Source organism: Streptomyces sp. NPDC087270 (assembly GCF_044744625.1).
Taxonomy (GTDB): domain Bacteria; phylum Actinomycetota; class Actinomycetes; order Streptomycetales; family Streptomycetaceae; genus Actinacidiphila.
The window spans coordinates 1-115,343 of sequence record NZ_JBIUYR010000023.1 but is presented as its reverse complement, the minus strand read 5'-3'; the positions used below and the strand labels follow the sequence as shown (position 1 = coordinate 115,343).

Below are 115,343 nucleotides of genomic sequence, written 5' to 3'. Positions count from 1 at the left end.
CGACCGGCACGGCCGGATCGCCGAGGTGCTGGTGCGCACCAAGCGGATGCACCGTGTCGCCGAGGCCGGTGTGATCGCCCTCGGCGACCCCTACGCGGCCGAGGCCGCGCAGGGCCCGGAGGCGGCAGTCGCCGCCGGGGACGGCTGGGCGGACCCCGACCCCACCCAGCCGGGCTGGCTCGCCCGGCTGCTGGAGTGGCAGCGCGCCGCCCCGGACCCGGACACCTTCTGGACGGCGCTGCGCGACGACCTCGCCCAGGACCGCGAGATCACCGTCTTCACCAGCCAGGACGGCGACCGCTCCGGCACTCTCCGGCTGCCCGCGGGCGCGAGCTGCGTGGACGCCGCCTACGCCGTCCACGGCGAGGCCGGCCACGCCTGCGTCGGCGCGCGGGTCAACGGCAGGCTGGCGCCGCTCGGCACCCGCCTGCGCGACGGCGACGCTCTCCAGCTTCTGATGGACGACACCGCCGCGTCGGCGCGCGAGCCCGAGGGCCCCGACCCCGAATGGCTGGAGCACGCGACCACTCCGGCCGCCCGGATCGCCATCACCGGCTGGCTGGCGCTGCACCCGACCGCGCCCGGCGGGGCCCGGCCGGCCGCCGCGCCCGCCGCCCGTCCGCTGCCGGCGGTCGACAGCACGCCGGACACCGACCCGGTGGCCGTCACCGACCTGCCCGGTGCCGCGGTGCGGCTGGCGCGCTGCTGTACGCCGGTGCCGCCGGACCGCGTGACCGGGTTCGTGATCCGCGGCGGGACCGTCGCGGTGCACCGGGCCGGGTGTCCGGCCGGCTCCCGGATGGCGGCGGCCGGGCGGACCGCCGTGCCCGTCCGATGGCGCGACGGCACCTCCGCAGGGAACTTCCGCGCCACCGTCCTCGCCGAAGCGCTCAGCCGGCCGAGACTGCTCGCCGACCTCACCGAGGTGATCGCCGCCCAGGGGATCGGCATCGTCTCCGCGGCCGTGGAGCCGCCGCAGGAGCATCGCGTCCGGCACACCTACACCGTGGAGCTGCCCGCGCCCGAAGCCCTCGCCGGGCTGATGCGGGCCATGAAGTCGGTGCCGGGCGTGTACGACGTCTACCGCGCCCAGCCTGCTGTCGCTGCTGTCCGTAACTGATCACACTGAGTAAACGGGCGGTCGCTTCCCGCTGTTCCCGGATTTCGTCACTCCTGCGGGTGATCCTGTGCGGATTTCGTTCGGAATGCGAACTTCTCGCGGAACCGGCCGCCGGTCGGACCGAAAGTCGCGTGACCCTTCCGCCCCGGCGTGCGACCATCAAAGGTAACGGCGCCACCACGGCTGCCGGCCACTGACCGTACGACCGAAGGACCCGATGACCTCCAACGCTTCTTCCTCTTCTTCGAACAACCGCCAGCGCCTCCCGGAGAGCCTTCGGGCCGACGCCCTGATGGAAGAGGACGCGGCCTGGAGCCACGAGATCGACGAGGATCGGGACGGCGACCAGTTCGACCGCTCCGACCGCGCGTCTCTGCGCCGGGTCGTCGGACTCTCCACTGAGCTGGAGGACGTCACCGAGGTCGAGTACCGGCAGCTCCGTCTGGAGCGCGTGGTGCTCGTCGGGGTGTGGACCTCCGGCACCGTCGACGACGCCGACAACTCGCTGGCCGAACTCGCCGCCCTCGCCGAGACCGCGGGCGCCATCGTGCTGGACGGCGTGGTCCAGCGCCGCGACAAGCCGGACCCGGCTACGTACATCGGCTCCGGCAAGGCGCAGGAGCTGCGGGACATCGTCGTCGAGACCGGCGCCGACACCGTGGTCTGCGACGGTGAGCTGAGCCCCGGCCAGCTGATCCACCTCGAGGACGTCGTCAAGGTCAAGGTGGTCGACCGCACCGCGCTGATCCTGGACATCTTCGCCCAGCACGCCAAGTCCCGTGAGGGCAAGGCGCAGGTTTCGCTCGCGCAGATGCAGTACATGCTGCCGAGGCTGCGCGGCTGGGGCCAGTCGCTGTCCCGGCAGATGGGTGGCGGTGGCTCCGGCTCCTCGGGCGGCGGCATGGCCACCCGCGGACCCGGTGAGACCAAGATCGAGACCGACCGGCGGCGCATCCGCGAGAAGATGGCCAAGATGCGCCGGGAGATCGCGGAGATGAAGACCGGCCGCGACCTCAAGCGCCAGGAGCGGCGGCGCCACAAGGTGCCGTCCGTGGCCATCGCCGGCTACACCAACGCGGGCAAGTCCTCGCTGCTCAACCGGCTCACCGGCGCCGGAGTCCTGGTGGAGAACGCCCTGTTCGCCACCCTGGACCCGACGGTCCGGCGCGCCGAGACGCCCAGCGGGCGGCTCTACACGCTCGCCGACACGGTCGGGTTCGTCCGGCACCTGCCGCACCACCTGGTCGAGGCGTTCCGCTCCACCATGGAGGAGGTCGGCGACGCCGACCTGATCGTGCACGTGGTGGACGGCTCGCATCCGGTGCCCGAGGAGCAACTGGCCGCGGTCCGCGAGGTGTTCCGCGATGTCGGCGCACTCCAGGTGCCGGAGATCGTGGTGGTCAACAAGGCTGACGCGGCCGACCCGCTGGTCCTCCAGCGGCTGTTGCGGGCCGAGAAGCACGCCATCGCGGTGTCCGCGCGCAGCGGGCAGGGCATCGACGAGCTTCTGGAGATCATCGACGACGCGCTGCCGCGCCCGCAGGTGGAGGTCGAGGCCCTGGTGCCTTACACCCACGGCGGGTTGGTCTCCCGGGCGCATGCCAACGGCGAGGTGCTCTCCGAGGAGCACACCGGCGAAGGCACGCTGCTGCGGGTGCGGGTGCACGAGGATCTGGCCGCAGAGCTGGCGCCGTTCACCCTCGCCGCCCAGCACTGACCGGAGTTCGACCGGCCACCGGGCCGAGGTCCGCCTCTTGGGCGCACGACAACGGGTAAGGGTCCGCCTCCTGGAGGCGGACCCTTACCCGTCACTGCGCTGTCACCGTCACCCGGCTCAGCTGAACTTCTTGCTCACTCCGTCGTAGAGCTTCTTCGCGTCCGCGCCCAGCCGGGGCCCCGCCAGCCACGTTGCCGTGACCGGGCCGATCGAGGTGTTGCTGACCAGCCCCTGCTTGCCGTCCGGCATCGTGGCGAACCACCCGCCACCGGAGGCACCGCCGGTCATCGTGCAGCCGAGCCGGTACTCCGTCGGTGCCGAGGCGAGCAGCGACAGCCGGCCCGGCTTGCCCTGGCAGGCGTACATCCGCTGGCCGTCGTAAGGCGCCTCCGCCGGGTAGCCCCATGCGCCGATGGTCTTGATCTGCGTCGTCGAGGGGGCGTCGAACCACACCGGCATCGCCGCCCCGACCGTCTCCTGCAGCGACTTGCCGCCGGAGCCCTTCGCGGGCGTCACGTGCAGCACCGCGAAGTCGTACGGCGACCCGCCGCCGCCCTCCTCGGAGCCGGAGTCGATCCACTCGTCCGAGGTGCCGGCCCAGTCCGCCCACCACACGCCGTACGGCGCGAGCTTGTCCACGCCCGCGTTCGCCAGCGCGGCCGCGCTCTGACCGGCGTCGTTGTAGTCGGGCACGAAGGCGATGTTGCGGTACCAACCGCCGCTCTTGCCCGCGTGGACGCAGTGCCCGGCCGTCCACACCAGGTTCGACTTGCCCGGGTGCGCCGGATCGTCGACCACCGTGGCCGAGCAGACCATGGGCCCCTTCGGGCTGTCGAAGAAGAGCTTGCCGACCGCCGGCGCGTTGTCGTGGTACGGCGAGCCGACCTTCCTGGCCGCCTCGGGCGCCGGCACCGGGTCGGTCTTCCCCTGGTCGGCGGGCACATCCGCGGGCACCTGCTTGTCGTCCTGATCGGCGCCCTTCATCCGGTCGTTGCTCCACAGACCGTCGATCACCGGGTTGACGAAGTCCTGGGCCTTGCGAAGCCACGACGACTTGTCCCAGTTCTTCCAGCCGCCGTCCTTGTACGCCTGTTCCCACTTCTTCAGGTCGCCGAGGCTCGTGGGCAGTGACGTAGGCAGCTTGGGCAGTGTCTTCCTGGCCGCCGCGGTGGTGCTCGGCGACGTCGTCGCCTTGGCGTCGTCGCTCCCGGACGGCCCGCACGCGGTGGCCGCGCCCGCGAGAAGTGCCGCGGCCGCCACGGCGATCAGCGGCCTGCGTATCGATGGCATGGACGTATGTCCCCCTGATTCGTGCGTTCGTGGCTCGTGTGCTGCCTGATTCATGGACGGCACCGGACCTGTGGGCGGTTCCGCGCGGGAAAGTCGGGCGACGGCCCGTGATCGGTCGGTGACCGCGTCGTTAGTACGGATGGGGGACGGACGGAACGCCGAGCAGGAGGAGAGCACACGTGGCGGCCACTTCGAGCGTGCCGGGACAACTCACGGCACCCGCCGAAGACTTCGGTGCGGGGGAGGCGATCCTGCGCAGACAGGCACAGCGCGAGTCCGCGGCGCGCACCTACGCGCGGTCGCTGCCCGTGGTGCCGGTCCGCGCCCGCGGGATGACCATCGAGGGCGCCGACGGCCGTCGCTACCTGGACTGCCTGTCAGGCGCGGGCACGCTGGCGCTCGGCCACAACCACCCGGTGGTCCTGGAGGCGGTCAGGCGGGTGCTGGACTCCGGCGCGCCCCTGCACGTCCTGGATCTCGCCACGCCAGTGAAGGACGACTTCACCACCGCCCTGTTCGAGACGCTGCCACCCGCGCTCGCCGACCACGGCCGCATCCAGTTCTGCGGCCCGGCCGGCACCGACGCGGTCGAGGCGGCCATCAAGCTCGCCCGGATCGCCACCGGCCGGACCGGCCTGCTCGCCTTCTCCGGCGCCTATCACGGCATGACCGCGGCGGCCCTCGCGGCCACCGGCGACACCGACGCGCGAGCCACCGCCGAGGCGGACGCGCGCGTCACCCGGCTGCCGTATCCGTACGACTACCGCTGCCCGTTCGGGACCGGGGGCGAGCGCGGTGCGGAGCTGTCCGCGCGGCTGACGGCCAGTCTGCTCGACGACCCCAAGGGAGGCGTGCAGCAGCCCGCGGCGATGCTGCTGGAGCCCGTCCAGGGCGAGGGCGGCGTCATCCCGGCCCCGGATTCCTGGCTGCGCCGGATGCGGGAGATCACCGCGGCCCGCGGCATCCCGCTGATCGCCGACGAGGTGCAGACCGGAGTCGGCCGCACCGGTACGTTCTGGGCGGTCGAGCGCAGCGGCATCGTGCCCGACGTGATGGTGCTGTCCAAAGCCATCGGCGGCAGCCTGCCGCTCGCGGTGATCGTCTACCGCGAGGAACTGGACGCCTGGCACCCAGGTGCCCATGCCGGCACCTTCCGCGGCAACCAACTCGCCATGGCTGCGGGCACTGCCACGATCCGCTACGTGGCGCGGAACGCGCTGCACGAGCGGGCCGAGGAGGTCGGGTCCCGCATCCTGCGCCGGCTGCGCGGTCTGGCCGCCCACCACGCCTGCATCGGCGACGTGCGCGGCCGCGGCCTGATGATCGGCGTCGAACTCGTGGACACCGGCGCCGAGCCCGACGACCGCGGGGCGCTGCCTGCCGCGCCGCGTCTCGCCGCCCGCGTCCAGCAGGAGGCCCTGCGGCGCGGTCTGATCATCGAACTGGGTGGTCGGCACTCCAGCGTCGTACGGCTGCTGCCACCGCTGACGATCACCGACGAGCAGGCCGAAGCCGTACTGGACCGGCTCTCCGACGCCGTCGCTGCCGCCGACGTGCCCGACGCCGGCAGCCGTGGCGGCCCCATCGGCGGGCGGGCCAGGGGGATCGACACCCTGCGAGCGGGCGAGGCACAGCCGGCGGGCACCCCGTGAGGGCGACCACCGCACCGCGGGCACGCCGGCGCGCAGGATGCCGATCCCCGCTCCGCTCGGCCGGCCGGCTCCTGACCGCGTCACGACCCGACCGCGACGGTGGGGCGCGGCAGCCGTGCCCCACCGCGTGCCACGCCGAGCCGTCGCCCCGGCGCACGCCGCCGCCGCCCCGAAGCGCACCGACCCACCAAGGCACATCACCCCCGCCCCCGTACAGCACTGCCGCACCGCCGTACCGCCGTACCGACAAGTGAGGCCCCTGGCATGACCGCACCCGTGGACCCCGCCGGCACCGACCGCCATGACACCGCCACCTCCGTGCCGCCCCAGCGGGCACGCACCCCCCGGATCGTGACCGGTCCCGACCCGCTGGCTCGCGAGGAGCCGTATGCCGTGGCCGACGCCGCCGGCACCGAGGCACTGCTGCGCTGCTGGACCCGCGAGAAGGGCCTGGCGCAGCCGGCCGACGGGCTGCTGCGGGTGCCGCTGCCGGCGGCGGGCACCGCGGCCGGTGCGGTCGTCCACCACTGGTCCGCCACCGGCCACCACCGCTTCGGGCCCGTCCGGCTCACCACGGCCGACCAGCGGCCGCTGACCGCGGTCGAACTTGCCGCGCTGCTGGCCCGGGAGAGCGGCGCGGACCCGGCGGAGGGTGCCGACCTGGTCGCAAGGGTGGCGGACTCGGTACGCCGGACCGCCGTCTTCGTCACCGACCGGCGCGAACGCCCCGGCCACGGTGATCCCGAACTGCCGTTCCTCGACTCCGAGCAGGCGCTGATCCTCGGCCACCCGCTGCACCCGACGCCCAAGAGCCGCGACGGCCTGGGCGACGCCGAGTCGGCGGCCTACTCGCCCGAGCTGCGCGGCGCCTTCCCGCTGCACTGGTTCGCGGTGGACCCCTCGCTGCTCGCCACCGATTCGGCGTGGACCGATCGCGGCCGCCCGGTGTCCGCGCCCGACCTGCTCACGGCACTGGCCGGGCCAAGCCCTGCGCTGCCCGCCGGTACCGCGCCGCTGCCGTTGCACCCGTGGCAGGCACGCGAGGTCCGCCATCGGCCCGCCGTACAGGAGCTGTTCGACGCCGGGCTGCTGCACGACCTGGGCACCCTCGGGGACCCGTGGCACCCCACCTCGTCGGTGCGTACGGTCTACCGGTCGGGCGAACAGGTCATGTTGAAGCTGTCGCTGGCCCTGCGCATCACCAACTCCCGCCGGGAGAACCTCCGCAAGGAGCTGCTGCGCGGCACCGAGGTGCACCGGCTGCTGCGCAGCGGGCTGGCCGCCCGCTGGCACGAGACCTATCCCCGGTTCGACATCGTTCGTGACCCCGCCTGGCTGGGCGTGGACGACAGGGACGGCCGCCCGCTGCCAGGTCTTGACGTCGCCCTGCGGCACAACCCGTTCGGGCCCGGCGCGCAGGCGCACTGCGTGGCCGGACTGACCTCCCCGCGGCCCTGGCCGCGACTGCCCGCACCGGCGCTGGTCTCCCGGCTCGCGGTGCTCGTCGGCCGCCTCTCCGAGCGGAGCGGACGGCCGGGGACCGCGGTCGCCACCGAGTGGTTCCTGCGCTACCTCGACGAGGTGGTCCGGCCGGCGCTGTGGCTGGACGGCGAGGCGGGCATCGCGCTCGAGGCGCACCAGCAGAACACCATCGTGCTGCTCGACGCCGACGGCTGGCCGCGCGGCGGCCGCTACCGCGACAACCAGGGCTACTACTTCCGCGAGTCGCACCGCGACGCCCTGGAACGCCAACTGCCCGGCATCGGCGCCCACAGCGACACCTTCGTCGCCGACGAGGTGGCCGACGAGCGCTTCGCCTACTACCTCGGCATCAACAACGTCCTCGGCCTGATCGGCGCCTTCGGCGCGCAGCGGCTCGCCGACGAGGAAGTGCTGCTCGCCGCCTTCCGCCGCTTCCTCGCGGGCGTGGCGGGCGGCTCCAGCCGCCTCCCCGAGCGACTGCTGCACAGCCCGCAACTGCGCTGCAAGGCCAACCTGCTGACCCGGCTGCACGGAATGGACGAACTCGTCGGGCCGGTCGACACCCAGTCCGTGTACGTCACCCTGCCCAACCCGCTGGCCCGCTGAGCGGCGGCACGCACCACCGCCGACCGGCCTCTACGCCCCGCCCGCGCGGCCCTTCCGCGCCCGACCGGGACAGGAAGGAGTTCCGTTGCCATCCGCCGACTCCAGTACCGAGGACACTCTCGACCTGAAACTGCCACCGGAGGTCCTCGCGCTGTTCTCGGACAGCGCCGTGGGAGAGCCGACGGGCGGCGGGGGCGCGGCGGGAGCAGCCGGTGGCGTCGCGGGCGGGCTGCTCGACGGCATCGCGGCCTGGTCGGCCGCCGAAACACCGGCCGGGCCCTTCCGGCTGGTCCCGGTCGTCCCTGACCGGGACCTCGCGGTCCTCACCCGGTGGATGAACGATCCGGCAGTCGCCGAGTTCTGGGAACTGGCCGGCGAGCAGCGGGTCACCGAGGCCCATGTGCGGGCCCAACTCGACGGCGACGGCCGCAGCGTGCCCTGCCTCGGCGTGCTCGACGGCAGCGCGATGAGCTACTGGGAGGTCTATCGCGCCGACCTCGACCCGATCGCTCGCTACTACCCCGCCCGGCCGCACGACACCGGCGTCCATCTGCTCATCGGCGGTGTCGCCGACCGCGCCCGCGGCCTGGGCGGCACGTTGCTGCGCGCGGTCTCCGACCTGGTCCTGGACCACCGCTCCGCCTGCGGCCGGGTGATCGCCGAACCGGACCTGCGCAACACCCCCTCCGTGGCGGCCTTCCTCGCCGCCGGCTTCCGGCTCTCCGCGGAGGTCGACCTGCCGGGGAAGCGCGCCGCCCTGATGATCCGCGACCGAGCCCTGCGTCACCGCGTCTGACACGGTGCCCGACCGCGTCCGGCGGTGTCCGACCGCATCCGATCGCGACCGGACGCCGCCGAGCACGCCCGACCGCGCCGGTCGTGTCCGACCGGCGGCGGCCGCTTCGCAAAGCAGCCCTTCCGTCCCGTCCGCAGGAGCCCACCGTGACGATGCCATCCCCGACCGAGTCCGGCGCCGCGTGGGAGCGCGCGGCCAGGCGGCTGCTCGCCAAGATGCTCGCCGAGTTCGCCTACGAAGACGTGATCGCGCCGCAGCCCGACCCGGCGTCCGGCCCCGACGCGTACCGGGTCGACGTCGCACCCGACGTCACCTACCGCTTCCGCGCGCGCCGCGGCTCGTACGGGAGTTGGTACGTGGACGCGGGCAGCATCACCCCGACCGGCGACCCGCTGCACTTCCTCGCGCACGGCCACGACAGCGTGCTCGGGCTCAGCGGCGACACCACGGGCCACCTGATCAGGGAACTGCTCGCCACGCTGTGCGCCGATGTGCGACTGGACGCCACCGCGCTGCCGGCCGCCGAGCTCGCCGACCTCGGCTACGCCGAACTCGAAGGGCACCAGACCGGCCACCCATGGCTCGTCGCCAACAAGGGCCGTATCGGGTTCTCGGACGCCGACGCGGCGCACTGGGCGCCCGAAGCCCGCAGACGCCACCGACTGCCGTGGATCGCCGTCCACCGCGACCTCGCCGAATACCGGGGCACCGGCACCCTGAACACCTCCGACCCGCTCTACGCCGAGGAACTCGCCCCCGAGACCCTCGACACCTTCCACCGCACGATCGCCGACCACGACCGCAATCCCGCCGACTACCTGCTGCTGCCCGTCCACCCCTGGCAGTGGGAACAGGTCGTCGCCCCGCTCTTCGCACCCGCGATCGCCGACAGGTCCATCATCCACCTCACCACTGACAACGACCTGCGGCTGCCGCAGCAGTCGATCCGCACGTTCCTCAACACCAGCCGGCCGCACCGCCGCACCGTCAAGCTCCCGCTGTCGGTGCTCAACACCCTGGTCTGGCGCGGCCTGCCCACCGAGCGCACGCTGGCCGCCCCCGCGGTCACCGGCTGGGTGCACACGCTGCGCGACCACGACCGGTTCCTGCGCGACGAGGCCCGGGTGATCCTGCTCGGCGAGGTGGCGTCCGTCACCGTCGCCCATCCGCAATACGACAAGATGCCCGCGGTGCCCTATCAGTACCGCGAACTGCTCGGCTGTATCTGGCGCGAGCCGCTGACCGCGTACCTCGCTCCCGGCGAGCGCGCACGGACGCTTGCCGCACTGCTGCACACCGACCCGGCGGGCCGCGCCTTCACGGCCGAACTCGTCGCCCGGTCCGGGCTTTCCCCGCGAGTGTGGCTGCGACACCTCTTCGCCGCGCTTCTCCCTCCTTTGCTGCACTTCCTCTACCGGTACGGCACGGTGTTCTCCCCGCACGGCGAGAACGCGATCGTCGTCTACGACGAGCACGACATCCCGGTGCGGCTGGCGGTGAAGGATTTCGTCGACGACGTGAACGTCTCCGCCCAGCCGCTGCCGGAACACGACACCATGCCGGCGGACGTCCGCGCCGTGCTGCTCACCGAGTCGCCGGAATTCCTCACCCAGTTCATCCACTCGGGCCTGTTCATCGGAGTGTTCCGCTATCTCGCGCCGTTGTGCGAGCAGCAACTCGGCGTTCCCGAAAACGAGTTCTGGGCACTGGTACGGGAGGAGATCGTGCGCCACCAGGAGCGCTTCCCCGAACTCAAGGAGCGGTTCGCGCTGTTCGACCTCTTCGCCCCGCGGATCGCCCGGCTGTGCCTCAACCGCAACCGTCTGCACCTCGACGGGTACCGCGACCGGGCCAACCGCCCGCACGCCGCCGTGCACGGGACCGTGGCCAATCCGCTCTGCGGGCCCTGAGCGCGCCGCCTGGCGCCGAGACGCCCCGCTGGGCGCCGCTACGATCGGTCCGACGACGGCTGAGCCGACGAACGGCCCGACGGCGGGAGTGGGATGGGCGAGGAAACCGGCGGCGGGGCATGCCCGGAGTGCGGCAGCGGCGGCGCCCACCCCGGGCAACTGGTCTGCCAGGGCTGCTACGTGCCCTTCGCGCTGATGGCACCCGTCCCCGGCGCGGACCGCACGGACGCGGTGGGCCCCACGGACGCCGTGGGGCCCACCGACTCGGGGGAGACCGCGCAGCCGGCCGACGCGAGGCCCGAACCCGACGCGAGGCCCGAACCCGACGGGAGGCCCGAACCCGACGCACGCCCGGAACCCGAGCCGCACCCCGACCACACCCGGGTCATCGGCCGCCTCGCGAACACCGAGGCGGGCAGCGCCAGGACCCGCAGGGACGGCCCGTCGCGCGCCCTGCGGCTGAGCTTCCCGGGCGGTCAGGTCGTCGAGGTCGAACCCGGCCGGCAGGTCCGGCTGGGCCGCGAGCGGCGGCTGTGCCCCGCGGTCGGATTCCTCGCCGCCCACGACAACCTGTCCCGCCTGCACGCCACCGTCAGGGTCGAGCCGGACGGTTCCGCCTCCCTCACCGACGAGGGCTCCACGAACGGCACGTACCTGCACGGCTACCGGCTCCCGCCCCACGAACCCGCCGTGCTGAACCCGGGCGACGCCATACGGCTCGCCGCCGACGTCACCGTTCGGGTGCTGGCCTGACCGCCGCGTAGGAGGCCACACACCGGGCGAGCGGATGCTCGGCACCCAGGGCGGCGGCCGTGTCGCCCGCCAGCTCCGCGAGGCGCCTGGCCACCGAGGACGCGCCGTTGAGTCCCTCCAGCACGCGCGCCCGGCCGAAGAGCGCCGCGAAGGACGCCGGCGCCTTCTCCGCGTCATGCCGCGCCAGCTGCTGGAGCGCCTGCCAGTACCGCTGGTCGGCGTCGGCGAACCGGCCGGACATGAGCAGTCCCTCGCCTTCCTCCAGCAACGCCCACACCACATGCCGCGTCCCGCGGTCCAGCGCCGTCGGCGTGTGCGGCACACGGCCCGGCTGCCGCAACTCCCTCAGCCGCAGCGCCACCTCGCCCGCGGTCGACGGGCGCTCCGCCGGGTTCTTGGCGAGCAGTTCGTGCACCAGGTGCGCGAGGCCGGCCGGCACCTCGGGCCGGCGCCGCTCGATCCGTTCCGGCGTCTCGTGCACATGCGCGTACGCGTATCCGACGACGTTGCCCGCGGAGAACGGCGGACCCTCGGCGAGGAGCGCGTACAGCACGCAACCGAGGGAGTACAGGTCCGACTGCGCGGTGACCTCCCGGCCGTGCGCCTGCTCGGGCGACAGGTACGGCGGGGAGCCCATGACGGCCTGCGGGTCCGTGTACCGGGTGCGCTGCGGGTCGCGCTGCGCCACCAGACCGAAGTCGCAGATCTTGACGGCGCCGTCGGGCAGCAGCATCAGGTTCTCCGGCTTGATGTCCCGGTGCACGAGACCGTGCTCGTGGGCGTGCTGCAGGCCCGCGGCGATCTGGGCGCCGTAGGCGAGGACGTCGGCGACCGGGAGGCCGCCGAGGTCCAGCAGCACCTCGCCGAAGTCCCGCCCTGACAGCAGTTCCATCACCAGGAAGGGACGGCCGTCGTGCTCGCCCGCGTCATGGATGGTCGCCACGTTGGGATGGCTGAGCGCGGCGGCGGCGACGGCCTCCCGGCGGAACCGGCCCTCGCGCGCGTTGCGCTCGCCCTCGGCCCATTCGGCGCGCAAGGTCAGCACCTTTACTGCCACCCGGCGTCCCAAACCCAGATCGACGGCCGCGTACACCTGCCCGAAGCCGCCGCCGCCCAACCGCTCCTCCAGCCGGTAGCGGCCGCTGAGCAGCGTCCCGGCCCCGATCCGGTCCGGCGGTACGCCCGTCCCGCCCACTCCGCCTCCGCTCACTCGCGTGCGCCCCTCACTCCTGTGCCGTTCAGTCGCGCCCAGGTGACCCGTGGGCCGGTGATCCGTGTCCCTGCGCCCCGTGCGCCGGTGACTCGTCCGCCATCCGCCACAGGTCGGACGGCAGGCCCACCATCGTCGGGTCCGCGGCCGCGGCGGCCTGCTGCGGTCCGACCGTACCGTCCGTCGTGTCGTCCTCGAACACGAACTGACGGCCGCTGGGCAGCAGTTCCAGGCGCTCGTGCAGCACGATCGCGTCCCCGCGGCGCAACTGCCAGCGCGTGCCGTGGAACAGCGGCAGCAACTCGTCCCCGGTCGGCCGCCGGCGGCGGACGCGGGTGCCGTTGGCACTGCGCTCGTCGACGACGGTCAGCCCGGTTCCGTCGTACTCCAGCAGCACATGCGTGCGGCTGACGGAGTCCACCGCCTTGTCGTCGATCCAGGCGCCGAGGGCGACCCCGCCGCCCGCGGGGGCCCGGCCGACCGCGAGCGGCTCGCCGGCCGTCACCATGAAGCGGCCGCGAACCGTGCCGTCCATGACCACCTTCATCTGCGCGCGGCGCGGCCGCGGCCCGGCGTCGGACAGCGGCAGTCCGTGGGTGGGGCACAGCACCCGCTTGCCCCGGCGGCGGGGAAGCGCGGTGCCCGGATGTTCGCCCGCCCCGAACAGCGGGCAGTCCGCTTGCGGGCAGCGCCAGTCCCGGCTGAGCACATCCCGGTGCGCCGACGGTGCCCAGCGCCTGAGCACCCCTGCCTCCAGCAGCAGGCCCTCCTCCTCCTTGCGCGAGATCTGCCACTCCGGGGGCACCGGCATGATCCGCGGGCGCACCACCAGCGCCCCGTCGGGGCCGAGCAGCGGGCGCAGGAAGTGGTCCCGGTCGCCCGGAATCCACGGGTAGGCGCGGTGGAAGTCGAGGAAGTTGTCCGCGCTGACCACTTGCAGTTCAAGCGTGTCCGCGAGCTCCAGGATGCGGTCGTCGGCCCTGGGCAGGACCTCCAGCAGCCGGTCGCGGTACCAGCCCGCCAGGCGCTCGCGCTCCTCAGCTGTCAGGCGGCCGTCGGTCAGCAGCGAGCGGTCCGTGATCGGGTAGACCTGCACCGCGGGGTCGTGGGCGAACTCCGCCAGCGCGTCGAGCAGCGCCTCGAAGCGGCTCAGGTCCGCCGCTCTGTCACCGCCGAGGGCTGGTTCGCGGACGACGTTCGCCACGTCGATCACGTATTCCGCGGCCGAGGCATCAAGCGTCAAGCGGCTCTCGCACTGCATATGACCAGAAGCTAGCACCGCCCGACCGAGGCGGTCCCGGGAATGTCCGGCCGGTGACCGGACCGGCCGGACCCGGACCGCGCTGTCGGTGCGGCGCCGTAGGCTGGCCCTCCTATGACTGCCACCACCCCACCCGCCCTCACCGACCTGCTGCACGCCGCCGTCACCGCCGTCGGCGGGGTGGAGCGGGAAGGCCAGGTCGCCATGGCCGAAGCCGTACAGGCCGCCGTGGAAGACCAGTCCCATCTGCTCGTCCAGGCCGGCACCGGCACCGGGAAGTCGCTCGGCTACCTGGTGCCCGCCCTGGCACACGGCGAGCCCGTGGTGGTGGCCACTGCCACCCTCGCCCTCCAGCGGCAGTTGGTGGAGCGGGACCTGCCGCGCACGGTGCAGGCGCTGAAGCCGCTGCTGCGCCGCGAACCGGCGTACGCGATGCTCAAGGGCCGTTCCAACTACCTGTGCCTGCACCGTCTGCACGAAGGCGTGCCGCAGGACGACGAGGACGGCCTCTTCGACCCCTTCGAGGCCGCCGCGCCGACCAGCAAGCTCGGCAAGGACCTGCTGCGGCTGCGTGACTGGGCCGACGAGACCGAGACCGGTGACCGGGACGGACTCAGCCCGGGGGTCTCGGACCGCGCCTGGAGCCAGGTCTCGGTCACCTCCCGGGAGTGCCTGGGCGCCACCAAGTGCGCCTACGGCGCCGAGTGCTTCGCCGAGGCGGCCCGCGAGCGGGCCAAGCTCGCCGAGGTCATCGTGACCAACCACGCACTGCTGGCCATCGACGCCATCGAGGGCGCCCCGGTGCTGCCGAGCCACGAGGTGCTGATCGTCGACGAGGCGCATGAACTGGTCTCACGCGTCACGGGGGTCGCGACCGGCGAGCTGAGCCCCATCGGGGTCAACCGCGCCGTCAAGCGCGCCGCCAAACTGGTCAACGAGAAGGCCGCGGACGCCCTCCTGAGCGCCGGCGAGGGTTTCGAGCGGGTGATGGAGCTGGCCCTGCCCGGGCGGCTGGAGGAGATCCCCGAGGACCTCGCGTACGTACTTGCCGCGCTCCGCGACGCGTGCCGGCTGGTGATCACCGCGCTCGGCGAGACCCGGGACAAGTCCGTGCAGGACGAGGACGTGATCCGCAAGCAGGCCCTGGCCTCCGTCGAGCACGTGCACGAGGTCGCAGAACGCCTGGTGCAGGGCTCGGAGTACGACGTGGTGTGGTGCGAGCGGCACGACCGGTTCGGCGCGTCGCTGCGGGTGGCGCCGCTGAACGTGTCGGGTCTGCTGCGCGAGAAGCTCTTCAACGACCGCTCCGTGGTGCTCACCTCCGCCACCCTCAAGCTGGGCGGCGACTTCAACGGGGTGGCGGCCTCGCTCGGTCTGTCCCCGGAGGGTGTGAAGGCCCCGGAGGGCGAGGAGGAGGTGCCGCCCTGGAAGGGCATCGACGTCGGCTCGCCCTTCGACTACCGCAGGCAGGGAATCCTCTACGTGGCCCGGCACCTCGCCCAGCCGGGCCGGGACTCCGGCCGCGAGGACATGCTCGACGAACTGGCCGAGCTGATCGAGGCGGCCGGCGGACGCACCCTGGGGCTCTTCTCGTCGATGCGCGGCGCCCAGGCGGCCGCGGAGGCGATGCGCGGGCGGCTGGAACACCCGGTGCTGCTCCAGGGCGAGGAGACGCTGGGCGAGCTGATCCGCACCTTCGCCGAGGACGCCGGCACCTGCCTGTTCGGCACGCTGTCCTTGTGGCAGGGAGTGGATGTGCCGGGCGTGAACTGCCAGTTGGTGGTGATGGACCGGATTCCCTTCCCCCGGCCGGACGATCCGCTGATGAGCGCGCGGCAGAAGTCGGTGGAGGAGCACGGCGGAAACGGCTTCATGGCGGTCGCCGCCACCCACGCGGCGCTGCTGATGGCCCAGGGCGCGGGGCGGTTGATCCGCGCCTCCGGCGACCGCGGTGTGGTGGCCGTGCTCGACCCGCGGCTGGCCACCGCGCGCTACGGGGGCTTCCTGCGCTCCTCGATGCCCGAGTTCTGGTACACCAACGACCGCAACCAGGTGCGGAGGTCGCTGGCGGCGATCGATGCGGCGGCGGTGCGGCCGGCAACCGCCGAGACGGTTGAGGCCGAGGCCTGACAGGGCCGTCGCGGCGGTGTACGGGCCCCTGAGCGGCCCGTAGCGCTCGCGGTGGCCCTCCGGATACACAGATACGGCGAAGGGCCCGGCAGCCCGCCCACAGCGGCCTGCCGGGCCCTGTCCAGCCGGGTCGAGCCCGGCTCCGAACAATCGCCGAGCGCCGGGTCAGATCCGGCGCAGCACTGCCACGACCTTGCCGAGGATCGTGGCCTCGTCACCGGGGATCGGCTGGTACGCCGCGTTGTGCGGCAGCAGCCACACGTGGCCGTTGTCCCGCTTGAAGCGCTTCACGGTCGCCTCGCCGTCCAGCATCGCCGCGACGATGTCGCCGTTCTCGGCGACCGGTTGGCGCCGTACGGTCACCCAGTCGCCGTCGCAGATGGCCGCCTCGATCATCGAGTCGCCGACCACCTTGAGCACGAACAGCTCGCCGTCACCGACGAGCTGGCGCGGCAGGGGGAAGACGTCCTCGACGGACTCCTCGGCCAGGATGGGACCGCCGGCCGCGATCCGGCCGACCAGCGGCACGTACGAGGCCGAGGGCTTGCCGGTGGTGTCGGTGGGCTGCGGGTGGCCAGCGTCCGACGCGCGGACCTCGTACGCGCGCGGGCGGTGCGGGTCGCGGCGCAGGAACCCCTTCCGCTCCAGCGCCATGAGCTGGTGGGCGACCGACGAGGTGCTGGACAGGCCGACGGCCTGGCCGATCTCGCGCATGGACGGCGGATATCCGCGGCGCTGCACCGAGTCCCTGATGACCTCGATGACGCGGCGCTGGCGCTCGGTCAGCCCCGAGCTGTCGGCGCGAATTCCCGGGGGCCGTCCGGGGAGGGCGCGCGCCGGCTTCGGGGTGCTGTCTTCGTTCGTCACGTCCAACGGGCCGATTCCGTCCGGGGAGCGGTCATGCTCGGGCAATGTGCCGGTGGCGCTCTCTGCGGTGGTGGTCACGGCGGCCCCTTTCGAGTTGTTCTCCACCGCATGGACTGCGGTCGGCCCGCCTCCGCGTGCGGGCAGTTAGTACAACGGTAGTGGGTTTCGAAAGGTTGCGCCAAACACACGTTCGAGTGAATTAGCGAAAATCCGCTGACGTGATCAAGGTACCGGGTGTATTGATCGAATGGAAGTTCGATTCCCGCATTGCCTCCGGCGTGGCGGTCGAGGCGCCGCCCAGGGTGCCCGCGGAGAGCGCGGACCGGGTGCGCGCATTCCGGTCGGCCCAGTGTCGCACCGGCTCGCGGAGTGCGCCCCGCGGGCCCGCTCCCATACGCTCCGGCATGTCGCGAACGCCCTCCGTGGCCGTCGCGCGGCCACGACACGCGGATCGCACCCCCTGATGCGCGGGCACCAGATCTAGTGGTTGGATAGGGCCCGGCCACCACAAGTTGTGGTTTCCAAGCGGGCCCAGTGGCTTCAAAGCCGCAGCGATCGCCTATGCTTGAGGCTGCTTCCGGGGTTCTGGCAGGACCTCGCGGAAGCATGTTCGTCGTGCGCTCACCGTGGGTGAGGGAGGGAGTGGGAAGACCGTGCACTGCCCCTTCTGCAGACACCCCGACAGCCGCGTCGTCGACAGCCGGACCACCGACGACGGTGCCGCGATCCGTCGCAGGCGCCAGTGCCCCGACTGCGGGCGGCGCTTCACGACCGTCGAGTCGGCCTCGCTGATGGTGATCAAGCGCAGCGGCGTCACCGAGCCCTTCAGCCGCAACAAGGTGATCGCAGGCGTGCGCAAGGCGTGCCAGGGCCGGCCGGTCACCGAGGACGCCCTCGCGCTGCTCGGGCAGCGGGTCGAGGAGGCCGTCCGCGCCACCGGCAGCGCCGAGCTGTCCACCCATGACGTGGGACTGGCCATACTCGGTCCGCTCCAGGAACTCGACCTCGTCGCCTACCTGCGCTTCGCGAGCGTCTACCGGGCCTTCGACTCGCTCGACGACTTCGAGCGGGCCATCACGGAGCTGCGCGAGCAGCTCCCACCCATGACTCCCGGCGGGCTTGACGAGGACCTCGGGGTCCCCGCGTCCGCGGGCACCGACTGACCGGCGTCGGGACACGGATTTGCCGACGCGCGCCCTAGCGCGCCGAGGCGTCAGACAACACATCGTGCTGCGGGAAGAACCGCGCACATCAGGGCGTTTGCCCATATTGGGAGGCGGAATGACCGAGACGACGAGCGGCCCGGCACGCGGTTCACGCACCAAGGGGTCGAAGGTGAACAAGGGCCTGCGTATCGAGCGCATCCACACCACCCCCGGCGTGCACCCGTACGACGAGGTGGTCTGGGAGCACCGTGACGTCGTCATGACGAACTGGCGCGACGGGTCGATCAACTTCGAGCAGCGCGGTGTGGAGTTCCCCGACTTCTGGTCGGTGAACGCGACCAACATCGTCACGAGCAAGTACTTCCGTGGTGCGGTCGGCAGCCCCAAGCGCGAGAAGAGCCTCAAGCAGCTCATCGACCGGGTCGTGCTCACGTACCGCAAGGCGGGCGAGAAGCACGGCTACTTCGCGGGCCCCGCGGATGCCGAGATCTTCGAGCACGAACTGACGTACGCCCTGCTGCACCAGGTGTTCAGCTTCAACTCGCCGGTGTGGTTCAACGTCGGCACCGCCCAGCCGCAGCAGGTCTCCGCCTGCTTCATCCTGTCGGTCGACGACTCCATGGACTCGATCCTCGACTGGTACAAGGAAGAGGGGATGATCTTCAAGGGCGGCTCGGGCGCCGGCCTGAACCTCTCACGCATCCGCTCCTCCAAGGAACTGCTCTCCTCCGGCGGCAACGCCTCGGGCCCGGTCTCCTTCATGCGTGGCGCCGACGCGTCCGCGGGCACCATCAAGTCGGGCGGCGCCACCCGCCGCGCCGCCAAGATGGTGGTCCTGGACGTCGACCACCCCGATGTCGAGGCGTTCATCGAGACCAAGGTCAAGGAAGAGCAGAAGATCCGCGCGCTGCGCGACGCGGGCTTCGACATGGACCTGGGCGGGGACGACATCACGTCCGTCCAGTACCAGAACGCGAACAACTCCGTCCGGGTCAACGACGAGTTCATGAAGGCCGTGGAGGGCGGCCGGCAGTTCGGGCTGCGTGCCCGGATGACCGGCGAGGTCATCGAGCAGGTCGACGCCAAGTCGCTGTTCCGCAAGATGGCCGAGGCGGCCTGGGCCTGTGCCGACCCCGGCATCCAGTACGACGACACCATCAACCACTGGCACACGTCGCCGGAGAGCGGCCGCATCACCGCGTCCAACCCGTGCAGCGAGTACATGCACCTGGACAACTCCAGCTGCAACCTCGCCTCGCTCAACCTGATGAAGTTCCTGCGCCACGACGACGAGGGGCACCAGACCTTCGACGCGGCGCGCTTCGCCAAGGTCGTCGAGCTGGTCATCACCGCGATGGACATCTCCATCTGCTTCGCGGACTTCCCGACCGAGAAGATCGGCGAGACCACCCGCGCCTTCCGCCAGCTGGGCATCGGCTACGCGAACCTGGGCGCGCTGCTGATGGCGACCGGCCACGCGTACGACTCGGACGGCGGCCGCTCGCTGGCCGGCGCCATCACCTCCCTGATGACCGGCACGTCCTACAAGCGGTCGGCCGAACTGGCCGCGGTGGTCGGCGCGTACGACGGCTACGCGCGCAACGCGGACGCGCACAACCGCGTCATGAAGCAGCACTCCGACGCCAATGCGACGGCCAAGCGGGTGGACGACCTCGACACCCCGGTGTGGGCGGCGGCCACCGAGTCGTGGCAGGACGTCATCCGACTCGGCGAGAAGAACGGTTTCCGCAACGCCCAGGCATCGGTGCTCGCCCCCACCGGCACCATCGGCCTGATGATGGACTGCGACACCACGGGCGTGGAGCCCGACCTGGCGCTGGTCAAGTTCAAGAAGCTGGTCGGCGGCGGCTCGATGCAGATCGTGAACAACACGGTCCCCGTGGCACTCAAGCGCCTCGGCTACCAGGAGGAGCAGGTCGAGGCGATCGTCGCCCACATCGCCGAGCACGGCAATGTGATCGACGCGCCCGGCCTGAAGACCGAGCACTACGAGGTCTTCGACTGCGCCATGGGCGACCGGGCGATCTCCGCCATGGGCCACGTCCGGATGATGGCCGCGGCCCAGCCGTTCCTGTCGGGCGCCATCTCCAAGACGGTCAACCTGCCGGAGTCCGCGACCGTCGAGGAGGTCGAGGAGGTCTACTACGAGGGCTGGAAACTCGGCCTGAAGGCCCTCGCGATCTACCGCGACAACTGCAAGGTCGGCCAGCCGCTGTCGGCGAAGAAGAAGCAGGACACCAAGGTCGACACCGCCGCGGAGGCGCAGGCTCCCGTCCAGGTCGAGAAGGTCGTCGAGTACCGCCCGGTCCGCAAGCGTCTGCCCAAGGGCCGCCCGGGGATCACCACCTCCTTCACCGTCGGTGGCGCCGAGGGCTACATGACGGCCAACTCCTACCCGGACGACGGCCTCGGCGAGGTCTTCCTGAAGATGTCCAAGCAGGGCTCGACCCTCGCGGGCATGATGGACGCCTTCTCGATCGCCGTCTCCGTCGGCATGCAGTACGGAGTCCCGCTGGAGACCTACGTCTCGAAGTTCACCAACATGCGCTTCGAGCCGGCCGGCCTCACCGACGACCCGGACGTGCGGATGGCGCAGTCCATCGTGGACTACATCTTCCGCCGCCTGGCACTGGACTTCCTGCCGTTCGAGACCCGCTCCGCGCTGGGCATCCACTCCGCCGAGGAGCGCCAGCGGCACCTCGACACCGGTTCCTACGAGGCCGGTGAGGACGACGTCGACGTCGAGGGCCTGGCCCAGTCCGCGCCGCGCCACGTGGAGGTCGCCAAGCCGCTGTCGGCGGCCAAGCCGGCGGCCGCGGTCCCGGCGCCCAAGGAGGCCCACAACTCCACCGAACTGCTGGAGATCCAGCTCGGCCTGAATGCCGACGCCCCGCTGTGCTTCTCCTGCGGCACGAAGATGCGGCGCGCCGGGAGCTGCTACCTCTGCGAGGGCTGCGGTTCGACCAGCGGCTGCAGCTGAGCACGCTGATTCCCGGTTGAGACCGGGTGGCTGACCGGCCGGGCGGCGCCGCGTGACGTGGTGCCGCCCGGCCGGTCGCGTTCTTCCCCCGGTCCTGGCAGGCGCGTGCCGGTTGCGACGTTCGGGTGAACATCGGGGAGGCGGTGTTTCGCGCGTCAAGGGGGCGAGGGGAATAGCTCCGGAGGAAGGGCGATTGATTCCGGACGAAGATCGATTCGTGCCCGCGGGAGCCGTGCACGTGCAAGGGGGAAGACCATGTCAGATGTGGACATTCGTTACGTCGGCGGGCCCACGGCGGTCGTGGAGGTCGGAGGGCTGCGCCTGCTCACCGACCCGACGTTCGACGAGCCGGGGGAGTACCCGATCGGCGCGCGGGCGCTGGTGAAGACGGCGGGTCCGGGCGTGGCACCGGCCGAGATCGGGCCGCTCGACGCGGTGCTGCTGTCGCACGACCAGCATCCGGACAACCTCGACCGGGCAGGGCGGGCGCTGCTGGCCGAGGTCCCGCTGGTGCTGAGCACGCGATCCGCGCACGACCGGGTGGTCGGCCCGGTGCGCGCCCTGGGCAACTGGGAGCACATCGACCTGCCGCGCCCGGACGGAGGCGTGCTGCGGGTCACCGGCGTGCCGGCGCAGCACGGACCGGACGGCAGCGAGAAGCTGGTCGGTGAGGTCACCGGTTTCGTCCTGTCGGGCAGCGGCTTGCCGACGGTCTACATCAGCGGGGACAACGCTTCGCTCGACGTGGTGCGGGCCGTCGCCGACCGCTTCGGTCCCTTCGACGTGGCCCTGCTCTTCGCCGGGGCGGCCCGCACCGCGCTGGTGCCGGACGGCACGCTCACCCTCACGAGCGCGCAGGCGGCGGAGGCGGCCGCGATCCTGGAGGCCCGGCAGGTGGTGCCGCTGCACTTCGAGCAGTGGGCGCACTTCACGCAGGATGGCGTCAGCGTCGAGGCGGAGTTCGCCGCAGCGGGTCTCGCGGACCGCCTGCACCGGTTGGGACCGGGCGCCTCCGTCGCGCTGTGAGCGCTCCCTCGCGGTGCCGGAATGGATCGGGTGAGGTGCCCGACGCCACTACGATGGCGCGGTGTTGGTCAAGTGGATGCGCTGCGGGGTCGTCGATCGACCGGGGTTCGACCGGGGACAGCGCCGATGGGTGGCGCTGCGCCAGCAGCCGGGGTTCCTCGGCCAGGGCGGAGGGTGGAGCCGAGCCCAGCCGGGAGTCGCGCACCTGTTCGGCTTCTGGGACGACCGGCGCTCGTACGACGCCTTCATGGCCGGTCCGCACGACGGCGTCGCCGCCGCGCAGCAGGGCACGTACGAAATGCTCGCGGTGCGGCTGTTCGAGCACCGGCTGGATGTGAAGGTCGGTTTCGAGCCACTCTTCGCCGACACCGATCTGCTCAGAGTCGCGCTGTGCAAGGTGCGGCCGGAGCGCGTCGACCACTTCACGCAGATGCAGGAGCGGGTGTGGAACCCGGCCATGGCCGGGTCGCCCGGGATGCTGCGCGGGGCCTTCGGCCGGGGCGAGACGGACGACTTCCTGGTGCTGTCGATGTGGGACTCCGCCACGGAGCACGGCAAGTACCGGGAAGGGGCCGTGGAGCGGCTGTCCGAGCGTGCCGGGCTGGACGCCGATGTGCTCTCCGTGGCCGGCGACGTGGTGGACGTGGTGCAGGCATGGACGGTCTGAGCGGGGACGCCGATCCGGTCGGCACCGGCCACGGCGTCCGGGCATCCGGTCGGCGCGGCTCGGTGGCGGAAAGGCGTCGTGGTGGCGAGCGCAATAGGCTGGCCGGTATGGGACGCCCTCACCGCATCGTGCTCATCCGGCACGGCGAGTCCCAGGGCAATGAGGACGACAGCATCTACGAAAGGGTGCCCGACCATGCCCTGGAGTTGACCGCCGACGGCCGAAGGCAGGCCGCGACGGCGGGCGCCCGGCTGCGCGCGGTGTTCGGTGGGGAGCGGGTGCAGGCGTTCGTCTCCCCGTACCGGCGGACCTGGCACACCTACGAGGAGTTGGGCCTGGACCCGGCGCTGGCCACGGCGCGCGAGGAGCCCCGGCTGCGGGAGCAGGACTGGGGCAACTGGCAGGACCAGGAGGACATCCAGCGCCAGCGCAAAGCCCGAGACGCCTATGGCCACTTCTTCTACCGGTTCGCGATGGGGGAGAGCGGCGCCGACGTCCACGACCGGGTGGGCGCGTTCCTGGAGACCCTCTACCGCGCCTTCGACAAGCCGGACTTCCCTCCGAACGTGCTGCTGGTCACGCACGGGCTGACGATGCGGCTGTTCTGCATGCGCTGGTTCCACTGGACGGTCGAGGAGTTCGAGACGCTGTCCAACCCGTCCAACGCCGAGACCCGCATGCTGCTGCTGCAGCCCTCCGGCCGCTACATCCTGGACCGGCCGTTCGAGCGGTGGGGAACCCCCGGCCCGCCCGGCGGCGGGTTGCAGTGAGCGCGGGTTCGGTGCCGCACGGCCGAACCCGGCCGACCTCTCCCGCGCCCATGCCTGGTGCCGTGACCGCGCCCCGTCCCCGTTCGCCGCGACCTCACCCGGACGCCAGCCGCGCCGCTCCGCCCAGGAAGCACGCGAACGCCGCGGCGGCCGCCCAGGTCCGTACGTTGTCCAGCCGCTCCCACCGGCGGATCACCGCCTGCCAGCCGTGCGGCGGTGCGCCGGCGCTCCATGCGAGGACACCCGCGTTGATCGGCACGGTTCCGGCGAAGGTGGTCACCGTCCATAGGAGGAGGGCGGCCATTCCCGCGCACTGGAAGTCGAAGCCGCGGCCTCCGGCGTTCCCCACGGTGGCGGCCATGGCGGTCGCGAGCGTCGGGACGTAGACGGCGGGAACCGCGATGCGCAGGCTCCGGATGAGCGCCTGCCGGAGCTCGATGTGCTGCTGGTCGGCCAGCACGGCGAGCGGCCGCCGCACCCCGCAGCGGACCGCGTACTCGGCTCCGGCCAGCAGGCCGGCGAAGAAAATGCTGACGAACGCGACGACGTTCACGGGGCTCCTCTCGACTTCCCTTCCGCCCCGGCACCCGGAAAGCGGGGCGAGCGGTGGAGCATATTTACTGTGACTAGAAAAATACAGTAACAGAAAAATTCTGGACGCCGGACTATCCTGCCGTCATGAGTGCGCGAACGGTGGACTGGGCGGCGCTGCGCGCGTCGCGGCAGGTGGATGCCGCCGGTACCGAGGGTCTGCGCGAGCGCAAGAAGCGGTTGATGCGGCAGCGGCTCTCGGATGTGGCGACCGAGATGTTCGTCGAGCGGGGCTTCGACGCGGTGCGCGTCTCGGAGATCGCCGATGCGTGCGGAGTGTCCGAGAAGACGGTCTTCAACTACTTCCCGACCAAGGAGTCGCTGGTCCTGGACCTGCCGGATGCCACGATGGCCGCGCTGCGCACCGGCCTGGCCGACCCGGGCGTCCCGGTGGTCGAAGCGATGCTGCGCATCCTGGCCGACGAACTCGGCGCCATGACGGCCTGGTTGGACACGCAGGACGACCCGGCGGGGGCCGTCGCCGCGATGGGGCGGTTCGGCGCCCTGATCCGGGCCACGCCGGCACTGCGTGCCCATCAGCGGGACATGACCGACCAGTTGATCGCCGCGGCCGCCCGGACACTGGCAGCACGAGCCGGCGCCGGTCGGGACGACCCGGAGCCGTGGATCGCCGCGACCGCCCTCCTCGGCCTGTGGCAGGTCCAGCATCGCGCGCTGCGTACGCACATGGACGCCACCCTCACGCCCGAGTCGATCAGGGCGGCGGTCACCGCCGACGTTCGCCGCGCCGCCCGGCTCCTCGACGCCGGGCTGGCCGGATTCCCGCGGACTCCCGACGCGCGGACGACAGACCCGCGCCCGACAGACCCGCGCCCGATCGACCCGCGGCCGACCGACGAGCAGCCCCGTACGGAGCCTGCCGACGGCCCTGCTTAGGTCGCGTGCCGCGCCGCCACGAGCCGCGGCCCTGCCCGCCGCCAGCCCGCCGTACGTCCTCCCGTCGACGGGCGCCGACCCGTACGATCCCCTGGCGCCGGGCCGGGCGGTCAGTACGATGCGTCAGATGAAAGCGAAGGTTCCGACGCCATGATTCCCGAGCCTGCCCCTGGTCCCGGCCGGGCCGATTCCGCCGCCGCCCCGACCCCCGACTCCGGCCGCCTGGCGCGTGCCACGGCCAGCCTGCGCGGGCTGGCGGTCGGCGACGCACTCGGGTCGCAGTTCTTCGTTCCGGCCAACTACCCCGCCCTCCAGAGCGGCGAGCTGCCGCCGGGCCCGTGGGCGTGGACGGACGACACGGAGATGGCGTGTTCGGTCCTGGCGGTGCTCGCGTCGCACGGCCGGATCGACCAGGACGCGCTCGCGTGGTCCTTCGCGGAGCACCATGACTTCGACCGCGGCTACGGCCCCGCCGTGAACCGGATGCTGCGGCTGGTCCGCCAGGAGGGCGCCGACTGGCGCGAACTCGCCGCCGGGCTGTTCAACGGGCAGGGCTCGTGGGGCAACGGGGCGGCGATGCGGATCGCGCCGCTGGGCGCCTGGTACGCGGGCGACCCCGAGCAGGCCACCCACCAGGCCGAGATCTCCGCCTACACCACCCACCAGCACCGGGAGGCCGTGGCCGGCGCGATGGCGGTCGCCGCCGCTGCCGCGCTCGCCGCCGACCCCGCGGGGCCCGGCGACCCGGACGCGCTCCTGGGCACGGTGCTGGACCTGGTGCCGCGCAGCGCCGTGCACGCCGGCATCCGACGGGCCCGCGACATGCTGGACTACGCCGACGTGGCGACCGTCGCAGCGGTGCTCGGCTGCGGCCGACGCACCAGCGCCCACGACACGGTGCCCTTCACCCTGTGGGCTGCCGCACGCCACCTGGACGACTACGAGCGGGCGTTCTGGACCACCGCGCGGGCCGGCGGCGACGTGGACACCAACTGCGCGATCGTCGGCGGCATCATCGCCGCCCGCCCCGGCGGCGAACCGCCCGCCACCTGGACACGGCGGACCGAACCGCTGCCGGAGTGGGCCGCAGTGGCCTGATCGCGACGCGCGTGCTGCCTGCAACCGGCGGGCACGCGCCGTCCGTTCGTGCCGCCCGGTGCCGCCGATCACCCCTCTACAGGCGGGCCGTTGCCGAGAGGTAGGCTGAGTGCGTCATGCCGTACGTACCGCCCACCCACACCGTCGAGCGTTCGATGCGCGCCACCCTCGGCGTACGCACCGTCGCTGGTGTGGACGAGGTGGGGCGTGGCGCGTGGGCCGGGCCGGTCACGGTGTGCGCGGCGGTCACCGGACTGCGCCGCCCGCCCGAGGGCCTGACCGACTCCAAACTGATCACTCCCAAGCGGCGGACCAAAATGGCCGCTCTCCTCGCCGACTGGGTGACGTCCTACGCGCTCGGCCACGCCTCGCCCGAGGAGATCGACAGCCTCGGCATGACGGCGGCCCTGCGGCTGGCGGCGGGACGCGCCCTGGAGGCGCTGCCCGAGCGGCCGGACGCGGTCATCCTGGACGGCAAGCACAACTACCTGGGCGGGCCCTGGCAGGTGCGGACGGTCATCAAGGGCGACCAGTCATGTGTCGCGGTGGCCGCCGCGTCCGTGATCGCCAAGGTGCGGCGCGATGCCGCGATGGCCGAACTCGGCGCGGAATACGCCCCGTTCGCCTTCGGGGACAACGCCGGGTATCCGTCACCCGTGCACCGTGCGGCACTCGAGGAACTCGGTCCGACCGCGCAGCACCGGCTGTCCTGGTCGTATCTGGACGCGATGCCGCGGTGGCAGCACCTCAAGAAGGTGCGGGACGACGCAGACACAGGGGAACAACTCGGTTTCGATTTCTGATTGGGGAGCCACCCCCCGCTGCGCATTCACAGCTCGTTTGATAGACATCAACTCATGCCTCTCACCCCCGAGGAGCCTCAGATTCACGAGAGCGTCCCGGGTCCCCGCACTGCTCCGGCCGCCGGCCGGAATGCGTCGACCCCCCGTCCAGTCCCCGGCCCGCCGCGACCTGCGGCACCGCGCCCCGCGCCGTCGAGGGAAGCAGCCGCCGCGGGCGTCGGTCCCGGCCGTCCCGGTCCCAACCGGCCCGCGGGCAAGGCCGGACCAGCGGCTCCGGCCGCGCCGCCCGCCGCCGTGCCCGCGCAGCGTTCCACCGACGGCACGTCCGCCCAGATCCAGCTCATCCCCGCTCCGGAGGCAGGCGCGATCGACGCGGCCGACGAAACGGTTGACCTGCTGCTGGACACCGGCCGTGCCCCCGGCGAGATCCTGGTGCTGACCGCCGGCGAGCAGCATCCCTGGGCCGCCCACGAGCTGTCCTTCGGCGAGGCGTCCTACTGGGCCCAGCACGACGCGGCCGACGACGTGTTCTACGCCGACATCCGCGCCACCCGTGCCACCGGCCGCCCGGTCGTGGTCGTCGCGCTCAACGGCGGTGACGACGAGGGGATGTCGCGCGCGCTGGCGGAGGCGCTGGCCCGCGCCGGTGTGCTGCTGATCGTGTGCGGCGACCCGGCCCGGACCAACGGGTTGCTCGGCGCCACCGCCTGACCGAGGGCCTGGGCGGTTCGCGGCCCGGCGGCCGGACATCCGGCCGCCGGGCCTGGCCGCCGCGCTGCCGCGACGCGGCCGCCGGTGAACGCGCGGGTTCGCCGCGAAGGCGGTCACCCGGGCTTGTGCCGCGAAGGCGTTCGCCCGACAGGGCGGTCAGCGCACGGCGGCCTGGCGCCCGGCCAGCGGCGACCCGTTCGGGAGCGGGGCGTGCGCCGGCGGGTTCGTCCGCAGCGCAGTCGCCGAGCGGGCGTTGGGCGTACGGCCGGCGCGGCTTTCGCCGATGACGTTCCACCCGTCGTCGGTGAGGGTGACGTAGGACCCGCAGCGCAGCCCGTGCAGCGTGCAGGCGTCGCGCAGGCCCCACATCCAGGCGCCGTCCTCCGCGGTCCACTCCGGACCGCCGTCCCGGCAGACCATGAGGACCGCGACCCGCACCGGGTGGCGCAGTCGCAGGTCGTGGGGGATGACCCGGCGCAGGTGGGAGAGCAGGGCGTTGCGGCGTTCCCAGCCGTCCAGGACTCCGCCGCGACCGGTGAACGAGGCACTGGCCCTGATCCGTCCGTCCGGGTCGTAGACCGCGACCACGGCGGTCGCCGGGGTGGGCAGATGCCTGGCGTGCAGGTCCTTGATGACGTCGCGCGGGCTGGCCAGCATCGGCACTCCGCTGCCGGCCCACTCGGCCGGCTCGACGCTGCGCGACACCCGGGGGGAACCGGCGGACGAGGTCTCAGGAACGAACCCGATGGTCACGGTCCTCCCTTCACGGATGCACCCGTAGACCGGGCGCGGGCGCACGCCGGTCAAGGGGCTCGGAGAGCCGATCGGGAATCCACCGCCAATTCTTCCTCTCGTACTGCCATGCGGCAACGGGCAATTGGTGGCAACGACCGGTATGGCAGTGTCCGCCGGATAGATCCCATCCGGCCGATCGACCCGGTCCGACACCCGCCGGGACCAGCGCGAACGCGGCGGCGGCCCCGGTGCGCCGCGGCGATCTCCCGCTGTCGGGCCCCGGCGGGCCGGTCGGGGCCGGAGCGCGTCGCCGGGGCGTGGGATTGGGACGTTGTCGGTGTTGTGGGGTTGCATGGGGACATGAGCAACCAGGAGCTGCGTGCGGAAGCCGATGCGATCCTTGCCGAGCTGGTGGGCGGCCCGGAGGGTTCGGCGCGGCTGCGGGAGGACCAGTGGCAGGCGGTGGCGGCGCTGGTGGAGGAGCGCCGGCGTGCGCTGGTGGTGCAGCGCACCGGCTGGGGCAAGTCGGCGGTGTACTTCGTCGCCACGGCGCTGCTGCGCCGGCGCGGGTCCGGCCCCACGGTGATCATCTCGCCGCTGCTGGCGCTGATGCGCAACCAGGTCGAGGCGGCCGCGCGCGCCGGCATCCAGGCGCGGACCATCAACTCGGCCAACCCGGAGGAGTGGGAGACGATCTACGCAGAGGTCGAGCGCGGGGAGACGGACGTCCTCCTGGTGAGTCCCGAGCGGCTCAATTCGGTCGACTTCCGTGATCAGGTGCTGCCCAAGCTCGCGGCCACGACCGGTCTGCTGGTGGTCGACGAGGCGCACTGCATCTCCGACTGGGGCCACGACTTCCGCCCCGACTACCGCCGGTTGCGGGCCATGCTCGCCGAGCTGCCGGCGGGCGTGCCGGTACTGGCGACCACCGCGACCGCCAACGCGCGCGTGACCGCGGACGTGGCCGAGCAGTTGGGCACCGGAGGCGGTGAGGCGCTGGTGCTCCGGGGCACGCTCGAACGCGAGAGCCTGCGGCTGGGCGTCGTCCGGCTGCCGGACGCCGCGCACCGGCTGGCCTGGCTCGCCGAGCACCTGGACGAACTGCCGGGCTCGGGAATCATCTACACGCTCACCGTGGCCGCGGCCGAGGAGGCCACCGCGTTCCTGCGGCAGCGGGGCTTCGAGGTGGCCTCGTACACCGGGAAGACGGAGAACGCCGAGCGCCTGCAGGCCGAGGTCGACCTGCAGGAGAACCGGGTCAAGGCCCTGGTCGCGACGTCGGCGCTGGGCATGGGCTACGACAAACCCGACCTGGGTTTCGTGGTCCACCTCGGCTCGCCCTCCTCGCCGATCGCCTACTACCAGCAGGTGGGCCGTGCGGGGCGCGGGGTGGCGCACGCCGACGTGCTGCTGCTGCCCGGCAGGGAGGACGAAGCCATCTGGCGCTACTTCGCCGACACCGCCTTCCCGCCGGAGGCGCAGGTCCGGCAGACCCTCGCGGCCCTCGCCGAGGCGGGGCGTCCGCTGTCCGTGCCGGCCCTGGAAGCCGCGGTGGACCTCCGGCGCGGCCGGCTGGAGACGATGCTGAAGGTGCTGGACGTCGACGGCGCGGTCAAGCGGGTGAAGGGCGGCTGGGCGGCGACGGGCGCGGAGTGGGCGTACGACGAGGAGCGCTACGCGTGGGTGGCCCGGCAGCGTTCGGCCGAGCAGCAGGCCATGCGCGACTACGTGAGCACGCCCCGGTGCCGGATGGAGTTCCTGCGCCGGCAGCTGGACGACGAAGGGGCGGTCCCTTGCGGCCGTTGCGACAACTGCGCGGGGGCGTGGGTCGATTCCTCGGTCTCGGCCGGGGCGTTGACGGGGGCGGCGAAGGAACTGGACCGTCCCGGGGTGGAGATCGAACCCCGCCGGATGTGGCCGACGGGGATGGCCGCGCTCGGCATCGACCTCAAGGGGCGCATTCCGGCCAAGGAGCAGTGCTCGGCCGGGCGCGCGCTGGGCAGGCTGTCGGACATCGGCTGGGGCAACCGGCTGCGGCCGTTGCTGGCCGAGGACGCGCCCGACGGACCCGTGCCCGACGAGGTCCTGCGGGCCGCCGTGGCCGTTCTCGCCGACTGGGCCCGCTCTCCCGGCGGCTGGGCGACGGACGCCCCGGACGCTTCGGCCCGGCCGGTCGGGGTCGTCGCCGTCCCGTCGCTGGCCCGCCCGCAACTGGTCGGCTCCCTTGCCGAGGGGATCGCGAACGTCGGCCGCCTCCCCTTCCTGGGCAGCCTGACGTACACCGGGGCGAGCGGGGCGCACGCGGCACGTCGCAGCAACTCCGCCCAGCGGTTGCGGGCGCTGTCCGGCGCGTTCACCGTCTCCGAGGAGCTGGCCGCTGCCCTGGCGAGCGCTCCGGGGGCCGTTCTGCTGGTGGACGACTCCACCGACTCCGGGTGGACCCTCGCGGTCGCTGCGCGCTTGCTGCGTCAGGCGGGCAGCGGTGAGGTGCTTCCGTTGGTCCTCGCTGCGGCAGGCTGACCTGGGGCTGGGGCTGGGGCTGGTGCCGGGTGCCGGGCGTTCGGGATGAGTGCTGGGGGTTGAGCCCTGAGGGCCGGGCGTTGGGCCTGGTACGTGTCCGGTCGTGGGTGCGTCGGGTCCTGCCTGCGTTGTCCACAGCCGAACGGGTGATCTCCCGCGGGAGAGCCGTTCCATGCGTCATCGTCGAGTCATGACACAGAGCGACGAAATTCAGCACGGACAGTCATCGGATGGGCCGATGGAGGTCAAGGTCACGCTGCGCGGCCCGGGCGAACTCGCGGACGCGCTGCCCTATCTGCTCGGCTTCCAACCGACGGACAGCCTGGTCCTCGTGGCACTGCACGGGGAGCACGGCCGCTTCGGCGGGAGGCTGCGGGTGAGCCTGCCGGAGAATCCGGCGGACTGGTCGGTCAGCGCCGGGCATCTCGCCGAGTGCCTGGTGCGAAACAGCACCCGCCGCGGCGGACACCCCGACGCGGTCGTGGTCTTCCTCTGCCAGGACCCGTCCGAGGGCGAGCGGCCGTCGGACGTGATGGAGCGGCTGCGGCCTCTCGCCCAGCGACTGCGGGTCGCCTGCGGGGAGTTGGACGTGCCGGTGGTGGAGGCGCTGTGCGTGTCGGCCGGGCGCTGGTGGTCCTACTGCCTGCCGGACCGCGCACCGTCACCGGCCGAGGGCACCGCTCTTCCGCCGCCGGGCAGCACCGCCATGGCCGCCACTGCCGCATACGCGGGGCTTCCGACTCCCGGCTCGCTGCGGGACATCGAGGCCCGGCTCAGGCCGGCGGCGGTCCGCGACCACCAGCGGGAGATCGCGCTGGACATCGCCTGCGCCGAGGTGCTGCCGCGGATGCTGGCCGACAACCGCGTCGAGGAGACGCGTCGCCGCACACTCGGGCTGGCCCGCGCGGCGCTGGAGCGGCTCCGGGCCGTGCCGCGGCTCGATGACGCGGTCAGGTCCGACGAGCAGGACGACGCGCTGCTGGCCGACGACGAGGCGGCCACCGTGATCCTCGGCCTCCAGGACAAGGCCGCCCGCGACCGCGCCGCGGAGTGGGCGGAGCCCGGGCAGGCGGACGCGGCCGTCCGGTTGTGGCGGGCGCTGGCTCGCCGCTGCGTCGGGCCGTATCAGGAGCACGCGGTCGCGCCGCTCACCCTCACCGGTTGGGTCGCATGGTCGACGGGGGACGAGGCCGAGGCCCGCGTCGCCCTGCGGATGGCGCTCGACCTCGATCCGAACTACACGTTCGCCCGGCTGTTGCACACCTCCGTCAACGAGGGCTTGGACCCTGAGCTGCTGCGGCGCACCCTGCGCCAGGAACGGCGCAAGCGTGTGCTCGGCAGGGCCGCCACCCGCCGCGGGCCGACCGGCGCTGCGGGCCGAGGTCCCGACCCTCGCGCGCCGAGGGACCGCCGTGCCCGGACCCGCCGGTGACCGCCCTCATGACCCGCGTACAGCTCCGGCGCACGGGACGGGTGGACGCCGAGGGGCGCGCACGAGGGCTTCCGCGGGGTGGTGCGTGTGGCGGTCGGGGAGTGTGGGACGCCAGGGGCGGTGGCTGGGAATTGACGCCACCTGATCGTCAAGAGAGTCGATCGGGCTGTTTATCGTCAGGGAGACGACTAAGATCGCGTCATGTCGCCCTACGACCCGTCGGCCTTCCCGCCCTTCGCCGTCACCGTCGACCTGGTGGTGCTCACGGTGCGACATCACGCGCTGTGTGCGCTCTCGGTGCGCAGGGGCGAGCCTCCGTTCCAGGGCCGGTGGGCGCTGCCTGGTGGTTTCGTCCGCGACGACGAGGACCTCTCGCAGGCGGCGGCCCGCGAGTTGGCCGAGGAGACGGGGCTGCGCGCCCAGAACGGCGCCCATCTGGAACAGCTCGCCACCTATGGCGATCCGCAGCGCGACCCGAGGATGAGGGTGGTCAGCGTGGCGCACCTCGTGCTCGCGCCGGACCTGCCGGCGCCTCGCGCCGGCGGCGACGCGCGCAGTGCCCGGTGGGCACCGGTCGGCACGCTGCTGGCGGAGAACGGTCAGGACCACCCGGGCGACGCGGCCCCGCTCGCCTTCGACCACGGGCGCATCCTCGCCGACGGTGTCGAGCGGGCCCGGTCGAAGATCGAGTACTCCTCGCTGGCCACGGCCTTCTGCCCTCCCGAGTTCACCGTCGGGGAGCTGCGGCGGGTGTACGAAGCGGTGTGGGGGGTGGCGCTCGACCCGCGCAACTTCCATCGCAAGGTGACCGGGACGGTCGGCTTCCTCGTGCCGACCGGAGGCACGACGACCCGTCAGGGCGGGCGCCCGGCACAGTTGTTCAGGGCCGGGGGTGCGGCGCTGCTCAATCCGCCGATGCTCCGACCAGAGGTGTAATTTCGGGGCTTTTGTCCGTTTTATTGGGTATTTCAGCGCTATGGTGTTGGAGTGATCCAGGCCATCGGACTGACCAGCTTGTCCCGTCGCAACACCCCGCCTGCCGTCGCCGACCTGACCTTCGAGGTGCGGGAGGGCGAGGTGACCGGCCTGCTCGGACCGGCCGGCTCGGGCAAGTCCACCGCGCTGCGCCTGCTGCTGGGGGTGCAGTCGGGCCGCGGCGCCACCCTCGTCGACGGTCGCCCGCTGCACGAACTGGCCCGCCCCGCCCACGAGATCGGTGCCGTGCTCGGCGACGTCCCCGGGCACCCCCGCCGCAGTGCCCGCGGCCACCTGCGCATGCTCTGCTCCGCCTACGGACTGCCGCTCGCGCGCGCCGACGAGGTCCTCGAGGCGGTCGGCCTGGACGCGGTGGCGCACGAGCGGCTCGACACGCACTCGCTCGGCATGGACCGCCGGCTGGGCTTCGCCGTCGCGTTGCTCACCCGTCCGCGCGCCCTGATCCTGGACGACCCCGCCCACGGTCTGCTGCCGCGCGAGGCCGCCTGGGTCCATGAACTGGTGCGCCGGCACGCTGCGGAAGGCGGCGCCGTCCTGCTCGCCGGCCGGGACGCCGGCGCGCTGGCCCGTACGTCCGACCGCGTGCTCGCGCTGGACGGCGGCCGGCTGGTGGCCGACGAGGCCGCGGCGCAGTTCGCGCGCAGCCGGCTGCGTCCTTACGTGGCGGTGCGGTCGCCCTACGCCCAACGGCTGGCCGAACTGCTCAGCGACGACGGCGCCGAGGTGGTCGCCGCGAGCGGCAGTCGTATCGCGGTGTACGGCACGACGTCCGCGGTGGTGGGGGAGACCGCCTACCGGCACGGCATCCTGCTGCACGAGCTGGCCGACACCAGTGCCGACCGGCTCGACCGGGACCGGGCCGAGGCCGATCCGGAGGAGGCGGCCGTGCCGCGGCAGCGGACCGAGGCCCGGCGGTCGCGACGCATCGGGCGCCGTCCTGGCCCGGTCCGCCCGATCGGGTACGAGGCTCGTCGCGCCTTCGGCGTGCGCACACCCTGGCCCGCGGTGTTCGGCGCGCTGCTGTGCTCGGCGCTCGGCGCGGTGCTGATCGCCCGGACCGGAGTGGCGCACAGCTCGGCCCTGCACATGCTGTCGGGCTGGGCGCCTGAACTACCGCTGCCGGCGGCGGCGATCGGGGCCGGACTGCTCGGCGCGCTCAGCTACGGCCAGGAGTTCCGCTACCCGGCACTCGGGCCAGGCCATGGCCCCGAGCCCCGCAGCCCCCGCCTGCTCGGCGCCAAACTCGTGGTCGGTGCGGTGACGGCGTTGCTGCTCGCCGCGGCGGCCACCGCCGTCGACGTCGCCACCCTCAGGCTGCTCGTCCCCCGCGGTCATGCACCGGACCCGCTCGCCCACCCCGCCGCGCTGGCCGGCTGCGCCGCGCTCGCGGTCGGGTGCTGCTGGGCCGGGGTGCTGGCGGCGGCGGTCTTCCGCACCACCGCGCTCGGAGTGTCCGCGGTGCTCGCGGTGCCGCTGCTCGCCGTACCAGCCGTGCGCGCGCTGCTCGGTGGGCCGCAGGCAAGGGAACTCGGTGACGCCGGCGAGGCGTTGTGGTCGGTGGTGAGCGGCGTGTCCCAGGGTGGCGGGGGCGTGAGCGGCGCGCTGCGCTTCGTCGGCCAACCCCTTTTCCTGGGGCTGGCGTTGTCACTCACCGTGCTGGTCGGCGCTTTCACGGCAAGCGCGTTGCGCGGGCGGCGGCAGGAGCGGCGGTCAACTGCCGTGTCCACCGGAGCAAGTGCGCCGCTCCCTGGCGAGGATGGGTGAATCCTCCAGAAAAAACGTCAATTATCAGGTGATGAGTGCTCACCCTTTCGTGTGCTTTTCAGCAAAGCCCTCAAGGCCGGGTTCGGCATCGCCGACAAAGGATGCGTGAGTACCCTTGCGCATTCCATGATGACCGCGGCCCGTTCCGCCGACTCCGGTATCGCCGGTTCGGGCGAGCTCGATCGCTATCCGTACACCGATGCCCCCGGCACCGAACGCCCCGGGCTCCACGCCTGGGAAGGCGTGGAACCTGACATGAGCCGGGTCGGCCGCCGCGCCGGAGGCAGCCGCGGCCGTGGTCTGCACGGCCAACTCGTCCAGCAGCTCGGTCAGATGATCGTCTCGGGCGACCTGGGCGCCGATCGCCCGCTGGTCCCCGAGGAGATCGGCCAGCGCTTCGAGGTCTCCCGCACCGTGGTGCGCGAGTCCCTGCGCGTGCTCGAGGCCAAGGGCCTCGTCAGCGCCCGGCCGAACGTCGGCACCCGGGTCCGCCCGGTCAGTGACTGGAACCTGCTCGACCCCGACATCATCGAGTGGCGCGCCTTCGGTCCGCAGCGCGACGACCAGCGCCGCGAACTGCTCGAACTGCGCGCGACCATCGAGCCGGTCGCCGCCCGGCTGGCGGCCGGCCACGGCCGCGAGGACGTCCAGCAGCGGCTGGCGGACATGGCCGAGATCATGGCCCACGCCAGCGCCCAGGGCGACTCGCTCACCTTCAGCCGGGCGGACGCAGAGTTCCACACCCTGGTGCTCCAGGTCGCGGGCAACCGGATGCTGGAGCACCTGTCCGGCATCGTGTCGGCCGCCCTGCACGTCTCCGGCGGCCTGGCCACCGGCTGCGAGCGTCCGGGGGACACCTCGGTCGGCCTGCACCACCGGATCGTGGAGGCGCTGGCCGAAGGTGACGGCGGCACCGCCGAGGCGGCCATGCGCCAGCTGCTGGCCGCGCCGACCGAGCCGGCAGCGGCGCCCGCCGCCGACCACGTGGTCCCGGCGCCCCGCGAGAAGAACTGATCGCCCCGGGAGCCGCCGCGGACCCCGATCCGGGGGTCGGCGGCGGCCCCATGTGTGCGAGATGCCCGGTTCTGGTAGATATCAGTACGTTATGGGGTGTGACTCGGGCCACGTAAGCTTGGCGTAACGCTTGGCGAGGCAGTGCGATGACTTAAGAGGTGGCCGCCGCACACGCAATGTTCAACCGAATATTCGGCGTCAGGACTGATGCCGAGTCGCTGTGCGGTACCACTCAGTCGTTCCCATCGTTCCGAGAGGTTGTTCGTGTCGGCCAGCACATCCCGTACGCTCCCGTCCGAGATCGCCGAATCCGAGTCTCTGATGGCGCTCATCGAGCAGGGTAAGGCCCAGGGCCAGATCGCCGGCGACGATGTGCGTCGGGCGTTCGAAGCGGACCAGATTCCGGCAACCCAGTGGAAGAACGTTCTGCGCAGCCTCAACCAGGTCCTCGACGAGGAGGGTGTGACGCTGATGGTGACCGCCGCAGAGGCGCCCAAGCGCACCCGTAAGAGCGTCGCAGCCAAGAGCCCGGCGAAACGTACTGCCACCAAGACGGTCGCCACCAAGACGGCGGCCCCAGCCAAGAAGACCGTAGCGCCCAAGGCCCCCGCCCCGGAGGCGGTGACCGAGGCCGAGACCACGGTGGAGCCATCGGTGGAGGCGGAGAACCCAGCCAAGAAGGCGCCCGCGAAGAAGACCGCGGCCAAGAAGACGGCTGCCAAGAAGGCCCCGGCGAAGAAGGCGACGACGAAGAAGTCCTCGGGCGACGACGCCGAGACGGACGAGTCGATCGAGGACGCCGCGCCCGGCAAGGGCGGCGAAGAGGATGCCGAGAAGCCGGAGTCCGAGAGCTTCGTGCTCTCCGACGACGACGAGGACGACGCGCCTGCCCAGCAGGTCGCCGTCGCCGGCGCCACCGCCGACCCGGTCAAGGACTACCTGAAGCAGATCGGCAAGGTCCCGCTGCTCAACGCCGAGCAGGAGGTCGAGCTCGCCAAGCGGATCGAGGCCGGTCTGTTCGCCGAGGACAAGCTCGCGGCGGCCGACAAGCTCGCGCCCAAGCTCAAGCGCGAGCTGGAGATCATCGCCGAGGACGGTCGCTGGGCGAAGAACCACCTGCTGGAGGCCAACCTCCGCCTCGTGGTCTCGCTGGCCAAGCGCTACACCGGCCGCGGCATGCTCTTCCTCGACCTGATCCAGGAGGGCAACCTCGGCCTGATCCGTGCGGTCGAGAAGTTCGACTACACCAAGGGCTTCAAGTTCTCCACCTACGCGACCTGGTGGATTCGTCAGGCGATCACCCGTGCCATGGCCGACCAGGCCCGCACCATCCGTATCCCGGTGCACATGGTCGAGGTCATCAACAAGCTGGCCCGCGTCCAGCGCCAGATGCTCCAGGACCTGGGCCGCGAGCCCACCCCGGAGGAGCTGGCCAAGGAACTCGACATGACCCCCGAGAAGGTCATCGAGGTCCAGAAGTACGGCCGTGAGCCCATCTCGCTGCACACCCCGCTCGGTGAGGACGGCGACAGCGAGTTCGGTGACCTGATCGAGGACTCCGAGGCGGTCGTGCCCGCCGACGCGGTGAGCTTCACCCTCCTCCAGGAGCAGCTCCACTCGGTCCTGGACACCCTGTCGGAGCGCGAGGCGGGCGTGGTCTCCATGCGCTTCGGCCTCACCGACGGGCAGCCCAAGACGCTGGACGAGATCGGCAAGGTCTACGGAGTGACGCGCGAGCGCATCCGCCAGATCGAGTCGAAGACGATGTCCAAGCTGCGCCACCCGTCGCGGTCCCAGGTCCTGCGGGACTACCTGGACTGACGCCCCCCGACCCGGCCTGCCCCCGGCGCTGAACCGGCGTCTGGGGCGGCCCAGGGACGGTTGCCTCTGCGGATGCGGCCTCCTGACCTGTCGATGACTCTGGGTATGCAGAGTGATTCACAGGGTCAGGAGGCCGTATGCGTTTCAGTGTCCGTACCGTCATCGCGGCGATAGTCGCGCTGCTGCCGGCTCTGGTGGTGCCGCTGGCGCTGCCCGCCACCCCGGCAGCGGCCCATGAGGTCGTCGTGGGCGGTACCCCGACCACGACCCAGCAGGAGCCCTGGGTGGTGGCCCTGTCCAGCCGCTCCCGCTTCGGCGACGACCGATCCGGCCAGTTCTGCGGCGGCGTGGCCGTCGGGGCCCGCACGGTGGTCACCGCCGCGCACTGCTTCGGCAAGGAGGCGCTGGGCGTGTCCGACTGGCAGCAGTTGCCGGATCTCAGGGTCATCGCGGACCGCACCGACCTGACCGGTGACAGCGGCGAGGAGCTCCGGCTCTCCAAGGTGTGGGTGAACCCGGACTTCGACCAGACCACCAACGCGAACGACGTCGCGGTGATCACGCTGGCGGAGCCGCTGCCCGACGGCGCGGCAATCCCGATGGCCGAACCCTCGGACACGGATTCCTACCGCCCGGGCACCCAGGCCCAGGTCTACGGCTGGGGGGACACCACCGGCAATGGTGACTACGCGTCCGCGCTGCGTACCGCGAACGTCACGGTCTTCGCCGACTCGGTGTGTGAGCAGGCGTACCCGGGCGGTAGCGTCGGCAGCTATGTGCCCGCGTCGATGATGTGCGCGGGCGCGCAGCAGGGCGGGCACGACGCATGCCAGGGCGACAGCGGCGGTCCGCTGGTCGTCGCCGGCCGGCTGGTCGGCCTGGTGTCATGGGGAAACGGCTGCGCGATGGCGGACTACCCGGGTGTGTACACGCGGGTGTCCGCGATGGAGGCGCTGATCGCACAGCACATGTGACGCAGCGCGGCGCAGGGAATCGATGGCCCGTCGCGGCGCGCCACACGGACCGTCGGCGAACCGACGGCCCTGGTGGGCGCCCGATGGGTCCGGGGGTGTACCGGTCGGCCTGAGATGTACCGGCTGGGTCTGGGACCTGACGGCGGCCCGGGAAAACCCGCGGGCGGACACCCCCTCAAGGGGTCCGTCCGCCCGCGGCTCCGAACTCGTCGCTGGTCTGAAGGCTCAGCGCTCGTCGTCTCCCGTCGACGCCGGGGTCTCGTTCAGCCGACCGGTCTCGTCCTGTATCTCGGCTGCGATCTTCTTCAGTTCGGGCTCGAACTTGCGGCCATGGTGCGCGCAGAAGAGCAGCTCTCCGCCGCTGATGAGCACGACACGCAGGTAGGCCTGAGCGCCGCAACGGTCGCAGCGGTCGCCCGCTGTCAGCGGACTCGCGGGGGTCAGAACAGTAGTCACGTCGCCTCTTCTCTAGCTCGACGAGCTGTCGTACCAGGGTCAACATCCAACCAGGCCGAAAACGTTCCCGCTGACGGCTTTTTCTCGGAACCGTCCTCGGTGTGACCGGGTGTTACCGATTGGCGGCGAATAGGAGTCAATTGCGGCGGATGTCGGGTGTGGAGCTGTTGTCCGGATCGCCCCCCGGCTGGCAACCGGGTTGTTGGAGAGGACGTGCCCGGAGCCTAAATGGTTCATGCCTCTTTGGGAACGTGACATGTGTATCACTCGCGCGGGTTATCGAACGCCTGCTCGACGAGGACTAGGATGAACCATCCAGATGCCGGGTCGCGGCAGTGTCCACCTGCCCCGCATCGGTACCCTCTCACCGACACGGCTGAATATCTTGACCGAGGAGCTGCCCGCGTGACCGCCGAAACATCCGTGCCGCCCGCCGCGCTGCTGACGGGCGCAGATCGTGACGGTTCCAATTACACCGCGCGGCACCTCCTCGTCCTCGAAGGTCTCGAGGCCGTCCGCAAGCGACCCGGTATGTACATCGGGTCGACCGACAGTCGCGGACTGATGCACTGCGTCTGGGAGATCATCGACAACTCCGTCGACGAGGCGCTGGGCGGCCACGGCGACAGGATCGAGGTCGTGCTGCACTCCGACGGGTCCATCGAGGTGCGGGACAACGGCCGCGGCATCCCGGTCGACGTCGAGCCCAAGACCGGCCTGTCCGGTGTCGAGGTCGTCATGACCAAGCTGCACGCCGGCGGCAAGTTCGGCGGCGGCTCCTACGCAGCCTCCGGCGGTCTGCACGGCGTCGGCGCCTCGGTGGTCAACGCGCTGTCCGCGCGCCTGGACGTCGAAGTGGACCGCGGCGGCCACACCCACAGCATCAGCTTCCGCCGCGGTGTCCCCGGGATCTTCACCGAGTCCGGCCCCGACGCGCCCTTCGAGCCGGCCAGCGGCGTGACCCGCACCAAGAAGATCCCGCGCACCCGCACCGGCACCAGGGTGCGGTACTGGGCCGACCGGCAGATCTTCCTCAAGGACGCCAAGCTCTCCCTGGACAACCTCCACCAGCGCGCCCGGCAGACCGCGTTCCTCGTCCCCGGCCTGACCATCGTGGTGCGCGACGAGCGCGGCATCGAGGAGGACAAGCCGGTCGAGGACGTCTTCCACTACGACGGTGGCATCAGCGAGTTCTGCGAGTACCTCGCCCCCGACAAGCCGATCTGCGACGTGCAGCGGCTGACCGGCAGCGGCACCTTCAAGGAGACCGTCCCCGTACTCGACGACCGCGGGCACATGACCCCCACCGAGGTCACCCGCGAACTCGGTGTCGACATCGCCCTGCGCTGGGGCACCGGTTACGACACCTCGCTCAAGTCGTTCGTGAACATCATCGCGACGCCCAAGGGCGGCACCCATGTGACCGGATTCGAGCGGTCGGTCGCCAAGACGGTCAACGAGGTGCTGCGCGCCACCAAACTGCTGCGCGTCGCCGAGGACGACATCGTCAAGGACGACGCGATGGAGGGGCTGACGGCGGTGGTCACCGTCCGGCTGGCCGAGCCGCAATTCGAGGGGCAGACCAAGGAGGTGCTGGGCACCTCGGCGGCGAACCGGATCGTGGCCGCCGTGGTGACCAAGGAGCTCAAGGACTTCCTGACCTCCACCCGGCGCGACACCAAGGGCCAGGCCCGGGCCGTCCTGGAGAAGGCCGTCGCCGCGGCCAGGACCCGGATCGCCGCCCGCCAGCACAAGGAGGCGCAGCGCAGGAAGACCGCGCTGGAGACCTCCTCGCTGCCCGCCAAGCTCGCCGACTGCCGCAGCGACAACGTCGAGCGCAGCGAACTGTTCATCGTCGAGGGCGACTCGGCGCTCGGCACCGCCAAGCTGGCGCGCAACTCCGAGTTCCAGGCACTCCTGCCGATCCGCGGCAAGATCCTCAACGTGCAGAAGTCCTCCGTCTCGGACATGCTCAAGAACGCCGAGTGCGGGGCGATCATCCAGGTGATAGGAGCCGGCTCCGGGCGCACCTTCGACATCGACCAGGCGCGCTACGGCAAGGTGATCTTCCTGGCCGACGCCGATGTCGACGGCGCCCATATCCGCTGCCTGCTGCTGACCCTCTTCCAGCGCTACATGCGCGCCATGGTCGAGGAGGGCCGGGTCTTCTCCGCCGTCCCCCCGCTGCACCGGATCGAGCTCGTCCAGCCCAAGAAGGGGCAGGACAAGTACCTGTACACCTACTCCGACGCGGAACTGCGCCAGACCCTCCAGGACCTCAACCGGCGCAACGTCCGCTACAAGGACAGCATCCAGCGCTACAAGGGCCTCGGCGAGATGGACGCCAATCAGCTGGCCGAGACCACGATGGACCCGCGCCACCGCACCCTGCGCCGGATCAACATCAGCGATCTCGAAGCCGCGGAGCAGGCGTTCGACCTCCTGATGGGCAACGAGGTCGCGCCGCGCAAGGAGTTCATCTCCAGTTCCGCCTCGACCCTGGACCGCGCACGGATCGACGTCTGAACCGCGGCCGTACGAGCCTCCCGCCATCCGGCACACGCGCCCGCCCGCTCCCCGTCAACGCGGGAGCGGGCGGGCGCGCGTGGTCGCGGCGAACCACTTGGCGGGGCCTGGTTCTCACTTCCGCACGCGGATCTTGGCGCAGGCGTCGGCGATGACGTCGCGATCGTGGCGTAGGACAGGTCCTTGCCCCAGCAGCCGGGGCCCTCGGCGGCTGCGTTGCCGAGTTTCGCGCCCAGTGCGGTCAGGACGGCGGCGAACTCCGCGTCCGTCCGCGCCTGGGAGGCGCCCAGTTTCAGGAGCATGGCTGTCATCCTGTCCCGCCGGCGCACCCGCGCGGTGAGGCGCGTGCGAGGCCGCGTCGGACCCGCTCGAACGGCTCGGCCGCCGGCTGGGCTCAACCCGGGCCGGCCCCTTCTCCACCCCCGGGTGGAGAACGTTTTTCAACCCACGGCTTGATCCGCTGACCAGTGGATTTCCGTAGATTCGAGGACATAGCCCATCGTCGAATCGCCCTTCGGAGGCAACTGCCATGTCCGGTCTGGTCAACGCGCTGGTGATCCTCGCGGTCATCGGGGTGGTGCTCGCCCGCCAGCTCAGGCCCCGTGCCGTCGCGGGCGGCCGGTGGTGGCTCATGCCCGCTGTTCTGCTCGTGTTGGCGATACGGGACGGAGGCGGCCTGATCGACGGGCAACATGAGCATGCCGCCGTGACCCTGCTCGCCGCGGAGTTGGTGATCGGTGCCGTGATGGGGATCGTCTGGGCCACGACCACCCACCTGTGGACCGAGTCCGACGGCCGGGTGATGGCGAAGGGCACCAAGGCGACCCTGGCGGTATGGGTGCTGGGCATAGCCGTGCGCGTGGGGCTCTACGCGGTCGCGTCCGCGGTGGGCGTGCACCAGAGCTCGTCCTCGGTGCTGCTCGCGGTCGCCGCGACACTGCTCATACGCAGCGGGGTGCTCTTCTGGCGAGCCCAGAGCCTGGGGCCGTCGTACCGTACGGTCTCATGAGCACCTGGACGTCCTGGCCCTCTCAGGAGGCGTTGTCCCGTGAGATTCGGCCACGGGCCCGGCGCAGGATCGGGCGGGGCATCCGGCTGGTGCTGGCGGCCGCCTCGATGTGGGGGATCATCGCCAGAGGCGAACTGAGCCCTTGGGCGACCCTGGGCGCGTGCCTTGGGGTGCTGGTCCTGTACGGGGTGGTGTGGTGCTACTTCCGGACCACGCTGCGGCACCGGCTGTGGCCGGCGCTGGGCATCCTCGCGCTGCTGGTGGCAGGGGGCGCCATCGCGGCGGGCCTGGACGCGACTCTTCCCGCGGTGATGCTGTGGTGTGGCTGCGCGGTGCTGGCGCTGGAGCGGCTGCCGCTGGCCGTGGGGCTTGCGGTGGCGGCGGTCGCGTTGACGGTCTTCGCGCTGTTCGACAGCGGTGACAACTGGCTGGTGACGACGCTGACCGCGCTCGGACTGTCGCTCGCGGGCTACACCGTGCGGTTGGACGCGGAGGCGCGCGGTAACACCCATCGGCTGCTCGTCCAGGAGCGGGCCGCGCGGAAGGCCGAGGCGGAGACGGCGGCGCTCGCCGAGCGGGCCAGGATCGCCCGGGAGATCCATGACGTGCTCGCGCACAGCCTGTCCGCGCAGGCCGTCCACTTGGAGGCCACCCGGCTGCTGGTCGAGCGGGGGGTGGACCGGGAGGTGGTGCTGGAGCGGGTGGTGGCGGCCCGGCGGATGGCGCGGGAAGGGCTGGCCGAGACGAGGCAGGCGCTGTCCGCGCTGCGCGGGGACATGGCGCCGGTGGAGGAGTTCCTGCGGGAACTGGTGGCGTCGGAGGGAGCACGGTTGGAGGTGGACGGGGAGCCGCGGCAGTTGCCGGCGGAGGCCGGGCTCGCGGTGCGGAGAGTCGCGCAGGAGGCGATGACGAACGTGCGCAAGCACGCGCCGGGAGCGGAAGTCGTGCTCCGCCTGGAGTACCGGCCGAAGGAGGTGGAGTTGGAGTTCCGCGACTTCGGCGGCCGATCGCCTGTGGATAACTCTTTGGGGGTCTCCGGATCGGGCTACGGTCTTCGAGGGATGCGGGAGCGCGCCGAACTGCTGGGCGGCGCGTTGGACGCCGGACCGGCAGAGGAGGGCTTCGTGGTGCGCTTGCGGGTGCCCGCGTGACGCGGGTGGTGGTCGCGGACGACCAGACGGTGGTGCGCGAAGGAATCGTGATGTTGCTGGGGCTGCTCCCCGGGATCGACGTGGTGGGAGCGGCAGGAGATGGAGAGGAGGCGGTGCGGCTGGTGGCGGAGCAGCGGCCGGACGTGGTGCTGATGGATCTGCGGATGCCCCGCTGCGACGGGGTGGAGGCGACCCGGCGGATTCGGGCGCAGCACCCGGGCACGCAGGTGGTGGTGCTGACGACGTACGCGGACGACGACTCGTTGTTCCCGGCGCTGCGGGCCGGGGCGCGGGGGTATCTGACGAAGGACGCGGGCGGGGAGGAGATCGCCCGGGCCATCGCCGATGTGACCGCGGGCCGGGCGGGGTTGTCGTCGGCGGTGCAGCGCCGGGTGCTGGATGTGCTGGCGCAGGGTGAGCGCGCGGCGGTGGGCCCGGTGCGGCAGGAGGGAGAGGAGTTGCCCGACGGGCTGACGATACGGGAGGCGGAGGTGTTGGCACTGGTGGCGGAGGGGTTGTCCAACGCGGAGATCACCGAGCGGCTGCACGTGAGCATGGCCACCGTAAAGACGCACATCAACAACCTGTTTGCCAAGACCGGGGCACGCGATCGGGCTCAGGCCGTGGGATACGCCTACCGGCACGGGATCACCTGATGGTGTGAAGGTTTCGGCTTGTTGGACCTGGATCTTCCCGCTCTGTCCATGATTGGCCGCACGGCCGACCGGCCGGTGGATCGAGGAGAGTTCGGTGGACGAGCACGGCGGGGGAGACCCGGGGACGCTGGGGGTGGACAGCCCGTGGCGGCAGACCGCGGTGGCACGGCAGTGGCTGCCGGAGCCGGATGCCGGTCCGGGCGCGGACAGAGAACAGGCCGAGGCGCCCGCGGAGGTGCCACGGGCGCCTCGCGAGGACGAGGCGGCGATCCGGGCGGCGGTGTACGTGGAGGTCCAGCGCAGCGCGACGTTCGGGGAAGTGCGGGACAGCTACCGGGGGTTCGCGTTTCCGGCGGTGGCGGCGTTTGTCACCTGGTACCTGGTCTACGTGGTGGCGGCGACCACCGCGCCGGGGCTGATGGCCCGGCGGGTGGCGGGTGAGCTGAATGTGGCGATGGTCGCGGGGCTGGCGCAGTTCGCGACGACTTTCCTCCTGACGTGGGCGTATGCGCGGCACGCGCGGCTGCGGCGGGACCGGGCGGCACTGGACCTCCGGTGGACGTTGGCCACCAGGACCGGGCAGGAGCGGGTGCGGTGACAGGGCAGTTGACGAGTCGGCCGGCGGGACAGCCGACGGGCGTGGCGTTTCTGGCGGACGGGACCGGGGATCACCAGGGGCTGGCGATCGTCCTGTTCACGGTGTTCGTGTCGGTGACGCTGGCGATCACGGCGTGGGCGGGGCGGCGGCGCACCTCGTCGGAGGAGTTCTTCGCCGGCGGGCGGCTGTTCACTCCGGCGGAGAACGGCTTCGCGATCGCCGGGGACTACATGTCGGCGGCGTCGTTCCTCGGGATCTCCGGGCTGATCGCGCTGTTCGGGTACGACGGGCTGCTGTACTCGGTCGGGTTCTTCGTGGCGTGGCTGATCGTGCTGATGCTCGTCGCCGAGCTGGTGCGGAATGTCGGGCGGTACACGCTGGCGGATGTGCTGTCGGCGCGGATGCGGCACCGGCCGGTGCGGATCGCGGCGGGGACGGCGTCGGTGACGGTGTCGATCCTGTACCTGGTGGCGCAGATGGTCGGCGCGGGCAGTCTGGTCGGGCTGCTGCTCGGCGGCACCGGGGCGGCCAGGACCTGGACGGTGATCGGGGTCGGGGCGCTGATGGTGGTCTATGTGTCGTTCGGCGGGATGCGGGCGACCACGTGGATTCAGATTGTGAAGACCGTGCTGCTGATGGGCGGGACGGTGGCGCTGACAGTGATGGTGCTGGTCAAGTTCCATGGAAACGTGGACTGGTTGCTGCGGTCGGCGGTGACGGGCAGCGGGCAGGGTGACGCGTTTCTCGCGCCGGGGCTGAAGTACGGCGCGAGCGGCACGTCGCGGCTGGACTTCATCAGCCTGGGGCTGGCGCTGGTGCTGGGCACGGCCGGGCTGCCGCACATCCTGTCGCGGTTCTACACGGTGCCGACGGCGCGTTCGGCGCGGCGGTCGGTGGTGTGGGCGATCGGGCTGATCGGGGCGTTCTACCTGATGACGATCGTGCTGGGCTTCGGGGCGGCGGCGATGGTCGGTTCGGACACGGTGCGGACGTCGAACGAGGCGGGCAACACGGCGGTGCCGCTGCTCGCGGAGGCGCTGGGCGGCGGATCGGGCACGACCGGCGGCGCGGTGCTGTTCGCGGTGGTGGGGTCGGTGGCGTTCGCGACGATCCTGGCGGTGGTGGCGGGCATCACGCTGGCGTCGTCGGCGTCGGTGGCGCACGACCTGTATGCGACGGTGCGGCGCAGGCCCCGCCATGCGGCCAGGCGGGACGCGGGCAATCCCGGCGGGCACATGGAGGAGGACGAGGTGCGGGTGGCGCGGTTCGCGGCGGTCGGGATCGGTGCGGTGGCGATCGCGCTGAGCCTGCTGGCGCAGGATCAGAACATCGCGTTCCTGGTCGGGTTGGCGTTCGCGGTGGCGGCGTCGGCGAACCTTCCCTCGTTGCTGTACTCGCTGTTCTGGCGGCGGTTCACCACCAAGGGCGCGGTGTGGTCGATCTACGGCGGACTGGTTCCGGCACTGACCTTGGTGGTGCTGTCTCCGGTGACGTCCGGGCAGGCCGACTCGCTCTTCCCCGGGGTGGACTTCCACGTCTTCCCGTTGGAGAACCCGGGGCTGGTCTCGATCCCGCTGGGCTTCTTCGCCGGCTGGCTGGGCACGGTGCTGACCCGGGAGCCCGCGGATGAGGCGGCGTTCGCGGAGACGGAGGTGCGGTCGCTGACGGGAGCGGGCGCGGTGTAGCCGGCCGGAGGGCTGGTGCAGGGGGCCGCGGGGGCCGGCGTCAGCCTCCGGGTACGGCCACGGCGGGGTCGATCGGTTCGACGGATTCGACGTCCATGCGGGCCGGGGTGCCGAGCGCGGCGCCGCAGCTCTCCGGGCGCGGGGGAGTGGCGGCGTGCTGGGCGACCAGGACCCGCCAGGCCCGCCCGTCGGTGTGGTGGACGTGTACGGTCCAGGCGGTTCGTGCGTCGGGGTCGGGGTCGGAGTCGGGGCCGGAGCCGGATGCGGGTTCCGGCTCGACGGGGTCGGTGCCGCGCACGGTCAGCGCTGCCGCGCGGTCCTCGTCGATCAGGGCGCGGACCGCCAACTCGGCCGCCTGGCCGGGCCGGGACCAGGTGGAGCGGCCGCGGCAGCCTTCGAGGGCGACCCGGCCGGAGTGCGCGGCGCTGAGCGCGTCCTTGGCGGTGGCGGCGTCGAGCCGGCCGTAGGAGTAGCCGTGCGGGAGGACCAGCATGGTCGGGGCGAAGCGGTGGCCACCGAGGTGCGTGGTCTCCCAGACGTCGAGGCCGCCGTCGGTGGCGAGTTCGGCCGCGAGCGGGCGGCCGTGGAGGGCGCAACAGCGGTCGCGGGTGCCGTTGGTGCAGATGAGGGCGATGGGTGGGCCGTCGTAGCGGGTGCCGAAGTCGGCGGGGTGGCCGGCGCCGAGGGCCGGGAAGTCCAGGGTGGCCAGTTCTGCGGGATCGGCGAGGGCGGCGGTGCGAACCCATGAGCGGTCGGGCGCGGTGTGGGCGGCGATCACTTGGCGGCGGTGCGGCTGATGGGTGTCGGCGTGCCGGCCAGGGCGGCGGATGAGGCCGAGCCGGACGCCGGTGCCGTCGGCGAGGCGTTCCAGTTCGCGGCCGAGCGCCGGGTCGAGGTGGCTGGACCGAAGGGCCTTGGCTCCCCACGGACCCGGCTGCTCGATCAGCAGCCAGGTCCGTGCGGTCGCCGCGGTGGCGGCCACCGGTTCGGCGAGTTCGATCGAGGCACGCGTGCAGAGGCTCACCCCGCCGAGCCTAGTGCGCCCGGCGGGGCGGACCCGTACGCGTACCGCCGGACCCGTAGCCGTAGGTCCGCGCCCGCTTCCGTACCCGTACCCGCACCCGCGCCCGCCCGCTTCCGCACCTGCACCCGCTTCCGCACCCGGGCCTCGTGGGGGCCCGGGCGCGGGACTTCCGTCAGGCCGGGCCCGCGATGGACGTGACCGGCTTCGCCAGCGGGACACCGGAGCCGTCGCGGCGCGGGTCCTTCGGCGGGAGCTCGGCGGGCGCGCCCGTCGAGGTGGCCGCGCGGGCGGGGGCGGGGCCGGCCCAGGCGAGCGACAGCCCGCTCTCGCCCCGCAGGAAGCGCTGGCAGCGCACCCCGCCGGTGGCCCGGCCCTTGCGCGGGTACTGGTCGAACGGCGTCAGCTTCGCGGTGCCCTCGCCGGCGCCGTCCAGGGTGCCCTCGGAACGGGCCACGGTGAAGACCACCGCGTCCACGGCCGGGTCCACCGCGGTGAAGGAGATCACCTGGGCGCCGTCCGCGAGCTTGATGCCGGCCATGCCGCCCGCCGGGCGGCCCTGCGGACGCACCTGGGCGGCCGGGTAGCGCAGCAGTTGGGCGTCGTCGGTGATGAAGACCAGATCCTCCTCGCCGGTGCGCAACTCCACCGCGCCGACGATCACGTCGCCCTCCTTGAGGGTGATGACCTCCAGGTCGTCCTTGTTCGACGGGTAGTCCGGCACGACCCGCTTGACCACCCCCTGCGCGGTGCCGAGCGCCAGCCCGGGCGAGGACTCGTCGAGCGTGGTCAGGCACAGCGCCCGTTCCCCGTCGTCGAGCGCGAGGAACTCCGTCAGCGGCGCCCCGCCGGCCAGCGACGGCGGGCCCGCGGTGTCCGGCAGCATCGGCAGGTCGATGACGGTCAGCCGCAGCAGCCGCCCGGTCGAGGTCACCACGCCGAGGTCGGAGCGCGCGGTGGTCGGCACCGCCGACAGGATCACGTCGTGCTTGGCCCGCTTGCCCGAGCCGTCGGTGAGCGGCTCGCCCACCCCGGTGCGGGCCAGCAGCCCGGTCGAGGAGAGCAGCACCCGGCACGGGTCGTCGGCGACCTCGAGCGGCACCGCGGCGGCCGGCGCGCCCGCCGACTCCAGCAGCACGGTGCGCCGTTCGGTGCCGTACTTCTTCGCGACCGCGGCCAGCTCCGCCGACACCAGCTTGCGCAGTTCCGCGTCCGACTCCAGGATGCGGGTCAGCTCGGCGATCTCCTCGTTGAGCCGGTCGCGTTCGGCCTCCAGCTCGATCCGGTCGAAGCGGGTCAGCCGGCGCAGCGGGGTGTCGAGGATGTACTGGGTCTGGATGTCGGACAGGCCGAACCGGTCCATCAGCCGTTCCTTGGCCTGCGCCGCGTTGTCGCTGGACCGGATGATGGAGATGACCTCGTCGATGTCGACGAGCGCCACCAGCAGGCCGTCCACCAGGTGCAGCCGGTCGCGGCGCTTGGTGCGCCGGAACTCGCAGCGCCGCCGCACCACCGTGAAGCGGTGGTCGACGTAGACCTCCAGCAGCTCCTTGAGGCCGAGGGTGAGCGGCTGGCCGTCCACCAGGGCCACGTTGTTGATGCCGAAGGAGTCCTCCATCGGCGTCAGCTTGTAGAGCTGTTCGAGCACGGCCTCGGGGTTGAAGCCGTTCTTGATCTCGATGACCAGCCGCAGGCCGTGCTCGCGGTCGGTGAGGTCCTTGACGTCGGCGATGCCCTGGAGCTTCTTCGCGCCGACCATGTCCTTGATCTTGGCGATGACCTTCTCGGGCCCGACGGTGAAGGGCAGTTCGGTGACGACCAGGCCCTTGCGGCGCGGGGTGACGTCCTCCACCGCGACGGTGGCACGGATCTTGAAGGTGCCGCGGCCGGTCTCGTACGCGTCGCGGATGCCGGACAGCCCGATGATCCGGCCGCCGGTGGGCAGGTCGGGACCGGGGACGTGGCGCATCAGCGCGTCGAGGTCCGCGTTCGGGTACCGGATCAGGTGCCGGGCGGCGGCGACGACCTCGCCCAGGTTGTGCGGCGGCATGTTCGTGGCCATGCCGACCGCGATCCCGGACGAGCCGTTGACCAGCAGGTTCGGGTAGGCGGCCGGCAGGACGTCGGGTTCCTGCTCCTGGCCGTCGTAGTTGGGCGCGAAGTCGACGGTGTCCTCGTCGATCGACTCGACCATGAGCTGGGCCGGGCCCGACATGCGCGCCTCGGTGTAGCGCATCGCGGCCGGCATGTCGTCCAGCGAGCCGAAGTTGCCGTGCCCGTCGACCAGCGGCAGGCGCTGCGAGAAGGGCTGCGCCATCCGGACCATCGCGTCGTAGATCGACGCGTCGCCGTGCGGGTGCAGCTTGCCCATCACCTCGCCGACCACACGGGCGCACTTGACGAAGCCGCGCTCGGGGCGCAGGCCCATCTCGTTCATCTGGTAGACGATGCGGCGGTGCACCGGCTTCATGCCGTCACGGGCGTCGGGCAGCGCGCGGGCGTAGATCACCGAGTAGGCGTACTCAAGGTAGGAGCCCTTCATCTCGTCCACGACGTCGATGTCGAGGATGCGCTCCTCGAAGTCGTCGTCCGGGGGCGGGCTCTTCGTCGTGCGGCGGGCCATCTCGGCGGCGCTCCTTTGCCTTGCGTGGTGCCTTCGGGTGCGTTGCGTGTGCCTTGCGTGCTGCTGCGGTTCTGCGGTTCTGCGTCGGTCGTGCCGCGGTCCCGCGGTTCTGCGGTCCTGCGTCGGTCGTGCCGCGGTGCCGCGTGAGTCGTGCCGCGGTCCCGCTTCGGTGCTGCGTCTGTCGTGCCTCGGTCGTGCCTGGGTCGTGCGTCCGTCCTGCGTGTGCCTGCTCGTCAAACGTCCGCCCGCGTGCCTCGCGGTCGTGCACGGGCGGCGGGCGTACGCCGCGATGCGGCGCGGTCCATTGTGGACCGCGGCACCGACAACACCGACCGCGACCCGGCACGAGCGCGTTCCGGGCGGGAACTTCGCGCGGCGCGGGCACGCTTGCCTAGAGTGGCAGCACTCTACGCAGTCACGCAGCAGCGACCGGAAGGACAGCTTGCCCATGGGTCACACGGCCACGCCGGAGGCACACTCCAGCGGCCTGACAGCCACCGAGCACCGCTTGGCGAACGGCCTGCGAGTGGTGCTCTCCGAGGACCACCTCACGCCGGTCGCCGCGGTATGCCTCTGGTACGACGTCGGTTCACGCCATGAGGTCGAGGGCCGCACCGGTCTCGCCCACCTCTTCGAGCACCTGATGTTCCAGGGCTCCGCCAGCGTCAAGGGCAACGGGCACTTCGAACTCGTCCAGGGCGCGGGCGGTTCGCTCAACGGCACCACCAGCTTCGAGCGCACCAACTACTTCGAGACGATGCCCGCCCACCAGCTCGAACTGGCCCTGTGGCTGGAGGCCGACCGCATGGGCAGCCTGCTGACCGCACTGGACCAGGAGAGCCTGGACAACCAGCGGGACGTGGTGAAGAACGAGCGCCGCCAGCGGTACGACAACGTGCCCTACGGCACTGCCTTCGAACGGCTCAGCGCGCTCGCCTTCCCCGACGGCCACCCGTACCACCACACGCCGATCGGCTCGATGGCCGACCTCGACGCGGCCTCCCTGGAGGACGCCCGCGCCTTCTTCCGCACGTACTACGCGCCCGGCAACGCGGTGCTGTCCGTGGTCGGCGACATCGACCCGGAGCAGACCCTCGGCTGGATCGAGCGGTACTTCGGCACCATCCCCGCGCACAACGGCAAGCCCGAGCCGCGCGACGGCTCGCTGCCCGACGTGGTCGGCGAGAACGTCCGGGAGGTGATCGAGGAGGACGTGCCCTCCCGCGCCCTGATGGCGGCCTACCGGCTGCCCCAGGACGGCACCCGTGAGAGTGATGCCGCCGACCTGGCGTTGACGGTGCTGGGCGGCGGCGAGTCCTCCCGGCTGCACAACCGACTGGTACGGCGGGACCGTTCCGCCGTCACCGCCGGGTTCGGCCTGCTGCGGCTGGCGGGGGCGCCCTCGCTCGGCTGGCTGGACGTCAAGGCGTCCAGCGGTGTCGAGCTGGCCGCCATCGAGGCGGCCGTCGACGAGGAACTGGCCCGTTTCGCCGAACAGGGCCCCACCGCCGAGGAGATGGAGCGGGCGCAGGCCCAGCTGGAGCGCGAGTGGCTGGACCGGCTCGCCACGGTGGCCGGCCGCGCCGACGAACTGTGCCGCTTCGCCGTGCTGTTCGGCGACCCGCAGCTCGCCCTCACCGCGGTGCAGCGGGTGCTGGACGTGACCGCGGAAGAGGTCAAGGCGGTCGCCGCGGCGCGGCTGCGCCCGGACAACCGGGCCGTCCTCGTCTACGAGCCCACCGCGGCCGCCGAGCAGGACGACGACCAGGACGAGCGGAACCAGCAGGACGAGCAGGGAGAGGGTGCCGAGGCATGAGCGACACCGCCGCCACCATGACGTTCCACCCGCAGCCGCAGGCCGGGGAGCCCAAGCCGTGGGCGTTCCCCGCGCCCGAGCGGGGCACCCTGGCCAACGGCCTGACCCTGCTCACCAGCCACCGCCCCGGCCAGCAGGTCGTCGCGGTCGAGGTGCTGCTCGCGGCCCCGCTGGCCGCTGAGCCGAAGGACCTCGACGGCGTGGCCACCATCATGGCCAGGGCGCTGTCGGAGGGCACCGACCAGCACTCCGCCGAGGAGTTCGCCGCCGAGTTGGAGCGCTGCGGCGCGACGCTCGACGCGCACGCCGACCACCCGGGGGTGCGGGTCTCCCTCGAAGTGCCCGCGTCCCGGCTGGACAAGGCGCTGGACCTGCTCGCCGAGGCGCTGCGGGCGCCGGCCTTCCCGGACGACGAGATCAAGCGGCTGGTCGCCAACCGGCTCGACGAGATCCCGCACGAGCTGGCCAACCCCGGCCGCCGGGCCGCGATGGCGCTGTCGAAGGAGTTGTTCCCGGCCGAGGCGCGCAACTCGCGGCCCCGCCAGGGCACCGAGGAGACCGTGCGGCGGATTGACGCGGCCGCCGTGCGCGCCTTCTACGCCGCGCACGTACGGCCGGCCACGGCCACCGCCGTGGTGGTCGGCGACCTGACCGGCATCGACCTGCCCGCGCTGCTGGACGGCACGCTCGGCCGCTGGACCGGCACCAAGGCCGAGCCGCCGACCCGCGCGGCGATCACCTCCGACGACACCGCCCGGGTGGTGATCGTGGACCGGCCCGGCTCGGTGCAGACCCAGCTGCTGATCGGCCGGACCGGCCCGGACCGGCAGGCCCGGGTGTGGGCGGCGCAGGTGCTGGGCACCTACTGCCTCGGCGGCACCCTCACCTCCCGGCTGGACCGGGTGCTGCGCGAGGAGAAGGGCTACACCTACGGGGTACGCGCCTTCGGCCAGGTGCTGCTCTCCTCCGCCGACGGCACCGGTGCCGCGCTGCTGGCGATCAGCGGCTCGGTCGCCACCGAGGTGACCGGCCCGGCGCTCGCCGACACCTGGCGGGTGATCCGCGAGCTGGGCGAGGGCGGGCTGACCGACGCCGAGCGCGACGTCGCGGTGCAGAACCTCGTCGGGGTGGCGCCGCTGCGCTACGAGACCGCCGCCGCGGTGGCGGGCACGTTCGCCGACCAGGTCGAGCAGGAGCTGCCCGACGACTTCCAGGCCGCGCTGTACGCCCGGCTCACCGAGACCGGCACGGTGGAGGCGACGGCCGCGGTGGTCAACGCCTTCCCGCTCGACCGCCTGGTGGTGGTCCTGGTCGGAGACGCGGCCGCGATCACCGAGCCGGTACGGGAGCTGGGCATCGGCCCGGTGACCGTCGTCTCCTGACCCACCGGCCCCCCGGCCCACCGCACCGACCGGAACCCCGGCCCGCCCGCGCGGCGCGCCGGGGTTCCGGCACTCCCGGGCCCGCACGGCGCGTGCCCGTACCGCCGCACCCCGCCGCGCCCCGCCGCACCCCTCCGCGCCCCCGTTCCTCCGTAACCCCTCGTACGGGCCCCCGCTTCTCCGTTCCGTGGTCCGCGGCCCGCTGTCCAAAAACGATCCAAGAATTCAGGGGCTGCTTTCCCGCCCGCACTCGTGCTGGAATAGAGTCGCGACAGAATGAATTCGGGGACGGAACGGAGTTCTTACGATGCGGAAGCGGATGTGAACGGCACGGAGGGCACCGGTCGGCGTATCTCGGCCCAGGTGGTGTGTACGGCGATCCGCGACGACATCGTGGGCGGTTTCTATCCGCCCGGGAGCCGGCTGACCGAGGAGTTGCTCGCGCAGCGCTACGGGGTGTCGCGGGTGCCGGTGCGCGAGGCGCTGCGCACGCTGGAGTCCGAGGGCTTCGTCCGCACCCGCAGGCACGCCGGCGCCTCGGTGGCCGAGCCGACCGAGCAGGAGGCCGCGGACCTGCTGGAGATCCGCGAGCTGCTGGAGCCGCTGGGCGCGGCCCGGGCCGCGCAGCGGAGGGGCGAGTCGCATCTGAAGGTGCTGCGCGGCCTGGTCCGGCTCGGGCAGGAGCGGGCGGTGCAGGGCCAGTTGTCGGACCTGCCGTCGCTCGGCGGCTGGTTCCACGAGACGCTGGCGCAGGCGTCCGGCAGCCCCACGCTGGCCGCGCTGCTCACCCAGCTGCGGCACAAGATCGCCTGGGTGTACGCCGACGACGGCACCGCCCGGGCCGCGCAGGCGTGGGAGGAGCACGCGGCGATCGTGGACGCGGTGGCCCGCGGTGACGCCGAGCGCGCCCGCCGGCTGGCCGCGCTGCACGTGGAGCGGGCCACCGCGGTGAGAACCCTGAAACACTCCGTACACGCGGGGCGCCGCCGCGCTTAACAATCACACCGTATACAAGAACGTGAATTGTTGTTTCGGGTATTCCGGAATAGCGGGGCCGGGCATTCCGTGGGGGCTGTCCGGGTCCGCCGGGTTCCGCTGCGCGGGATTTCTGTACGGTGGTCGCTATTCCCGCGCGGCGGCCGGCGCGCCGCGGGCGTGAAAAGGCGTGCCCGAAAGAGCCGCGGGAAAGGCGTGCGGGTGAGCCGCGTACGGAAGGGCCGCGTACCGAAGGCGGCGCGGCCGGGGCGGTCCCGGGTCCAGACCGCCCCGGGCGGGTCCCGGGTCGGACGCTCCCAGGCTCAGACGGTCTCGGGCAGCTCTTCCAGACCCTCGGCGACCAGCTTCGCCAGCCGGTCCAGCGCCGCGTCGGCGCCGTCGGCCTGCGAGGCCAGCACGACCTCCTCGCCGCCCTGCGCGCCCAGGCCGAGCACGGCCAGCATGGAGGCGGCGTTGACCGGGTCGCCGCCGGCCTTGGCGATGGTCAGGGGCACTCCGGCGGCCGTCGCCGCGCGGACGAAGATGGACGCGGGACGGGCGTGCAGGCCCTCAGCCCAGCCGACATTGACGTGCCGCTCAGCCATGGTGAAGTCCTTCGGGTCGGTGCGGTCTGCGCAGGTGGTTCCAGTTGTCTAGACCAGTTAAGCACGCCCGCGGTGCTGCTCCCGCACGTCGGCCCGCGCTTGAACGGGTCCCCCCAGACTGCCCCCTGCGCGTCGGCGGCGCGAGCAGACACCCCACGCCGGTGCGGCCGCATACGCTGGGGCCATGAGCGAGCAGCCGTACCCCGTCCACTGGGAGGCTGACGTCGTCCTGCGCGACGGCGGCATCGCCCGCATCCGGCCGATCGGCCCGGAGGACGCCGGACGGCTGGTCGACTTCTACGAGCAGGTCTCCGACGAGTCGAAGTACTACCGGTTCTTCGCGCCCTACCCGCGGCTGTCCGACCGGGACGTGCACCGCTTCACCCACCACGACTACGACGACCGGGTCGGCCTCGCGGCCACCGTCGGGGGCGAGTTCATCGCCACCGTCCGCTACGACCGCACCGACGAGCAGGGCCGGGCCGCCTCCGGGCCGGCCGGCACCCGCGCCGAGGTCGCCTTCCTCGTCCAGGACGCGCACCAGGGCCGCGGCGTCGCCTCCGCGCTGCTCGAACACATCGCGGCGGTCGCCCGCGAACGCGGCATCCTGCACTTCACCGCCGAAGTCCTGCCCGCCAACCGCAAGATGGTGAAGGTCTTCACCGACGCCGGCTACACCCAGCAGCGCAGCTTCACCGACGGCGTGGTCCACCTCGACCTCGACCTCGAACCCACCGTCGAGTCGGTGCGCGTGATGCGGGCCCGCGAGCACCGCGCCGAGGCCCGCTCCGTCCAGCGGCTGCTGCGCCCGGAGTCCGTGGCGGTGGTCGGCACCGGGCGCCGCCCCGGCGGCGTCGGCCGCACGCTGCTGCGCAACATCGCGGCCGGCGGCTTCACCGGCCGGCTCTACGCGGTCAACCACGCCTTCCCCGAAGGCGGCACCGACGTCGGCGGGGTGCCCGGCCACCGCTCGGTGCGGGAGATCGCCGAGGGCGGCGCGAGCGTCGACCTCGCGGTGATCGCGGTGCCCGCCGAACGGGTGCCCGAGGCCGTGGCCGACTGCGGCGCCGCCGCCGTGCGCGGCCTGGTCGTGGTCAGCGCCGGCTACTCCGAGACCGGACCCGAGGGCAGGGCCCGCCAGCGCGAACTGGTCCGGCAGGCCCGCGCGCACGGCATGCGGGTGATCGGCCCGAACGCCTTCGGGGTGCTCAACACCGCGCCCGACGCCCGGCTGAACGCCTCGCTGTCGCCGGACATGCCGCGCCGCGGCCGGCTCGGGCTGTTCACCCAGTCCGGCTCCATCGGTATCGCGCTGCTGTCCGGGCTGCACCGCCGGGGCCTGGGCCCGTCCACCTTCGTCTCCGCGGGCAACCGCGCCGACGTCTCCGGCAACGACCTGCTGCAGTACTGGCAGGACGACCCGGACACCGACGCCGTGCTGATGTACCTGGAGTCGTTCGGCAACCCGCGCAAGTTCACCCGGCTCGCCCGCCGCACCGCCGTCGACAAGCCCGTGGTCGTGGTGAAGGGCGCCCTGCACTCCGGGGCGGTGCCGGCCGGCCACGAGGTGCCGGTCACCCGCATCCCCGACTCCACCGTGTCCGCGCTCTTCCGCCAGGCCGGCGTGATGCGGGTCGACACGGTCACCGAACTCCTCGACGCCGGGCTCTTCCTGGCCCTCCAGCCGCTGCCGGCCGGCGACCGCGTCGCCGTCCTCGGCAACTCCGAGTCGCTCGGCCTGCTCACCTACGACGCGGCGCTCACCGCCGGGCTGCGCCCTGCCGCCCCGATCGACCTCACCACCGCCGCCGGCCCCGACGACTTCGCCGCCGCGCTGACCGCCGCGCTCGCCGACCCCGGCAGCGACGCGGTGGTGGTCACCGCCATTCCCCGGGTCGGCACCGACCTGCTGACCGCCGATCCGAGCGATCCCAGCGACGGGAGCACCCGCCCCGCCGCGGCCGATCCGGGCGATCCGGGCGACCCCGAGGCCGGCGACGACCCGGCGCTGGCCGCCGCCCTGCGCGCGGCCGCCGCCGGCGCGGACAAGCCCGTCGTCGTGGTCCACCTCGCCCTCGACGCCATGGCCGACCGGCTCGGCGCCCCCGCGGAGGGGCCCGGCGCACCCGTCGGCCGTATCCCCGCCTACCGCGCGCCGGACCGGGCGGTCGGCTCGCTCGCCGAGGCCGCCTCCTACGCCGCGTGGCGGGCGAGCGTCGCGGAGCCCGGCCGGGTGCCTGACCTGGACCGGATCGACGAGGCCGGTGCGGCCGAGGACGTACGCCGGCTGCTGCCGCCGGGGGCACCTGCGGGGGAGGGCGTCACCCTCGACGACGCCGACACCGCGACGCTGCTCGGCCGCTACGGCATCGAGGTCCGCCGGGCCCGGCCCGCGCCCGACCCGGACACCGCCGCCGAGGCAGCCGCCGCGCTCGGCTACCCGGTGGCGCTGAAGACCACCGCGCCCCACCTGCGCCACCGCGCCGACCTCGGCGGCGTACGGCTCGACCTCGCCGACGAGGGCGACCTGCGGCGGGCGTACGGCGAGCTGACCGCGCGGCTGGGCGGACCGGCAGAACTGCGCCCGGTGGTGCAGGCGATGGCCCCGCGCGGGGTGGACACGGTGGTACGGGCCGGGGTGGACCCGGCGGCCGGGGCGGTGCTCTCCTTCGGCCTGGCCGGCGCGCCCTCGGAACTGCTCGGCGACATAGCGCACCGGCTGGTTCCGGCCACCGATCGGGACGCCGCGGAGCTGGTGCGCTCCATCAAGTCCGCGCCGATGCTCTTCGGCTGGCGTGGCGCCGAACCGGTGGACACCGCCGCGCTGGAGGAACTGCTGCTGCGGGTGTCGATGCTCGCCGACGACCTGCCGGAGGTGGTCGCGGTGGACCTGGAGCCCGTGGTGGTCGCCGCGCACGGCCTGAGCGTGCTGGGCGCCCGGGTGCGGCTGGCCACCCCGCCGGCCCGCACCGACCTGGGCCCGCGCGCGCTCACCTCGTACTGAACGCGGCGGCCGGGCGGACCCGGGCGGCGCGCGGGCGGCGCGCGCGGCGGACCGTGAGCGGCGTGCGGCGGGAACCGGGTCCGCGACCGAGTTCGCGGTCACCTCACGACCCGGGTCGCGATCGCGTTCTGACCGCCCCGGAGCGCGCATAGGATGGACGGCATGGCGAAGACCGGTACGACGACACAGGGCCTGCGCACAGCCATCGAGCGCAGCGGCTACTACCCGGCTCTGGTGGCCGAGGCCGTCGAGGCCGCGGTGGGGCGCGAGCCGGTCACGTCGTACCTGGTCCACCAGGAGACCACCTTCGACGCCAACGAGGTGCGGCGGCATGTGACGGTGCTGGTGCTCACGGACAGCCGGTTCATCGTCAGCCACACCGACGAGCAGGCCGCCGACGACACCTCGCCGAGCCCCTACGCCACCACCTCCACCGAGTCGGTGAAGATCGGCCGGATCTCGTCGGTCGTGGTCAGCCGGGTGGTGGCCAACCCCGAGTCCTACACGCCGGGTGCCCCCGGCACCCCGGGCACCCTGCCGCGCGAGGTCGTGCTGACCATCGGGTGGGGCGCGGTCTCCCGGATCGACCTGGAGCCGGCCGCGTGCGGTGACCCCAACTGCGAGGCCGACCACGGGTACACCGGCTCCTCGACCGTCGACGACCTGTCGCTGCGGGTGAGCGAGGCCGGCGACGGCCCCGACACGGTCCGGCAGGCCCTCGCCTTCGCCCAGGCCCTCTCCGAGGCGACAGCGGCAACGGACTGATGGGCGGACCGCACCCCGGCACGCCGTACCCCGACGCGTACGACCCCGAGCCGCTCGACCCCCGCACCGCCCCGGTCCCCGCCTACGGCACGGGCGCGCTGTGCGACGTGATCCCGGCCGCGCTCGCCGGGTTCGGCATCCCCGGGATGCCCGCCACCGGCCTCGCCCTCGAACCGGCCGACCGGGTCTGCGTGTTCCTGGTGGACGGGCTCGGCTGGGAGCTGATCCTGCGCCACCCCGACGAGGCGCCGTACCTGACGTCGCTGCTGGGCAGCTCGGTCGGCGGCAGCGGGCGCCCGCTCACCGCCGGCTTCCCGTCCACCACCGCGACCTCGCTCGCCTCCGTCGGCACCGGCCTGCCGCCGGGCGCGCACGGCCTGGCCGGGTACACCACGCTCAACCCCGGCACCGGCGAGCTGATGAACCAGCTGCGCTGGCAGCCGTGGACCTCGCCGAACGTCTGGCAGCCGCACCCCACCGTCTTCCGGCTCGCCGAGGCCGCCGGCATCGCCACCTGCCAGGTCTCCTCGCCGACCTTCGCGCAGACCCCGCTGACCAAGGTCGCGCTCTCCGGCGGCACCTTCCACGGCCGGCTGGCCGGCGAGGAGCGGATGGACCTGGCCGCGGACCGGCTCGCCGCCGCCGACCGGGCGCTGGTCTACACGTACTACAGCGAGCTCGACGGGATGGGCCACCGGCACGGCGTCGACTCGGACGCCTGGCGCGGGCAGCTGGCGATGGTCGACCGGCTGGCGCAGCGGCTCGCCGAGCAACTGCCGCCGCGCAGCGCCCTGTACGTCACCGCCGACCACGGCATGATCGACATCCCGTTCGACGAGGAGTCCCGGATCGACTTCGACGAGGACTGGGAACTGCGCGCCGGGGTCGCGGTGCTGGGCGGCGAGGGCCGGGCCCGGCACGTGTACGCGGTGCCCGGTGCGGCGGCCGACGTGCTCGCGGTGTGGCGCGAGGTGCTGGGCGACCGGATGTGGGTGGCGAGCCGCGCGGAGGCGGTCGCCGCGGGCTGGTTCGGGCCCGACCCCGAGCGGCGGGTGCTGGGCCGGATCGGCGACGTGGTGGCCGCGGCCTGCGACGACATGGCGATCGTGGCGAACCGCACCGAGCCGGGGGAGTCGAAGATGATCGGCCTGCACGGCTCCATGACCCCCGTCGAGCAACTGGTGCCGCTGCTCCAAGTACGCTCCTGAAGCGTTCGCCTCCGCCGTCCGTCTCCGCCGTTCGTTTCTGCCGTCCGCCTCCGCCGTCCGTCCCGAAAGGCCGTCGTCCTTCCCATGTCCGAGCTGGTCTTCTTCTCCGGAACGATGGACTGCGGCAAGAGCACCCTCGCGTTGCAGATCATCCACAACCGCACCGCCCGCGGCCTGCAGGCGGTGATCTTCACCCGGGACGACCGGGCCGGCGAGGGCAAGCTCTCCTCCCGGCTCGGCCTGGTCACCGACGCCGTCGAGGTGGCCGACGACATGGACCTGTACGGCCATCTGGTCGGCGTGATCAGCCGCGGCGGCCGGGTGGACTACGCGGTCGTCGACGAGGCGCAGTTCCTCGCCCCCGGGCAGATCGACCAGTTGGCCCGGGTGGTGGACGAACTCGACCTGGACGTCTACGCGTTCGGGATCACCACGGACTTCCGCACCCGGCTCTTCCCGGGCTCGCAGCGGCTGATCGAGCTCGCCGACCGGATCGAGGCGCTCCAGGTCGAGGCGCTGTGCTGGTGCGGCGCCCGCGCCACCCACAACGCCCGCACGATCGGCGGCGTCATGGTGGTCGAGGGCGCCCAGGTGGTGATCGGCGACGTGGACCGCGCGGCGGAGGTCGGCTACGAGGTGCTGTGCCGCCGCCATCACCGGCGGCAGATGACCAGCGCGTCCGCCGCCGCGGGCACCCTGTCGCCTGACGTGCTGCCGGTCAACCACTCCTGACGGCGGCCCGTTCGGACGCCGGGAACGCGCGGACGACAAGGGGGCGGGTCCGGGCGGCCGCCGGCGAGGACGGCCGCCCGGACCCGCTCGCGGCCGGGGCGGTGCCGGTGTCAGGCGTCGGACACCGGCCCGGACCGCGCGACGACGGTACGATCAGCGGTCACCGGCACCGTGATCGCCCGTGCGCCGTCAGGGGGGGCGGAAAGCGGGGGTCAGGCCCGGCGCAGCCGGACCGTCAGGATCTGGAACGGCCGCAGCTCCAGCGGCAGCCCGCCGTCGGCCGTGGCCGGCAACTCCTCCGCCGGGGCCTCCAGCAGGTCCGTGAGGTGCGCCGCCGCCACCGGGAAGTCGGCGCGCAGCGTGCCGCGGGCCGATCCGCCGCGCGACTCGTACAGCCGGACCACCACGTCCCCCGACCGGTCGTCCGCGAGCTTCACCGCCTCCACCACGATGTCCGGGTTGTCCACGGCGATCAGCGCGGGCTCGCCCGCGGGCGCCGAACCGGCCGGCCGCAGCGGCAGGTTGAGGGCGTAGCCGGCCGCGATCGCGCCGTCCACGTCGGTGCCGACCACCAGGCCGTAGGCGAAGGAGTGCCGGCCGCGGTCGGCCTGCGGGTCGGGGCTGTGCGGGGAGCGCAGCAGGGACAGCCGCAGCGTGGTGGTGGTGCCGCCGTCCGCGCGGACCTGCCGGGACACGTCGTGGCCGTAGGTCGAGTCGTTGACGACGGCCGCGCCCCAGCCGTGCTCGCCGACGTGCACCCAGCGGTGCGCCCACAGCTCGAACCGGGCCGCGTCCCAGCTGGTGTTCTCGTGGGTGGGCCGGCGCACATGGCCGAACTGGATCTCGGCGCTCTCGTGCTCCGCGTGCACCCGGATCGGCCAGGCCGCCTTGAGCAGGGTGCCCCGCTCCTGCCAGTCGATGTCGGTGCGGACGGTCAACTGGTCGCTTCCCGCGGTCAGTTCGAGGTGCTGCACCAGGTGCGAGGCGCCGAAGGAGCGCGTCACGCGGACCGAGCCGAGCAGCGGCCCGGCCTCGGCGACCTCGACCGCGTCCGCCTGCGTGAGGTCGCGCACGGTGTCGCGGTAGTAGCTGTCGATGTTCCAGGCGCTCCACAGGTTCGGGTCGTCCGGGTGGAGTTGGAGCAGGTTGCCCGGCCGGTCCGGGTCGATCGCCTCGCGCGCGGCGCGCTGGTCGTACACCGAGCGGACCAGGCCGCTGCCGTCGATCACGACCCGCAGTACTCCGTTGTCCAGGGTGATGCCGTCGCCGTCCTGGCGCACCTGGACCGGCGCGGTGCCGGCGGCGGCCACCGCGCGGCCGGCGCCGAGCGCGGGTGCCTCGACCAGCACCGCGCGCCGCCCGTCGGCGAGCGGCTGGCCCTCGTCGGTGGCGCCGGCCGGCACCACCGCGACCTCCCGGCGGGCGTACGGGCCGGCGTTGAAGAACGCCAGGCCGTCACCGCCGGCCAGCGCGGTGCCGATCAACCCGGCCAGTTCCGCCTGGAGTTGGGCGTGCACCGCCTCGGCCTCCTGGTGCACCCAGGCGATGGAGGAACCCGGCAGGATGTCGTGGAACTGGTGCAGCAGCACCCGCTGCCAGATCGACTCCAACTCCTGGTACGGATAGGGGGCCCCGGTGCGGACCGACGCGGCGACCGCCCACAGCTCGGCCTCCCGCAGCAGCGCCTCGGCCCGCCGGTTGCCGTGCTTGGTGCGGGCCTGGCTGGTGTAGGTGCCGCGGTGGTTCTCCAGGTACAACTCGCCCCGCCACACCGGCGGTCGGGGGTACTCGGCGCGGGCCGCCGCGAAGAACGCGTTCGGGTCCGCGACCTCGACCTTCACCGAGCCCTCCAGGTCGCGCAGCCGGCGGGCCTTCTCCATCATCTCGCGGGTGGGGCCGCCGCCGCCGTCCCCGAAGCCGAACGGTGCGAGCGACCGGGTCGCCGCGCCCTTGTCGGCGAAGTTGCTCTCCGCGTGGGCGAGTTCGGCGCCGGTCAGGCTCGCGTTGTAGGTGTCGACCGGCGGGAAGTGGGTGAAGATCCGGGTGCCGTCGATGCCCTCCCAGTCGAAGCTGTGGTGCGGCAGCCGGTTGGTCTCGTTCCAGGACAGCTTCTGGGTGAGGAACCACTTCGCGCCCGCGAGCACCGCCAACTGCGGGTAGGCGGCGGTGTACCCGAAGGAGTCCGGCAGCCAGACGCCGTCCTGCGCGAGGCCGAACTCCTCGGCGAAGAACCGCCGGCCGAAGACGAGTTGCCGGGCCAGCGCCTCGCCGCCGGGCAGGTTGCCGTCGGCCTCCACCCACATGCCGCCGACCGGCGCCCAGTTGCCGTCGGCCACCGCCTTCTTGATCCGCTCGAAGATCTCCGGACGGCGCTCCTTGATCCACGCGTACTGCTGCGCGGAGGAGCAGGCGAAGACCAGCTCCGGGTACTCCTGCGCGAGCGTGGTCATGTTGGTGAAGGTGCGGGCGCACTTGCGGACCGTCTCGCGGATCGGCCACAGCCAGGCGGAGTCGATGTGCGCGTGGCCGACCGCGGCGATGGTGTGCGCGGAGGCGTGCGCCGGGCGGGCCAGCACGTCGGCGAGCCGGTCCCGGCCGAGCTGCGCGGTGCCGGCCACGTCGGCGACGTCGACCGCGTCCATCGCGTGCTGGAGCGCGCGCAGGATCTCGTGCCGCCGCGAACTGCCCACCGGCAGCTCGCGCATCAGCTCGTCCAGCACCTCCATGTCGTGCGTCAGGTGCCACACCGCGTCCTCGCGCACCGCGATCTCGGCCACCCGCAGCTCGTACAGGTGGTCGGTGCCGGCGGTCTCCTTGGAGCCGAGGTGGGTGCCCCGGCCCGCGGAGCCCACGATCATCGGGTTGGCGGCCAACTCCACCAGCAGGTCCACCGGTTCGCCGCCGGTGGCCGACTCGGCCAGCAGCACGCTGCGGTGGTACGGGTGCAGCCCCTGCAGCGGCGTGCCGGAGGCGTCGTGCACGAAGCCCTCCGCCTGGCCGCCGGGCCCCTTGGTCAGGTCGAAGCCGAGGTCGAAGACGGCCTCCACCCGGCGGCCCGCCCACTCCTGCGGCACCCGGCCGGTGGCCTTCAGCCAGGTCGTCGACCACGGGCCGCCCCAGCTGTCGCCGATCCGCACCGGTTCGTACGCCGCCGCCAGCGCGTCGGCGACCGGCACGGGTTCGCCCGGCACCTGCCAGGCGGCCAGCTCCAGGGTCAGCGGGTGGCTGTAGAGGGCGGGCCGCACCACGTGCGAGAGGAACTTGGTGATCCGCTGTTCGACGATGGGACGGTCGTCATGCACAGGAGTGCTCTTTCTGCTGGGGTATCGGCAGGGAGTCGGTCGTGCAGCGGGGGCGCGGGCGGCGGCGCCCGCCCCCGTCCGGGCCGGTGGCGAGAGCGGGGCTCAGCCGCGGCGGTGCCGGGCTCGCTCCGCCTCGAACCGCGCGGCCCACTGGGCGGTGCGGTCCAGGTACGCGGTCTGCGCGGACCGGCCGTGCCGCCCGTAGGCGCCCTCGTAGTCGAGGTAGTCGAACGTGCCGGGGGTCTGCGCGGTGGCGGGCTCGATCATGCTGCCCTCGTGCCACTCGTTGAACGACGTGATGCTCACCCAGTCCGGCGGCGCGTCGCCGTTGCCGGAGGACAGGGCGTACGCCCACTCCTGGTCGTAGGTCGCGCCGTCGGCGCGGTCCAGGATCGGGGTGGTGCTGCCGGGCTTCGCGCGGTGGTCGATGTAGCCCGGACCGAGCGACGGCGCCCACACCATGCCGCGTTCGGCGCAGAACGCGGCCACCTCGGTCCAGTCCGGCTCGTTGTGGGTGGCGATCGCGTCGTAGGTGTACGCGCCGCCGAAGTCGCCGATCCGGGTCAGGTCCCAGGTCTGCGCCATCACGATCGCCTGGTCGTCCACCTGGTGCAGTGCCGACCAGTCCACCGTGAGCAGGCTGTTGAAGATGTAGTACGCGGTGCGGTGGCCGTGCTCCGGGTCGCGGTGGAAGGCCGGGTGGTGGCCGTACTTGCCGCTGATGTACCGGATGTCGGCGACCACGGAGTCCGCGTCGCGGCCGTCGTACGGCTCGATGTGCCAGGCGACCTGGAGGCCCTCCTTGGCGGCGGCCTCCAGCACCACCTCGGCCCGCTGGTCCTCGTAACTGCCCTGCCCCCACCAGCTGCTGACCAGCACGCCGGTGCCGGCCTGCCGCAGCCAGCGCATGTGCTGGGCGACCGTGCCGTGCAGGTCGCCGGAGTCGTAGGGGCCTTGCACCGGGTAGTAGTTGGAGCCGATGTCCTCGGGCGGGGTGACGTCGCCCTGCTGCCAGTGCCGCCAGTCGCCGTAGAAGTCCGGGTTGCCGTACCACGGGTAGTAGAAGATGTGGGTGTGCCGGGAGACCGGCCTCGATCCGTGGGCCGCGCCGGGTCCGGGTCGCCCGGCCGGTGCCGGGGTGGCCGCCTGAGCGCTGTGGCCGCTCAGGCCGACCAGCGCGGCGGCGCCGGCGGCGGCACCGGTGAGCAGGGTGCGGCGGGAGGGGGGCGTGAGTTCGGGTGACATCAGCTCTCTCCTTCGGTCGTACGCCAGGTGCGCCGGGGGGTGAACCCCAGCAGATCGGTGCAAGCGGTCGTGTCGAAGAGCGTGGCGTGCCCCGTGACGGCGGAGCGCAGGGGCACACCGGGGTGGTGCGTGGCCATCAGCGCGGCCGAGGGCAGCGCCGACGTGGTGTCGGGCGCGGTCACGTTGACCACGTGCGCGCCGGTGATGTCGGCCTCCAGGGCGATCCGGATCGCGGTGGCCGCGTCGAGGGTGTGCAGCCAGCCCCACAGGTCGTGCCGCTGCCCGGCCGGGTCGGCGGCGCAGGCGCGGACGAACTCGTCCAGCCGGTCGCCGGCCCCGGTGAAGGGGAAGCGCATGCTCACCACGTCCGTGCCGTGCCGGCGGTGCGCGGTGCGGGCCACCTCCTCCAGCACCACCTTGGACAGCCCGTACGGGTCGCGGACCAGGCTCGGGTGCTGCTCGTCGAGCGGCACGTACGCGGGCGAGGCCGGGACCGGCGACCAGGCCAGGCCGACCGCGGACATGCTGGAGGCGGCCACCACCCGGCGCACCCCGGCCCGGCCGGCCTCTTCCAGGACCCGGTGCGCGGTGTGGCAGTTCTCCGCGAACAGGGCACTCGGGTCGGGCACGTTGGGGTGCGGGATGGCGCCGAGGTGGACCACCGCGTCGACGCCGTCCATCGCCTTGCGCACCAGGTCCGGGTCCTGGAGGTCGCCGGTGTGCACCCGTACCGCGCGTGGCTCGTCGACCGGCAGCAGGTCGGTGAGCACCACGTCGTGGCCGGCGCCGAGGAGTTCCGCGACGGCGTGGCCGCCGATGTGCCCGGCGGCCCCGGTGACGAGGACCAGCATCAGCCCTTCACCGCCCCGACCAGGCCGTTGACGAAGTAGCGCTGGAGGGAGAGGAAGAGCAGCACCACGGGCACGACGACGATCAGGGCGCCGGCCATCATCTCGTTGTAGTGCGGCACGTTCTCCGACGACAGCGTCTGCAGGCCCAGCGGCAGGGTGTAGGAGCTCGGGTTGTTCAGCGAGACCCGGGTGAGCAGGTACTCGTTCCAGGTCGGGATCGCGGTCAGCAGGCCGACGGTGATCAGCGCGGGCCGGGTCAGCGGCAGGTAGATCCGGGTGAAGACGTGGAACTCGTTGGCGCCGTCCACCCGCGCGGACTCCCGCAGTTCCTTCGGCACCGCCGAGAACGCGCCGGTCATCAGCAGGATCGACAGCGGCGCGCCGCCGTTGACGAAGGGCAGCACCAGACCCATGTGCGTGCCGAGCAGGTGGAGCTTGTTCTCCAGCAGCACGATCGGCAGCATCACGGTGACGCCCGGCACGAACAGCAGCGAGATGAAGAGCTTCTGCAGTATGCCGCGGCCGGGGAAGTCCAGCACCGCGAAGGCGTAGCCGGCCGCCGCGTACACCACCAGCGTCAGCACCACGGTCAGCGCGGTGACTTCGAGGCTGTTGACGAAGTACCGGAAGAAGTGGAGCTGGTTCCAGGTGCTGGTCAGGGTGTGGAGGGTCGGCGAGTGCGGGATCAGGTGGCCGCCGCGCACCACCTCGATGTTGTTCTTGAACGCGGCCGAGATCATCCACAGGAAGGGGTAGAGGCTCACCAGCCCGTAGACCGCCAGCAGGACGCCGATGACGACCTTCGCGCTGATCCGGCGGGCCAGCTTGCCGCCGCCGGAGCGGGGTCCGGCAGCGGGCCCGGGCCGGCCGGAACCGTTCTTCGCGGGGGCGGTGTCGTCGGCCGGTCCGAGGGGAATCGTTGTCATGTCCTGCTCCGCAGTACTCGGAGGTTGATCAGGGCGATCACCAGCGCGGCGGCGAACAGCAGCCAGCCGAGCGCACTGGCCAGGCCCAGGGTCGGGTCGAGTTGCATGAGGAAGGCCAGCCGGTACGACTCCAGGCCGAGCACGTTGGTGTGGTCGCCGGGGCCGCCGTTGGTCATCACCAGGAAGGTCTGGAAGCCCTGGAGCGAGTCGCGCAGGTTCAGCAGCACCACGATCAGGGTGATCGGCCGGACCAGCGGCCACACCACCGAGAAGTTGGTGCGCCACCAGCCGGCGCCGTCCAGTTGCGCGGCCTCCAGCACGCTGCGGTCGATGGTCTGCAGCCCGGTGAGGTACATCAGCATCGCCACCGGCACCGCGCCCCACACCGTCACCACGATCATGGTGGGCAGCGCGGTGTGCGGGTTGCCGAGCCAGCCCTGCGGCTGGGCGAGCGAGCCCATGCCGACGCTCTTGAGCAGCGTGTTGATCGCGCCGTCCGGCTGGAGGATGTACTGCCAGGCGAAGAACACCGCGATGCCGCTGGTCACGTAGGGCACGAAGTACACCGAGCGCAGCAGGGTCTGCATCCGGCGGGCGGAGTTGAGCAGCACCGCCAGCGGGAAGGACACCAGGACGGTCAGCACCGGCACCGCGATCATCACGTACAGGGTGTGCACGGCGGCGTGCTGGACCCGGGGCGCGTACCGCGGGTCGGCCCACAGCAGGTCCTTGTAGTTCTGGATGCCGACCCAGGTCCAGTGCGCGGCGAAGCCGTTCCACTGGGCGAAGCTCAGCAGGAAGCCGTAGCCGACGGTGTACAGGCCCATGACCGCGAAGAGCACCACGGCCGGGGCGACGAACAGCCAGCCGGAGAGGGCTTCGTGGCCGCCGCGCCGGCTGCGGCGGCGGGCCTTGGTGGCGGGGCCGGCGCCCGGCCGGGGGTCACCGGGACCCCCGGCCGCGGCTGCCTCCGCCGTCAGTGCGGGACGGGGAGCGGTGGTCACTTCGCCAGCTTCCAGAAGGAGTTGTTGAGCTTCGCCATCGCCTTGCCGGTCGCCTCCACGCTCTTCTGGTGCAGCGGGGTCAGGTCGGCGAGGATCTCGCTGATGGAGTCCTGGTCGTAGCCGGGCGGCCGGAAGCTGGCGTCACTCGGGTCGTAGGTGTTCTCCGGAGTGCCGGTGAAGGTCGCCGTCAGGCCGGCCAGGGTCGGGCCCATCACCTTGGCGGCGTCGGCGCCGAGCTGGGTGGCGGGCACCTCGGTGGCGTCCTTGGCGAACTGCGAGGCGACCGACGGCTGGGAGAGGAACTTCATCCACTTCTCGGCGTTCGCGGTGTGCGAGCTGGTCGAGGTGACGGTCAGCCCGGTCAGCGCCAGCGGGGCGAGCGCGGGCTTGGGCACGGCGCCGTCGGACGGGCCGGGGATGCCGAAGGCCATCACGTCGTCGGGGTTCATGCCGTTCTGCTGGAGGAAGGCCAGCGTGAAGGTGCCGCCGATGTCCCAGGCGGACTTGCCCTGCGCGAACGCCTGGTCGGCGGAGTCGATGTCGAGGATCTGGGTGCCGGGCATCCAGTAGGGCTGCAGCTTGGCGTACTCGCTGAGCGCCTTCTGGCCGTCGGGCGAGGAGAAGTCCTCGGACGCGTTCTGACCCCAGAGCGCCTGGTACTTGGCCTTCCCCAGCTCGGCGAAGGCCAGCGGCTGCATCGTCCAGGTCATGCCGGTCGCCTTGACCTTCAGGCCCAGGCTGACCCCGCCGGTGGTGGGGCTCTTCGTGGTGGTCGCCTTCAGGTCGGCGAGCCACTCCTCGTAGGTGGCCGGGGGCTTGGTGATGCCGGCCGCGGCGAGCACCTTCTTGTTGCCCATCACGATGCCGAAGGTGCCGGAGGTGAAGGGCACGCTGAAGCGCTGGCCCTTCTGGACGCCGTGGTCCTTGGAGTCGGCGGGCAGCGACTCCCGGTAGAACTCGGGGGTGACCGTGCCGGAGCCCTGCACGCCCTTCTGGTACAGGCCGCTCCAGCTCGCGTCGACGTCCTTGGAGATGTCCTTGGCGATGCCGGTGGAGCCCAGCGCGAAGTCCTCGCCGTCGGAGTGCGTCTCCAGCACGTCGGGCAGGTCATGGGTCTTCGCGGCGGCCTGCACCTTGGTGGTGTAGGCGTCGTCCGGGCCGTACGCCTGGATCTTCACGGTGATGCCGGTCTGCTTCTTGAACTCGGCGGCGGCGTTGCGCAGGCCCGCGACGTGGGACTGCTTGAAGGTCCACATCTCCAGGGTCTTGCCGCCCCCGGACGACCCGCCCGACCCGCCGCAGGCGGCGACCGGCGCCAGCGACATGACCGTCACGACAGCCGCTGCGGCGAATCGGGTCCGGCGGTTCTTGGTGCTGCTTCTCGTCACAGATCCTGCAACAGGTCCGACAAATGGTATCCGCATAGCCCCTGCCTAGGGTTCGATCGTTCAGAAGACCGAATGACGTTGGAGTCCCTGAACTTACGGTGGTGTTTGATATAGCGTCAAGGCGTGCGTTGCGATTGGGTGTGCACCCAGGGGCCGTCAGGTGTCGGCGCAGGGGAGCGCGGGGAGCGGAGGATCGGTGGAATCGGTGGCAGCAACAGCGCGCGGGCGCGGGCCCGAACGCAAACCTGAAGAGGTCAAGTCCGCGGCGCGGGTGCTCGAGGTGCTCGAACTGCTCGGCGCCGACGGCGCCCGGATGTCGCTGGCCGAGATGGCCGCGGCGATGGCCGTGCCCAAGAGCAGCCTGCACGCGATCCTGCGCACCATGCAGGCCCGCAGATGGGTGGATCTCGACCCGTCGGGGACCCGCTACAGCCTGGGCCTGAAAGCCCTGTTGACCGGGACCGCGTACCTGGAGGGCGACGACGTCACGAGCCTGGCCGGGCCGGTGCTCGACGCGCTCGCGGAAGAGACTGGCGAGTCCGTCCACCTGGGCAGGCTCGACGGCACGCACGTCGTCTACCTGGCCAAACGCGAGTCCCGGCACGCCTTGCGGATGTACTCCGCGGTCGGCCGCCGGCTGCCGGCGCACGCCACCGGCCTCGGCAAGGCGGTGCTCGCGCAGTACGACCCCGCCGAGGTGCAGCGCCGGCTGGCCTGGCCGCTGGAGCGGTTGACGCCCGACACCGTGGTGGACCCCGACGAACTCCTGGCGCAGCTCGGCGAGGCCAGGCTGCGCGGCTGGGCGATGGACGACGGCGAGAACTCCGTCGACATCCGCTGCGTCGCGGTCGCGCTCGGCAGCGGCCAGGGCGAGGACGCGATCAGCTGCTCGGCGCCCAAGAGCCGGATGGACGACGCGCGGATGGAGGAGATCGCGCAGGCCGTCACCGAGGCGGCGCACTCGCTGAGCACGCTGCTCAAACGGCTCGGCCAGCAGTGAGGACCGGGCCCGGGAGCCGTCCGGGCCCTGATCCGCGGCTCGCGCCGTAACCGCCGCCGTCGCCCCGCCCGGCCCTGCCGGGACCTTCCCGCCCCGGCCCAACCGCCTTGCCGCCGTGGCCCGTTGCGCACCAGCCGGTCCGAGTTTGTCAGACCTCTTGACAAACTCGGACCGGCTTTCATACGTTCGTGAGTCGGTACGGCATTCTGTTATCTGTACGTGCCGTGCGTGACGTCGTCGTCCTCTCCAAGGGATAGCACACGCTGCTGTCCGGAACCGGTCGGCGACGGCTTCGCGCTGACCGAACCGCCTTCCTGCACGTGGGAGTTCGCATGGCTTTGCCTGATGCCGGCCCCGCTCCGCTCGCCCCCGCACCCTGGGTCGACGAGCGCGGTGCCAAGATCCGCATCACGGCCGTCCGCACGTTCCTGACCGCCCCCCACGGCTGTCCTCACCTCATCGTCCGTATCGAGACCAACGACCCGGGCCTGTACGGGCTGGGCTGCGCGAGCGATCCGCAGCGCACCCTCGCGGTGCGCTCGGTGCTCGACGACTACCTCGCCCCGCTGCTGGTCGGCCGGGACCCCGACGACATCGACGACATCCACCGCCTGCTGCTCAACAGCGCCTACTGGCGCGGCGGCTCGATCAACGGCAACGCGCTCGGCGGCATCGACGTCGCGCTGTGGGACCTGAAGGCCAAGCGGCTGGGCGCCCCGCTGTACTCGCTGTTCGGCGGCAAGGTCCGCACCTTCGCCGAGGCGTACACCCACGTCGACGGCCTGGACGCGGCCGAGCTGGCCGACAAGGTGCAGGCCGCCCGCGAGCGCGGCTACCGCCATGTGCGCATCCAGGCCGCGGTGCCCGGCGCCGACACCTACGGCGCGCACGGCGGCGGCACCGACCCGGAGGCGGTACGCACCCGGCGCGCGCCCTGGGACGGCGCCGGCTACCTGCGCTACGTGCCGGAGGTGCTGCGCCAGGTGCGCGAACGCGTCGGCGACGACGTGGAACTCCTGCACGACGTGCACGAGCGGCTCGACCCGCGGCAGGCCAGGGAGTTCCTGCGGCGGGTGGAGGACGCCCGGCTGTACTTCGTGGAGGACCTGCTCGCGCCGGAGGACGCCGGCCACTTCAAGCGGCTGCACGACGTCTCGCCGGTGCCGCTGGCGGTCGGCGAACTGTTCCACGACCCGGCCCAGTTCGCCGACCTGATCGCCGGCGGCGACGGCCCCGACATCGACTTCGCCCGGATCAGGGTGCCCACCCTGGGCGGGCTGACCCCGGCCCGCAAGATCGCCGTGCTGTGCGAACTGCGCGGGGTGCGGCTGGCGCCGCACGGCCCGGCCGACGTCAGCCCGATCGCCCAGGCCGCCACGCTCGCCATGGACATCTCCAGCCACGCCTTCGGCGTGCAGGAGGCCGCGGTCTTCAGGCCGCCCGTCCACGAGGTCTACCCGGGCACCATCACCGCCACCGCCGGCGGCCTGGTGCCCCACGAAACCCCCGGCCACGGCGTCGACTTCGACGAGGCCGCGGCCGCCCGGCACCCCGTGCCGGAACCCTTGGCCCACGACCGGTGGGCCCTGCTGCGCAACACCGATGGGAGCGTGCAACGCCCGTGACCGATCCGAACCGTCCGCACCGCAGGGCCCTGGTGGTCAGAGGCGGCTGGGAGGGCCACTCACCCGTCCAGATCAGCGACCTGTTCGTGCCGTTCCTGAAGGACAGCGGCTTCCAGGTCGACACCGCCGAGTCGCTGGAGGTCTACGCCGACGCCGAACGGCTGGCCGCCACCGACCTGGTGGTGCAGTGCTGGACCATGGGCGAGATCACCGCCGAGCAGACCAAGGGCCTGGTCGCGGCGGTCCGGGCCGGCACCGGCTTCGCCGGCTGGCACGGCGGGATCGTCGACTCCTTCCGCGGCGACGTCGACTACCACTTCCTGACCGGCGGCCAGTTCCTGCACCACCCGCACGGGTTCGTGGACTACACCGTGCACCTCGTGCCGGAGCGCGCCGACCACCCGCTGCTCGCCGGGCTCGGTGACTTCGCCGTGCACACCGAGCAGTACTGGGTCTCCACCGACCCGGACATCGACGTGCTGGCCACCACCGTCTTCCCGGCCGGCGAGGAACGCGACCACCCGGTCGTGATGCCGACCGTCTGGACCCGGCAGCAGGGCGCCGGCCGGGTCTTCGTCAACGCCATCGGCCACAAGGCCGACGACTTCGACGTGCCCGAGGTGCGGGCACTCACCGAGAGGGGACTGCTGTGGGCGAGCCGCTGAGGGTCGGCATGGTCGGTGCGGGCAAGATCAGCGGCCAGTACCTGGACACCATCGCGAAGCTGGACACGCTGCGGCTGACCGCCGTCACGGACCTGGACGCCGGCCGGGCCGCCGAGGCCGCCGAGCGCTCCGGCGCCCAGGTGGCCGGCAGCGTCGCCGAACTCGTCGCGCGCGACGACGTGGACGCGGTGCTCAACCTGACCATCCCCGCCGTGCACGCCGAGGTCGCACTCGCCGCGATCGCCGCGGGCAAGCACGTCTACGGCGAGAAGCCGCTGGCCACCACCCGCGAGGAGGCCGCCGCGATCCTGGCCGCCGCGCGGGCGGCGGGGGTCCGGGTCGGCAGCGCGCCCGACACGGTGCTCGGCACCGGCACCCAGACCGCCCGCAAGGCTGTCGACGACGGGCTGATCGGCCGCCCGGTCGCGGCGACCGCGTTCATGACCACCGCCGGCCACGAGGCGTGGCACCCGGACCCGGAGTTCTACTACCGGCCCGGCGGCGGCCCGTTGCTCGACATGGGCCCGTACTACCTGTCCGCGCTGGTGCACCTGCTCGGCCCGGTGGTCAAGGTCACCGGCGCCGCGTCCACGCCGCGCGCCGAACGCGAGATCGGCAGCGGTCCGCGGGCCGGGGAACGCTTCGCGGTCGAGGTGGACACCCACGTCACCGGGGTGCTCGAACACGCCGGCGGGGCGCTGTCCACGCTCGTGATGAGCTTCGACATCCACGCCGCGCACCTGCCGCGGATCGAGGTGCACGGCACCGCCGGGTCGCTGTCGGTGCCCGACCCGAACGGCTTCGACGGACCGGTCGAACTCTTCGCGGCGGGCGGCTCCTGGCAGCCGCTGCCGGTGTCGGCCGGCTACCGGGGCGCCGGGCGTGGCACCGGGCTCGCCGACCTCGCCGACGCGGTCGCGGGCGGCCGCCCGCACCTGGCGTCGGCCGAACTCGCCGAGCACGTCCTGGACGTGATGCTCACCCTGCTGGACTCCGCGCACGCCGGCCAGGCGCTGCCGGTGGCCAGCAGCTGCGAGCGGCCCGCGCCGGTCGCGTAGCGCAGCGGCGGGGCGGCGGGCGCGGCCACCAGGGACCGCGCCCGCCGCCTTTTGCCGTCCGCATTGTCAGGCGAATTATCTTCCGGATCGGGGTCGCAATGACCTGGAAATAGCCTGACAATTACGTTCTCGCAGGTCACGACCTGCGAGAAGGCTGAATTCGTGAGAGGCGTTGACTTGATAACACACATGGTTTTACATAGCGGGAACCCGCTGGACAGAAAGGCTGCCCATGCATGACCGGATCGCCTCGGGCGAGGAGCGGATAGCCGCGTTCCTCACCGAGAAGCTGCGCCCAGCGCTGTATCCGCAGCGGCTGCCCATGGACATCGGCGCCTGGCACATCCCGGGCGAGCCGGTTCCGGCGGAGGTGGCGCTGCGCGCCGAGTACACCCCGTTCGCGGTCGGCGAGCCCTGGGGCAAGCCCTGGGCCACCACCTGGTTCCGGGTGCACGCCACCGTGCCCGAACGCTGGGCGGGCCGCCGGGTCGAGGCCCTCGTCGACCTCGGCTCCGACCCCGACGGCGGCCGCGCCGAAGGGCTCGTGCACGACGAGCGGGGCCTGCCGCTGCAAGGGCTCCACCCGCACCTGCCGGCCGTGCCGGTGGCGGTCAGCGCGGTCGGCGGCGAGCCGGTGCGCCTGCTGGTCGAGGCCGCCGCCAACCCGCAGATCGAGGGCGGCAGCGGGGCCGGCAGCCGCTACGGCGACCCGGCCACCGCCGGCGACACCCCGCTGTACCGGCTGCGCCGCGCCGACATCGCGGTCCGCGACGAGGATGTCTGGCAGCTGATCCACGACTTCGAGGCGCTGGACGGCCTGATGCGCGCGCTGCCCGACGCGCTGCCCCGCAAGCACGAGATCCGCGCCGCCCTCGAAGCCGCCGTGGACGCGGTCGACCCGCGCGCCGTCGCGCGCACCGCGGGCCGCGCCCGTACGGTGCTCGCCCCGGCGTTGAGCCGGCACGCGCACGACTCCGCGCACACCTTCGCCGCGGTCGGCCACGCGCACATCGACTCCGCCTGGCTGTGGCCGGTGCGCGAGACCGTACGCAAGTGCGCCCGCACCTTCAGCACCATGGCCGCGCTCACCGAGGAGTACCCGGGACTGGTCGTCGCCGCGTCCTCCGCGCAGCACTACGCCTGGATGAAGGAGCACCACCCGCACGTCTTCGAGCGGATACGCAAGGCCGTCGCGGACGGCAACTGGGTGCCGGCCGGCGGCATGTGGGTCGAGGCCGACGCCGAACTTCCCGGCGGGGAGGCGCTGGCCCGCCAGTTCGTGCACGGCCGGCGCTTCTTCCGCGACGAACTCGGCGTCGACGGCGACGGGGTCTGGCTGCCCGACGTCTCCGGTGCCTCCGCCGCCTTCCCGCAGCTCGCCGCGCTGGCCGGGGCCCGCTGGGTGGCCGCCCGCCGCCCCGAACCGGGGCTGGCCGCCGCGCCCCCGCACCACACCTTCCGCTGGGAGGGCATCGACGGCACCCGCCTGTTCACCCACCTCGTGCCGGGCGCCGCCGAGGGCACCAGCCTGACCGGGCCCGAACTCACCGGCACCGTCGCGTCCTTCGCCGAACTCGGCGCCGCCGGCAGCTCGCTGCTGCCCTTCGGCCGCGGCGACGGCGGCCCCGACCGGGCCATGCTGGAGCGGGCCCGCCGCTTCGCCGACCTCGAAGGCGCCCCCCGCGTCACGCCGAGCACCCCCGCCGCGTTCTTCCGCGCCGCCGAGCAGGAGTACCCGCAGGCACCGGTCTGGCGCGGCGAACTCGACCTCGCCGCGCACCGCGGCACGTACACCAGCCAGGCCCGCACCAAGCGCGGCAACCGCCGCAGCGAGGCCCTGCTGCACGAGGCCGAGCTGTGGTCGGCGACCGCCGCCGTACGGCACGGGATTCCCTACCCCTACGCCGAGTTGGAGCGGCTGTGGCGGCAGGTGCTGCTCCAGCAGTGCCACGACATCCTGCCCGGCACCTCCATCGCCTGGGTGCACGAAGAGGCCGAACAGGCCCACCGCGACGTGCAGCGCCGGCTGGAGCGGCTGATCCGGCGGGCGACCGGCGGCCCGGGCACCGACCCGGACGGCACCGGGGTGCTCAACTCCGGCCCGCGCGAACGCCGCGAGGTCGTCGTGCTCGGCCCGGACGCCCGCCCGCTGCCCGGCGGGCAGCAGCTCGCCGACGGCCGCACCGCCGTCCTCGCGCAGGCGCCCGCCCTCGGCGCCGGCCGGGCCGGACTGCCGCTCGGCGACCTGTCGCCGGTCACCGTCGAAGCCCTCGCCGACGGTGGCCACGTCCTGGACAACGGCCTGCTGCGGATCGTGGTGGACCGGGACGGGCTGGTGCGCTCGGCCGTCGAGTCGGGCACCGGCCGGGAGGCCATCGCGCCCGGCGCGGCCGGCAACCTGCTCCAGCTCCACCGCGACGAGCCCGCCGACTGGAGCGCGCTGCGGCTCGACCCGCGCGGCGGGCGCGACCTCGACACCGCCGAGTCGGTCGAACTGCTCGACGCCGGACCGCTGCTGGCCACCGTCCGGGTGGTGCGCGGCACCGGCCGCTCCACCGTCGTCCAGCACCTCGGCCTCGGCGCCGGCAGCCATGCCCTCACCATCGACACCGAGATCGACTGGCGCGAGCAGGACACCATGCTCAAGGCCGCCTGGCCGCTGGACGTGCACGCCGAACACACCAGCGCCGAGACCCAGTTCGGGCACGTCACCCGGCCCACCCACGAGAACACCGGCTCCGACGCGGCCCGCCGCGAGGCCGCCGCCCACCGCTGGCTGCACGTCGGCGAGCACGGCTGGGGCGTGGCGCTGGCCTCCGACGCGACCTACGGCTACGACACCACCCGCCACACCCGGCCCGACGGCGGCACCACCACGGTGGTGCGCAGCACCCTGCTGCGCGCCCCGCACAGCCCCGACCCGCACGCCGACCGGGGAGTCCAGCGCTTCCGGCACACCCTGCGGCCGGGCGCCTCCGTGGCGGACGCGATCACCGAGGGCTACGCGCTCAACCTCCCGCTGCGCACCGGGCCCGACACCCCCGAGCCGGTGGCCGACCTGCCGCTGGTCGCCGTCGACCACCCGGACGTGCTCATCGAGACGGTCAAGCTCGCCGACGACCGCGGCGGCGACGTCGTGGTCCGGCTCTACGAGTCGCGCGGCGGCCGCGCGCGCACCACCCTCACCGCGGGCTTCCCGGTCGCCGCCCTGACGGAGACCGACCTGCTCGAAGCGCCGCTCGCCGCCCTTTCCCCCGCCGACCCGCTCACCTTGCGCCCGTTCCAGATCCTCACCCTCCGCATCACGCCCAAGGACCGGCACCGTGCCTGACGCAACCCCGCCCCCCACGCCCGCCGTTCCGCCGCGCCGCGCCGCTCAGCCGAGACGCGCCACCCGGTGGCGGCGGCCGAGCGGGCCGCCACCGCCCGGCTCGACGTGCGCGGCAGCCGCGCCGGCGGCGCACCGCGCCGGCATTCCCGCGGAGGTGCGCCGTGGCTGACCTCGACGTGGTGCAGGAGAGCGGACCGGTGGCGGTGCTGCGCGAGTGGGCTCGCGGCGGCGGCCCCCTGGCGGTGCGGGCGCGGGTGGTGCTGCTCGCGATCGAGGGACTGCGGGACGCCGAGATCGCGCGGCGGCTGGGCGTGTCCCGGCAGACCGTGGGCACCTGGCGGCACCGCTGGCAGAGCGCCGGCCTCGCCGGGCTGGAGCAGCGCCCGCGCACCGGCCGCCCGGCCACCGTGGACGAGGCGGAGGTCGTCGCCCGGGCGCTGCTGGCCCCCGGCGGCTCCGGCGCGAGCCGGGCGATCGCCCGCGAACTGGGCCTGTCGCACGCCACGGTGGCCTCGATCCGGCGGCGCTGGGCGGTGGGCGGCGACATCACCCGCGGCCCGCGGGTCCCCGCCCGCCCGCCGCTGCCCGGCGCCGACATCTGGGTGATGGGCGTCTACGTGGACGACCGCCGCGCGGTCCTGCTGGCCGGTACCCGCCCGGACGTGCCGCCGTCGGCCGCCGTCGCCACGGTGCTCGGCGAGGACGTGCTGTCAGGGCTGGCCGGCGCGATGGACGCGCTCCACCCGGGCGGGTCACCGTCAGGCGGGACGCATTCAGGCGGGACGCACCCGGACGGGACACCCGCGGACCCGCACCACCCGGACGGGACGCTCCCGCACGGGCCCCGCACCGGCGCCGACCACGACCCGGAACTCGCCGGCTACCTCGCCGAGGCCACCGCCCACCACCCCGACATCGCCCTGCACGCGGTGACCTTGTGGGACTCCGCCCCCGCCGACTCCGCCTCCGCCGACTCCACCTCCGCCGACGCCGTTCCGGCCGGGGCCGCGATCGGCGGGGTGACCTCGCACCGGCTGCCCGCCAACGCCTCCTGGCGCAGCTTCCTGCGCGCCATGGCCGCGCTGGACAGCACCAGCCACCCCGAGTCCTCGCGCCGCGTCTACCTCGACCTGGTCGCGGAACTCGGCCGCGGCGGCACCCCCGTACGGTGGCTGCGCGAGAGCGTCGCCGGCCATCTGCGCAGCAGCGTGGCCGTACCGCCGGCGCAGGCCGCGCCGTCCGCCGCGCCTTCCACCTCCAAAGCGGCGGCCACGGCGGCCCCTTCGAGCGCGGCCGCCCCCGCGGAGCCGATCGCCTCCAGCGGGGTGAACCAGATCGACCTCGGCTCGTTCAACGAGTGCGTGGTGATCGAGTCGGTGCGGCTGTCGGGCACCATCACCCGCGGCGAGATCGCGCACCGCACCGGCCTGACCCAGCAGTCCGTCTCGCGGATCGCCCGTTCGCTGATCGACCGCGGCATCCTCGTGGAGGACGCGCAGCGCCGGGCCACCTCGGGCAAGCCGCGCACCCCGGTCCGGCTGTGCGGCACCGCCGCGCACGCGCTCGGCCTGCACATCGACCCCGAGGTGCTGACCGCCGTGGTGATCGACCTCGACGGCGCGATCGTCTGCACCTGCACCCGGCCGGTCGGCGCGGAGGGCGATCCGACCGAATTCGTCGCGCAGGTCGTCGCGTTGGGGCGCGAGGCGCTGGAGAAGGCGCAGGGCTCGGTGCCGGAGGAGGGCTTCCTCGGCATCGGCGTGGCGGTGCCGGGCCCGGTGGACATCGCCTCCGGTACGGTGCTGGGCCCGCCGCTGCTGTCGGCGTGGAACGACATCCCGCTGCTGTACCTGCTCAAGGACCACTTCCCCTGCCCGGTGATCATCGAGAAGGACTCGCTGGCCGCGGCGGCCGGCGAGCGCTGGATCGGTCGCGACCGCAGGGCCCGCGACTTCGCCTACCTGTACCTCGGCACCGGGGTCGGCTCCGGCCTCTACCTCAACGGCGACCTCTACCGCGGAGTGAGCGCCAACGCGGGGGAGTTCGGCCAGCTGTGCGCGATATCGCTCGGCCGCACCGGTCCCGACGGGCGGCCCGAGATGGTGCCGGAGTGCAACCCGCCCGGTTCCGTACCGGAGTTCGCCGCCCGGCACGGCTTCCCCGCCTCCGGCGCGGCCGCCGGCAGCACCGCGGCGTACCGCGAGGTCGGGCGGGCCGCGGCGGCCGGCGACGCGGCGGCCACCGCCGCGCTGCGGGAGGTGGCCGGCGCGGTCGGCCGCGGCGCCCTGGGCCTGGTCGACCTGCTCGACATCGACCTGATCGTGCTGGGCGGGCCGTTCTTCACCGAGGACACCGCCGGCTTCTACCTCGACGAGATCCACCGGGTGGTCAACGACTTCCCGACCGCGCGCCGGCTGCGACGGGTCGAGGTCGAGCCGTCCGTGCTCAGCGCCGAGGCCGCCGCGGTGGGCGCCGCGTCCACGATCTTCCACGCCACCTTCACCCCGCGGCTGCGCACCCGCGCCCGGGCGTAGGGACGTCCGGCGCCCGGCCGGAAGCCGGCCGTCCGGGCGCGGCGCCCGCCGCCGGGCGGAGCCCGTTCATCGTTGTTTCGTCGTCATCAGTCAAAACAATGCCATCCTGTCCGGTCAGAACTCTTGACTCGACGTCAAACCTGGCAACAAACTGCCGCATTGAGAACGCAAGGCCTGGACTTTCTTCGGACTTGCACCAAAGTTCGTCGCAAGGGTCGTAGCCGGCCCGGGTGTTCCGCTTGATCACGCTTGATGACACTCCCCGGACGACGGAGGCAGGATGGACAAGCGAAGGCGTCGGCGCGCAGGCCTGGCCGCGGTGTGCGCGATGGCGTGCGCGGTGGGGCTGAGTGCCACCTACGGCGGCACCGCCGTGGCACAGGCCCCGCATGCGGCCGCGAGCACGCCGATCTACCTGGACACGCACTACTCCTTCCAGGAGCGGGCCGCCGACCTGGTGTCGCGGATGACGCTCCAGGAGAAGGTGCAGCAGCTCAGCACCAACAGCGGCCCGGCGATACCGCGGCTGGGGGTGCAGCAGTACACGTACTGGAGCGAGGGGCAGCACGGCGTCAACAGCCTCGGCGCCGACCAGAACAACGGCGGGGTGCAGGGCGGGGTCCACTCCACCAGCTTCCCCACCAACTTCGCCTCGTCCATGTCCTGGGACAAGAGCCTGATGTACCAGGAGAGCACCGCGATCTCCGACGAGGCCCGCGGGTTCGTCGACAAGTCGCTCTTCGGCACCGGCCAGAACAACCTCGGCCCGTCGGCGGACGACTACGGTTCGCTGACGTACTGGGCGCCGACGGTCAACCTCGACCGGGACCCGCGCTGGGGCCGCACCGACGAGGCGTTCGGCGAGGACCCGTACTTCGTCGGGCAGATGGCCGGCCAGTTCATCGACGGCTACGAGGGCAACAACCCGGACGGCACCTCGCAGACCGGCTACCTCAAGGTCGCCGCCACCGCCAAGCACTACGCGCTGAACAACGTCGAGGACAACCGCACCGGGATCAGCTCCGACGTCAACGACACGGACCTGCGCGACTACTACACCGCCCAGTTCCGCGACCTGATTGAGGACGCGCACGTCGCCGGCCTGATGACGTCGTACAACGCGATCAACGGCACCCCGTCCACGTCGGACACCTACACCACCAACGAACTCGCCCAGCGCACCTACGGGTTCGACGGCTACATCACCTCCGACTGCGGCGCGGTCGGCACCAACTGGAAGCAGTTCCCCGGCGGCCACGACTGGGCGCCGCCCGGCTGGACCACCGACCACGACGCGAACAACCCGACCTGGACCCAGACCGCCACCGGCAAGACCATGTCCGGCCAGGCCGGCGGCCAGGCGTACTCCCTGCGGGCCGGCACCGACCTGAACTGCACCGGCGACGAGGCCACCACCGCCAACATCGAGCAGGCCATCGAGGCCGGCGCGCTGAGCGAGGGCGTCATCGACAACGCGCTGGTGAAGGTCTTCACCGTCCGCATGGAGACCGGCGAGTTCGACCCGGCCGGCAGCGTGAAGTACACCTCGATCACCAAGGACCAGATCGAGAGCCCGGCCCACCAGGCGCTGGCCACCAAGGTCGCCGACAACTCGCTGGTGCTGCTGAAGAACTCCGCGCCCGCCACCGGCACCAGCCCGCTGCTGCCGGTCGACCCGGCGAAGGCGAAGAAGATCGTCATCCTCGGCGACATGGCGAACACCACCACGCTGGGCCTGTACTCCGGCGAGCCGGACCACACCACCAGCCCGGTGCAGGGCATCACCGACGAGGTGAAGGCCGCCAACCCGGGTGCCGACGTGGTCTTCGACGCGGCCGGCAGCTCCTCGACGGCCACCGCCGCCGCGACCCTCAGCGACCAGACCAAGGCCGACATCCAGTCCGCCGACCTGGTGGTGCTCTTCGTCGGCACCAACAAGGCCAACGCCGACGAGGGCAAGGACCGCACCAACCTCGACATGCCCGGCAACTACGACTCGCTGATCGACCAGACCGCCGCGCTCGGCAACAAGAAGCTGGCGCTGGTCATCCAGTCCGACGGTCCGGTGAAGATCGACGACGAGCAGGGCAAGGTCTCCTCGATCGTCTTCAGCGGCTTCAACGGCCAGTCCCAGGGCGCCGCGCTCGCCGACGTGCTCTTCGGCAAGCAGAACCCGGCCGGGCACCTCAACTTCACCTGGTACAAGGACGACTCGCAGCTCCCGGACAAGTCCGACTACGGCCTGACCCCCGGTGAGACCGGCGGACTCGGCCGCACCTACCAGTACTTCACCGGCACCCCGACCTACCCCTTCGGGTACGGCCTGAGCTACAGCTCCTTCTCCTACACGCACGTCACCGCCGACCACTCGCAGATCACCCCGGACGGCTCGGTGAAGATCGGCGTCGACGTCAAGAACACCGGCAAGACCGCCGGCGCGACGGTCGCCCAGCTCTACGCCGCCACGCCGTTCACGGTCAAGGGCGTCCAGCTGCCGAAGAAGCGGCTGGCCGGCTTCGCCAAGACCGGCGTCCTCCAGCCCGGTCAGAGCCAGCACCTGACGATCTCCGTCAAGGCCGCCGACCTGTCGAGCTGGGACGCGAAGAACTCCCGGCAGACGGTCTACAACGGCCGCTACCAGTTCCAGGTCGCCGCGGACTCCTCGCACGTCGCCGGCACCGCGAACGTGCGGATCAGCGGACGGCTCACCCCGAAGGTGCAGACCGTCACGGTGCAGCCGGAGAACGTCGTCTACAACGCGGGCGACACCTTCAGCCTGACCGGCAAGAACCAGTGGATCAAGGACGACACCGACCACTCCAAGGAGCAGCGCGACACGTCCATCACCGCGGACAACGTGGTGGAGGCACTCAACAACGACCAGTCGTTCGCGGACCTGAAGCACACGGGCGTCAGCTACCGCAGCAGTGACCCGAAGGTCGCCACCGTCGACAAGAACGGCACCGTGCACGCGGTCGCCGACGGCGTCGCCACCATCTCCGCGAAGGTCGGCGGAGTCACCGGGTCCGCCCCGATCGTGGTGCGCAACTCGCTGACGCTCCAAGCGGTGCCGATCGCCGCGGCCGGCAGCACGCTGACCGCGACCACCACCTACACCAACGGCAGCGCCGCGGCGGTCAGCGGCATCACCGTCGGGCTCAAGGCGCCCGACGGCTGGACCGCCACCGCCACCACCCCGGCCACCTTCGACCAGGTCGGCCCGGGCCAGAAGGCCACCACCACCTGGTCGGTGAGCATCCCGGCCGGCACCGACCCGGCGTCCTTCACCCTGGACGCCACCGTCGGCACGCCCGGCGGCGACCACACCGCGCAGACACCGGTCACCGTGCCGTACGCCTCGCTGACCGCTGCCTACAACAACATCGGGATCAGCAGCGACGACAACACCAAGGCGGCCAGCTTCGACGGCGGGGGCGCCAGCTACTCCAGCGACGCCCTGGTGGCGGCCGGCTGGACTCCCGGCAAGAGCACCGACCACGACGGGGTGAGCTTCCCGTGGCCCGCCGCCGCGGGCACCGGCGCCCCCGACAACGTGGTGGCCGGCGGCCAGGCGATCGAGATCAGCGGCAGCGGTACCAAGCTCGGCTTCGTCGGTTCGAGCGCCTTCGGCAGCTCGTCCGGCAGCGGCACCATCCTCTACACCGACGGCACCACCCAGACGTACGCGCTGGCACTCGCGGACTGGTGGTCGAAGACCGCCTCCCAGGGCAGCGACATCGCCGCCAGCCTGCCGTACCTCAACAACGGCGGAGGGCAGTCGCAGCAGCCCGTGCACACGTACGCCGCGACGGTGAACCTGCAACCCGGCAAGACCGTGCAGGCCATCACCCTGCCCGACGTGAGCCAGACGGCGACCAACAACCAGTTGGCGATGCACGTCTTCTCCGTGGCCATCGGCGGCTGACCCGCCGGCGCGGGGGGCCGGCCGCCCGTCGGGACCGGCCCCCCGCGCATGCCTCGCACACCCGCGTACGCCTGAGGCCGCGCCTGCTCCTTGACGCGCGCGTGCCCCCGCCCGCGTGCCCCCACGCCCTCAAGTCCTCATGTCCCCATGCCCTCATGCCGGCGCCCGCCCCTGGGCGCCCATGGAAGGAACCATGAACAACCAGCATGAACAGCGCAGTTCGGCCCTGGTGCCGACCCGCCGCCAGCTGCTCACCCTCGGTGCCGCCACCGCCGCCGCGGTCGGCCTCCAGCGGATCGGCGCCGCCCAGGCGGCCGCTCCGGGCGACGGCGGTTTCGCCGCGCCCAGGACCGGCGGCGCCCAGGTGCTCCAGTCGCTCAACGGCACCTGGGACTTCCTGCCCGCGGCGGCCGGCGCCGCCTACCCGCCGGCCGACTCCGGCTGGGCCGACATCCCCGTGCCGGCCGAATGGAACATGGCGGCCGGGCCGTTCGCCACCGGTTGGGACGCCTACGACCTCTTCGAGACCCCCGACGACTGGAACACGGTGAACACCGCCTGGTACCGGCGGACCGTCCGCGTACCGGCGGCGGCCAAGGGGCAGCGGATCGTGCTGCGCTTCGAGGCGGTCAACTTCGAGGCGACCGTCTGGTTCAACGGCGCCCAGGTCGCCCACCACCAGGACGGGCTGCTGCCGTTCGAGGCCGACGTCACCGACCACGCGGTCTTCGGCGGCAGCAACACCGTTCACCTGCTGGTGCGTTCACCCGGCTCGGCCCGGCAGTCCGACGGCTACCACTTCCCGGGGGGCTCCTGGTGGGGCCAGGAGGCGGCCGGGATCTGGCAGGACGTGTGGCTGCTGGCCCGCAACCCCGTCTCCACCGCCGACACCGCGATCGTCACGTCGGTCACGGACAAGAAGCTCACCGCCACCACCGTCCTGCGCAACGACTCCGCCGCCGACGCCACCGTCCGGGTGGACCACACCGTGTGGGACGGCGCCCGCCAGGTGCTGCGGCTCAGCCGCCAGGTCACCGTGCCGGCCGGCGGCACCACCGCCGTCGAGGAGTCCGCCGGCTGGAGCAAGCCCCGGCTGTGGAACCCGGCCGACCCGCACCTGTACGAGCTGCGGGTCGACATCCGCGCCTCCGGCACCGGCCCGGTGCTCGACTCGACCACCCAGCGGTTCGGCTTCCGCGAGGTCACCGTCGACGGCCCGGCGCTGCTGCTCAACGGCGAACCGCAACTGCTGCGCGGCGACTCCTGGCACTACATGGGCTCCGTCCAGAACAGCCGCGCCTACGCCGAGATGTGGATGCGGATGGCGATGGCCGCGGGCGTCAACTACATGCGCCTGCACGCCATGCCGTACCCGCCGGTCTACTACGACGTGGCCGACGAACTCGGCATGATGATCGTCGGCGAGTCCGGCATCTACGGCTCCTCGGGCAACTACGCGATGGGCGCCGACGACTTCTGGGCCAACTGCGCCACCCACCTGAAGGACCGGGTGGTCCGCGACCGCAACCACCCCTCGATCATCGCCTGGAGCGCGGAGAACGAGATGCTGGCCGCCTTCGGCCAGAGCTACGTGCCGCAGGTCGCCGCGCTCAAGCCGCCGGTGCTCGCCGAGGACACCAGCCGCCCGGTCTACTTCGAGGGCGACGGCGACCCGCAGGGCGCCGGCGACCTGCGCAGCACCCACTACCCGGTGGAGATCACCACCAAGAACACCACGATCCCCGAGTCCGGCCGGGTGCTGGCCGTCGGCCAGCCGCGCGGCGACGAGTGGGACCGCAAGAAGCCGTTCCTGATCAGCGAGTTCAGCTCGATGTACTACGCCAACCCGTCCGACGTCAGCGCGCTCGGCGGCCCGGCGGCGTACGCGGACCTGGACGGGTTCTGGTCGGCGCACGCGCTGACCGTCCGCGCCCAGATCGAGGGCTTCCGGTACGCGGGCATCACCGCGATCTCGCCGTGGAACACGGTCTGGTACGGCATGCAGCCGCTACCGTTCGACGGCACGTCGGTGCCGAAGCCCGATCCGAGCGGGTCCGGGCCGCGGCTGAAGCGGGTCGGGCCGTTCGCGGCGACCCTCAACCCCGGCTTCCAGAAGGGCCTGCCCGACTGGCGGCCGAACCCCATCCACGGCTCCGTGGCGCGGGTCTTCCAGCCCGTCGCCGCGCTCGCGCTGGACTACCGCACCCACTACTTCGGCGGCAGCACGCTGGCGAAGGACCTGATGGTCTGCAACGACACCGCCGGAAAGGTGAAGTTGACGGTCGGCTGGACGCTGAGCGGCAAGGGCATCCCGACTGGCAAGGGCTCGGCGAAGGTGACGGTCGCGGCCACCGACCGCGGCAGCGTGACCGCGAAGCTCGCGCTGCCCAAGGTCAAGAAGGCCACCGCGGCCACCTTGCGGATCACCGTCTCGGGCGACGGGACGTTCACCGACGACATCGCGCTGACCTTGTACCCGGCTCCCGCGGGCAAGCTCGGCACCCCGCTCAAGGCGGCGGTGCTGGAGGGGACTTCGGGTGCCGCCACCACCAAGGCGCTGACCGCGCTGGGTGTGACGGCCCGCACCGTCGCCGACTTCGGCACGCTGCCCGACCCCGCCTCCGGCGAGGTGCTGGTGGTCGCCGAGGGCGCCGAACCGGCCGCCGACACCGACGCGGGCAAGAAGGTCACCGCGTTCGTCGCCGCCGGCGGCCAGGTGCTGGTGCTGGCGCAGAGCGCGTTCCCGCAGATCCTGCCGTGGCCGCAGTTCAGCACGAGCAGCCCGCAGACCGTCACCCACGTCGCCGCGCCGCACCACCCGGTGCTGGCCGGCATCGGCGCCGACGACCTGCGCTGGTGGCAGACCGCCGACGAGACCGTGGTGTCCACCGTGCTGCTCAAGCCGCGCTTCGGCAGCCTGCTCTCGCTCGCCGACGCCGGGTCCGCGCTGGCCGCCACCGCGCTCGCCGAGACCAGGTTCGGCAAGGGCCGCTACCTGATCTGCCAGTACCCGGTGGTGGCCGCGCAGGCCGCCGAGCCGATCGCCGCCGCGCTGCTGCGCAACCTGCTCGGGTACGTCGCCCGGCCGGCCGCGGCCACCGGGCGGTTCGGGGTGCTCGCCGCCGACGACAAGAGCGCGGCCGCGGTCACCCTCAAGGCCGCCGCGGCCGATCTGACGGTGCTCGGCACGGTCGACGCCGACGCCCTCGCGGCGCTGGACATCCTGCTGGTGGACGCCTCGCCCGGCAACGACGCGCCGCTGGCGTCGCTCAAGGCCGCCGCTTCCGCGGTCACCGCGTGGACCGGCCAGGGCGGCACCCTGTGGATCAGCGGTGCCACCCCGGACACCTGGGCGTCGGTCGCGCCGTTCCTGCCGTCCGGCGCCAAGCTCACCGCCGTGGACACCGACCACGCGCACGGCGCCGTGACCACCGGAAACTCCGCCCTGACCACCGGCGTCAGCAACGCCGACCTGGACTGGCCGGGCGCGGGCGCGCCCTTGGTGGCGTACACCGTGCAGGCCAAGGGCGGCACCAGCGCGGTGGACACCCGGGCGGTCGCCTGGAGCCTGTTCAGCGCGGGCAACGAGCAGACCAAGTACGGCAAGGCGGCACACAGCACGCTCGGCTTCACCGCCGGCAGCGCGCTGTGGCAGACGGCCGCGGGCCAGGGGTCGGTGATCGTCGACCAGTTGCTGTGGCCGGACAAGAACGCCCTGCCCACGCAGGTCGGCCTGGCCGCGCTGCTGGCCGCGAACGTCGGCACCGCCTTCGCCGCGGGCGCCGGCTCGGGCGAACTGCCCACCGACGGCTGGAAGGGCTTCACCAACCCGGCCGGCGGAACCCCCGCCAACGCCTACGACCGCAACCCCAGCACCCGTTGGACCAGTTCGACGGCCCGCCAGCCCGGCATGTACTACGGCCTCGACCTGGGGGCGTCGCACACCATCGACAAGATCGTGTGGGACGCGTCGGCCTCCAGCGGCGACGTACCCAGCGGCGCCGACCTGCTGGTCTCCACGGACAACTCCACCTGGACCACGGTGCTCAGCCTCGCCGACACTGCTCCGTACACCTCGGGCGGCGTGATGACGCTGAACTTCGACCCGGTGGACGTCCGGTACTTCAAGGTCGTCAACACCAAGGCCGCCGGGAACTACCTGTCCGTGCACGAGATCTACGTGTACACGGCGACGCAGTGACCCGGTGAAGCGGTGAGCCGGCCGGACGGGTCGTGGGGCCCGTCCGGCCGGCTCGGTATCCGCTCTGGCCTACGCGGCCGGGGTCGTGCCGGTGACCGTCGCGGCCGGGCCGGTGCCCGCGCCGGTGACGGCGGCGACGCCGACCGTGTACGGCGTGCCGGGCGTCAGATCGCCGAGCACGCGGAACATCGCGTGCGCCGACGGCTGGGTGACCAGCACGTCCCGGCCGGCCACGTCGACCGTACGGCTGCCCGAGGGGTCGGTGACCGTGATCCGGTAGCCGATGACGGGGGAGTCGCCGACGACGGTCGGGGGCGTCCAGTCCAGGGTCGCGGCGGTGGCCTGGGCCTTCAGCTTGAGTCCGGTCGGAGCCGCGGCCGGCGCGGTGGCGGCCTTCGGGGCCAGCGGCGCCGAGGGCAGCGAAGGCGCGCTGTCGCCATGGGAGTTCACCGCCGTGACCGTCACGGTGTAGGGGACACCGTCGGTGAGGCCGGTGAGCCGGACCAGCGCCGTGGCGGCGAAGTCGGCGGCGGAGACGAAGGCGGTCGCAGCCGTGTGCCCGGCGGGGTCCGCGGCCGTCACCCGGTACCCCAGCAGCGGCGAACCGCCGTCCGCCCAGGTGGGGTTGAAGGCGGTGTACAGCGTGCCGGACGCACCGACGGCCGTCGCGACCCGGGTCGGCGCCACCGGCACCGACACCGGGGCGAACCGCCGTGCGAGGACGCTCCGGTAGGCGGGCTCCAGGCCCGCGTCGGCGACCACGCCGGCGGGGGCGTCGGACGCCGAGGCGATCAGGTGGTTGCCCTGCGTCACCACGCCCTTGTTGCTGCCGTCGGCGTCACCCTGCTCCCACCAGTTGCCGGAGATGAGGGTCGGGTCGTTGTTGTGGAGGGCGTCGCGGTAGTCGACGTGGGTGCTGGCGACGTTGGCGTACGACGCGCCGTAGAGCACGTTCCCCGACACCGTCTCGTAGGTGCAGCCGTTGTCGGTGTAGACGCTCTTGCCGAGGCCGAACTGCGTGTGGATGACGTTGCCGGTGACCTTCTCGCCGGTGGCCATCGAACTGCCGGTCAGGCCCTGGGTGTAGATGCCGCCGCCGTCGTCCAGGCCCTGCATGTAGTCGGTGATGAGGTTGTCGCTGACGGTGTTGTCGTGGCTGTCGTTGGGCGTGGCGGGCGAGCCGATCTTGTCCGGCCAGCCGCCCCAGCCCATCGAGATCCCGGAGTAGCCGACGTGGTCGATCTGGTTGTGGGAGATCAGGTCGTGCTGCGTGTAGCCGTTGACGATGGGCACGCCGCCGGTGAACTCCCGCGGCAGGGCGTAGAGATGGTTGTCCGTCAGCTGGACGTCGCGGGTGACGTCGGCGTCGTCGGTGGGCAGCGCCTGGTCCACGCCGCCGACCTCCACGCCGTTGCCCGAGATGTCGGTGAAGACGCTGCCGCGCACGGTGGTGTGTTGCGTGCCGTCGCCCAACTCCAGTCCGGCCGCGCCGAGATGGACGAACGCGTCGTCGCTGAAGTCGAGGTCGCGGCCGTGGTCGATCGCGACGTTGCCGGGCTCCTTGGTCCAGGCGCCGAACGGGCACTGCCCGCCGGCCTGGAAGCCGCACAGGCCCTCGGTGGCGTAGCCGGTCGGGCCCGAGATGGTGTAGCCGGCCTGGATCTCGGAGAAGCCCTCCGGGGAGGAGGGGGTCAGCCAGGTGGCGTAGGAGAACTGCAGGCCGCGGAAGGCCACGTCGTGCAGGGGCGCGGCGGCGGTGCCCCGCCCGTCGACGAGCTTCTCCAGCGCGGGCGCCTCCACGTCGGCGCGGTGCAGGTCCTCGCCCTTGCGCGGCATGTAGTAGACGGTGTGCGCGGCGCGGTCGAGGTACCACTCGCCCGGGGTGTCCAGGAGTTCCCTGGCGTTCTCCATGTACGTCACGTGGGCGCCGTTGGTGAGCGCGCCGGGGCCCACCATGCTGACGGTGCGGCCGGGGATGTCCGGGAACTCCACCCGCTTGTTGGAGTTGTCCCAGCACGGCTGGACCATGGTGACGGTCGTGCCGGACGCCGAGGCGACGTCGCAGCGCGGCTGCGTCCACTGGCCGAGGCCGTCGCGCACCATGTTCCACAGCGTCTCGCCGCTGGTGTAGACGAACTCGGCGCCGGCGATGTCGGGCCACTTCGCGAGGGTGTCACTGGCGGCGGTGTAGCCGGTGGCGGTCTTGGTGAGGGTGACCGGGACCTGGCCGGCGGCGCGGGTGGCGCGCACGCCGTCGACGTACAGCTGCCGGGTGTCGGAGAGCCCGCGGGGTGCCGGGGCGGCCCACAGGCCGCTGTGCCCCGTGACCTGGTGCCAGCCGGTGACCTGCTTGCCGCCGCTGATCACGGCCTTGCCGCTGCCCTGCCAGACCACCTGGTGGCCGCCTGACCCGGAGTCGCGCGAGTCGAGCGTGAGCGGATGGTCCAACCGGTAGGTGCCGTCGGCCAGATGGACGGTCAGATCCGCGGCCAGGTGGTGGTCCCGCTGCCGGACGAGGTCCTGGGCGCGCGCCAGGGTGCGCACGGGGTGGCGCGCGTCGCCCGCGGCGTGGTCGTTGCCGTACGGCGCGACGTAGACGTCCTGGGAGGGGGGAGCGGCGTCGGCCGCCGGGCCGGTGGCGGCGATGCCGCCGATCGCCACCGCGGTGGCGGCGAGTATCGGCCACAGTCTTCTTCTGAGCACGGTCATCGTCCTTCGGGTCGGGAGCGGGGAGTGCGACGGCGCCTTGTCCGCGCCGCGCGGGGCGATCACGCCGGCAGGCCCCAGCGCGGGGCGGGGGCGTTGGCGGGGACCGGGGCGAGGCCGGTCGAGGGGCGGGTGCCGCGCGGGTGGACCCACGCCTCCTGGCCGCGGGCCAGCTCGATCCGCAGGGTGCCGCCGCCGAGGTCGGTGTACGGCAGCGCGCGGCCGGCGCCGTCGCTCACCTCCAGCGGGCCGGCGATGTCGGTGCGCAGCACGCAGGGCGCCCCGGCCTCGCTGCGCAGCCGGGCCCAGCGGGTGGTGCCGCCCTGGCGGGACGCGCTGAGCAGGAAGGCGCCCTGGGTGCGGAAGTCGTGCAGCGCGACGTCCTTCCAGGTCGAAGGGACCGCCGGGAAGAGCCGGATGACGCCGCCCCAGCTCTGGCAGAGCATGTCGTGCAGGGACTGCGCGGCCGACAGCGGCGTCTCGATGACCGGCCCCGACTCCTTGTAGAGGGTGTTGGGCTGCACGTAGAGCCGCAGCAGGTCGGAGAGGTACCCGGCCGCCGCGTCGCCGTCGAGCATCTGCGCGGAGAAGGAGGCCGCGCCGGTGTAGCTGTAGCCCTGGAGCGCGCCGGTGAAGCTGATCCAGTGGTCGACCGAGGTCCTGATCAGGTCCCGGTTCTCCGGCTGCTCCCAGTTGACGAGGTACAGCGGGTAGACCGACAGCATGTGCGAGTAGTGCCGGTGCGACATCGCGAACGGCTGCCCGGCGCCGATCATGAAGCCGTCGGCGTCGACGGGCGGCGGCACGAGCCGCCGCAGCACCTCGCGCCAGCGCGGCGCCAGCGGGTCGTCGACGCCGAGGGTCTGCGCGGACTCCAGCAGCGTGGTGCAGCCCCAACGGATCAGCGCCAGGTCGAAGTTGGTGTCGGGGGTGTCCACGCCGTACTCCGGCGAGAAGGTCTTCGGCAGGTGCAGCCGGCCGTCGCTGCCGGGCTCCAGGAAGTGCAGGTAGTAGTTGACCGACTTGCGCAGCAGCGGGAAGACGACGTCGCGGAGGATCGACTCGTCCATCGTGTGACGGTAGGAGAGCCACACGTTGTGCAGCGCCCAGGTGAGGTTGCCGATCTCGGGTGTGGGCGGGTCCTGCCCCGGGATGCCGCCGCCGGTGCCGCCGGGGCCGCTGTCCAGGCCGTGGCTGAGGGTGATGTCGTTGGAGCGGGCGATGACCAGGGAGTCGGAGCGGTAGGCGGGCGCGGTCTGCGCCTTGACGTTCTCCCGGAACTCGCTCAACGAGCGGGTCAGCCCGTCCAGTTCGAGGTGGTTGGAGCCGTGGATGAGCCAGTACTCCAGCTGGACGTTGAGGTTCCACCAGGACGCGGGCCACGGCGTCGGCTCCAGCCAGGGGCCGGTGGTCGCCATCACCGGGGCGTCGCGGCGCGCGGCCGAGGCGACCTTGTACAGCTGTATCCAGTAGAAGCTCTGCAACCGCGCGTCCGGGACGGACAGGAAGCTCTTGCGGTAGTAGGCGTGCCACCACGCCCGGTGGTCCGCGGTGAGCGCGGACATCGGCAGCGGCGCCGTCTCGCGCACGCTGCGCAGCGCCGCCTGGGTGGCGCCCGTACCGGGGAAGGAGTGCGCGACGGCCGCGTACAGGGTGCGGGCCTGGCCGCGTCGGACCTCCCGCCACGCGGTGACGTGCCGGCCGCCGGAGAGCAGGGACTGCACCGCGGCCCGCTCCGTGCCGTGGTCGCCCACGACGGCGGGCGGGTTGCCGGTGTAGCCGTCGGGCAGCGGCTTGAAGGCGGCCCGCGGGCTGATGGCGTCGGCGGGGTGGAACGTCCAGACGAGGTCGCGCTCCCCCGTGGACGGTGTCACCTCGACGGCCAGTACCGAACGGGAGTTGTGGACGATCGCCCGCAGCCGCAGCGTGCCCGCGGTGGTGGTGACCGTGCCGGACAGCTCGCTGTTCCACAGGTCGAGCCGCCAGTCGACGGCGGTGACGGTGCCGACCGGCTCCAGCGTGAAGTACCCGATGGGCAGCCGGGCCAGGCCGAAGATGGAGCCGAACTCGGGCCGGTGGTCCTGCACTTCGCTGTGCTGGACGTTGAAGCGGATCGCGTTCGCGCCCGGTTCCGCGTAGATGCCGGAGCCCAGGAAGCCGTTGCCGAGGAACGGTCCCTCCTCCCAGGTGGCGGGCATCTTCTGCCAGACCAGGTCGGAGTCGGCGAGGATCTCGGTCCAGGGCCGGTCGCCGTGCGTGTCGACGGACAGTCCCGCGGCGGCGGCCGGACCGGGCGCGTCCGCGGACCCGGTCGCGGTCGCCGGTTCCGCCGCTGCCGCAGTTCCGCTCACCCCGGCGCTGACCCCCGCGCCCACCGCGGCACCCGCCAGCGCACCGCCCAGCACCCTGCGGCGGGACACCCCGCCCTTGTCCTGCATAACGCCTCCTGAGTATCTGAGTGGAGTTCATGTATGCACACACTCATCGGATCTATTCGCAGCGGGACGCTAAGGCGGCGCGGGTTCTACGTCAAGGAGGTGCGCAGAGGTCCTTCCCTACTTGCTTGGTGAGAGGTAGTCATCGGATCAATCTGTTGACGCGTGCACGGCAGGGGTGTATCACCAATCCTGTTCACCACCGTGAACCTGATTCAGTGACCTGAGTCCCGAGGAGCCGCACGATGCGTCTGACGAGTCGTCACCTGATCCCCGCGCTGGCCCTGATCCTGGCGGGCACCGGAACGCTGCTCGCCGCCCCGGCGAGCGGCGCGACGGATGCCGCCGCCCACCCGCCGGCCGCCCACCCACCGGCCGTCCGCACCGCCGCCGTCCCGCCGATGGGCTGGAGCAGTTGGAGCTTCATCCGCAGCAAGCCCACCGCGCGGAACATCGAGGCGCAGGGCCTGGCCATGCACACCAGCGGCCTGCAGGCGCACGGTTACCGCTACGTCAACATCGACGCCGGCTGGTCGGACCACCTCGACGACTACGGCCGCTGGGCCTGGAACACCACGAGCTTCCCCGACGGCATCCCCGCCGTCGCGTCGTACCTGCACCGCCTCGGCCTGAAGTTCGGCATCTATCTCACGCCCGGCATCCCCAAGGCGGCCGTCGCCGCGAACCTGCCGATCGAGGGCACGCCGTACCACCTCGCCGACATCGCGGACACCACGCAGCCCGGCAACACCCACGACGACTCCTGGCGGATCGACTTCAGCAAGCCGGGCGCGCAGGAGTACGTCCAGGGCTACGCGAACCTCCTCGCGTCCTGGGGCGTGGACTACATCAAGATGGACTTCGTCGGCCCGGGCGGCGGCCTCGTCCCCGGCGACCAGCGGCCCGACATGGCGGCCTGGCACCAGGCGATCCAGCACACCGGCCGCTCGATCGATCTGGAGCTGTCCAACTCGCTCAGCATCGCCGACGCCGACTTCTGGAAGGCCAACAGCAACGGCTGGCGGATCGACGGCGACATCGAGTGCTACCACTGCACGACGGTCGGGCTGACCGACTGGCCGCACGTGCTCAAGCGGTTCACCGACGAACCCGCGTGGGTGCCCTACGGCAGCCGCGGGGGCTGGAACGACCTGGACTCCCTGGAGCTCGGCAACGGCGCCGACGACGGCCTCACGCCCGACGAGCGACAGACCACGATGACCCTGTGGGCGATCTCCGCCGCGCCGCTGCTGCTCGGCACCGACCTCACCAAGCTCGACCCGGACGACCTCAAGGCGCTGACCAACGACGAGGTGCTCGCGGTGGACCGGGCCGGGCACCCCGCCCGGCCGGTGTCGCAGGCGACGCCGCAGCAGGTGTGGTTCAGCAGGAACGGCGACGGCAGCTACACGGTGGCGCTGTTCAACCTCGCCGACAGCCCCGCGCAGGTCACCGCCGACTGGAGCGACCTGGGAGCCCACGGCCGGCGCGGCCGGGTCCGCGATCTGTGGACGCACCAGAACCTGGGCGTCGAGCAGGGCGGCATCTCAGCGACCCTGCCCGCCCACGGGTCGCGCTTGCTGAAGGTGTTCGTCGACTGACGGCTGGGTGCGCCTGTCGCCGCCCCCCTGACCAGGACGGCGGCAGGCGCACCGGTACTCGGGTTGCCCGCGGGGTCAGGACGACGAGCTGAACGCCGAGTCGAAGGACGACTCCGGCGGCTCGATCGCGGCCAGCGCCCTGACGTGCGCGAGCGCCTGCGGGGCGCCCAGCAGGCGGTCCATCCCGGCGTCCTCCCACTCCACCGAGATCGGGCCGTCGTAGCCGATGCTGTTGAGCATCCGGAAGACCGGCTCCCACGGCACGTCGCCGTGGCCGGTGGAGACGAAGTCCCAGCCGCGCCGCGGGTCGCCCCACGGCAGGTGCGAACCGAGCCGGCCGTTTCGCCCGTTCAGCTGCTTGACCGACTCCTTGCAGTCCACGTGGTAGATGCGGTCCTTGAAGTCGTAGAGGAAACCGACCGGGTCGAGGTCCTGCCACACGAAGTGGCTCGGGTCGAAGTTCAGCCCGAACGCCGGGCGGTGGCCGATCGCCTCCAGGGTGCGGACCGTGGACCAGTAGTCGTAGGCGATCTCGCTCGGGTGCACCTCGTGGGCGAAGCGCACCCCGACCTCGTCGAAGACGTCGAGGATCGGGTTCCAGCGGTCGGCGAAGTCCTGGTAGCCGCGGTCGATCATCTCCGGCGGGACCGGCGGGAACATTGCCACGGTGTGCCAGATCGACGAACCGGTGAAGCCCACCACGGTCTTGACCCCGAAGGCCGCGGCGGCCCGCGCGGTGTTCTTGATCTCCTCTGCGGCGCGCTGCCGCACGCCCTCGGGTTCGCCGTCGCCCCAGATCCGGGCCGGCAGGATGCCCTTGTGCCGCTCGTCGATCGGGTGGTCGCACACCGCCTGCCCGGTGAGGTGGCAGGAGATCGTCCAGCTGCGCAGCCCGTGCTTCTCCAGGGTGTCGCGCAGCCGCGGCAGGTAGGAGTCGTCGCTCAGCGCCGCCTCCACGTCGAAGTGGTCGCCCCAGCAGGCGATCTCCAGGCCGTCGTAACCCCACTCGGAGGCGAGCCGGCACACCTCGGTGAACGGCAGGTCGGCGAACTGGCCGGTGAAGAGGGTGACGGGTCGGGCCATGGCGTGGGTCCTCCTGCGGTCGGTCGTGAGGGTCGTGAGGGTGGTGGGAGTCGTGACGTTCGTGAAGCCGGGGCGGGGGCGGCGCGGGTCAGGACGCGACCGGGATGTGCACGCCCAGTGCCGCGGCGCTGGACTCCACGGCCGCCAGCACCCGCTGCACCTGGAGCCCGTCGGCGAACGACGGCCGCGGGTCGGTCCCCTCGGCCACCGCCGTGACGAAGTCCCGCACCTGGTGGGTGAAGGAGTGCTCGTAGCCGATCAGATGGCCCGGCGGCCACCAGGCGGCCATGTACGGGTGGGTCGGCTCGGTCACCAGCAGCTTGCGGAAGCCCGCGGTGGCGGCGTCCTCGGTGCGGTCGTGGAAGGCCAGTTCGTTCATCGACTCGGCGTCGAAGGCGAGGCTGCCCAGCGAGCCGCTGATCTCGATCCGCATCGCGTTCTTGTGCCCGGTGGCGAACCGGGTCGCCTCGAACACGCCGATCGCGCCGCCCTCGAACCGGGCGGTGAACACCGCCGCGTCGTCCACGGTCACCGCGCCGCGCTCGCTGGAGGCGGTGCCGGACAGGCCGCTGGAGCTGGCCGGCAGCGGCCGCTCGGCCACGAACGTCTCCAGCAGCGCGCCCACCGAGGAGATCCGCTGCCCGGTCAGGTACTGCGCCGCGTCGATGCTGTGCGCGCCCAGGTCGCCGAGCGCGCCCGACCCGGCCCGGTCCTTGCGCAGCCGCCAGGCGAGCGGGAACTCCGGGTCCACCAGCCAGTCCTGGAGGTACTGCGCCCGCACCTGGTGGATACGGCCCAGCCGGCCGTCCGCGACGAGCTGCCGGGCCAGCGCCAGCGCGGGCACCCGGCGGTAGTTGAAGGCGACCATGGAGCGCACCCCGGCCGCCCGGGCCTCCTCCGCCGCGACGGCCATCTCCTCGGCCTCCTCGACCGAGTTGGCCAGCGGCTTCTCGCACAGCACGTGCTTGCCCGCGGCGAGCGCCGCCAGCGCGATCTCGGCGTGGCTGTCGCCGGGCGTGCAGATGTCCACGACATCGATGTCCGGACGCGCCACGAGCGCGCGCCAGTCGGTCTCGTAGGACTCCCAGCCGTACCGCTCGGCGGACGCGCGGACGGACTCGGCGTCGCGCCCGCAGACGGCCGCCATCTCGACCCGGCGCGGCAGGTCGAAGAAGCGGCCCGCGGTGCGCCAGGCGTGCGAGTGGGCCGCGCCCATGAAGGCGTGCCCGACCATGCCTACGCGCAAGCCGGGCGCGGGTGCCGCCGCGTCCGTGGGCGGCGGGGGTGTTGACGTCAAGGTGGTTCCTCCTGGCGGCCCGTCTCCATCGTTGTTCTTCCGGCATCGACTGAAACTCAGCGCGCCGGATGGAACAGTTTGCGAGTTTCTGCCTGAACTTTGTCATAAGTCAAGGCTCTTGACGGGAGGAACCCCAAGAAGGCACGGTGCGGTGGACCGCTCGTCCACACCCCTGGGGGTCATGATCGAAACTCCAGTCAACCTGCGCGAGGTAGGAAGGCTACGGGTCCTGGAGGCCCTGCACACCTCCGTGCGCAGCAGTCGTCCGGAACTGGTGCGGGTCACCGGGTTGTCCAGGGCCACGGTTTCGTCGTTGATCGCGGATCTGATCGCGGTGGGTCTGGTGACGGAGGACGAGGGTCCGGAGGAGCCGGAGCCGCGGCGTACCGGGCGCCCCGCGCAGTCGTTGTCGTTGGTGCCGACCGCGGGGTACGCGATCGGTGCGGACATCGGGCACCAGCATGTCCGGGTGATCCTGTGCGACCTGTTCGGGGCGGTGTTGTGGGAGCACTGGGTGGCCAAGGAGGTGGACCGGGCTCCTGAGGAGACGCTGGACCTGGTGGCGGTGCTGGTCGGGCGGGCGTTGCAGGAGACCGGGGTGGGCCGGGAGCGGGTGCTGGGGATCGGTGCGGGGATCGCGTCGCCGGTGGAGAAGGGCAGCGGGGCGCTGGGGGCGGAGGGCATCATGCCCGGGTGGGTGGGGATGCGGCTGACGGACGAGTTGCGGCGGCGGACGTCGTTGCCGGTGCGGGTGACCAACGACGCGAACGCGGGCGCGCTGGCGGAGCGGATGTACGGCGCGGGGCGGCACGCGAGCGACATGGTCTACGTCCGGCTGTCCGCGGGGATCGGCGCGGGCATCGTCAGCAACGGGAAGCTGCTGCTGGGCGCGCGGGGCCTGGCCGGGGAGATCGGGCACCTGCCGCTCACCGCGGACGGCCTGATCTGCCGCTGCGGCAACCGCGGCTGCCTGGAGACCGTCGCCAGCCCCGTCGCCATCGCCCGCCTCCTCTCCGACAGCTGGGGCCAGCACGTCGTCCCCCGCGACCTGCCCGCGCTGATCGAGCAGCGCAACGCCGGTGCGCTGCGCGCGGTGCGCGACGCCGGGGACGCGGTCGGCCGCGCGCTGTCCACGCTGGTCACCCTTCTCAACCCCCGCCTGATCGTGGTCGGCGGGGACCTGGCGGGCGCGGGCGAGGACATCCTCGAACCGATGCGGTCCGGGGTGCGGCGGCACACGCTGCCGTCGGCGGTGGAGAGCGTCGAGATCGTCACCGGGGGACTGGGCGACGGCGCGGAGGTCCGCGGCGCCGCGGGCCTGGTCCTGGCCGACGCGCCCCAACTGCTGTCCGCCGCACCGGGCGCACCGCAGGAGGAGCCCGCGTAGCGGCCCGGCCACGCGCCCGCGCTCGCGGCCAGGCGCTGCGGTCAGCCGTGCGCCGCGGTCGGCCGGCCGCGCTGACGCGACCGTGGGTGACCACCCACAATGGGTGCCATGGAACCCATCATCACCGCGGCCGAACTGGCCGCGGCGCCCGCCTCGACCGCCGTGCTCGACGTCCGCTACAAGATGGGCGGCCCGCCCGGGCACGGCGAGTACGCCGCCGGCCACATCCCCGGTGCCCGGTACGTCGACCTGGACACCGCGCTGGCCGGCCCGCCCGGGCCGGGCGGGCGCCACCCGCTGCCCGACACCGAGGTGTTCGGCGCGGCGATGCGCGCGGCGGGGGTCGGCGCGGACACCGACGTGGTGCTCTACGACGACTGGAACGGCTGGGGCCCGGCCCGGGCCTGGTGGCTGCTGCGCTGGGCGGGCCACGAGCGGGTCAGGGTGCTGGACGGCGGGCTGGCGGCGTGGAAGGCCGCGGGGCTGCCGCTGAGCACCGAGGAACCGGCGCCGGGCGACGGGGACTTCGTGCCGCACCCCGGCGCGCTGCCGGTGCTCGACGCGGCCGGCGCCGCCGAACTGGCCCGCCGCGGGCTGCTGCTGGACGCCCGCGCGGGGGAGCGCTACCGCGGTGAGACCGAGCCGATCGACCCGGTCGCCGGCCACATCCCGGGCGCGGTGAGCGCGCCCACGACGGAGAACGTCACCGCCGACGGCCTCTTCCGCACGCCCGCCGAACTCGCCGCCCGCTTCGCCGCCCTGGGCGCGACGCCCGACGCCGAGGTGGGCGTCTACTGCGGGTCCGGCGTGTCCGCCGCCCACCAGGTCCTCGCGCTGGCCGCTGCGGGTGTTCCCGCGGCGCTGTACGTGGGCTCCTGGAGCGAGTGGGGCGCCGACCCGTCCCGGCCGGTGGCGACGGGCGAGCAGCCGGGCTGACCCGCCGCCGGAGACACGCGTAAGGGGCAGCCACCCAAGTGGCTGCCCCTTACGGCCGTCGGCTCCCGGTCAGTGTCCCGATTCCCCTGACGAGGTCGGGCTACTCCTGTCCGCGCGCAGTCGCTACTCCTGCTTCTTGCGGCGGCTGCCGAAGACGATCTCGTCCCAACTGGGCACCGTGGCACGCCGTCCCGGGCGGACGCCGTCCGCCTCGGCCTGGCGGTCGGTGGTGCCCTTCAGGCGGTCGCGGTGGCCGGCCACCGCGCGCGGCATCAGCACGTCGGCGTAGGCGGAGCCCGCACCGGCGCTGGCCGCGGGTGCGGCCTCCTCCGGCTCCTCCTGCGGCACCTCCGCCGCCGGAGCGGCGTCCGGCGGGGCCGGCGGAGCGGGCACGACCATGTCGCCACGGAAGCTCGGCACCGCTTCCAGCAGGCTGGTGAGCGAGTCGCGCTCCTCCGGCTGCTCCTCGGCGCGCGCCTCCCGGTCCTGGCGGTCGGGCCGCTCCGGGCGTTCCGTGCCGGGGCGGTCCAGCGGCCGGTCCCTGGGCAGCCGGGCGATCCGGGGCACGAACGGGAAGCTCGGCTCCTGGCCCTGGGTCTGCGTGGTCTCGCCGATCAGCGCGCGGGCCTCGTCGTCGACCGCCTGCACCAGGCGGCGCGGCGGGTCGTAGGTCCAGCTCGCCGAGTGCGGCTCACCGGCCACCCGGTAGACCAGCAGCACCTCCCAGGTGCCGTCGTCGCGGCGCCAGGAGTCCCACAGCACGGTGTCCTTCTCCGCGCCGCGCAGCAGCAGGCGTTCGGCGACCGCCTCGCCCAACTGCGGCCCGGTGGTCTCGCCCTGGCGGCGGACCGGGGTCTTCCTGGCCCGTTCGGCCATGAAGGCCCGCTCGGCCAGCACCGGCCCCTCGAACCGCCGGACCCGCTCCACCGGGATGCCGCCGAGCTGGGCGACCTCCTCGGCCGAGGCACCGGCACGTATCCGCGCCTGGATGTCCCGGGGCCGCAGATGGCTCTCGACCTCGATCTCGATCTGGCCGAGCCGGGCCCGGTCGTTGCGCACGGCGGCGCGCAGCCGCTCGTCGATCGGGAGGGTGTACTCCGTGCTGTCGGCAGCTTTGAGCACCAGTCGGGTGCCGTCGTTGCTGACGGCCACGACCCGCAGTTCGGGCACGGTTACCTCCCGGGTGGTGCCTGCCGACGTCACGTGCGTCGCTGCTCCCGTTGAACGAGTGTGGCCTGCCCGGGTGCAGCGTGCCACAACCTTGCGGAGTTACCCGGCGTGTCGGGACAAGATGGTGACACGCCGTTATGGGACGGTAGTCGTTTGGCCACCCAGCGTGACCAACTGCGGCACCCCGGGACGAGCGCCCCCCGACTCCCCTCCACGGGTTCCTTGGCGACCGGCCGGGCACCGGAAGCCAGGATTCGTCACGGTACTCCATTCGGGCCACCGCGGGGCGGCTGCCGCGCCGTCGAATGTCGTGCGGGGGGCGGGAGTTGGGTGACCCGGCTCACATCCGGGGGTTCCACGCATCACCCAAAAGGGGACGTAGTCCACGAAGTCGCCGTCACCTGACCGCCGACCCGGCGCCCGGCCACCGACCCCGCCAACGGCCGGCGACCTGGCATCCGGCGGCGAACTCGCGCCCGCCCGACGACCTTCCCCGGCCGGCAACCTCGCGCCCGGCTACGAACCCAGCACCCGCCGCAGGTAGTCGTTCCCGAACAGCCGCTCGGGGTCGAGCCGGTCGCGCAGCGCGGTGAACTCCTCGAAGCGCGGGTAGGCCGCCCGCAGGTACTCCGCGTCGCGGGTGTGCATCTTGCCCCAGTGCGGCCGCCCGCCCGCCGCCGTCATGATCCGCTCGACCGCGGTGAAGTACTCCTGGTAGCGGCTGCCCCGGTACATGTGCACCGCCACGTAGGCGCTGTCCCGGCCGGACGCCGTGGACAGCGCGATGTCGTCGGCCGGCGCCACCCGCACCTCCACCGGGAAGCTGATCCGCAGGTCGGACCGCTCCACGGTGGCCTTCAACTCCCGCAGCACCTGCACCGCCGCCTCCCGCGGCACCGCGTACTCCATCTCCACGAACCGCACCCGGCGCGGGCTGGTGAAGACCTTGTACGCGATGTCGGTGTACGTCCGGGCGGACAGCGCGCGGCTGGAGAGCTTCGCGATCCCCGGGATCGCCGACGGCGCCACCCTGCCGAGCGCGCACGCGGCCTGGAAGACGCCGTTGGAGAGCAGCTCGTCGTCGATCCAGCCGCGCACCGCGGGCACCGGCGCGGCCGGGCCCGTACTGCGGTTGTTGCGCTTGGTGTTGCAGCCCTCGGTGTGCGGGAACCAGTAGAACTCGAAGTGCTCGTTCTCCGCGACGAGCCGGTCGAAGTCCGCGGTCACCCGGTCGAAGGTCATCGGCTCCTCCCGCGCGGTGAGCAGGAACATCGGCTCCACCGCGAAGGTGAGGGTGCTGACCACGCCGAGCGCGCCCAGCCCGAGCCGGGCGGCGGCGAACACCTCGGGGTTCTGCTCGGCCGAGCAGGTCAGCACCGACCCGTCGGCGGTCACCAGGTCGAGCGCGACGATCTGCGCGGCGATCGAGGCGGAGTCGCGACCGGTGCCGTGCGTGCCGGTGCTGGTGGCGCCGGCCACCGTCTGCTCCATGATGTCGCCCATGTTCCGCAGCGACAGGCCCGCCGCGGCCAGCGCCGCGTTGAGCTGCCGCAGTTGGACCCCGGCCTCCACGGTGACGGTGCCGGCCGCCGCGTCGATCGACCTGATCGCGGTGAGCCCCTCGGGCCGCACCAGCAGCCCGTCGGTGGCCGCCGCCGCGGTGAAGGAGTGGCCGGAGCCGACCGCCTTCACCCGCAGCCCGTCCGCGGCGGCCTTCCGTATCGCCGCGGCCAGTTCGTCCACGGACGCGGGCGCGGCGACCCGCCCGGGCCGCGCCGAGACGTTGCCCGCCCAGTTACGCCACTCCCTCGCCTTCGCGGGTGCCGTCGTGCTGCTCGTGGCCGTGGGTGCTGCTCCGGTCCGGCTCATCGTGGTCCTGCTCCTCCCGATCCGGTGCCGGCCGCAGCCGGCGATAGCCGAGGAACGCCACCGCCGCCGCGAAGACCGCGGCGAAGGTGCACACCCAGAAGGCGGCCGAGGCACCGTGCGCGTCGATCACCCGACCGGCGAGCGCGGCACCGGCGGCGACGCCGACCGCGAGACCCGTGCTGGTCCACGTGATGCCCTCGGTCAACCGCCCCCGGGGTACCAGCTGTTCGACCAGGCCCATGGCGTTCACCATCGTGGGGGCGATGGTCAGGCCGGAGAAGAACAGCGCCAAGGCCAGGAACCACAGGTTCCCGACCAGTAGTGGCGGGATCATACTCACCGCCATCAGCGCGATGCCCAGCCGGAACCGCCCGGCGATCGTCCCGCGCGGCCGGCTCAGCCCGAACACCAGCCCGGCGACGCACGAACCGAGCGCGTACGTCGCCAGCACCACACTGGCCAGCGCCTTGTGGCCGCGCTCGTCGGCGAACGCGACCGTGACCACCTCCACCGCGCCGAACATCGCGCCGGTGCCGACGAAGACCCCGACCAGCACCGCCAGCCCCGGCGCGGCCAGCACCGACCCGCCGGACTGGTGCGCGTCCGCGTGCGGAACCGGCTCGGTGCCCCGCAGCGCGGTCAGCGCCAGCACCCCGACGGCCAGGAACACCGCCGCCAGCAGCGGCCCGGCCTCGGCGAACCAGCCGGTGCTCAGCCCCACCGACAGGATGGGGCCGACGATGAAGACGATCTCGTCCACCACCGCCTCGACCGAGTAGGCGGTGTGCAGCTTCTCCGGGGTGCCGCGCAGGATCTCCGACCAGCGGGCCCGCACCATGGCGCCGGTGCTCGGAGTGGTCCCGGCGCCCAGCACGCACACGAAGTACGCCCAGTCCGGCGCCCCGGCCCGGACGCACGCCAGCAGCCCGGCCACCGAGACCACGCTCACCGCGCAGACCGGGCGCAGCACCCGCCGCTGTCCGTACCGGTCCACCATGCGGGAGATGCGCGGGCCGCTCACCGCGCCGGACAGCGCCAGCGTCGCCGACAGCGCGCCCGCCAGGCCGTACCGCCCGGTCACCTGGGAGACCATCGTCACTATGCCGATGCCCAGCATCGACAAGGGCATCCGGCCGACCAGTCCGGCCAGGCTGAACGCCACCGCTCCCGGGGTCCGGTAGATAGCTCGGTAAGGGCTGGTCACGTGGAGCTCCCCGGCGTCGTCGCCGTCGGCACGGGCAGGACGGATCGGGGTCCCGCGTAAGGAACATTGCTGGCGAGTACAGCTTACGGATCGGGGCAAGTCGTTTTCCGCCGGAGCCGGGCGCCGGGGACGTCGGACCGAAGTGGCAGGATCGGAGCATGCCTGATCAGCGTGACCCGCTCGCCGCGCCGGACCGACCCGCCCGACCGGAGCCGCCGGACGCCGGCCCGTACGACGCCCTGCTGCTGCTCTCCTTCGGCGGACCGGAGGGACCGGACGACGTGGTGCCGTTCCTGGAGAACGTCACCCGGGGTCGCGGCATCCCGCGCGAGCGGCTGAAGGAGGTCGGCAAGCACTACTTCCTGTTCGGCGGGGTCAGCCCGATCAACGCGCAGAACCGCGAGCTGCTGGACGCGCTCCGCAAGGATTTCGCCGACCACGGCCTGGAACTGCCGGTGTACTGGGGCAACCGGAACTGGGCCCCCTACCTGACGGACGCGCTGCGCGAGATCGCCGACGCCGGGCACCGCCGGGTGCTGGTGCTGGCGACCAGCGCCTACGCCTCCTACTCCGGCTGCCGCCAGTACCGGGAGAACCTGGCCGCCTCGCTCGCCGTGCTCGGCGAGGAGGGCCGCCCCGCGCTGCGGGTCGACAAGCTGCGGCACTACTTCAACCACCCCGGCTTCGTCGGACCGATGACCGACCACACGCTCGCCGCGCTCGCCGAACTGCCCGAGGAGGTGCGCGGCGGCGCCCGCCTGGCCTTCACCACGCACTCCATCCCGACCGCCGCGGCCGACACCTCCGGCCCCGTCGAGGGCCACGGCGACGGCGGCGCGTACGTCGCCCAGCACCTCGACACCGCCCGGCAGGTGGCCGAGCGGGTCCGCGCGGCCACCGGCGTGGACCGCCCGTGGCAGCTCGTCTACCAGTCCCGCAGCGGAGCCCCGCACATCCCCTGGCTGGAGCCGGACATCTGCGACCACCTGGAGCGCGAGCACGCCGACGGCGCCCCCGCGGTGGTCATGGTGCCCATCGGCTTCGTCTCCGACCACATGGAGGTCAAGTACGACCTCGACACCGAGGCGGCGGCCAAGGCCGCGGAACTCGGACTGCCGGTCGCCCGCGCCGCCACGGTGGGCGCCGATCCGCGGTTCGCCGCCGCCGTGCGCGACCTGGTGCTGGAGCGCGCCGCGACCGAGCGCGGTCTGGCCCCGGCCCGCTGCGCGCTCGGCGCGCTGGGCCCGAGCCATGACGTGTGCCCCGCGGGCTGCTGCCCGGCCGCCGGCCGGCAGCCGTCGCGGCCCGCCGCCGCAGGAACCGACTGAGGAGACCGGAACAGATGAGCACACCCGCCAACGGCCCGGCCGGCCCGGACCAGCCGCCCGCCACCGGCCCGGCCGGCCCCGCCGCCACCGGCGAGGACGCCGAACTCCTGGGCATCGCCCTGGAGGCCGCCCGCAGGGCCGGCGCACTGCTGCGCGACGGCCGCCCCGCCGACCTGGGCGTGGCCGCCACCAAGTCCAGCCCGATCGACGTCGTGACCGAGATGGACATCGCCGCCGAGAAGCTGATCACCGCCTACATCGGGCGGCTGCGCCCCGAGGACGGCTTCCTCGGCGAGGAGGGCGCGAGCAGCGAGGGCACCAGCGGAGTGCGCTGGGTGATCGACCCGCTGGACGGCACCGTGAACTACCTCTACGGCCTGCCCTCCTGGTCGGTGAGCATCGCCGCGGAGCGGGACGGCGAGACGGTGGTCGGCGTCGTGGCGGCCCCGATGCGCCGCGAGACCTACCAGGCGGTGCTCGGCGGCGGCGCCTACGTCGAGGGCGTCCGGGCGCGCTGCCGCCCCGCCCCGGACTTCGAGCACGCGCTCGTCGCCACCGGTTTCAGCTACCTGCGCGAGCGCCGGGTCGCGATGGCCGAGGTGATCAAGGGGCTGCTGCCGCAGGTCCGCGACATCCGGCGCGGCGGCTCGGCGGCGATCGACCTGGCCGACGTCGGCTGCGGCCGGCTCGACGCGTACTACGAGCGCGGCCTGAACCCGTGGGACCTCGCCGCCGGGGACCTCTTCGCCCGCGAGGCCGGCGCCCTCACCGGCGGCCGCCCGGGCGAGGCGCCCTCCGGCGAGCTCACCCTGGCCGCGCCGCCCGGCCTCTTCGAACCGCTCCAGCGCCGCCTGGACGAGCTGGGCGCCTGGCACGACTGAACCGGCACCACTCCGGCACCACCGACCCGGCGGGCGGCCCGCAGCGGGCCGCCGGCCGGCCTCCTCGCGGCATGCGAACGCCCCGGCACCTTCGTGGTGGCCGGGGCGTGCGGCTTTGGGGGCCGGAGGTTCAGGCGACCTTGGGCCGTACGTCCACCCCGTGCTCCGCGGCGAGGCGGCGCAGATCGTCCAGTTCGCCCTCTTCGACATCGGCGAGGAAGTCGTCCCCGGTTTCGCGGGCCCGGCGCAGATCGGACTCCGTGCTGTGTATGCGCTGGAGGATTCCATTCGTGAACGCGTCCATTGTGCGCCCCCTCGTCGTCTCCGTTGACACGCGAGTGTCAAGCCCGCTGTCCTCGCGCGGGAAGCGCGGGACAAGGCGTGGTGGGTGGGTGTAAAGCCGTCCTCCCCACCCCGCCCGAGTCGGAAACCTCACCGACCCGAAGGAAATTCCGGCGGTCCCCGACGTCCCGTTCTCCGGTCCTCGGCGTACCGCCCCTCGGACCACGGGCGCTCCCCTTACCGCCGATTTACGGGGGTCCGGTGCAGGATGGAGGTGGATTCCCACAGCTCACGGAAGGAACAGCGCCTTGCGCGTACTGGTCGTCGAGGACGAGCAACTGCTCGCCGATGCGGTTGCCACCGGCCTGCGCCGCGAAGCCATGGCCGTCGACGTGGTCTACGACGGCGGTGCCGCCCTGGAGCGCATCGGCGTCAACGACTACGACGTGGTGGTGCTCGACCGCGACCTGCCGGTGGTGCACGGCGACGAGGTGTGCCGCCAGGTGGTCAGCCTCGGCCTGCCCATGCGGGTGCTCATGCTCACCGCGGCGGGCGACGTCAGCGACCGGGTCGAGGGCCTGGAGCTGGGCGCCGACGACTACCTGCCCAAGCCCTTCGCCTTCACCGAGCTGACCGCCCGGGTGCGCGCGCTCGGACGCCGTACGACGGCCGCCCTGCCGCCGGTGCTGGAGCGCTCCGGCATCCGGTTGGACCCCAACCGCCGGGAGGCGTTCCGCGACGGCAAGGAGGTCCACCTGGCGCCCAAGGAGTTCGCCGTCCTGGAGGTCCTGATGCGCAGCGAGGGCTCGGTGGTCTCCGCCGAGCAGCTGCTGGAGAAGGCGTGGGACGAGAACACCGACCCGTTCACCAACGTGGTGCGGGTCACCGTGATGACGCTGCGCCGCAAGCTCGGCGAGCCGCCGGTGATCGTCACGGTGCCCGGCTCCGGCTACCGGATCTGACCGCCATGGCCCACCTGTCCTCCCAGACCCCCGCGAGCCCGCCGCCGGCCCGGCCGTCCACCCCTCCGCGCCCGGCCTGGGACCCGCCGCCCGCCGAGTCCCCGCCGCCCTGGCTGCGGCCCACGATCCGGATACGCCTCACCGTGCTCTACGGCGGGATGTTCCTGATCGCCGGCGTCGTGCTGCTGTGGATCATCTACCTGCTGGCCGCCCAGGCCATCAGCAAGGGCTCCCAGCTGCCCTTCCAGATCGCCACGATCAACGTGACCCCGGGCAGCTGCATCACGGTCGACCAGAGCACCACCAGCGAACAGCTCCACCAGATGGTCAGCTCCTGCATGCAGCACCAGCGGGACATCGCGCTCAACACGCTGCTCAAGCGCTCGCTGCTGGCCCTCATCGGCCTGGCGGTGGTCGCCTTCGCCTTCGGCTACGTGATGGCCGGACGGGTGCTGGCGCCGCTGGGCCGGATCACCCGCGCCGCCCGCGGGGTGGCCGGTTCGGACCTGACCCGGCGGATCGAGCTGGACGGCCCGGACGACGAGCTGAAGGAGCTGGCCGACACCTTCGACGAGATGCTGGAGCGGCTGGAGCGGTCCTTCACCGCCCAGCGCCGCTTCGTCGCGAACGCCTCGCACGAACTGCGCACCCCGCTGGCGATCAACCGCACCCTGCTGGAGGTGCAGCTCGCCGACCCGGACGCCTCGCCGGACCTCCAGCAGCTCGGCAAGACCCTGCTGTCCACCAACGAGCGCAGCGAGCAGCTCGTGGAGGGCCTGCTGCTGCTCGCCCGCAGCGAGAACGAGATCGTGGACCGCAAGGCCGTCGACCTCGCCGAGGCGGCCTCCAGAGCCCTGGAGCAGACCCGTGGGGAGGCGGAGGCGAAGGGCGTGGCCCTGCGCGAGTCGCTGGCCCCCGCGGTCGTCCAGGGCAACGGAGTGCTGCTGGAGAGGATCGCGCTGAACCTGGTGCAGAACGCCGTGCGCTACAACGTGCCGGCGGACGGCTGGGTCGATGTGACCACCAGCGCGGAGCACGGCCAGGCACTCCTGGTGGTGGCGAACACCGGACCGGTCGTTCCCGCTTACGAGGTGGACAACATGTTCGAACCCTTCCGCCGGCTGCGCACCGAGCGCACCGGCAGCGACAAGGGCGTCGGGCTCGGACTGTCCATCGCCCGCTCGGTCGCCAGAGCGCACGGCGGGGTGATCACCGCCGAGCCGCGCGAGGGAGGCGGCCTGGTCATGCGGGTCGCGATCCCGATGTGAGACCCGGTGAACTCCTGTGACAGGCTGTGAACCGCGTCACGCCCGGCCGAGCCCGACTCGCCGCGCCGACCGGGACGCTGTTCGCTTTGCGAGTAATCGGCACTTCTGGTGCGCTCGGCGCACACCTGTGATCGATTGCACACGGCTCTCTCACAGTGTGTACGCTCGGTGATCGCGGATCGGGGAGAAACGACCGTAAATTCCATGTTTCCGCAGGTCATGATCACGGGAAGTACACGGAGAGGCATCCATGGCGGATGACTTTCGGACCGCCACGGACCATGATCGGCCACCCTTGCACTCACCTCTTCGGGGGCGTCCTCGGGTGTCGATTGAGTAACGGGCCTTGATGTGAGGCAAAATCTCCGCCTCGGGTCGGGCACAAGTCCGGCCTCCCGCGCGTTACGGCGCTGGAGACACCACAGACACCCACAGGGGGAGAGCGAAATGGCTACGGATTACGACACCCCACGCAAGACCGACGATGACGTCAATGAGGACAGCATCGAGGAACTGAAGGCACGGCGGAACGAGAAGTCGACCTCCGCGGTCGACGTCGACGAGTTCGACCAGGCCGAGTCCCTGGAGCTGCCCGGCGCCGACCTCTCCAACGAGGAGCTGTCGGTCCGTGTGCTGCCCCGCCAGGCGGACGAATTCACCTGCATGAGCTGCTTCCTGGTCCACCACAGGAGCCAGCTCGCTGCCGAGAAGAACGGAAACCCCATCTGCCGCGACTGCGCGGCCTGACCGGCCGGCGCCGTGACCGGCTCACCGGATGAGCGTAGGAACGTCGAGCGGGGCCGTGCGGCCTCGCTCGCGGCCGCGACCGCCCGCGGGGTCACCCGGGGCGTCGGCGGCGGTGCCCGCGCGAGCGGGCGGCTGGCCAAGGCCGGCGCAGGGTCCGTCGCCGAGCGGCTGCTGGAGACCGCTCCGCGCATCCCCGTGCGCGATCTCGGCACGCTGCGCGCCCAGTTCCCCGGGCTCGGCCCCGACGAGATCGCGGACCGGCTGATCTCCGCCGCCGTGAAGGGCACCATGACGGTCGGCGCCGGTGTGGGCGCGGCCGCCATGCTGCCGGTCCCGCCCGCCATGCCCACCGAACTGGCCACCGAGACCCTGGGCGTGGCCGCCGTCGAGTACAAACTCATCGCCGAACTGCACGAGGTCTACGGCCTGCGCGTGCCCGGCAACGTCAGGGAGCGCGCCACCGCCTACCTGTGGTCCTGGACCGAGCAGCGCGGTATCGACGCGCTGAAGCTGTCGACCCTCAACGTGGCGCTCGGCACCAGCATGAAGCGGGAGATGCGCCAGCGCCTCCTGCGCCGCAGCCTCAGACACATGCCCGCGCTGACCCCGTTCATGATCGGCGCCGCTGTCGGCGCGGTGATGAACCGGCGCGACACCCGCAAGCTCGCCAAGCGGGTCCGCAAGGACCTGCGCGCGCACCAGTTGCCCTGGCCGCTGCTCGTGGAAAGCTCCGCGACCGCCGAGACCTCCGCGACCTCAAGGATCGACGGCGACGCCGAGGAGCCCGGCCTGCCCGGCCGCACCCCGCCGCCCGAACTCCCCGGCCCCTCCGGGCTTTAGGCCCCGCGGGCCCGCACGCGGCCCTCCGCGGGCCGAGTCCCCCGCACCGGGCGGGGAAACCCCTAGCTCGCCTGGTCGGCCGTCCTGAGGGCGCCCAGTGCCTCGGCCAGCCGCTGCGGCGAGCGGGTCGACAGGTAGACGTACGGCGTCGGGTCCGCCGGATCGGTCACTTCCACCTTCACCGCGGTCGGCACGTAGGACCGCAGCAGCATGAAGGCCCGCGGGTCCGCCTTGTACGACCGCCAGGCCACCGCCTCCGCCGGGTCCAGCACCAGGGCGTCGCCCAGCGCCTCCAGCGGGATGCGCGCCTTGCCCGCGACCAGCGAACCGGCCACCACGCGGATGCGCGCGGACCCGTAGGAGCTGACCGTCATCATGGCCAGCGCCCCGCCCGCGACCAGGCCGCCGAGCATCGGGAGCAGGCCGAAGGGGAAGAAGACCAGGGCCAGGCCGACGCCCGCGCCGATGGCCATGAACCACCAGGAGCGCGGCACGGTGAGGCGTTCGTCGTAAGGCTGCGAAGCGGGCATGGCATAAGCGTGCCATGCCCGTCTGTGCCCGCGGGGCCGGGTGCGCGGGCGCGGTGGGGGCGCCGTCCTCACGGTTCCCGGGAGAGCCCGGGACCGCGCCCTCGCCTGCTCCGCGTGCGCCCCGCGTGTCCCGGCCGCCGGCTTGGCCGGGGAGCACCGTCCGGCGCCCGTTCGCGGGCGGCACGGTCGGACAGGGGCGCCCACACCTTCGCGCGATAAGGTCTGCGGCGTGAGTGCAGCCACAACACCCCCCAACGCGGGCCGACCGAGCCTGGCGCCGCCGCCCGGTGCCGTCGCGCCCGTACGCCATCCCGAGGCGCCCGCGCCCGGCGAACTGCTCGGCGCGCACTACGACCAGTGCTTCGGCTGCGGCGAATCCCAGCCGTACGGCCTGCGCCTGGCGGCCCGGGCCGGTGAAGGCGTCAGCGTCACCGCGGAGTTCACCGTCCAGCCCGCCCACCAGGGCGCGCCCGGCCTCGCGCACGGCGGGGTGCTGGCCACCGCGCTGGACGAGACGCTGGGCTCGCTGAGCTGGCTGCTGCGGGTCATCGCGGTGACCGGGCGGCTGGAGTCGGACTTCGTCCGGCCGGTCCCGGTCGGGGCGACCCTGCATCTGTCCGCGCGCTGCACCGCGGTGGACGGCCGCAAGATCTACAGCAGCGCCGAGGGCCGGATCGGTGGCCCGGACGGCCCGGTGGCGGTCCGCGCCGACGCCCTGTTCATCGAGGTGAAGATCGACCACTTCACCAGCAACGGCCGCGCCGACGAGATCCAGGCCGCGATGTCCGACCCCGACCAGGTGAAGGTCGCCCGCGCTTTCGAGGTGAACCCATGAGCAGGCCGCCGGTGGACGTGCTGCTGCGCCGGCTCGACGAGTCGGTGCCGGTCCCCGCGTACGCGCATCCCGGCGACGCGGGGGTCGACCTGATCACCACCGAGGCCGCCGAACTGGCGCCCGGCGAGCGGACGGTGCTGCCCACCGGCATCTCCCTCGCGCTGCCGGACGGCTACGCGGCCTTCGTCCACCCCCGCTCCGGCCTTGCCGCGCGGTGCGGGGTGGCGATGGTGAATGCCCCGGGAACGGTCGACGCCGGGTACCGTGGGGAGATCAAGGTGATCGTGGTCAATCTCGACCCGCGCGAGACCGTCAGGTTCGAGCCGGGCGACCGGGTCGCCCAACTGGTCGTCCAGCAGGTCGAGCGGGTCCGCTTCCACGAGGTCGCGGAACTGCCGGGATCTGCCAGGGCCGCGGGGGGCTTCGGCTCCACGGGGGGTCACGCCGCGGTGCAGACACCGTCGGCGGGCACGTCCAGCAACGGATACGCATCGGTCCTCAGCGACCGGGAAGGACAGTGACCGTGTTCCGTCGTCGCAAGGAGCGCGAAGACGCCATCGACGAGCTCGACGAGGCCGAAGGCCCGGAGGACTCGGCCGAGGACACCGCGGAGCCGGACGACTCCGAGGAGTCGTCCGACTACAACCTTCCGCCCGCCCCGCGGCCCGACGGCCCGTGGGACGTGAGCGAGGTCCAGGAGCCCGGCGAGGGCCGGGTGGACCTCGGTGGCCTGTTCGTGCCCGGTGTCGAGGGCATGGAGCTGCGGGTCGAGGTGGCCGGCGAGTCCATCGTCGCCGCGACCGTGGTGCTGCGGGACAGCGCCGTCCAGCTCCAGGCGTTCGCCGCCCCGAAGTCCGAGGGCATCTGGGGCGAGGTGCGCGAGGAGATCGCGTCGGGCATCACCCAGCAGGGCGGCATCGTCGACGAGGTCGAGGGCCCGCTCGGCTGGGAGCTGCGCGCGCAGGTGCCCGTGCAACTGCCCGACGGCACCAACGGGGTGCAGCTCGTGCGCTTCGTCGGCTGCGACGGCCCGCGCTGGTTCCTGCGCGGGGTCATCTCCGGCCAGGGCGCGGTGCAGCCCGCCGCCGCCGGCGTGCTGGAGTCGGTCTTCCGCGACACCGTGGTGCTGCGCGGCGAGGCGCCGATGGCGCCCCGCGACCCGATCGTGCTGAAGCTCCCGAACGACGCGCAGATGGTGCCGGACGGCGCCACGCCCGAGCAGAGCGAGCCGTCGAAGTTCGGTGACGGTATCGACCCGATGCGGCGCGGCCCGGAGATCACCGAGCTGCACTGAGCCGTCGCGGCCCGACCGCCGCCCGCCGTTGCCCGCTCCGGTCGCACAACTTCCTTGCGGGCAGGCGCGGTTCGGTGTTCGCCGCGTCAAGCACCCGCATCCACCCGGTCGTCGGAAGGTTCGACGGCCGGGTCGCTGCGTTCTCGGCCCCGCCCGCGCGGCGCCGCCGCGATCGTTATCCGGCGACCGGCTGGTTTCCGGGTGCCCGCGGCGTACCGTACGGATACGCGACGGCCGGGGATGATGACGGCGCGGCCCGGCACGGCCGGGAGACGGGCCGGCACGGGGGAGGAAGAGACATGAGCGAGCAGTCCGCCGACCAGGCGGGTACGGCGACCGCGATCGCCGAGGGGCCGGGCGGCGGTGACATGGTCGTCGTCGAGGACCTGCGCCGCACCTACGGCTCCGGCGACACCGCGGTGGCCGCCCTGCGCGGGGTGTCCTTCCGGGTGCCGCGCGGCGAACTGGTCGCCCTCAAGGGCCGTTCCGGGTCCGGGAAGACCACGATCCTCAACCTGGTGGGCGGCCTGGACAGCCCGGACGGCGGCCGGATCAGCCTGGACGGCACCGACCTCGCCGGGCTCGGCGACGACGACCTGCTGGCGCTGCGCCGGGACCGGATCGGCTTCGTCTTCCAGTCCTTCGGGCTCATCCCGATCCTGACCGCCGCCGAGAACGTCGGCGTGCCGATGCGGCTGCGCAAGGCCCCGGCACGCGAGCGCGAGGAGCGGGTCGAGCTGCTGCTCGCCCTGGTCGGCCTCGCCGACCACGCCGCCCAGCGGCCGGGGGAGATGTCCGGCGGCCAGCAGCAGCGGGTGGCCATCGCCCGCGCGCTCGCCAACCGCCCGGTGCTGCTGATCGCCGACGAGCCGACCGGCCAGCTCGACGCGGACACCGGACTGGCGGTGATGGAGCTGTTGCGCGCGGTGGTGCGCAGCGAGGGCGTGACCGCGCTGGTCGCCACCCACGACACGCAGCTGCTGGCGCTGGCCGACCGGGTGCTGGAGCTGCGGGACGGGCAGATCGTCGACGCGGAGCAGCCGGAGCCGTAGCCGTAGCCGCAGCCGTGGCCAGGGCCAGGGCCGGCCGGAGCAGCAGGGGCAGCCGGGGCATGGGCGGGACGGGCCCCGGCGGGCCCCGGGACGGCCGCTCGCGCCCCTGCGTCGGGCCTCTGGTCCCGCGCGGGCATCCCGGTACCCTTGGCGTTATGAGTGGTGCCATCCGTTCCGACCGACCCGCGGGTCGCTTCCGTCGCATGCTCGACCGCTTGTCCTCCTCCCAGGAGGAACTGCACTCCGAGGAACTGCAACAGGACGCCCTCGCGGTCGGCTGCACACGGATCTGCGACTGCTCCGACCGACAGATCGTGTCCGTGACCGGTACGCTGCGTACGGTCACGCTCCGTCCTCGGGCCGGCGTGCCCGCACTGGAAGCCGAGCTGTTCGACGGTTCGGCCGCACTCGACGTGGTGTGGCTGGGGCGCCGCAGCATCGTCGGCATAGAACCCGGGCGCATGATCATCGCGTCCGGCCGGATCTCCATGAACCGAGGCCGTCCGGTGCTGTTCAACCCCAAGTACGAACTGCGTCCGGTCGGACAGGAGTAACCAGGTGACGTCGATCGACAACACGGATCAGACGGTGGGCGCCGATCCGGCGGCTCCGGACGGCTCCGGCGGGTCCCAGCGGCTCGACGGGGCGGGCGGAGCCGACGGCGGAGCGCAGGGCACCGAGGAGGCGGCCCGCGCGGTCACCGAGGCGGCGCTCTTCGAGGCGTTCGGCGGGGTGCGCGGCATGGTGGAGACCACCGTGCCCGGGCTGGTCTTCGTGGCGATCTACACGGTCAACCACGACCTCAAGAGCTCCGCGATCGCCTCGCTCGCGCTGTCCGTGGTGATGGGCGTGGCCCGGCTGCTGAAGCGCGACACCCTCAAGCACGCCTTCAGCGGCGTGTTCGGGGTCGCCTTCGGCGCGGTCTTCGCGATGATGTCGGGCAACGCGAAGAACTTCTACCTGCCGGGCATGCTCTACACCCTCGGCCTCGCGCTCGCCTACATCGTCACCGCCGCCGCCAAGGTGCCGCTGCTCGGCCTGATCCTCGGGCCGATCTTCAAGGAGAACCTCTCCTGGCGCACCCGCAACCCGGGCCGGCTGCGCGCGTACACCAAGGCGAGCTGGGCGTGGGGGCTGATCCTGCTCGCCAAGTCCGCGATCCTCTTCCCGCTCTACTGGTGGGGGAACGCCACCCAGCTCGGCTGGGTCAAGGTCGCGCTCGGCATCCCGCCGTTCCTGCTGTCGGTCTACCTGACCTGGATCTTCCTGGTGAAGGCGCCGCCGCCGATCGACGTGATCGCGGAGATGGAAGCGGCGGAGAAGGCCGAGAAGGCGGAGAAGGCCGAGAAGGAGCGCCAGGCGTCCGCGTCGTCCTGACCACCGGACAGCCCTACCGCCGGGCAGCCCGACCGCCGGCCGTCCTGACCGCCGGCCGTCCTGCCCCCCCCGGCGACACGGCCGAGCACCGCACGTGCGCGGGCCCCGACCACCAAACTTGGGTTCTAGTGGTCCTCGCAACACCCGTGATCTGTGGGAGTTGCGAGGACCGTGGGCGTTGAGCGTGCTGGTCTTGCTGGGTTGCGGGAGCG

At 72.6% G+C, this 115,343-nt stretch carries 85 protein-coding genes (1 of these 85 running past the window's edge); 60 read left to right on the top strand and 25 right to left on the bottom strand.

Annotated features, from left to right (window positions below):
* Both ACIPAE_RS34525 and hflX read left to right on the top strand, forming a co-directional pair.
* On the top strand, positions 1 to 1,120 hold the 3' portion of the coding sequence (locus ACIPAE_RS34525; RefSeq protein ID WP_402450707.1) for a RelA/SpoT family protein. It extends 1,097 nt beyond the left edge of the window; 1,120 of the gene's 2,217 nt are visible here — the last part of the coding sequence; its start codon lies off the left edge, out of view; the stop codon is at positions 1,118 to 1,120.
* Positions 1,121 to 1,337: 217 nt separating this feature from the next.
* Positions 1,338 to 2,837 carry a GTPase HflX gene (gene hflX / locus ACIPAE_RS34520; RefSeq protein WP_329364040.1) on the top strand — a complete coding sequence of 500 codons (1,500 nt, stop codon included), beginning with the start codon at positions 1,338 to 1,340 and terminating at the stop codon, positions 2,835 to 2,837.
* Positions 2,838 to 2,954: 117 nt separating this feature from the next.
* Here hflX and ACIPAE_RS34515 read toward each other — a convergent pair whose 3' ends face one another.
* The gene (locus tag ACIPAE_RS34515; RefSeq protein ID WP_402450704.1) at positions 2,955 to 4,127 is read right to left on the bottom strand and encodes a trypsin-like serine peptidase; all 1,173 of its coding nucleotides are present in this window, start codon (positions 4,125 to 4,127) and stop codon (positions 2,955 to 2,957) included.
* Positions 4,128 to 4,306: 179 nt separating this feature from the next.
* Between ACIPAE_RS34515 and ACIPAE_RS34510 the strand changes: the two genes are divergently transcribed.
* The 5 genes from ACIPAE_RS34510 to ACIPAE_RS34490 all read left to right on the top strand — a co-directional run bounded on the left by ACIPAE_RS34510 (position 4,307) and on the right by ACIPAE_RS34490 (position 11,326).
* Positions 4,307 to 5,779, top strand: a complete 1,473-nt coding sequence (locus tag ACIPAE_RS34510; RefSeq protein ID WP_402450701.1) for a diaminobutyrate--2-oxoglutarate transaminase family protein — start codon at positions 4,307 to 4,309, stop codon at positions 5,777 to 5,779.
* A gap of 264 nt (positions 5,780 to 6,043) precedes the next feature.
* Positions 6,044 to 7,867 carry an IucA/IucC family protein gene (locus tag ACIPAE_RS34505; protein ID WP_402450699.1) on the top strand — a complete coding sequence of 608 codons (1,824 nt, stop codon included), beginning with the start codon at positions 6,044 to 6,046 and terminating at the stop codon, positions 7,865 to 7,867.
* 85 nt (positions 7,868 to 7,952) lie between these two features.
* The gene (locus tag ACIPAE_RS34500) at positions 7,953 to 8,663 is read left to right on the top strand and encodes a GNAT family N-acetyltransferase (RefSeq protein WP_402450698.1); all 711 of its coding nucleotides are present in this window, start codon (positions 7,953 to 7,955) and stop codon (positions 8,661 to 8,663) included.
* 152 nt (positions 8,664 to 8,815) lie between these two features.
* Positions 8,816 to 10,573: an IucA/IucC family protein gene (locus ACIPAE_RS34495; protein WP_402450750.1), complete on the top strand. Its 1,758-nt coding sequence runs from the start codon at positions 8,816 to 8,818 to the stop codon at positions 10,571 to 10,573.
* A 93-nt stretch (positions 10,574 to 10,666) separates the two neighbouring features.
* Positions 10,667 to 11,326 (top strand): FHA domain-containing protein, encoded by a 660-nt coding sequence (locus ACIPAE_RS34490; protein ID WP_402450695.1) that lies wholly within the window; start codon positions 10,667 to 10,669, stop codon positions 11,324 to 11,326.
* On the opposite strand, the gene ACIPAE_RS34485 is transcribed toward ACIPAE_RS34490, so the two are convergent.
* Positions 11,304 to 12,521 carry a serine/threonine-protein kinase gene (locus ACIPAE_RS34485; protein WP_402450693.1) on the bottom strand — a complete coding sequence of 406 codons (1,218 nt, stop codon included), beginning with the start codon at positions 12,519 to 12,521 and terminating at the stop codon, positions 11,304 to 11,306. The two genes, ACIPAE_RS34490 and ACIPAE_RS34485, sit on opposite strands and share 23 nt — an antisense overlap.
* 43 nt (positions 12,522 to 12,564) lie before the next feature.
* Positions 12,565 to 13,779: an FHA domain-containing protein gene (locus ACIPAE_RS34480; RefSeq protein ID WP_402450690.1), complete on the bottom strand. Its 1,215-nt coding sequence runs from the start codon at positions 13,777 to 13,779 to the stop codon at positions 12,565 to 12,567.
* A gap of 132 nt (positions 13,780 to 13,911) precedes the next feature.
* Between ACIPAE_RS34480 and ACIPAE_RS34475 the strand changes: the two genes are divergently transcribed.
* Positions 13,912 to 15,927, top strand: a complete 2,016-nt coding sequence (locus tag ACIPAE_RS34475) for an ATP-dependent DNA helicase (protein WP_402450689.1) — start codon at positions 13,912 to 13,914, stop codon at positions 15,925 to 15,927.
* A gap of 165 nt (positions 15,928 to 16,092) precedes the next feature.
* Here ACIPAE_RS34475 and lexA read toward each other — a convergent pair whose 3' ends face one another.
* Complete coding sequence (gene lexA, locus ACIPAE_RS34470) at positions 16,093 to 16,872, bottom strand: transcriptional repressor LexA (protein WP_328470230.1); 780 nt, start codon at positions 16,870 to 16,872, stop codon at positions 16,093 to 16,095.
* Positions 16,873 to 17,447: 575 nt separating this feature from the next.
* On the opposite strand from lexA, the gene nrdR reads away from it, so the two are divergent.
* The 5 genes from nrdR to ACIPAE_RS34445 all read left to right on the top strand — a co-directional run bounded on the left by nrdR (position 17,448) and on the right by ACIPAE_RS34445 (position 23,424).
* On the top strand, positions 17,448 to 17,957 hold the full coding sequence (nrdR, locus tag ACIPAE_RS34465) for a transcriptional regulator NrdR (protein WP_328470232.1): 510 nt from the start codon (positions 17,448 to 17,450) through the stop codon (positions 17,955 to 17,957).
* 118 nt (positions 17,958 to 18,075) lie between these two features.
* The gene (locus tag ACIPAE_RS34460) at positions 18,076 to 20,961 is read left to right on the top strand and encodes a vitamin B12-dependent ribonucleotide reductase (protein ID WP_329364024.1); all 2,886 of its coding nucleotides are present in this window, start codon (positions 18,076 to 18,078) and stop codon (positions 20,959 to 20,961) included.
* 255 nt (positions 20,962 to 21,216) lie between these two features.
* Entirely contained in the window at positions 21,217 to 21,987 is a 771-nt protein-coding gene (locus ACIPAE_RS34455; RefSeq protein ID WP_402450686.1) for an MBL fold metallo-hydrolase, read from the top strand.
* Between the two features lie 61 nt (positions 21,988 to 22,048).
* Complete coding sequence (locus ACIPAE_RS34450) at positions 22,049 to 22,654, top strand: YdbC family protein (RefSeq protein ID WP_328470238.1); 606 nt, start codon at positions 22,049 to 22,051, stop codon at positions 22,652 to 22,654.
* Between the two features lie 107 nt (positions 22,655 to 22,761).
* Positions 22,762 to 23,424 carry a histidine phosphatase family protein gene (locus tag ACIPAE_RS34445; RefSeq protein WP_329364022.1) on the top strand — a complete coding sequence of 221 codons (663 nt, stop codon included), beginning with the start codon at positions 22,762 to 22,764 and terminating at the stop codon, positions 23,422 to 23,424.
* Positions 23,425 to 23,518: 94 nt separating this feature from the next.
* On the opposite strand, the gene ACIPAE_RS34440 is transcribed toward ACIPAE_RS34445, so the two are convergent.
* Positions 23,519 to 23,977 (bottom strand): hypothetical protein, encoded by a 459-nt coding sequence (locus ACIPAE_RS34440; RefSeq protein ID WP_402450683.1) that lies wholly within the window; start codon positions 23,975 to 23,977, stop codon positions 23,519 to 23,521.
* A 125-nt stretch (positions 23,978 to 24,102) separates the two neighbouring features.
* Between ACIPAE_RS34440 and ACIPAE_RS34435 the strand changes: the two genes are divergently transcribed.
* From ACIPAE_RS34435 to ACIPAE_RS34420, 4 genes are all read left to right on the top strand, one after another.
* Entirely contained in the window at positions 24,103 to 24,912 is an 810-nt protein-coding gene (locus tag ACIPAE_RS34435) for a TetR family transcriptional regulator (RefSeq protein WP_402450680.1), read from the top strand.
* A 150-nt stretch (positions 24,913 to 25,062) separates the two neighbouring features.
* Entirely contained in the window at positions 25,063 to 26,010 is a 948-nt protein-coding gene (locus ACIPAE_RS34430; RefSeq protein ID WP_402450677.1) for an ADP-ribosylglycohydrolase family protein, read from the top strand.
* A 116-nt stretch (positions 26,011 to 26,126) separates the two neighbouring features.
* The gene (locus ACIPAE_RS34425) at positions 26,127 to 26,813 is read left to right on the top strand and encodes a ribonuclease HII (protein ID WP_329364015.1); all 687 of its coding nucleotides are present in this window, start codon (positions 26,127 to 26,129) and stop codon (positions 26,811 to 26,813) included.
* A gap of 54 nt (positions 26,814 to 26,867) precedes the next feature.
* A complete protein-coding gene (locus tag ACIPAE_RS34420; protein ID WP_329364013.1) occupies positions 26,868 to 27,524 on the top strand; it encodes a hypothetical protein in 657 nt (218 codons plus the stop codon).
* A gap of 156 nt (positions 27,525 to 27,680) precedes the next feature.
* Here ACIPAE_RS34420 and ACIPAE_RS34415 read toward each other — a convergent pair whose 3' ends face one another.
* Positions 27,681 to 28,277, bottom strand: a complete 597-nt coding sequence (locus ACIPAE_RS34415; RefSeq protein ID WP_329364011.1) for a hypothetical protein — start codon at positions 28,275 to 28,277, stop codon at positions 27,681 to 27,683.
* A gap of 342 nt (positions 28,278 to 28,619) precedes the next feature.
* Between ACIPAE_RS34415 and ACIPAE_RS34410 the strand changes: the two genes are divergently transcribed.
* From ACIPAE_RS34410 to ACIPAE_RS34380, 7 genes are all read left to right on the top strand, one after another.
* Positions 28,620 to 30,779 (top strand): RecQ family ATP-dependent DNA helicase, encoded by a 2,160-nt coding sequence (locus ACIPAE_RS34410; protein ID WP_366409975.1) that lies wholly within the window; start codon positions 28,620 to 28,622, stop codon positions 30,777 to 30,779.
* A gap of 238 nt (positions 30,780 to 31,017) precedes the next feature.
* Positions 31,018 to 32,211: a DUF4192 domain-containing protein gene (locus ACIPAE_RS34405; protein ID WP_402450674.1), complete on the top strand. Its 1,194-nt coding sequence runs from the start codon at positions 31,018 to 31,020 to the stop codon at positions 32,209 to 32,211.
* Between the two features lie 201 nt (positions 32,212 to 32,412).
* Positions 32,413 to 33,147: an NUDIX hydrolase gene (locus ACIPAE_RS34400; protein ID WP_328470254.1), complete on the top strand. Its 735-nt coding sequence runs from the start codon at positions 32,413 to 32,415 to the stop codon at positions 33,145 to 33,147.
* 51 nt (positions 33,148 to 33,198) lie between these two features.
* Positions 33,199 to 34,971, top strand: a complete 1,773-nt coding sequence (locus ACIPAE_RS34395; protein WP_402450670.1) for an ATP-binding cassette domain-containing protein — start codon at positions 33,199 to 33,201, stop codon at positions 34,969 to 34,971.
* Between the two features lie 51 nt (positions 34,972 to 35,022).
* A complete protein-coding gene (locus ACIPAE_RS34390; RefSeq protein WP_329364003.1) occupies positions 35,023 to 35,985 on the top strand; it encodes a FadR/GntR family transcriptional regulator in 963 nt (320 codons plus the stop codon).
* Between the two features lie 264 nt (positions 35,986 to 36,249).
* Complete coding sequence (locus ACIPAE_RS34385; RefSeq protein WP_329364001.1) at positions 36,250 to 37,806, top strand: RNA polymerase sigma factor; 1,557 nt, start codon at positions 36,250 to 36,252, stop codon at positions 37,804 to 37,806.
* Between the two features lie 137 nt (positions 37,807 to 37,943).
* Positions 37,944 to 38,780, top strand: coding sequence for a serine protease (locus ACIPAE_RS34380; RefSeq protein WP_329363998.1), 837 nt, complete (start codon positions 37,944 to 37,946; stop codon positions 38,778 to 38,780).
* Between the two features lie 225 nt (positions 38,781 to 39,005).
* Here ACIPAE_RS34380 and ACIPAE_RS34375 read toward each other — a convergent pair whose 3' ends face one another.
* Positions 39,006 to 39,236: a hypothetical protein gene (locus ACIPAE_RS34375; RefSeq protein WP_103884849.1), complete on the bottom strand. Its 231-nt coding sequence runs from the start codon at positions 39,234 to 39,236 to the stop codon at positions 39,006 to 39,008.
* A gap of 405 nt (positions 39,237 to 39,641) precedes the next feature.
* Between ACIPAE_RS34375 and ACIPAE_RS34370 the strand changes: the two genes are divergently transcribed.
* The 6 genes from ACIPAE_RS34370 to ACIPAE_RS34345 all read left to right on the top strand — a co-directional run bounded on the left by ACIPAE_RS34370 (position 39,642) and on the right by ACIPAE_RS34345 (position 46,861).
* Positions 39,642 to 41,762, top strand: a complete 2,121-nt coding sequence (locus tag ACIPAE_RS34370) for a DNA topoisomerase IV subunit B (protein ID WP_329363997.1) — start codon at positions 39,642 to 39,644, stop codon at positions 41,760 to 41,762.
* Positions 41,763 to 42,291: 529 nt separating this feature from the next.
* On the top strand, positions 42,292 to 42,771 hold the full coding sequence (locus ACIPAE_RS34365; protein WP_402450665.1) for a DUF1453 domain-containing protein: 480 nt from the start codon (positions 42,292 to 42,294) through the stop codon (positions 42,769 to 42,771).
* On the top strand, positions 42,768 to 43,922 hold the full coding sequence (locus ACIPAE_RS34360) for a sensor histidine kinase (RefSeq protein ID WP_402450662.1): 1,155 nt from the start codon (positions 42,768 to 42,770) through the stop codon (positions 43,920 to 43,922). Before ACIPAE_RS34365 ends, ACIPAE_RS34360 begins: the two co-directional genes overlap by 4 nt.
* The gene (locus tag ACIPAE_RS34355; protein ID WP_402450659.1) at positions 43,919 to 44,578 is read left to right on the top strand and encodes a response regulator; all 660 of its coding nucleotides are present in this window, start codon (positions 43,919 to 43,921) and stop codon (positions 44,576 to 44,578) included. Before ACIPAE_RS34360 ends, ACIPAE_RS34355 begins: the two co-directional genes overlap by 4 nt.
* Before the next feature lie 94 nt (positions 44,579 to 44,672).
* Positions 44,673 to 45,176 (top strand): DUF485 domain-containing protein, encoded by a 504-nt coding sequence (locus tag ACIPAE_RS34350; RefSeq protein WP_329363987.1) that lies wholly within the window; start codon positions 44,673 to 44,675, stop codon positions 45,174 to 45,176.
* A 41-nt stretch (positions 45,177 to 45,217) separates the two neighbouring features.
* Positions 45,218 to 46,861 (top strand): cation acetate symporter, encoded by a 1,644-nt coding sequence (locus ACIPAE_RS34345; protein WP_329363985.1) that lies wholly within the window; start codon positions 45,218 to 45,220, stop codon positions 46,859 to 46,861.
* A gap of 40 nt (positions 46,862 to 46,901) precedes the next feature.
* Here the strand turns inward: ACIPAE_RS34345 and ACIPAE_RS34340 are convergent, their stop codons facing one another.
* Positions 46,902 to 47,885, bottom strand: coding sequence for a sucrase ferredoxin (locus ACIPAE_RS34340; RefSeq protein ID WP_402450656.1), 984 nt, complete (start codon positions 47,883 to 47,885; stop codon positions 46,902 to 46,904).
* A 172-nt stretch (positions 47,886 to 48,057) separates the two neighbouring features.
* Positions 48,058 to 50,505 (bottom strand): DNA topoisomerase IV subunit A, encoded by a 2,448-nt coding sequence (locus ACIPAE_RS34335; protein WP_329363982.1) that lies wholly within the window; start codon positions 50,503 to 50,505, stop codon positions 48,058 to 48,060.
* 448 nt (positions 50,506 to 50,953) lie between these two features.
* On the opposite strand from ACIPAE_RS34335, the gene ACIPAE_RS34330 reads away from it, so the two are divergent.
* The 3 genes from ACIPAE_RS34330 to ACIPAE_RS34320 all read left to right on the top strand — a co-directional run bounded on the left by ACIPAE_RS34330 (position 50,954) and on the right by ACIPAE_RS34320 (position 54,699).
* Positions 50,954 to 52,321: a M16 family metallopeptidase gene (locus ACIPAE_RS34330; protein WP_402450654.1), complete on the top strand. Its 1,368-nt coding sequence runs from the start codon at positions 50,954 to 50,956 to the stop codon at positions 52,319 to 52,321.
* Entirely contained in the window at positions 52,318 to 53,703 is a 1,386-nt protein-coding gene (locus ACIPAE_RS34325) for a M16 family metallopeptidase (RefSeq protein WP_402450651.1), read from the top strand. Before ACIPAE_RS34330 ends, ACIPAE_RS34325 begins: the two co-directional genes overlap by 4 nt.
* A gap of 276 nt (positions 53,704 to 53,979) precedes the next feature.
* The gene (locus tag ACIPAE_RS34320) at positions 53,980 to 54,699 is read left to right on the top strand and encodes a GntR family transcriptional regulator (RefSeq protein WP_402450648.1); all 720 of its coding nucleotides are present in this window, start codon (positions 53,980 to 53,982) and stop codon (positions 54,697 to 54,699) included.
* 302 nt (positions 54,700 to 55,001) lie between these two features.
* Here ACIPAE_RS34320 and ACIPAE_RS34315 read toward each other — a convergent pair whose 3' ends face one another.
* Complete coding sequence (locus ACIPAE_RS34315; RefSeq protein ID WP_328470289.1) at positions 55,002 to 55,283, bottom strand: HPr family phosphocarrier protein; 282 nt, start codon at positions 55,281 to 55,283, stop codon at positions 55,002 to 55,004.
* 184 nt (positions 55,284 to 55,467) lie between these two features.
* On the opposite strand from ACIPAE_RS34315, the gene ACIPAE_RS34310 reads away from it, so the two are divergent.
* From ACIPAE_RS34310 to ACIPAE_RS34295, 4 genes are all read left to right on the top strand, one after another.
* Positions 55,468 to 58,287, top strand: coding sequence for a GNAT family N-acetyltransferase (locus ACIPAE_RS34310; RefSeq protein WP_402450645.1), 2,820 nt, complete (start codon positions 55,468 to 55,470; stop codon positions 58,285 to 58,287).
* 153 nt (positions 58,288 to 58,440) lie between these two features.
* On the top strand, positions 58,441 to 59,052 hold the full coding sequence (locus ACIPAE_RS34305; RefSeq protein ID WP_328470292.1) for a DUF5998 family protein: 612 nt from the start codon (positions 58,441 to 58,443) through the stop codon (positions 59,050 to 59,052).
* The gene (locus ACIPAE_RS34300; RefSeq protein ID WP_329363971.1) at positions 59,052 to 60,260 is read left to right on the top strand and encodes a nucleotide pyrophosphatase/phosphodiesterase family protein; all 1,209 of its coding nucleotides are present in this window, start codon (positions 59,052 to 59,054) and stop codon (positions 60,258 to 60,260) included. The genes ACIPAE_RS34305 and ACIPAE_RS34300 overlap by 1 nt, the downstream gene beginning before the upstream one ends.
* Positions 60,261 to 60,344: 84 nt before the next feature.
* Positions 60,345 to 60,992 carry a thymidine kinase gene (locus ACIPAE_RS34295; RefSeq protein WP_328470297.1) on the top strand — a complete coding sequence of 216 codons (648 nt, stop codon included), beginning with the start codon at positions 60,345 to 60,347 and terminating at the stop codon, positions 60,990 to 60,992.
* 212 nt (positions 60,993 to 61,204) lie between these two features.
* On the opposite strand, the gene ACIPAE_RS34290 is transcribed toward ACIPAE_RS34295, so the two are convergent.
* The 6 genes from ACIPAE_RS34290 to ACIPAE_RS34265 all read right to left on the bottom strand — a co-directional run bounded on the left by ACIPAE_RS34290 (position 61,205) and on the right by ACIPAE_RS34265 (position 69,645).
* Entirely contained in the window at positions 61,205 to 64,294 is a 3,090-nt protein-coding gene (locus ACIPAE_RS34290; RefSeq protein ID WP_402450640.1) for an alpha-mannosidase, read from the bottom strand.
* A 102-nt stretch (positions 64,295 to 64,396) separates the two neighbouring features.
* Positions 64,397 to 65,539, bottom strand: coding sequence for a glycoside hydrolase family 99 protein (locus ACIPAE_RS34285; protein ID WP_402450637.1), 1,143 nt, complete (start codon positions 65,537 to 65,539; stop codon positions 64,397 to 64,399).
* Positions 65,539 to 66,390 carry an NAD(P)-dependent oxidoreductase gene (locus ACIPAE_RS34280; protein WP_329363962.1) on the bottom strand — a complete coding sequence of 284 codons (852 nt, stop codon included), beginning with the start codon at positions 66,388 to 66,390 and terminating at the stop codon, positions 65,539 to 65,541. Before ACIPAE_RS34280 ends, ACIPAE_RS34285 begins: the two co-directional genes overlap by 1 nt.
* Entirely contained in the window at positions 66,390 to 67,316 is a 927-nt protein-coding gene (locus ACIPAE_RS34275) for a carbohydrate ABC transporter permease (RefSeq protein WP_329363961.1), read from the bottom strand. Before ACIPAE_RS34275 ends, ACIPAE_RS34280 begins: the two co-directional genes overlap by 1 nt.
* The gene (locus ACIPAE_RS34270; protein WP_329363959.1) at positions 67,313 to 68,320 is read right to left on the bottom strand and encodes a sugar ABC transporter permease; all 1,008 of its coding nucleotides are present in this window, start codon (positions 68,318 to 68,320) and stop codon (positions 67,313 to 67,315) included. The genes ACIPAE_RS34275 and ACIPAE_RS34270 overlap by 4 nt, the downstream gene beginning before the upstream one ends.
* A complete protein-coding gene (locus tag ACIPAE_RS34265) occupies positions 68,317 to 69,645 on the bottom strand; it encodes a sugar ABC transporter substrate-binding protein (protein ID WP_329363957.1) in 1,329 nt (442 codons plus the stop codon). The genes ACIPAE_RS34270 and ACIPAE_RS34265 overlap by 4 nt, the downstream gene beginning before the upstream one ends.
* 268 nt (positions 69,646 to 69,913) lie before the next feature.
* On the opposite strand from ACIPAE_RS34265, the gene ACIPAE_RS34260 reads away from it, so the two are divergent.
* The 8 genes from ACIPAE_RS34260 to ACIPAE_RS34225 all read left to right on the top strand — a co-directional run bounded on the left by ACIPAE_RS34260 (position 69,914) and on the right by ACIPAE_RS34225 (position 88,047).
* Positions 69,914 to 70,708, top strand: coding sequence for an IclR family transcriptional regulator (locus ACIPAE_RS34260; protein ID WP_328470311.1), 795 nt, complete (start codon positions 69,914 to 69,916; stop codon positions 70,706 to 70,708).
* Positions 70,709 to 71,040: 332 nt separating this feature from the next.
* A complete protein-coding gene (locus ACIPAE_RS34255) occupies positions 71,041 to 72,333 on the top strand; it encodes an enolase C-terminal domain-like protein (protein ID WP_329363955.1) in 1,293 nt (430 codons plus the stop codon).
* The gene (locus ACIPAE_RS34250) at positions 72,330 to 72,998 is read left to right on the top strand and encodes a ThuA domain-containing protein (RefSeq protein ID WP_328470315.1); all 669 of its coding nucleotides are present in this window, start codon (positions 72,330 to 72,332) and stop codon (positions 72,996 to 72,998) included. Before ACIPAE_RS34255 ends, ACIPAE_RS34250 begins: the two co-directional genes overlap by 4 nt.
* The gene (locus tag ACIPAE_RS34245) at positions 72,983 to 74,056 is read left to right on the top strand and encodes a Gfo/Idh/MocA family oxidoreductase (RefSeq protein ID WP_329363954.1); all 1,074 of its coding nucleotides are present in this window, start codon (positions 72,983 to 72,985) and stop codon (positions 74,054 to 74,056) included. Before ACIPAE_RS34250 ends, ACIPAE_RS34245 begins: the two co-directional genes overlap by 16 nt.
* Before the next feature lie 232 nt (positions 74,057 to 74,288).
* Entirely contained in the window at positions 74,289 to 77,387 is a 3,099-nt protein-coding gene (locus ACIPAE_RS34240) for an alpha-mannosidase (protein WP_402450632.1), read from the top strand.
* Between the two features lie 161 nt (positions 77,388 to 77,548).
* Positions 77,549 to 79,921 carry an ROK family protein gene (locus ACIPAE_RS34235; RefSeq protein ID WP_402450631.1) on the top strand — a complete coding sequence of 791 codons (2,373 nt, stop codon included), beginning with the start codon at positions 77,549 to 77,551 and terminating at the stop codon, positions 79,919 to 79,921.
* Between the two features lie 280 nt (positions 79,922 to 80,201).
* On the top strand, positions 80,202 to 83,846 hold the full coding sequence (locus ACIPAE_RS34230) for a glycoside hydrolase family 3 C-terminal domain-containing protein (RefSeq protein WP_402450630.1): 3,645 nt from the start codon (positions 80,202 to 80,204) through the stop codon (positions 83,844 to 83,846).
* Positions 83,847 to 84,039: 193 nt separating this feature from the next.
* Positions 84,040 to 88,047 (top strand): sugar-binding domain-containing protein, encoded by a 4,008-nt coding sequence (locus ACIPAE_RS34225; RefSeq protein WP_402450628.1) that lies wholly within the window; start codon positions 84,040 to 84,042, stop codon positions 88,045 to 88,047.
* A 69-nt stretch (positions 88,048 to 88,116) separates the two neighbouring features.
* Here ACIPAE_RS34225 and ACIPAE_RS34220 read toward each other — a convergent pair whose 3' ends face one another.
* On the bottom strand, positions 88,117 to 90,756 hold the full coding sequence (locus tag ACIPAE_RS34220; protein ID WP_402450626.1) for a fibronectin type III domain-containing protein: 2,640 nt from the start codon (positions 90,754 to 90,756) through the stop codon (positions 88,117 to 88,119).
* Positions 90,757 to 90,815: 59 nt separating this feature from the next.
* Entirely contained in the window at positions 90,816 to 93,191 is a 2,376-nt protein-coding gene (locus ACIPAE_RS34215; RefSeq protein WP_402450624.1) for a glycosyl hydrolase family 95 catalytic domain-containing protein, read from the bottom strand.
* Between the two features lie 242 nt (positions 93,192 to 93,433).
* Between ACIPAE_RS34215 and ACIPAE_RS34210 the strand changes: the two genes are divergently transcribed.
* Positions 93,434 to 94,789 (top strand): glycoside hydrolase family 27 protein, encoded by a 1,356-nt coding sequence (locus ACIPAE_RS34210; RefSeq protein WP_402450621.1) that lies wholly within the window; start codon positions 93,434 to 93,436, stop codon positions 94,787 to 94,789.
* Between the two features lie 75 nt (positions 94,790 to 94,864).
* Here the strand turns inward: ACIPAE_RS34210 and ACIPAE_RS34205 are convergent, their stop codons facing one another.
* Complete coding sequence (locus tag ACIPAE_RS34205; RefSeq protein WP_328470333.1) at positions 94,865 to 95,872, bottom strand: sugar phosphate isomerase/epimerase family protein; 1,008 nt, start codon at positions 95,870 to 95,872, stop codon at positions 94,865 to 94,867.
* Positions 95,873 to 95,960: 88 nt separating this feature from the next.
* Positions 95,961 to 97,106, bottom strand: a complete 1,146-nt coding sequence (locus ACIPAE_RS34200) for a Gfo/Idh/MocA family protein (RefSeq protein ID WP_402450748.1) — start codon at positions 97,104 to 97,106, stop codon at positions 95,961 to 95,963.
* A gap of 244 nt (positions 97,107 to 97,350) precedes the next feature.
* On the opposite strand from ACIPAE_RS34200, the gene ACIPAE_RS34195 reads away from it, so the two are divergent.
* Positions 97,351 to 98,556: an ROK family transcriptional regulator gene (locus tag ACIPAE_RS34195; RefSeq protein ID WP_402450618.1), complete on the top strand. Its 1,206-nt coding sequence runs from the start codon at positions 97,351 to 97,353 to the stop codon at positions 98,554 to 98,556.
* Between the two features lie 108 nt (positions 98,557 to 98,664).
* Positions 98,665 to 99,492 (top strand): sulfurtransferase, encoded by an 828-nt coding sequence (locus ACIPAE_RS34190; RefSeq protein WP_402450615.1) that lies wholly within the window; start codon positions 98,665 to 98,667, stop codon positions 99,490 to 99,492.
* A 123-nt stretch (positions 99,493 to 99,615) separates the two neighbouring features.
* Here ACIPAE_RS34190 and sepH read toward each other — a convergent pair whose 3' ends face one another.
* From sepH to ACIPAE_RS34175, 3 genes are all read right to left on the bottom strand, one after another.
* Entirely contained in the window at positions 99,616 to 100,662 is a 1,047-nt protein-coding gene (gene sepH / locus ACIPAE_RS34185; protein WP_329363937.1) for a septation protein SepH, read from the bottom strand.
* Positions 100,663 to 101,178: 516 nt separating this feature from the next.
* The gene (locus ACIPAE_RS34180; protein WP_329363936.1) at positions 101,179 to 102,531 is read right to left on the bottom strand and encodes a D-arabinono-1,4-lactone oxidase; all 1,353 of its coding nucleotides are present in this window, start codon (positions 102,529 to 102,531) and stop codon (positions 101,179 to 101,181) included.
* Complete coding sequence (locus tag ACIPAE_RS34175) at positions 102,458 to 103,735, bottom strand: MFS transporter (RefSeq protein WP_329363935.1); 1,278 nt, start codon at positions 103,733 to 103,735, stop codon at positions 102,458 to 102,460. The genes ACIPAE_RS34180 and ACIPAE_RS34175 overlap by 74 nt, the downstream gene beginning before the upstream one ends.
* 158 nt (positions 103,736 to 103,893) lie before the next feature.
* On the opposite strand from ACIPAE_RS34175, the gene ACIPAE_RS34170 reads away from it, so the two are divergent.
* On the top strand, positions 103,894 to 105,063 hold the full coding sequence (locus tag ACIPAE_RS34170) for a ferrochelatase (protein ID WP_402450611.1): 1,170 nt from the start codon (positions 103,894 to 103,896) through the stop codon (positions 105,061 to 105,063).
* Positions 105,064 to 105,077: 14 nt separating this feature from the next.
* On the top strand, positions 105,078 to 105,944 hold the full coding sequence (locus ACIPAE_RS34165; RefSeq protein WP_402450609.1) for an inositol monophosphatase family protein: 867 nt from the start codon (positions 105,078 to 105,080) through the stop codon (positions 105,942 to 105,944).
* 130 nt (positions 105,945 to 106,074) lie between these two features.
* On the opposite strand, the gene ACIPAE_RS34160 is transcribed toward ACIPAE_RS34165, so the two are convergent.
* Positions 106,075 to 106,248 (bottom strand): hypothetical protein, encoded by a 174-nt coding sequence (locus tag ACIPAE_RS34160; RefSeq protein ID WP_328470349.1) that lies wholly within the window; start codon positions 106,246 to 106,248, stop codon positions 106,075 to 106,077.
* A 286-nt stretch (positions 106,249 to 106,534) separates the two neighbouring features.
* Between ACIPAE_RS34160 and ACIPAE_RS34155 the strand changes: the two genes are divergently transcribed.
* From ACIPAE_RS34155 to ACIPAE_RS34140, 4 genes are all read left to right on the top strand, one after another.
* Positions 106,535 to 107,188, top strand: coding sequence for a response regulator transcription factor (locus tag ACIPAE_RS34155; protein WP_328470351.1), 654 nt, complete (start codon positions 106,535 to 106,537; stop codon positions 107,186 to 107,188).
* Positions 107,189 to 107,193: 5 nt separating this feature from the next.
* Positions 107,194 to 108,456 (top strand): HAMP domain-containing sensor histidine kinase, encoded by a 1,263-nt coding sequence (locus ACIPAE_RS34150; protein ID WP_366409949.1) that lies wholly within the window; start codon positions 107,194 to 107,196, stop codon positions 108,454 to 108,456.
* 447 nt (positions 108,457 to 108,903) lie between these two features.
* Entirely contained in the window at positions 108,904 to 109,203 is a 300-nt protein-coding gene (locus tag ACIPAE_RS34145; protein WP_103884889.1) for a DUF4193 domain-containing protein, read from the top strand.
* Positions 109,204 to 109,215: 12 nt separating this feature from the next.
* Positions 109,216 to 110,043: a hypothetical protein gene (locus ACIPAE_RS34140; RefSeq protein ID WP_402450607.1), complete on the top strand. Its 828-nt coding sequence runs from the start codon at positions 109,216 to 109,218 to the stop codon at positions 110,041 to 110,043.
* 62 nt (positions 110,044 to 110,105) lie between these two features.
* On the opposite strand, the gene ACIPAE_RS34135 is transcribed toward ACIPAE_RS34140, so the two are convergent.
* A complete protein-coding gene (locus tag ACIPAE_RS34135; RefSeq protein WP_329363928.1) occupies positions 110,106 to 110,573 on the bottom strand; it encodes a DUF3093 domain-containing protein in 468 nt (155 codons plus the stop codon).
* Positions 110,574 to 110,802: 229 nt separating this feature from the next.
* Here ACIPAE_RS34135 and ACIPAE_RS34130 point away from each other — a divergent pair, with 229 nt between their 5' ends.
* The 6 genes from ACIPAE_RS34130 to ACIPAE_RS34105 all read left to right on the top strand — a co-directional run bounded on the left by ACIPAE_RS34130 (position 110,803) and on the right by ACIPAE_RS34105 (position 115,131).
* Positions 110,803 to 111,408, top strand: coding sequence for a PaaI family thioesterase (locus tag ACIPAE_RS34130; RefSeq protein ID WP_328470359.1), 606 nt, complete (start codon positions 110,803 to 110,805; stop codon positions 111,406 to 111,408).
* A complete protein-coding gene (gene dut / locus ACIPAE_RS34125) occupies positions 111,405 to 111,929 on the top strand; it encodes a dUTP diphosphatase (RefSeq protein WP_329363926.1) in 525 nt (174 codons plus the stop codon). Before ACIPAE_RS34130 ends, dut begins: the two co-directional genes overlap by 4 nt.
* Positions 111,930 to 111,931: 2 nt before the next feature.
* Complete coding sequence (locus tag ACIPAE_RS34120; protein WP_329363925.1) at positions 111,932 to 112,702, top strand: DUF3710 domain-containing protein; 771 nt, start codon at positions 111,932 to 111,934, stop codon at positions 112,700 to 112,702.
* Between the two features lie 299 nt (positions 112,703 to 113,001).
* Positions 113,002 to 113,754: an ABC transporter ATP-binding protein gene (locus ACIPAE_RS34115; protein WP_402450604.1), complete on the top strand. Its 753-nt coding sequence runs from the start codon at positions 113,002 to 113,004 to the stop codon at positions 113,752 to 113,754.
* A gap of 155 nt (positions 113,755 to 113,909) precedes the next feature.
* A complete protein-coding gene (locus ACIPAE_RS34110; RefSeq protein ID WP_328470367.1) occupies positions 113,910 to 114,308 on the top strand; it encodes an OB-fold nucleic acid binding domain-containing protein in 399 nt (132 codons plus the stop codon).
* 4 nt (positions 114,309 to 114,312) lie between these two features.
* Positions 114,313 to 115,131 (top strand): DUF3159 domain-containing protein, encoded by an 819-nt coding sequence (locus ACIPAE_RS34105; RefSeq protein ID WP_402450601.1) that lies wholly within the window; start codon positions 114,313 to 114,315, stop codon positions 115,129 to 115,131.
* The last annotated feature ends 212 nt before the right edge of the window (positions 115,132 to 115,343 follow it).

What these genes read in the sequence shown, in the direction of transcription:
- hflX (WP_329364040.1), top strand. Translation starts at nt 1,338, where the DNA reads ATGACCTCCAACGCTTCTTCCTCTTCTTCGAACAACCGCCAGCGCCTC.
- ACIPAE_RS34515 (WP_402450704.1), bottom strand. Translation starts at nt 4,127, where the DNA reads ATGCCATCGATACGCAGGCCGCTGATCGCCGTGGCGGCCGCGGCACTT.
- ACIPAE_RS34505 (WP_402450699.1), top strand. Translation starts at nt 6,044, where the DNA reads ATGACCGCACCCGTGGACCCCGCCGGCACCGACCGCCATGACACCGCC.
- ACIPAE_RS34495 (WP_402450750.1), top strand. Translation starts at nt 8,816, where the DNA reads ATGCCATCCCCGACCGAGTCCGGCGCCGCGTGGGAGCGCGCGGCCAGG.
- ACIPAE_RS34490 (WP_402450695.1), top strand. Translation starts at nt 10,667, where the DNA reads ATGGGCGAGGAAACCGGCGGCGGGGCATGCCCGGAGTGCGGCAGCGGC.
- ACIPAE_RS34475 (WP_402450689.1), top strand. Translation starts at nt 13,912, where the DNA reads ATGACTGCCACCACCCCACCCGCCCTCACCGACCTGCTGCACGCCGCC.
- ACIPAE_RS34460 (WP_329364024.1), top strand. Translation starts at nt 18,076, where the DNA reads ATGACCGAGACGACGAGCGGCCCGGCACGCGGTTCACGCACCAAGGGG.
- ACIPAE_RS34455 (WP_402450686.1), top strand. Translation starts at nt 21,217, where the DNA reads ATGTCAGATGTGGACATTCGTTACGTCGGCGGGCCCACGGCGGTCGTG.
- ACIPAE_RS34445 (WP_329364022.1), top strand. Translation starts at nt 22,762, where the DNA reads ATGGGACGCCCTCACCGCATCGTGCTCATCCGGCACGGCGAGTCCCAG.
- ACIPAE_RS34435 (WP_402450680.1), top strand. Translation starts at nt 24,103, where the DNA reads ATGAGTGCGCGAACGGTGGACTGGGCGGCGCTGCGCGCGTCGCGGCAG.
- ACIPAE_RS34430 (WP_402450677.1), top strand. Translation starts at nt 25,063, where the DNA reads ATGATTCCCGAGCCTGCCCCTGGTCCCGGCCGGGCCGATTCCGCCGCC.
- ACIPAE_RS34425 (WP_329364015.1), top strand. Translation starts at nt 26,127, where the DNA reads ATGCCGTACGTACCGCCCACCCACACCGTCGAGCGTTCGATGCGCGCC.
- ACIPAE_RS34420 (WP_329364013.1), top strand. Translation starts at nt 26,868, where the DNA reads ATGCCTCTCACCCCCGAGGAGCCTCAGATTCACGAGAGCGTCCCGGGT.
- ACIPAE_RS34410 (WP_366409975.1), top strand. Translation starts at nt 28,620, where the DNA reads ATGAGCAACCAGGAGCTGCGTGCGGAAGCCGATGCGATCCTTGCCGAG.
- ACIPAE_RS34405 (WP_402450674.1), top strand. Translation starts at nt 31,018, where the DNA reads ATGGAGGTCAAGGTCACGCTGCGCGGCCCGGGCGAACTCGCGGACGCG.
- ACIPAE_RS34400 (WP_328470254.1), top strand. Translation starts at nt 32,413, where the DNA reads ATGTCGCCCTACGACCCGTCGGCCTTCCCGCCCTTCGCCGTCACCGTC.
- ACIPAE_RS34380 (WP_329363998.1), top strand. Translation starts at nt 37,944, where the DNA reads ATGCGTTTCAGTGTCCGTACCGTCATCGCGGCGATAGTCGCGCTGCTG.
- ACIPAE_RS34365 (WP_402450665.1), top strand. Translation starts at nt 42,292, where the DNA reads ATGTCCGGTCTGGTCAACGCGCTGGTGATCCTCGCGGTCATCGGGGTG.
- ACIPAE_RS34360 (WP_402450662.1), top strand. Translation starts at nt 42,768, where the DNA reads ATGAGCACCTGGACGTCCTGGCCCTCTCAGGAGGCGTTGTCCCGTGAG.
- ACIPAE_RS34335 (WP_329363982.1), bottom strand. Translation starts at nt 50,505, where the DNA reads ATGGCCCGCCGCACGACGAAGAGCCCGCCCCCGGACGACGACTTCGAG.
- ACIPAE_RS34330 (WP_402450654.1), top strand. Translation starts at nt 50,954, where the DNA reads ATGGGTCACACGGCCACGCCGGAGGCACACTCCAGCGGCCTGACAGCC.
- ACIPAE_RS34325 (WP_402450651.1), top strand. Translation starts at nt 52,318, where the DNA reads ATGAGCGACACCGCCGCCACCATGACGTTCCACCCGCAGCCGCAGGCC.
- ACIPAE_RS34320 (WP_402450648.1), top strand. Translation starts at nt 53,980, where the DNA reads ATGAATTCGGGGACGGAACGGAGTTCTTACGATGCGGAAGCGGATGTG.
- ACIPAE_RS34315 (WP_328470289.1), bottom strand. Translation starts at nt 55,283, where the DNA reads ATGGCTGAGCGGCACGTCAATGTCGGCTGGGCTGAGGGCCTGCACGCC.
- ACIPAE_RS34310 (WP_402450645.1), top strand. Translation starts at nt 55,468, where the DNA reads ATGAGCGAGCAGCCGTACCCCGTCCACTGGGAGGCTGACGTCGTCCTG.
- ACIPAE_RS34305 (WP_328470292.1), top strand. Translation starts at nt 58,441, where the DNA reads ATGGACGGCATGGCGAAGACCGGTACGACGACACAGGGCCTGCGCACA.
- ACIPAE_RS34300 (WP_329363971.1), top strand. Translation starts at nt 59,052, where the DNA reads ATGGGCGGACCGCACCCCGGCACGCCGTACCCCGACGCGTACGACCCC.
- ACIPAE_RS34295 (WP_328470297.1), top strand. Translation starts at nt 60,345, where the DNA reads ATGTCCGAGCTGGTCTTCTTCTCCGGAACGATGGACTGCGGCAAGAGC.
- ACIPAE_RS34285 (WP_402450637.1), bottom strand. Translation starts at nt 65,539, where the DNA reads ATGTCACCCGAACTCACGCCCCCCTCCCGCCGCACCCTGCTCACCGGT.
- ACIPAE_RS34280 (WP_329363962.1), bottom strand. Translation starts at nt 66,390, where the DNA reads ATGCTGGTCCTCGTCACCGGGGCCGCCGGGCACATCGGCGGCCACGCC.
- ACIPAE_RS34275 (WP_329363961.1), bottom strand. Translation starts at nt 67,316, where the DNA reads ATGACAACGATTCCCCTCGGACCGGCCGACGACACCGCCCCCGCGAAG.
- ACIPAE_RS34265 (WP_329363957.1), bottom strand. Translation starts at nt 69,645, where the DNA reads ATGTCGCTGGCGCCGGTCGCCGCCTGCGGCGGGTCGGGCGGGTCGTCC.
- ACIPAE_RS34255 (WP_329363955.1), top strand. Translation starts at nt 71,041, where the DNA reads ATGGCTTTGCCTGATGCCGGCCCCGCTCCGCTCGCCCCCGCACCCTGG.
- ACIPAE_RS34240 (WP_402450632.1), top strand. Translation starts at nt 74,289, where the DNA reads ATGCATGACCGGATCGCCTCGGGCGAGGAGCGGATAGCCGCGTTCCTC.
- ACIPAE_RS34230 (WP_402450630.1), top strand. Translation starts at nt 80,202, where the DNA reads ATGGACAAGCGAAGGCGTCGGCGCGCAGGCCTGGCCGCGGTGTGCGCG.
- ACIPAE_RS34225 (WP_402450628.1), top strand. Translation starts at nt 84,040, where the DNA reads ATGAACAACCAGCATGAACAGCGCAGTTCGGCCCTGGTGCCGACCCGC.
- ACIPAE_RS34220 (WP_402450626.1), bottom strand. Translation starts at nt 90,756, where the DNA reads ATGACCGTGCTCAGAAGAAGACTGTGGCCGATACTCGCCGCCACCGCG.
- ACIPAE_RS34215 (WP_402450624.1), bottom strand. Translation starts at nt 93,191, where the DNA reads ATGCAGGACAAGGGCGGGGTGTCCCGCCGCAGGGTGCTGGGCGGTGCG.
- ACIPAE_RS34210 (WP_402450621.1), top strand. Translation starts at nt 93,434, where the DNA reads ATGCGTCTGACGAGTCGTCACCTGATCCCCGCGCTGGCCCTGATCCTG.
- ACIPAE_RS34205 (WP_328470333.1), bottom strand. Translation starts at nt 95,872, where the DNA reads ATGGCCCGACCCGTCACCCTCTTCACCGGCCAGTTCGCCGACCTGCCG.
- ACIPAE_RS34200 (WP_402450748.1), bottom strand. Translation starts at nt 97,106, where the DNA reads ATGGTCGGGCACGCCTTCATGGGCGCGGCCCACTCGCACGCCTGGCGC.
- ACIPAE_RS34195 (WP_402450618.1), top strand. Translation starts at nt 97,351, where the DNA reads ATGATCGAAACTCCAGTCAACCTGCGCGAGGTAGGAAGGCTACGGGTC.
- ACIPAE_RS34190 (WP_402450615.1), top strand. Translation starts at nt 98,665, where the DNA reads ATGGAACCCATCATCACCGCGGCCGAACTGGCCGCGGCGCCCGCCTCG.
- ACIPAE_RS34180 (WP_329363936.1), bottom strand. Translation starts at nt 102,531, where the DNA reads ATGAGCCGGACCGGAGCAGCACCCACGGCCACGAGCAGCACGACGGCA.
- ACIPAE_RS34170 (WP_402450611.1), top strand. Translation starts at nt 103,894, where the DNA reads ATGCCTGATCAGCGTGACCCGCTCGCCGCGCCGGACCGACCCGCCCGA.
- ACIPAE_RS34165 (WP_402450609.1), top strand. Translation starts at nt 105,078, where the DNA reads ATGAGCACACCCGCCAACGGCCCGGCCGGCCCGGACCAGCCGCCCGCC.
- ACIPAE_RS34160 (WP_328470349.1), bottom strand. Translation starts at nt 106,248, where the DNA reads ATGGACGCGTTCACGAATGGAATCCTCCAGCGCATACACAGCACGGAG.
- ACIPAE_RS34150 (WP_366409949.1), top strand. Translation starts at nt 107,194, where the DNA reads ATGGCCCACCTGTCCTCCCAGACCCCCGCGAGCCCGCCGCCGGCCCGG.
- ACIPAE_RS34145 (WP_103884889.1), top strand. Translation starts at nt 108,904, where the DNA reads ATGGCTACGGATTACGACACCCCACGCAAGACCGACGATGACGTCAAT.
- ACIPAE_RS34135 (WP_329363928.1), bottom strand. Translation starts at nt 110,573, where the DNA reads ATGCCCGCTTCGCAGCCTTACGACGAACGCCTCACCGTGCCGCGCTCC.
- dut (WP_329363926.1), top strand. Translation starts at nt 111,405, where the DNA reads ATGAGCAGGCCGCCGGTGGACGTGCTGCTGCGCCGGCTCGACGAGTCG.
- ACIPAE_RS34115 (WP_402450604.1), top strand. Translation starts at nt 113,002, where the DNA reads ATGAGCGAGCAGTCCGCCGACCAGGCGGGTACGGCGACCGCGATCGCC.
- ACIPAE_RS34110 (WP_328470367.1), top strand. Translation starts at nt 113,910, where the DNA reads ATGAGTGGTGCCATCCGTTCCGACCGACCCGCGGGTCGCTTCCGTCGC.